Genomic DNA, 106884 nt, shown 5'->3' with positions numbered 1-106884 from the left:
TCCCGGATCTTAGCCTTCAAGTCCTGAATTTTACGGGTATCACTCATAAGCTCTACAACTTGTTTTACACCTCTTTTGCGATCACGGGAGTATTTGTCCAGCCATTTATAAACTGCCGTTGTAGACACTTCATACTCTTTGCTAACCTCTGAAACTGTGGTGAGGTTCCTTTCAATTTCCCGAACTTTTTTACGCTTAAAGCTATCACTAAAATAACGATTTACCCGCTGAGAAACTTCTTTAGAAAAATCTTGTGGTTTTGCCATAATACTGAGTTGTTTTAAACTCCGTAAAACGGTCAACCTATTTCAGTACCCGACATAAATCCGGATTTAGGATTCAATATTCAAAATTTGGGTTACTTCTGAAAAGAATAAAGAGAGAAAAAGGAGCTACTTCGTAAGGAGTGGCCCTTTTTGTTTTTAGAAAGAACTGAAAGTATGGTGAGAAAACCGGAAGAACAACTATAATTTAAGAAAAGAGAACAGAGAACAGAAAACCGAAAACTCAGAACCGAAAACCGACAACAGACAACCGAAGAACTACTCCGTAATATACCGGTTCACCAGGTCTATGTAATTCTTTTTGGCTTCCTTGATGCTCATTCCTTTGATCTGCAGGAGGGCATTTAATTTAAAGGCGTTTCTTACGTCATCTTCGCCTGAAGGAGTGTAGATCCCCTCCTGTTCGGTGGCCTGCTTGTAGTAGGCATAAAACTGCAGCATGATATCGGGAGGAAATTTCTGATCGGTTCTACTTGCCCTTTTATAGGCTTCCTGGAATTCTTTGTCAATTTCTTCCGAAGTCATAATAAAATTAAGAATTGGCATTGATTAAGAAATTTTAGCGATGAGGCTTAAACCACCTTTTACTTTTTGGTTAAGTTTTACTTCCAGAGGAGTGCCTAAAGGCAGAAAAACATCTACTCGCGACCCGAATTTTATGAATCCGCTGTCACTGCCCTGTACCACTTCATCGCCTACTTTTGCGTAGTTCACAATGCGCTTGGCCAGTGCCCCGGCTATCTGCCTGTAAAGCACTTCTCCTGCCACCTCGTTCTCAACAACAACCGTAGTGCGCTCGTTCTCTTCGCTGGCTTTGGGGTGCCAGGCTACGAGATATTTCCCGGGATGGTACTTGCTGTACTTCACCTTTCCACTTATAGGATGCCTGGTGACATGTACATTGATCGGTGACATGAAAACCGAAACCATCAGACGCTGGTCCTTGAAATATTCTTTTTCGTATACTTCTTCTATGACCACGACCTTTCCGTCTACGGGCGCTACAATATGAGCGTCGTTGAGCTGAGTGTTCCTTTTTGGGTTCCTAAAGAACTGTATGATCAAAAAGAACAGGATGAGGGTTCCAATCAGGATTAGCTGTTTGATCCAGTCGGTGAAAATGAATGTATGGGCGACCAGGTTCACAACGATCAGCAAGATCACTGCGATGGCCATAATTTTATATCCTTCTTTATGAAACATAGTTTAGAAATTGTAAAAATGCGTAGACAAAAGGGCTTGCAAAAATAATACTATCTAACCTGTCAAACAAGCCTCCATGGCCGGGCATTAACCTTCCGCTGTCTTTAACGCCTGCCTGTCTTTTGAACTTTGACTGTATAAGGTCTCCAAGGGTGCCAAAAATACTTAGAATAATGGCCATTCCCACCCAGGTGTGCAGGTTAAGCAGTCCGGTCAAAAAATAGACCAGATAAGCGGCTACCGCCGAAAAAATAAGACCTCCCAAAAAACCTTCCACGGTCTTTTTAGGTGAAATACGTTCAAACAATTTTTTCTTTCCAAAGTTCTTCCCTACAAGATAGGCAAAAGTATCGTTAATCCAAATGAGGGAGAAGATGCCTATAACGAGCTCGGGTGTGAAGTCTCCGGTATAGCTGGGGATAAGGGTTAGGAAGATAAGAGAAGCGATGAGGTAGAAAACGATGATCACATACTTCTTCTTTTCAAAGAGCGGGATCTTGTTTACCAGCATCAGGTCCTTGACCAGGAACATATTTACGAAAAGGGTGATGATGAGCAGCACCATGGTCGCGTAGGGGCTCCATCGGGCATAACTGAACAGGTAGAACAGGAAAAAGAGCAGGAAATAACCCAGGTAACTTTTTAAATGCAGGAGTCTTTGAAGTTCCCTTAAACAAATGATCCCGAACAACAGGAAAAGAGTGGTAAAGGCAAATTCAGATGAAAATATGGAGACTACAAGTATAGAGACATACATCACACCTGATAAACCACGAATAATATTTTCCTTCATGTTATAGATCTTCCAGAAGCAGCAAATATAGGTTTTTTGTGCTACTTCCATAACTCATGAAGTCTCCTTCCTTATTATTCTCGAAGTTTTTAATGGTGGTGATATTAGACGGAATGCGGTCTTTGTTCTTGAATTTGATCCCTCTAAGGCCTTCTCCAATAGCGTCTACCAGTTTGCTCGTAGAGGCTACCATGACAAAATTGTAGGGCAGCTCCCTTAGTTTTTTTTCCTTGATCTGGTTAGAGGAGATCAGCACAGATCCGTCGTTGGCAATGAGATATTCACAGGAGCTCAGAAAGAACGCCGCGTCACCCGAGTTGGTGAATTCCAGGTTATAATCTGAAAATTTGTTCCTTAAATTCGAATCAAAACAACAAGCTTTCTTTTCATACCAATCATTTTCCAACATAATGTTGTCAAATATTTCCATTAACTCCTCATTGCTCTCGCAGTAAAGGAATTTACCTCCGTTGTTTTTGAAGTTAAGCATGAAACGTTCATCGGTAGGTAACTTAACATCTGGCATATACTTGCTACGGTCAGAATTTTCTGGCGTGTCCTGACCTTTGTCTGATTTAGATTTAGGATTCAAAAAATTTCTAAATAGACTCATATAGGTTTTGCTTATTACACTAAAGTAGCATTTCTACCAAAGGTAAAAAATCTTAACTTATAGATTAATTAAAGTTAAGATTTTTTACTCTTGATGTCTTATTTTTCTTCTGAAGGCTTATCTGAAGCGGGATCTTCACTTCCCGATCCCGAAGGAAATGTTCTCTCGGTCACCGTCTCTTCCCTCGCCGGAACATTTTTTCCGTGTGACTGTCCGTTCACTTGTTCATCCCGGCTCTTGTAGGGTCTCTTTCCGAAGATCTCTTCCAGGTTATCCTTGAAAATGACCTCTTTGTCGAGTAAGATCTCAGCTAACTGGGTAAGTTTGTCCTTGTTCTCTTCCAGCAATTTGATGGCCCTTTGATACTGTTCCTCGATAAGGTTGGAGATCTCTTTATCTATTAATTCTGAAGTTTTTTCAGAATATGGTTTTGTGAAATTATATTCGCTTTGTCCTGAAGAATCGTGGTAGGTAAGGTTACCCACCTTATCGTTCAGTCCATAGATGGTCACCATGGCACGTGCCTGTTTAGTTACTTTTTCCAGGTCACTCAGAGCTCCTGTTGAGATCTTGTTGAAAATGACCTTTTCGGCAGCACGTCCTCCCAGGGCGGCACACATCTCGTCCAGCATCTGTTCAGGACGCACGATCAATCTTTCTTCCGGAAGGTACCACGCAGCTCCCAGCGATTGCCCGCGAGGCACAATGGTAACTTTTACAAGAGGCGCAGCGTGCTCCAGCATCCAGCTCACAGTAGCGTGACCGGCTTCATGGAAGGCGATGGCTTGCTTCTCTTCAGGGGTGATGATCTTGTTCTTTTTCTCAAGACCACCCACTATACGGTCTACTGCATCCAGGAAATCCTGTTTGCCTACCGCCTGTTTTCCTTTTCTTGCGGCGATAAGCGCCGCTTCGTTACATACGTTGGCGATATCTGCTCCCGAGAATCCCGGAGTCTGTTTCGCCATGAAATCTGTATCCAGCTCGTCGGCCACTTTCTTGAGCGGACGAAGGTGTACGTCAAAGATCTCTTTTCTCTCCCTTACATCTGGCAGATCCACATAGATCTGGCGATCGAATCGTCCGGCACGCATTAAGGCCTTATCCAGTACATCGGCACGGTTCGTAGCTGCTATCACGATCACGTTAGTGTTGGTTCCAAAACCATCCATCTCGGTCAATAACTGGTTAAGGGTATTCTCCCTTTCGTCGTTTGAACCTGAGAAATTGCTTTTTCCACGGGCACGACCAATAGCGTCGATCTCGTCAATAAATATAATTGAAGGTGATTTTTCCTTGGCCTGCTTGAACAGGTCACGAACCCTGGAAGCACCAACTCCCACGAACATTTCAACGAAATCTGAACCTGACAGGGAGAAGAAAGGTACTTTAGCCTCTCCTGCTACCGCTTTTGCTAGTAAGGTCTTACCGGTTCCCGGAGGTCCTACCAAAAGCGCTCCTTTCGGGATCTTTCCTCCCAAAGAAGTGTATTTTTCAGGGTTCTTAAGGAAATCCACGATCTCCTGTACTTCTTCCTTCGCGCCTTCAAGACCGGCAACATCTTTAAAAGAGGTTTTAACGTCGGTATTCTGATCAAACAATTTGGCTTTGGATTTCCCAATGTTGAAGATCTGTCCGCCTGCACCGCCACCGGCACCGCCGCTCATTCTTCGCATGATGAAGATCCAGATCCCAATGATAAGGATGAAGGGTAGGAGAGTGAGGAAAATATCTCCCCACATGTTGTGCTGAGACTCGAAAACCACAGGGGTGTTCAGGTTGTTTTCTGCTTTGGTTTCCCTTATATCGTCTTCCAGGTTCTGCAGGTCCCCGAACTCAAAGGTGTAGGCAGGCGTATCTCCCGACGGGAACAGCTCATCCTGAACTGCCTGCTTGTGAATGTCTTTTTGTTTGGCTTCTTCGGTTAGGAATACCCTAGCCTGATTGCGGTTCACGATCACCACCTTTTCCACATCCCCCTGCTCGAGGTAATTCAGGAATTCGGCCGGATTCGTTTTGGCAGGTTCGTTGAACCCGCTACCGCTAAAGAAGTTTATTGCCAGGAAAACCAAAATGATGGCCGCATAGATCCAGTATGCGCTGAATTTTGGTTTCTTAGGCGAATTATTTTTATTCGGTTGCTCTTTAGCCATGCTCTTGTTCTTAGATCTTAATAATTTGTTTCGATTGAAGTCACTTTGGCATCTCCCCAAAGGCTTTCAATATCGTAATATTCCCTGATATGTTTCTGGAAAACATGAACAACTACATTCACGTAATCCATCAGCACCCATTCGGCATTCTCTGAACCTTCTATGTGCCAGGGCTTGTCCTTAATTGATTTGCTAACGGTTTTTTGGATGGAATTCACTATGGCGTTTACCTGCGTATTTGAAGTTCCGTTGCAGATAACGAAATAATCACAAACGGTATTTTCTATTTCTCGTAAATCCAGGATATCAATATCATTTCCCTTTACTTCCTCAATCCCTTTGATTATATGTGCAATAAGTATGTCGCTGCTCGTTTCTTTTTTTGTCATTAAATTTATTTCTTTGCGCAAAGTTATTACTTTTTACTCTTTTTGAACCTTGGTTTTCATAACATTTAACGCCTGCATTATTCTCTTATCTATATGCACCTTATCAAAGTTAATGCCATCAACTCCACCAATTCTTTTGGGCGTGAGATGTTTCGGGAAAATCCACAGCTGCCGGCCACCTGTATCGTAGCAAAAAATCAGCTCTCAGGAAGGGGACAACGGGGCACTGTCTGGAATTCTGAACCCGGCGAAAACCTTACTTTCAGTATAGTTTATCCCAAACCCGGCATTTCACCTGACCACCAATTCCTGTTAAGCGCGGCAGTAGCCACAACCATCGTGGAAGCCCTTGATCAATTCGAGCTGCCACGGCTGAAGGTGAAATGGCCTAACGACATAATGTCAGCCAATTACAAGATAGGAGGCGTGCTTATTGAAAACGTCCTTAACGACGGCAAGGTGGCTGCGAGCATCATTGGAGTAGGACTCAATGTGAATCAAAAAGCATTTTCCGGTCTCCCGCAGGCAGGCTCCATGTTCTCGGTCACCCAGAAGAGATTTGACCTTGATGAAGTGCTGGCCGTACTGCTATATGCCCTCGAAAAGGAACTCGATCAACTCTCCAATAAACGTGCAGCGGAAATCTTAACCGACTATAAAAGCCAGCTTTTCCGGATCCATGTACCATCCACCTTCGAGCTTCCCGATAAAACCCTCTTTACCGGGATGATCGCCGATGTTTCTTTAAGCGGAAAACTCCTGGTGCGTACCGAAGAGGAACTCCTCAAGGAATTCGACCTCAAGGAGGTGCGGCTATGTTTCTAAAGTTTTGAGGTGTTCTCTGCCAGGGTGGCAATGAATTTCTTCAACGGACCTTTGACCATCATGGCCATCATGGTGTTGAATTTTCCGTGGAAGAACATCTGGGCTTCGCTTTGGTCAGGGCCGGCTTCTTCAATGACCACGTCAAGCGAGAAATTGAACTTGTCTGAAGTAGATCCCAACACGATGAATTCCGGTGCTCTTTTTTCTTTGATCTGCAGTTCGATCTCGGGCATGCCTTTTAGGGCAAAAGCAAAGGTGTCCTGAGACTTCACCTCGAACTTCTCCTTGCTCTCGGGCATGATCTTTTCGTAGTTCTCTACATTGGTCAAAAAGTTGAAAAGCTCTTCCTGACTCTTATTTACTTTTACTTTATCGCTTTCTAATTCCATAGCATTTTATTTTTTCCAGTTCCCCGGATCTTTGCGCCAGCCTTCCAACAGCTCGGCTTCGGCTTGATTGATATAATTTGTTTTTTGAGCAACTTCCAGCAAAAAGTCATAGTTGCTCAGGGTATGCAGTTCCACGTTGGCCTCTTTGAAGTTTTCGGAAGCATTCTGAAATCCGTAGGAAAAGATGGCCAGCATTCCCTTAACGTTAGCTCCGGCTTCCTTCAGGGCGTTCACCGCGTTAAGGCTGCTTTTCCCAGTACTGATGAGGTCTTCAACGACCACCACTTTCTGGCCTTCGTCGAGCTTGCCTTCTATCTGGTTCTTTCTTCCGTGGTTCTTAGGTTCAGGACGCACATATACGAACGGCAGTCCCAGGTATTCGGCAACCAGCATTCCTACGCCAATGGCGCCGGTGGCCACGCCAGCGATCACATCGGCACGGCCATACAGTTGCTCAATTTGTTTGGCCATATTCTCCCTCACAAAATTGCGGATGGGAGGATAGGAAAGGATTACACGGTTGTCACAGTAAATTGGAGAGGTCCAGCCGCTCGCCCATTGAAAACCTTGTTGTGCATCTAATTTTATTGCCTTAATTTGCAATAACAGTTCAGCCGTTTTGCGTGCTGTTTCTTTATCTAAAACCATACTGCAAATGTATAAAGTTTTTGTTAATGATATTCCCATTATTCTTTCCGCAGAGCAGGATATGGGGGAAAAATACACATCTCTCCCCATAAAGGAAGTGAAATTAAAAAAGATCATTAAAAAGATCAATAAAGGAAAACTTTTATACGTGCACCTCCACCATTCAAAAGAGGAGAAACTGCTGAAACATCTTTTTAAGAAACTTCCGGTGGTGACGGCTGCAGGCGGAATGGTTTTGAACAAGCAGAATGAGGTGCTTTTCATCTATCGTAACGGCAGGTGGGACCTTCCGAAGGGAAGAGTAGAAAAAACCGAAAGCCTCGAGGAAGGGGCGATAAGGGAAGTAGAGGAGGAGACGGGAGTGCAGAACCTTGAGATCACCCGTTTTCTGCAGAAGACTTACCATGTCTTTCAGCGCAAAGGAAAGTACAAGCTCAAGGTGACCTACTGGTACGAAATGAGAACCGACTACACCGGGGAACTGGTTCCCGAAGTGAAAGAGGGCATCATGAAAGTAAAATGGAAGGATCGCGAAAAGGCTCAAAAGGCCCTTCAGAAATCTTATGCCAACATTAAACTTCTCTTCCCTGAAGAAATGCTACCTGTTTATTCTAAAAATCGGGTATCGTAAATGTGACTTTTCGTAATGCTCAGATTTCCTGTGGATCCACTCCAGCTGGGCATACCAGTTTTGGGCGAATTCCGGATCGTTCTGCTTCTTCTGAAGGAATTCTTCTTCTATTTTAGGGTAATCATCAAGGAATTCGCGGGCAATATCTTCAAAAACATAGGGTGAAAATCCTTCTTTTTGCTGCAGTACGCTGTCAAAGAAGTTCCAGTTGAAAAAGGAATCGGGGGCTTCGGGTTCCAGCGTCGCCATCAGATATTTTGCTGCTTTTTGCTTCAGAGGAACAAAAACATCACCTCTTCTAATGCGCACTTTCTGAATTCCCTGCGTCACTTTGGTCTCCGAATGCATATAATGTCCTTCATAAGCACGGCTGCGGGTCTTGAAATTTTTGATGCGGTACACCTGCGCCGTTATCATAGTGTCCTTATCGAATTCCTCCATCACCACTTCATTAAGTTCCAGCAATTGCAGGATAGGCCACCAACCCCGGGGAATGATATATCCTTTGGGCATGGTGACCTGCCGCTGGGCTTTAAAAGTATCATAATAATCCACTTTTTTAGTGAACGGCCTGGTGGTGTCGTATTTAAGTCTCATGGCGCCGGTAACCTCACTTTCTATCCTTTCCGCCTCATAACCTTTGAACTGCAGGCTTGATACCTGGCTGCTGTCCGGCTTGAAATCGAAAGCATAGGACTTTTGCTCGGGAAAGGTCTGGAAGGCCTGGGTTCTCAGGTTTCTAATGAGTTTGGAGTCCTTATCGGCTATCTCGATCATTGAGAGCAGGGTTTCATAAGTGCCCCAAACTCTTTTGTCGTAGGGTTTCAGCATATGGGTCTCGATCATCATCCCAACCGTGTTCCACAAGCTGGTGTAACCGGTAGAGTACCGCGGCGTATCGAGGAACTGGGTAAACCCTTTTTCGGGAACATCATTGAAAACGTTCACATAGGGTGTCATTTCGTTATCCTTTGCCTTCAGTGCTTTTTCCAGCCCCGGCCGCAACTGGTTCTTGATATAACTTCCCAATTCCCCGCCCATTTGGTCGTGCTGGGTGAACAGGTGGGTAAGCGTGTACTGGTAATCGGCCCCGTTGCTTACGTGGGTGTCGATAAAAACATCGGGATCTACCTCGTGAAAGATTTCGTAAAAGGTCCTGGTGTTCTTAGTATCGGCTTTAATGAAGTCCCGGTTAAGGTCATAGTTGCGGGCATTTCCGCGGAAGCCGTAAGCTTTTGGTCCGTTCTGGTTAGTGCGGGTAAAGGAGTTGCGGTTAAGGGCGCCGCCAACATTGTAAACAGGAATGGCTGCAATAATGGTGTTTTCGGGTACTTTGACAGAATCCTGCGCCAGATCTCTAAAAAGCATCATGGTAGCATCTATGCCATCGCTTTCGCCGGGATGTATCCCGTTGTTGATCAGGATCACGGTTTTGTCGGCTCTTGCTGATTCCAGGTCAAAATCCTTGTCGGGATTGAAGATCGCGAGGTGCAGTGGTTTTCCGCTGTCCGTTTCACCAATAGATTGCAGTTCTATGGAAGGGTATACGGCAGCCAGGTCCTGGTAAAAGTCAATGATCTGCTGGTAGGTGGCGGTTTCCGTCCCGCCCGATTCCTCAAAAACAGTGGTAAAAGTCAAATCTTGTTTCAGGATATAATCAGAAAAATCGCAGGCACTCAAAAATAACAGCAGGAGCACCGGAAACAGGATCTTTTTCATTCAAAAAATATTTAGGGCATAAACTTAGCCAAAAACTCCATAAACACCTAAACACGATGCCATCATAAAGCAGGCTATAATTATAAAATTAAACTTATTTTAGCTACACCGCACGATCTTGTGAGGAAAACCGACCTAAAAATTCCCTTTTTGAAGCACTTCGCTCTATATCTCAGCCTGTTACTTTTTTGCGGAAATCTTGCAGCTCAAAACATTTCCGGAAATGTGATCAACGCCAGCACCGGCGAGGCGGTAGATGGTGCATTAATCAATGTGGCAGGTTCTTCGGAAAAAACCACGACTGACGATCGCGGGAAATTTGAACTTGAACTGAAGGAATTTCCGGTAGTAATGACCATATCAGCTTCCGGCTTTGAAACTCTTTTGGTGACGATCTCAAATTCCGAAGAAGACCTAATTTTTCAGCTTTTCCCTTTGGCTGAAAGCCTTTCCGAAGTAGTATTGCGCAGCACCCTCATTCCGCGGGAACTGATGCGAACCCCCGCGTCGGTAAGCATTTTAGGGCAGGAAGAGATCCAGAGAACCGATAAGACCAATATTTTAAGCGCAGTGGATCGGGCACCAGGAGTCAATGTGCTGCAGGGGGCATTGAACACCAACAAGATCAGCATTCGCGGAGTGGGAGCGAGGGCTCAATACAGCAGCAACCGAATCAAGGCTTATTTTATGGGCATTCCCCTCTCAACGGCCGAAGGCGAAACCACTCTTGACGATATTGATCCTGCCGTCATTGAGCGGGTGGAGATCATAAAAGGCCCGGTTTCCAGCATTTATGGCGCTGGCCTGGGTGGAGTGATCACCATGTATCCCGATCTATCGGCAAAAGAGGGAAGCACGGCGGCCGTAAGTTCCACTTTTGGCAGTTTTGGGCTTATGAAGCATACCGTAAACGCCTCACATTCTTCGGAATCGACGAAGTTTTCTGCCACTTACAACCATTTGTCTGCCGACGGATACCGGGAGAACGGGGAATACGACCGGGATTCTTTCACGCTTTTTGGGCAGGTTGCAGGAAATAAAAAAAACGCCCTCTCACTGCTTGGGCACCTGGTGCGGCTAAAAGCCTATATTCCCAGTTCGCTGAACCGGGAAGATTTTGAGAACGATCCTTCTTCGGCGGCTTATACCTGGGCTGCTTCCCAGGGCTACGAATCGTATGATAAAGGTTTACTGGGATTGTCTTATGAACAGGAGTTTTCTGAAAAATTCTTCCACACCAGCAGTATTTTCATGAATTTCAGGAACGGGTATGAACCCAGACCTTTTGATATTCTGAAGGAGGAGCAGGTGGCTACCGGCTTCCGCACAAAATTCGGTCTCAAAAATGAGCTTTTCTCGTTGCCTTCAGAAATGAGCTTTGGCGGTGAAATTTACCGGGAGTGGTACGATACGGCCACTTTTGAAAACCTGTACGAGGAGGATCCGGGAAAAGGCAGTGTGGCAGGAAGCAACCTGAGCAACAATGAACAGGATCGCAGCTATTATAATCTTTTCGCTCAGTGGAATGTATCAGTTTCTGAAAAACTGGAACTTGAAGCCGGCCTCAACCTGAATTCTACCCGCTATGAGCTCACAGATCTTTACACTGAAGATGAGGTGGACCAGACAGGCAATTACAGGTTCAAAAGCATTTTTTCACCCAGGCTTGGAGCGGTTTATACTTTTTTACCCGGAAAGAATCTTTACGCTTCAGTGAGCCATGGGTTTTCCACGCCAACTGTGGCAGAAACCTTGACTCCCGAAGGAATTATCAACACGGCTCTTAAGCCGGAGACGGGTGTGAATTACGAAATAGGATTTAAAGGTAATTTCCTGGACAACCGGCTATATGCTGAGGTTTCCGCGTTCTCCATACAGGTGGACAACCTGCTGGTGGCCGAACGGGTGGCCGAAGATCGATACATTGGCCGAAATCTTGGAAAAACAGACCATAACGGACTCGAATTCCTCGCTAAGTACAACTTCAACATTAGCTCATGGCTCAGTGCAAAAACTTTTCTGAACGCCTCTTTTAATGATTTTTATTTTGGTGATTTCGTGGACGCGGGTACAGATCTCTCCGGAAATGACCTGCCGGCCGTGCCCGACAAGAGCCTTAACGCCGGCTTTGATCTCCATACTTCTAACAGATTTTCTCTTTTCACCTCTTTTCAGCATGAGGGGCAAATGCCGCTGAATGATCAGAATACCGGCTATACCGAAGCTTACGAGTTGCTGAACCTGAAATTATCTTACGCTCCTGACATTTTTAAGAACTGGGAAACCGCGGTCTTCTTTGGAATCAACAATGTTTTTGATGAACACTATGCCGCTTCTATAGTTCCTAATGCTGTAGGCTTTGGCGGGGCGGAGCCGAGATATTTTTATCCGGGAGATCCCAGGAATTATTTTGGCGGGATATCGGTCAGTTATTTCTTTTAACTACAACTCTGTCAGGGTTTCAAACCCCTGACAGGGTTAGAATAAAAAGTTCGATAATCTACTCTTTCTTCCACACTGCCTTAGGCACCATGAAATTGTAATCGCCGTTATTGCGGATCACGTCACGAACAACGGTTGAAGAAATATGACTTTTTCCGGAAGAAGTAATGAAGAAAAGGGTTTCTATTCCTGAAATCTTGAAATTCGTCTGACCGATCACCTTTTCGAAGTCAAAATCCGTGGAACTTCGCAGGCCGCGCAGAATGAAATCGGCGTTCTGTTCTTTGCAGAAATCCACCGTCATGCCGGTGTAGGTCATCACCTTGATCTTGGGCTCGTCTTTGAAGGTCTCTTCCAGGAAACGCACACGATCTTCCAGTGAGAACATGTAATTTTTATCGGCATTGACTCCTATGGCTAAAATGATCTCGTCAAAAAGAGGCAATCCGCGTTCAATGATGTCCACATGTCCTAAAGTCACCGGATCAAAAGAGCCCGGAAAAACAGCTTTTTTCATACCTTTTATTTTGTTCCTGCAGTTCTAAAGTAATGATTTTCCTGTGAATTCAGCTGCGGGTAGCTGCTTCTATGGCGTTCCCGAAAAGTTCTTCAAGAGAGATACCAGCTGCTGCTGCCTGTTGTGGCAGGATGCTCGCCTCGCTCAACCCCGGGTTGGTGTTCATCTCGATGAAATGAGGTTCTCCATTATGGAAAATGAATTCTGATCTTGAAAAACCTTTCATCTTCAGCTTTTTATAGATCAGTTTCGCAATTTCCTGTACCCTTTGGGTCTGCTCTTCGGAAATCCTCGCAGGAGTGATCTCCTGGGATTTTCCGAGGTATTTAGCTTCGTAGTCAAAAAACTCATTTTCAGAAACTATTTCGGTTACAGGCAAGGCGGTGATCTCGCCTTTATACATGATCACACCCACTGAAACTTCGGTGCCGTCAAGGAAAGATTCAATGATCACCTCGTCATCTTCCTTAAAAGCGAATTTTGTCGCCCGAATAATGTCTTCCTTTTTCTTCACTTTGGTGATCCCAAAACTGCTTCCGGCCTTGTTGGCCTTTACAAAACAGGGTAAGCCTACCTTTTCCACGATCTCATCGGGTTCCACTTCGTCTCCTTTGTTGAGGAAATAGTTCACTGCCGTTTTTATTCCGTAGGGCTTAAGGACACTGATGAGGTCCCTCTTATTGAAGGTCAATGCCGACTGGTAAAAATCACAGGATGTCTGCGGAATGTCGAGCAATTCCAGGTAAGCCTGAAGTAGTCCGTTCTCGCCGGGAGTACCGTGAATGGTATTGAAAACGCAGTCAAAGGTGATCAGTTTTCCGTCTATGGTGACCGTGAAATTGCTACGGTTGATAGGGTAGGGCGTGTCATTTTCACCTATCACGAACCATTCTTTCTGCAGGATATGAACCCGGTACGGGTTGTATTTTTCGCGGTCAAGATTCTTGTACACCACGTTACCACTGTTAATGGAAATGCGGTACTCACTGGAATAGCCACCCATGGCTATGGCGACATTTTTCTTCATACTCGAATATTGGCAGTTTATTTGCGTTAACAAAAGTAGGACTATTAAATGAATGTCTGCAAAATCACCTGTTTTTATATCTTTGTTTTTTATTTGAAACTATGACTTTCCTCAAATTTATCTTTAGCAAAACCTTTTTGATACAACTGGTTTTGGCAGCCCTTGCCCTGGTATTGATCACTTTTGTGATCCTTGAATGGCTGGAGCATTCCACCAATCAGGACCAGAGAATTACGGTTCCCAATCTGGCACGACTTTCGCTTGATAAGGTTGACCAGCAACTGGCTGAGCTGGACCTGAGACGGGAGATCCTTGACTCTGCCAATTACAATCCTGACTATCCTCCGTATTCGGTGATCGATCAGGTGCCGCTTCCGGGGAAATTCGTTAAAGAGAACAGAAAGATCTATTTGACGCTGAACCCTTCGGGATACCGAAAAGTGGAAATTCCGGAGAATCTTATCCGAAGGACAAGAAGACAGGTAGAACCCACATTGAAGTCACTTGGATTTGAAATTGGTTCGATCACGTATAAGCCCGATGTGGCCAAAGATGCCGTGCTGGAACTTAGGTATAAAGGCGAAAAGCTGGAACCGGGAGATAAATTGATGAAAACTTCAAAAATTGACCTGGTTTTGGGTGACGGCTCCGGAAGATACGGGATGGAAGATGAAGAGGAAAAAACAGCCGAAGAAGAAATATTAGACGACCTGGAGAATGAAGAATTTGACTTCTGAGAATACTAATCCTGAACTGGATGAGAATGATGATGAGCTGTATGAGCATCACCGGTTTGTAGCCGATAAAGGCCAGCAACCGCTGAGGGTGGACAAGTTCCTCATGAACTACATTGAAAAAGCGACCCGTAACAAGATACAAACGGCCGCTAAAGAAGGGAACATCCATGTCAACGAGGTTCCCGTAAAACAGAATTACAAGGTAAAACCGGGAGATGTGGTGCAGGTGCTTTTTGAGCATCCGCCATACGAATTCCTGTTGACTCCCGAAGATATTCCGCTTGACATCGTGCATGAGGATGACGCCCTGCTAGTGGTGAACAAACCTGCAGGTATGGTAGTGCATCCGGGACACGGGAACTACAGCGGAACCCTGATCAACGCCCTGGTGTACCATTTTGACAACCTTCCGCAGAACAGCAGTGAACGGCCGGGACTGGTGCACCGTATAGATAAGGATACCAGCGGACTCCTCGTGATCGCCAAGACCGAACGGGCCATGACGCACCTCTCAAAACAATTTTTTAAAAAGAGCAGTGAACGCGAGTATGTGGCTATAGTTTGGGGAAATGTCGAGGAAGACGAAGGAACTATTGAAGGCAATATTGGCAGGCACCCAAAGAACAGGCTGCAGAACACCGTTTACCTGGGAGATGATGAAGATAAAGGGAAACCGGCTGTGACCCATTTTAAGGTGATCGAAAGGCTGGGATATGTTACCCTTGTTTCCTGTAAGCTGGAAACCGGAAGAACGCACCAGATAAGGGTGCACATGAAACATATTGGCCATACCCTGTTCAATGACGAACGTTATGGTGGCGATAAGATCCTGAAGGGAACCACTTTTACAAAATATAAGCAGTTCGTGGAGAACTGTTTCAAGGTGCTGCCAAGGCAGGCACTGCACGCCAAAACCCTTGGGTTTAAACATCCTGTTAGCGGGGAGTGGATGAGCTTTGATACTCCAATTCCCGAGGATATGGAGCAGTGTATCGAGAAATGGCGCAGTTATGCTAAAAATCAGAAGGAGTTCATCGATTAAATAAGCTTTTTCAATAGCATTATCAAAAGGAAAAAAGAATCCCGGCAGGAAAACCTTCCGGGATTTTATATTTTAGAGCAGCATTTTAGACCAATAAATTTCTTCGGAAAGATCAGAATATGAAAATAGTTATTTCCCCCGCCAAAACTTTAGATTACGAAACCAAGCTACCCACCTCAAGAGGCACCCAGCCTGAGTTCCTGGAGACCGCAGCTACCGTTAACCGGAAACTGGCCAGGATGTCCAAAAAGGAAATTTCAGAATTAATGGGCATCAGTGATAAGCTGGCCGATCTCAATTACACCCGATACCACGAATTTGAAGCAGAACACAACAAGCAGAATTCCCGCCCCGCGGTGTACGCATTCAACGGCGATGTTTATACGGGATTGGAGGCTTATACCATTCCGGTTGAAAAACTGGATTTTCTGCAGGATTCCCTGCGGATCCTTTCGGGCTACTACGGAATCCTGAGACCGCTGGATCTTATTCAGCCATATCGTTTGGAAATGGGCACCTCACTTTCGGTAAGCCGCAAAAAAGATCTGTATGACCTGTGGCAGGAAAAAGTGACCGGCTATCTCAACAAAGAATTAGCTGATGAGGAACTGTTCGTTAACCTGGCCAGTAACGAGTATTTTAAAGCCATAAATACCAAAAAGCTTAAGGTCCCTGTGATCACTCCGGTATTCAAGGATTATAAGAACGGAAAGCTCAAGATCATCAGCTTCTTCGCAAAGAAAGCACGAGGTTCTATGGTGAGATATATAGTAGATACCGAAGCCAATTCCGTTGAGGACCTCAAGGGTTTTGATTACGACGGTTACCGTTACAGCGAGGAAGAAAGCGTTAAAAATAACGAGCTGGTTTTCACGCGCTAAGCAGCAGCGGGTTTATTGTTAAAGTATTTCAAAAAGCGGTGTCTCACCGCTTTTTTCTTTTTAATTTCTGAACAATTGCTTCTTCGGGAGAGGGAGAAAATTTAACCAATCATAAAAAGCATTTTTCAGAAATGGACATAAAGAAGGTACTAGTAGCGAACAGAGGAGAGATTGCCATAAGGATTTTTAGAGCCTGCACAGAGATAGGCTTACGCACCGTGGGGATCTACACTTTTGAAGACCGCTATTCCCTGCACCGCTATAAAGCCGACGAATCTTACCAGATAGGTGCCGACAATGAGCCTTTGAAGCCTTACCTGGACATAGACGCTATCATCAAGATCGCTAAAAAGAATAATGTGGATGCCATTCACCCGGGATATGGTTTCCTTTCAGAAAACGCTGAATTCGCTCAAAAATGTGAGGAGAACGATATCATCTTTATCGGCCCTAAGGTTTCGGTGTTGAGATCGCTTGGTGACAAGGTGAAGGCGAAAGAAGTGGCGGTAGAGAAAAAAGTGCCAGTCATTCAAAGCAATGAAAAAGAGCTCACTTCCGTAGAAATAGCGCTTGAAGAAGCTAAAAACATAGGTTACCCCGTGATGCTGAAAGCTGCGTCTGGGGGAGGTGGCCGTGGAATGCGGGTGATAAGAAGTGAGGAGGAGCTAAAAAGCGGCTTTAACGAATCCCGAAGGGAAGCCAAAAATGCCTTTGGGGACGATACGGTTTTCCTGGAGAAATTCGTGGAAGATCCCAAGCATATAGAGATACAGATAGTGGCCGATAATCACGGGAACATGGTGCATCTTTTTGAGCGCGATTGTTCAGTTCAACGCCGTTACCAAAAAGTTATCGAATTCGCACCTTCTCAAGGCCTGGACGAAAAGATCAAACAGAACCTCTACAAGTATGCGCTTGACATTTGTGAGGCCGTAAATTATAACAACATTGGAACCGTAGAGTTCCTGGTAGATAAGAACGGCGAGATCTTTTTCATTGAAGTGAATCCCAGGATCCAGGTAGAGCACACGGTGACAGAGATCATAACGAATATTGACCTGGTCAAAACTCAGATCTTTATTGCCGGAGGTTATAAACTGTCAGATAAACAGATCAAGATCGATAGCCAGGAAAGCCTGGAAACGAATGGCTATGCTCTGCAGTGTCGCATCACTACCGAAGACCCCACTAACGATTTTAAACCAGACTACGGTACCATCACCACCTATAGAAGTGCCTCCGGATTCGGGATCAGGCTCGATGCGGGCAGTATCTATCAGGGGGTGACCGTTTCGCCTTTCTTTGATTCCATGCTGGTGAAGGTTTCTGCCAGCAGCCGTACCCTTGACGGGGCCTGCAGAAAGATGCGGCGGGCTCTGGCTGAGTTCAGGATTCGGGGAGTGATGACGAACATCGGATTTTTGGATAACATTCTTTCCAACCAGACCTTCAGAAATGGAGAGGTCACGGTGAATTTTATCAAAGACCATCCTGAACTGTTCGAGTTCAAAAAGACCCGCAACCGGGCGACCAAAATGGTGAAATTTCTGGGTGACGTCATCGTGAACGGTAATGATGACGTCAAAAATGCAGAAAAAAAGACCGATTTTATAAAGCCGGTCATTCCCACTTTTCCTGAAGACAACGGATATCCAAAAGGAACCAAGGACCTGTTGACGGAATACGGACCCGATAAGTTCTCGCGCTGGCTGAGACATGAAGGCAAGGTGCATTACACCGATACCACCATGCGCGATGCGCACCAGAGTCTGCTGGCCACAAGGATGCGTACTACAGATATGCTCAAGGTAGCTGAAGGTTTTGCTCGCAATCACCCGGAAGTCTTCAGTATGGAAGTTTGGGGCGGGGCGACCTTTGACGTTTGTATGCGTTTCCTGAAGGAAAATCCGTGGGAAAGACTAAGAAGACTGCGCGAGGCCATGCCCAATATCCTTATGCAGATGCTGCTGAGAGGTTCTAACGGAGTGGGTTACACGGCTTATCCCGATAATCTTATAGAAAAGTTCGTGGAGAAATCCTGGGAGAACGGGATCGATGTGTTCCGGATTTTCGACAGCCTTAACTGGATGGAATCTATCGCGCCCTGTATCGAATATGTTCGAAAAAAGACCGATGGCCTCGCGGAAGGTACTATTTGCTACACCGGTGATATCATGGATCCGCAGGAGAACAAATACAACCTGGAATATTACATTCAGCTGGGCAAAGACATTGAAAACGCGGGAGCTCATATTCTCGGAATAAAGGATATGGCAGGAATCCTTAAGCCCGATGCCGCTTTTGAGCTGGTGTCTGCGCTGAAGTCCCGCATCAATATTCCTATTCATCTGCACACCCACGACACTTCCTCTATTCAGGCTGCTACCTACCTAAAGGCGGTGGAGGCCGGAGTAGACGTGATAGACCTGGCGCTGGGAGGGCTTTCCGGCCTTACCTCGCAGCCTAATTTCAATTCGGTAGTGGAAATGCTGAGGTTTCACAACCGCGGAAGGCTTCTCAATACCGATAAACTGAATGAATACTCCCAGTATTGGGAAGCGGTGAGAAAATATTATTATCCCTTCGAATCGGGCCTCAAGGCCGGAACCGGAGAGGTTTATAAACATGAAATTCCCGGCGGGCAGTATTCCAATTTGAAACCTCAGGCAGAATCTCTTGGACTTTCTGACCGGTTTCATGAGATCACCGAAATGTATTCCAAGGTAAACGAGCTTTTTGGAGATATCATCAAAGTAACCCCGAGTTCAAAAGTGGTGGGGGATATGGCGCAGTACCTGGTAAGCAACAATCTCTCCATTGAAGATGTTCTGGAAAAAGGGGAGGAGCTGTCCTTTCCGCAGTCGGTAAAAAGCTTCTTTAGGGGAGATCTTGGTCAGCCGCCCGGAGGATTCCCTGAAAAGATCCAGAAGATCGTTCTAAAGGATGAGGAGCCGTATACCGACAGGCCCAATGCACATCTTGATCCTATAGACTTTGAAGCTGAATATGCCGAGTTCGAAAAGGTCTTCAGCGAAGGTATGGGCAGGGAGCTCGATATCACCGATTTTCTCTCGTATAAATTGTACCCGAAAGTCTTTACCGATGCCTATAACCACCAGGTTACTTATGGCAGTGTGATCAATATTCCCACCAAAAATTTCTTCTACGGAATGGAACCGGGAGAAGAGATCATCGTGGAGCTGGACAAGGGAAAAACCTTGTTGATCCAATTCCTCTCTGTGGGAGCCGCCAATGAAGACGGCATGGCCAAGGTTTTCTTTAAAGTTAACGGACAGACCCGTGCTGTGGAGGTGAAAGATGAATCGGTGAAGGTAGAGAAGGTGGTACATCAAAAAGTGGACAAGGAAGATAAGAAACAGGTAGGGGCTCCTTTACAGGGTGCTTTGTCAAATATACAGGTCAAACCGGGAGACAAGGTTGAAAAGAACCAGCCCTTGTTCGTTATAGAAGCCATGAAAATGGAAACTACCATTACAGCCAACCTTTCCGGCGAGGTAGATAAGATCGTGCTCAAGGAAGGCGATATGGTCTATGCAGATGACCTGGTAGTGGTAATGAAGTAGATGTGAGACTTGAGATGTGAGATGGGAGATGTGAGATGTGAGAAAATCGAAGTGCAATCACAAAAATCAAACATCAAGCTCCGAGAACCATTTAGCTTGAACCTTGAACCTTGAACCTTGAATCTTGTATTTGGAATTTTGAATTTTGAATTTCCGCGCAGTGGCTCAAATTTTGTAATAACATAAAAAATTGTCTGTTAATCTATGTTTCACCATACCCATCCCTACAGCCCGTTCATTCCTGAAAATGCTACAAAACTTATCGTGGGCACTTTGCCTCCGCCACGGTTCACATCCCGTGAATTAAGAGAAGGGGATGTGGATTTTTGCTACGGAAGCCGTGACGGATTACTGTGGCAGGTAATTGACCGGGTTTTTGATCTTGATCTTTCCTTTGAAACCACTGAAGAAGCGGTTAAGGAAAGAAAGCAGTTCCTTAGAAACAAAGGCATAGGGATATGTGATACGGTAGAGAGTTGCCGAAGGGAAAAGATCGACGCCTCAGATCTGGGAATGCAGGAGGTGGAACTCCGCGATCTCATCTCCATTTTAAAAAGGCATGAAAAGATCGACACCTTGCTTTTTACCGGCGGGAATAGTAAGAATGGTCCTGAATTCTTTTTCAGGAGACACTTAAAAGAGTACGGCCTTAGTCTTAAAGTGGTTTCCAACCAGGTGCCGCGTGTTCACCAGTTCGTTCTTGACGGGAGGGCCATCAATACGGTATCTTTGACCGCACCTTCGGGATCTGCTAACCGAGCGATTGGAAGTATGCAGCTTTACAAGGACCTAAAAAAACAAAACCCTGAATTCAATACGATTGACTTCAGGGTCTTGCAGTACCGTCAGTTCCTTGAGAACTAAACGGGTTCTTTTTCAAGAGGATTTTTTGTCTTTTTAGGACTCACCTTAAATTTTTTTCTTCTCGGGCGCAATTTTCCATAACTGTTGATGGAAATTTTTCCTCTTTTGGTCTTTTTATCACCTTTTCCCATTACTTTTTGTTTTTCTGGTCTTTGATCCTTGGTTCATCAATATCAAAATCATTGGTTTCAATATCTCTGTTCCCAATCTCACCGCTTAATGGGTCATTGTCGCTACGTCTTCTGCGTTGTCTGTCTTTCTTTTTTTTATTGTCTTCTATAATTCCCATAACATTCGTTTTTTAGATTCTCTTCAAGATACAAAAAACAGGTTGTTGGCTATATTAAATCCTTGTTATAAGAAGGTTAAAGTCAGCGGATTATGCGGGTGAAGCCGGCGATATTCCTGGTTCCGTGCTTCGTAAGATGCTTGATGAACGCACTGCCAATGATAGCCCCTTTCGTGTTCGCGGTTGCCTGCTCAAAAGTTTCTGCATCCTTTATTCCAAAACCAACAATAAGAGGCGCGTTTAATCCCATTTTTGACACCCGCTCAAAATAAGCTTTTTGTTCAGGGCCAAAACCACCTGTGCCGCCGGTAACGCTGGCGCTGCTTACCATATAGATGAAGCCTTCTGAAGCTGAATCGATGGCCCTTATCCTTTCTTCGGAAGTTTGCGGGGTGATCAAAAATACCGGCAGCAGATCATATTTTCTGAAGATCTCTTTATACTGAAGCAAATATTCCTCTACCGGAAGATCGGGGATGATCAGCCCATCTATACCAGTTTCTTTACACTTCTGGCAGAACTTTTCTACTCCAAACTGAAGGATAGGATTAAAATAGCCCATTATAAGCAAAGGAATGGAAACCGCTTTACGGATGTCCTTTAGTTGTTCAAAAAGCCTTTGAGTGGTCATTCCGTTCTTTAAAGCTACCTGAGAACTTTCCTGTATTGTAGGCCCATCGGCTAAAGGATCGCTAAAGGGGAGGCCGATCTCTATCATGTCGACCCCGCTTTTCTCCAGGTCCTCGATAATGGGTACGGTATTTTCAGGCTGCGGATAACCTGCAGTAAAGTAGATGGAAAGCAATTTTTTCTGTGGGTCTTCCTGCAGCTTTTGTTTTATTCTATTCATAGTTTCAAAATTCAGGCCTAACAGGTTTCTAAAACCTGTTAGGTCTAGAGGTTTTAAAGGTTGAAATGTTCAATGTAAGTGTTCAGATCTTTATCCCCGCGACCGGAAAGGTTTACCACGACCACATCATCTTCTTTGAATCTTCGGGTTTCAAATATGGCCAGGGCATGCGCGGTTTCAATTGCGGGGATGATCCCCTCCAGTTTGGAAAGTTCAAGCCCGGCTGCCATGGCTTCGGCATCGGTGACCGAAATAAATTCTCCCCGGCCTGTTTTAAAGAGGTTGGCATGCATGGGACCTACTCCGGGATAATCGAGTCCTGCCGAAATGGAATAAGGTTCGGTGATCTGCCCGTCCTGGGTCTGCATCAGCAAGGTCTTGCTGCCGTGAATGATGCCTTCCTTTCCAAGAGCAGAGGTAGCCGCGCTTTTTCCGCTCAGGACACCTTCCCCCGCGGCTTCCACCGCGATGATGCCCACCTTTTCATTGTTGAGGTAATGGTAGTATAAACCTGCCGCGTTGCTTCCGCCGCCAACACAGGCAACCACAAAATCGGGATCTTCCCGGCCTTCCTTTTCCAGAAGTTGTTTTTTAACCTCTTCTGAAATTACGCTTTGGAACCTTGCCACCATATCTGGGTAAGGGTGCGGCCCCACCACCGAGCCTATGATGTAATGCGTGTCCATCGGATTATTGATCCAGTCGCGAATGGCTTCATTGGTGGCATCTTTTAGGGTTTTGCTGCCCGATCTTGCGGGGATCACCGTCGCTCCGAGCATTTTCATTCGAGCCACGTTGGGTGCCTGTCTTGCGATATCGATCTCTCCCATGTAGACGATGCATTCCAGACCCATAAGGGCACAGACGGTCGCGGTGGCCACCCCGTGCTGCCCGGCACCGGTCTCGGCAATGATGCGGCTCTTGCCCAGCCTTTTTGCCATAAGGATCTGCCCAATGGTATTGTTCACCTTATGTGCCCCGGTATGGCAAAGATCCTCCCGCTTCAAATAGATCTTTGTATTGTAATTTTTGCTGAAACGTTCTGCATAATATAATGGTGTTGGCCGGCCCACATAATCCTTCAGCAGTTGGTTAAATTCCTTCTGAAAAGACTCTTCCTGCATGATGTTGAGGTAATTCTTTCTCAATTCCTCCACGTTGGGGTAGAGCATTTCGGGAATGAACGCTCCGCCAAAATCGCCGTAATATCCTTTTTCGTTTACCTGGTAGTTCATTGTTCTATTTTTGTTCTACTGAAAAAAGTTCCTTCTTAAAATTCCTTAGTTTATCTGCATTTTTAAGCCCCGGTGCATTTTCGAATCTGCTATTCACATCTACCCCGTAGAAGACGTTTTGCTTCCCCTCATTTTGAAAGTATTTATAGAGATTTTTGATCGCCGGCACCTCATCAGGGCCAATTCCGCCGCTCAGGAAAAATGGGGTAGTGGATGAATAATCTTTTAATACTTTCCAATTGAAGGCAATTCCGTTGCCGCCATGCTGCCTGCCTTTGGTGTCAAAAAGGAAAAGGTCTACATGTTCTTCAAAATCTTTTAAAAGCTGAAAATCGAAGGCTTCTTTTATGCTGAAGACCTTAATGATCTGCGGAAATATTCCTGCGTCTTTTTTGAGCCGGCTGCAGAAGTCAGCGCTTTCTCCACCATGTAACTGTACGGCTGAAAGTCCGAATTTTTTTACCTTTTCCAGGATATACTCTTCCGAAGCATTTACAAAAACCCCCACCTTTTTAATTTCCTGTCCTGGATTTCCAATGTCTTCACTTACGAACCTGGGAGAACCTTCATAGAAGATCAAGCCAAAGTAATCTGGCCGTAACAAGGAAACCTGCTGAATATTTTCAGGTTCTCTCATGCCGCAAATCTTTAATTTCAGGTCCATTGTTATCCTTTAAGTTCTTTAATGAATTCTGCAGCGCTTTTTCCGGGATCATTTGTAGCCATGAAGTTGCCCCCGATCAAAAAGCCCTGAAAACCAGATTTTTGAAGTTCCTTGATAGCGACTGTTTCGCTAATGCCGCTTTCGGAGATCTTAACATACTCAGCGGGGATCTTTTCTGCGAGGTTCTTGCTGTTTTCAAGGTCAATTTCAAAGGTTTTTAGATTTCGGTTATTCACTCCTATCATGTCCAGGTTCGGCATCAAAGATCTTTCCAGTTCCTCTTCATTATGCACTTCCAGCAACACCTCCAGCCCGAGTTTCTTAGCCGTTTTTGCGAATCTAGCTATCTGATTTCGATTTAGAATAGCGGCGATCAACAGGATCACATCGGCCCCGGCGGCCTTGGCTTCATAGATCTGGTATTCGTCGATGATAAAATCCTTCCGCAGCAAGGGGAGGTTTACAGCTTCCCGCGCCTGCATGAGATCGTCCAGGCTGCCCCCGAAGAACTCTTCATCGGTAAGCACAGAAATTCCTGCAGCACCGGCTTTTGCATAGCCTAAGGCGATCTTTTCAACTTCAGCCTCCAGATTTATTTCGGGATGAGAAGGAGAACGTCTTTTAAATTCAGCTATGATGCCGGTAGAGAATTGCTGTAACCTTTCCTTTAAGGAAATACATTTCCGCTTAAAATGGGGTAAAAGTTCAAGCGCTTCCAATGGCACTTCTTCTTTGCTCTCTGCTACTTCGACGCGTTTATGGGCTGCTATTTTCTCTAAAATATTCATTTCTTTCGTTTTTATACCTGACTCAACTGTTGAAGCTTTTTAAAACTCTTTAAAGCTTTTCCTGAAAGCAGCGATTCTTTGGCCTTTTCAAAACCTGCTGCCGGAGAAATTCCTGAAGCCGTGTGGACTGCTATGCCCGCGTTGGCGCAAACCACATTGTTCTGGGCTTCGGTTCCCTTACCTTCCAAAACATTCATGAAAACAGTCGCGGCTGATTTAACCGTACTTCCGCCGGAAATATCTTCTGCACTGATCTGCTTCACCCCAAGATCTTCAGGTTTTAGGACTCCTTCCGAAGAATTGGAAATGAATTTGGTGTTTCCGGTCAGCGAGATCTCATCATAGCCGTCAAGGGAATGTAAAATAGTGAATTCTTTATCTGTCTTTTGATAAAGGTAACCGTACATTCTGGCCAGCTCCAGGTTGAACACCCCTACCACCTGCTTTTTAGGAAACGCCGGATTCACCATTGGGCCCAGCATGTTGAAAAAGGTTTTTACTGCCAAAGATTTCCTGATGGGAGCCACTTTTTTCATCGCCGGGTGAAACAAGGCTGCATGCAGAAAACAAATGCCCGCTTCATCCATGCTCTTTTCTAGAAAGTCCTTGTCACTACTGAATTTAATTCCAAGGTATTCCATCACATTGGAGCTGCCGCAGCCAGAGGAAACGCCATAATTACCGTGCTTGGCAACCGGAATTCCTGCGCCGGCCGTTACGAAGGAGGCCAGGGTGGAAATATTGAAAGTGTCCTTGCCGTCTCCCCCTGTACCGCAGAGATCAATGGGATCATACTGTTGCAGGTCTACTGGCAGGCAAAGCTCCAGCAAGGCGTCCCTGAAGCCTTCCAGTTCATGCAGGGTGATGCTGCGCATCATGTAGACGGTTAAAAATGCAGCGATCTGGCTGTCGTTGTATTCACCTTTCGAAATGCTGATCAATACCCGCTTCGCTTCCTCTTTGCTGATGGTCTCGTGGGAAATGAGCCTGTTTAGTAATTCCTTCATACCTCTTCCTTTTGATCCAGAATTTCTTCAGTTTTATTTAATTCGGCCTTCACCCAATTCCTGATGATCTGTTTACCCTGCGGGGTCAGCACAGATTCAGGATGAAATTGCACTCCCCGCACATCATAATACCGATGGCGGAGGGACATTACCTGGCCGTTCTCATCATAAGATGTGGCTTCAAGACAATCGGGAAGCTTCATGTCTACCACCCAGGAGTGGTAACGGCCTACTTCAAGTTCCTCATCGAGATCGTTGAACAGCACTTCGTCTGCCACGCAGAGTTTTATTTTGGAAGAAACCCCGTGATAAACCTGGGTGAGATTGATGATCTTGCCGCCAAATACTTCCCCTATTGCCTGCTGCCCCAAACATACTCCTAAAATGCTCTTTTTGGGAGCGTAAGTCGAGATGATCTTTTTCAGCAGACCGGCTTCATCGGGAATGCCGGGGCCGGGGGAGAGGAGGACCTTATCATAATCTTCCACCTCTTCCAGGTCAAGTTCATTATTGCGGCGCACTGTGACTTCACAATCCAGCTCTTCCAGGTAATGCACCAGGTTGTAAACAAACGAATCGTAGTTGTCTATAACCAGTATTTTTACTTTTTTATGAGTCTTTTTTTCCATATTCTGTTCAAAAAGAGAAATTAAATTTCTTCTGCTATTTCAAGAGCCTTTGTCAGGGCTCCGAGTTTATTATACACTTCCTGTAATTCGTTCTTTTCATTTGAAACGGCAACGATCCCGGCTCCCGCCTGGTAATGCAACCTATGGTTCTTGCTTAAAAAAGAGCGGATCATGATGGCATGGTTAAAATTGCCGTTAAAATCCATGAATCCTATAGCGCCCCCGTAGAAATCACGATTCACGTTCTCAAATTTTTCGATCAGCTCCATCGCCTTATGTTTGGGTGCTCCGCTCAAGGTACCTGCCGGAAAGGTGTCGGCCACCATTTGCATGGTAGAGGTTCCTTCTTTTTTCTTTGCTGTGACCTTGCTTACCAGGTGGATCACATGTGAAAAGAACTGAATTTCCTTATATTTTTCAACCTGTATGTTACTTCCATGCCTGCTGAGGTCATTGCGGGCAAGATCTACCAGCATCACGTGCTCTGAATTTTCTTTCTCGTCTGCCGCGAGGTCTTTCGCGCTCTGGGCGTCAAGTTCATCATTCCCGGTACGCTTAAAAGTGCCGGCAATGGGATGTATCTCTGCCTTGTCATTCTTTACCACCAGTTGCGCTTCGGGCGAACTGCCAAATATCCTGAAGTCGCCATAATCAAAATAAAAAAGATGCGGCGAAGGATTCACACTGCGCAGGGCCCGGTATACATTGAATTCATCTCCTTTAAAAGCCTGTGAAAATCGTCGGGATAAAACCATTTGAAAAACATCACCCCGCTGAAGATGCTCTTTTGCCTGCCGAACCTTTTCCATATATCCTTCATCTGTCTCGTTGGAAATCGGTGAACCTTCCGAAGAAAAAGGATAGGACGAGAAATTCTTCACTTTGATCAACTGCTCCAGGCGGTCCAGGTTGCTTTCTGAATCACAGCTGTGGTCAAAGATGTATGCCTCGTTCTTGAAATGGTTGATGGCAATGATGTTTTGATAAACGGCATAATACATTTCGGGGATCTCCAGGTCGCCGGGCTTTTTGCTGATGCTGATGTTCTCAAAATACCGTACGCCGTCATAGGCAATGTAGCCGAAAAGCCCCTGATTGATAAAATCAAAATGTGGCCCGTTAGAACTGAATTTCTGAGAAAATTCCCTGATCACTTCCGGAACGTTAACGGTAGGATCAATAGGGATATCGGATCCTGTACCGTCAGGAAAATTCTGAACGATGCGTTCATTTTGAACTTTTATAGAGGCAATAGGATTACAGCATATATAGGAGAAGCTGTTCTCATTGCCATGATAATCACTGCTCTCCAGCAGGAGGCTATTGGGAAACCTATCCCTTATCCTTAGGTAGACGCTCACCGGGGTAAAAGTATCGGCCAGCAACTTTTTATAAGTGGTATGAAGTTGAAACATATTGTTCTAAAATCTTTAAATAAAAAAAGGCTTGTCGTGATGACAAGCCTTAGTATATGATTACAGGAGGTGTTGCTCACGACGATCGACGTAAGTGCTTCCACCACCAGTTATTTGCAAAATTGAATTTCATTTGAGGACAAATATATGCGGGAAAATCTTTAAAACAAATTTTTTTGGCAGAGTTTATGACTTGTTTTTTTGCCACGCCTTGTTTGGAGTTCATGTTTGCTATATTTGCGGGGCAAACTTTAAAATCATTAATTCTAAATAGAACCAAGTCATGAAAGAATTATCTCAGGAAGAATGGAGAGAGCAGGTCGAAAAAGACGGCAATGCAGTGATCCTTGACGTAAGAACCAAAGAAGAAGTAGACGAAGGATACATACCTGAAGCAAAGAACCTGGACATTTACAAAGGCCGCGAGTTTGTGGAAGAAATAGAAAAGCTGGATAAAAGCAAGAATTATTATGTGTACTGCCGTTCGGGAGCCCGTAGTGCCCAGGCTTGTACCCTAATGGACCAAATGGGTTTCAATAAGACTTTCAACCTTATTGGCGGATTTTCACAGTGGCAGGGACCAAAATCCGAATAATTTTATAATTTTATTAACAGCTTAAAAAGGGCAGTTGATCCATTTGGATCTTCTGCCCTTTTTTATTCCCGAATTAGCAGCAGGCACAGGAGATGAGTGCAGATTTACCCGGTTTTTCAACAGCGCGTTGATACCTTTAAAATGGCAAAATTTTCTTGTTAAAAATTGTAAAAAGTTGATTCTCTTTCTGTTAAAAAATTTGGTTTTATGGTTATATGGTATAGATTCGGAAAATCTTTTAACATTAACCATTAAAATTTTCTTTATGAAATTAAAATTAACTTCTACATTTTGGGTAATGGCTTTTGCCTTACTAGTGTTCGCTTCCTGTTCAAAAGATGAAGCAACAACAGAAACCAGTCCTGCAAATCCTGAAGCAGCTCAGGCTTTTTCTGAACCTATTCCCGGTCAGTACATTGTAGTATACAAAGAATCTGGCAAACTTCAGGGAGATCATCAATTGAACAAATCTGCAGTACGAACCAAAACTCAGAACTTATTATCTGAAAACCTGATCAGCGATGCGGAGATCCTACAGGTCTACAGTGCAGCTTTATCTGGTGTAACTGTGAGAATGACCAAAGACCAGGTGGCAAAGTTGCGTAACAGCAGCGATATTGCCTACATCGAGCAAGACCGCGTTTTAACTCTTGCGCCACCTTGTGGAACACCTAACGGAGGACCTTGTGATGATCCAGGTGATGGTGATGGCGGAAGCGGTAGCCAGGAGACTCCTTACGGAATTGCCCGTGTAAACGGTGGGGTTTCTTACACCGGAAGTGGTGTTGCCTGGGTGATAGACACCGGAATTGATCTTGATCATGCCGATCTGAATGTAGATGCTTCAAGAGGTTACAATGCCTTCACCTCTGGAAAAGACTCTAAGTCTTTAGATGATGGTAATGGTCATGGTACTCATGTTGCCGGTACTATTGCCGCTATCAATAATGATATTGGAGTTATTGGAGTTGCGGCAGGAGCGACTGTAATTCCTGTAAAAGTACTTGACAGCAGAGGAAGCGGATCCTACTCCGGAGTGATCAATGGAGTTGATCACGTGGCTGCCAATGGTAGCAGTGGAGATGTTGCCAACATGAGTCTGGGAGGACCTGTATCTGATGCCCTTGATACTGCTGTGAAAAATGCAGCGTCAAAAGGAATCAAATTCTCATTAGCCGCAGGGAATGATTCAGATGATGCTAACAATTATTCTCCAGCCCGGGCGAATGGAACAAATATCGTGACAATTTCTGCTATGGATAGCAGTGATTATTTTGCTTCTTTCTCTAACTTCGGAAACCCACCTGTAGATTACTGTGCTCCTGGAGTTTCTATTAAATCTACTTGGAAAGACGGAGGTTACAATACCATTAGTGGTACCTCTATGGCTGCACCACATGCTGCCGGTGTACTCTTGTTAGGAAATGCCTCTACTGATGGTACCGTGAACGGAGATCCTGACGGAAGTGCCGATGCTATCATAGTACATTAAGATTAGTAAAATATGATGAAAAGCACCCTTTTTGGGTGCTTTTTTTATGGCTGAAGCTGATATTCATCACAAAAGTCGGTCAAGATTCTCCATAACTTTAGAGAAAATATCAAGATATGCAAACCATTGGTCTTATTGGAGGTACTTCGTGGCATTCCACCATAGTTTATTACCGTCTCATCAATGAACTGGCGGGTAAAAAAATAGGGACACAAGCCAATCCTCCGCTCATCATTTACAGCCTTAACATAGAGTTGATGCGGGAACAGGACAAGCAAAAGATCAACCGCGCTTACCTGCACATTGCCCGAAAACTGGAAGTGGCAGGGGCCAAGGCTCTAGTCATTTGCGCGAATACCCCTCATATGGTATATGATTTTGTACAACCCAAAATTTCTATTCCAATTCTGCATATTGCCGATGCGGTTGGGAAAAAGGCCCGGGAAGAAGATCTTTCCCTGCTGGGGTTACTGGGTAACAGGCCAACCATGACAGGTGGTTTCATACAGAACAGGTTAGAGCAGAAATTTGGGATCAAGACCCTTATACCGGACGAGGAATATCTGGATAGCGCTCATAATTTTGTGTCTAATGAACTTACCCAGGGAAAATTTACCGAAACAGCCCGCTCTTTCTTTCTTGATCAAATGCAGTTGCTGAAGGAAAAAGGTGCACAGGGCATCATTTTAGGATGTACAGAATTACCCTTGCTTATTGAGCAGGATGATTTTGATCTGCCTTTAATTCCTACCACTCATTTACACGCTCAAATGGCAGTAGATTTTATTCTTGAAGAGATCAAGGTTTAGGTTTTTCATTAATAGGTAACGACCAAAAAAGAAAGAAGAGAGATCCCCCAATCTCTCTTCTTCCGTTTTAAAAAATTTAAACTACCTTTTAAAAATCAGACACGTGTTTTATTTTAATTGGTATATCTAAATGTACTCATAATAAGCATTTTAGAGTATGGGGGATAACCCCCAAAAAAGTGATTTTTAAGGTCATGCGGGAAACCTTCTGTACTTGGCCATTAAGAACATGTAGATGGCGTAGGCTACCAGTCCTGCCGCTACAAGTCCCATTAACCACGCCCCGTATGAGGACTCCTGGATGAAGGAGAATGCTTCTGTAGTGGTCTTAATTTTTGAAGGGTCTGCTGAAAAAGCTGCCTTCAGGGCAAAATACCCGATAATAAGAAAGATCACTCCGCGGGAACTGAGGCCGAATTTCGCGGTGTTCTTGATGCTTTTTCTTTTTTTCTCTTCGGAAAGGGAGGAGAGATCGAATTTCTTGGCGTAATCGTTTCTGTAGGCTTTGACAAACTGAAATATTCCGGCTATCGCGATTCCCGCACCGGCTATTCCAATAAAAATGAGACCGGTCTCACTGGCCAAAAATGAGGATTTCTGTGCCGCTCCCGAAGAGCCGCTGCTGCCACTTCCGGAACCTATAACCCGCATTACAGCCAGTACTGCAAGCCCAAGGTATATGATCCCGCTTATGAAAAATGCCGTTTTCTTTGCTTTTCCTTTGGTGTCATCGCCAATGTTCTCAGGATCCTTTACAGACTGGATGAATCGCCACGTGGCATAGGAGGCAAGGCCTATAGCCATGAGGATCAAAAGAATGTTTCCGAAGGTTTGTTTATCCAGGAATTCCAGCACCTGTATTCTTCCCGCTTTTTGGCCTCCCATATTAAAGGCAGCCATAAAGGTGAGTATCCCTGTAATGGCATATACCGTTCCTTTAGCCACAAATCCTGTTCTCGCTACTTTTTTGATCTTATCGTCCATAAAATTTTTGGTTGGTTAGCTTATTAAATTTAACAGAAGAACAGGAGATAACCAACCATTTATCAATACTTTAAGGAAAAGGAGGGCTTGAAACAGGCACAAAATTGACCTTTTTACCAAACTGAGGATGTTGTTATAACCCCGGAATCCTACCGCTGCTTTCATTCTTTTGTTGCGCGGATCCTTCAGGCGGATAAGTGGATTTGCCTTTGAGTTCCTCCACCTTTTCGGGGTCGAATTTTGGAATTTGCAATTCGCCCTTTTTCCTCCATTCTTTGACCTTTTCTTCGGCATGCTGAGTTTTTTCTGAAGAAAGTCCGCTGTCCCGACCAAAATAAATGGTTTGAGAAGGAAAGGCGAATCCGGTACCACTTTCCCCTACAATATCCATCATTTGCAGGAGCAGGTCTTCCCTCACTTCCAGGAATTCATCGTAAGTGGCCACGGTGATGAAAGCGAATATTTCCAACTGCAGTGAATCTGCACCAAGGCCAACGAACCTCACCCGGGCAGGATCTGGCGAGACAAGAGGGTGGGCATAAAGAGCCGACCGCAATTCTACCAATAAATATCTTATTTGTTCAGGGCTGGTCTCATAGCGCAGGCCGAGAATAGAGTAGAATCTGAATTTATCGCGGTGGGCGTAATTTTCAATGTTTTCTGAAGAGAACTGCCCGTTGGGAATGGTGACCAAGGTCCTGTCCAGAGTACGGATGCGCGTGGAACGCATCCCGATCTTTTCTACCGTCCCCATAGTGTTGCCCACTTTACAAAAATCTCCTACCCGCACAGGTTGGTCGGTGATGACCGTGACGCTGCCCACAAAGTTTTCTATGGTCTTTTGTGCTCCCAGGGCCAGTGCAATACCACCGATCCCAAGAGCGGCCAGTCCTGTGGTGACATCTACACCTACTGCTCCTAAAATAGCAATGATCCCTACGATCACTATCGCCACCTTTGCCGCTCTCTGCAGAAAGAGCACAACAGAAAGTCCTGAAATATTTCCACGCAGGTTCATGCGGTGCTGACTGAATCTTGAAATGAACTCGGACAGGCGCCAAAGCAGAATAAGAAAGGCAAGCCAGCCGATGACCAGGGTAATTCCGCTGAACTTTTGTCGTACAATGATCGAAATTCCGACTTCCTGAGAGAGATATACCAAAAGCCACACCGCAAGGTAAAGCCTTATAGGCAGGCCAAAGGCTTTTATAATTCCCGCGGCAGGTTCCTCGCCTGCCTTGGAATAAATCTTAGGCACCAGATAGAACAAGATCTTTAAAAAGCTCCACGCCAGCAGGTAAGAAAGGGCTGCCAGCAATACCATCATCAACCACTGACCTACAGAAACACCTCCCCACTCATAGTTTTCCAGCACCGGCGGCATGATCCTGTCTATAAGCATATTGGTGTCGCTAAGGTCACGAATGGCATGGAGCTTTTCTATGGTAGCCGAAGAAATAAGCCATACAGGAGCCCCGTTCTCATCTTTGGTCTCTTCCACATATAGATCAATGGTCTCCCCTTCAGCCGAAATACTTCCCACCCTATCAAGGCTGGGGGGCAGGTCATCATCTATACGTCCTCCCATGTCGGCACTTATCCACGAGTAGGGGAAGATCTGTCCCCTGCGATCAAGAAACTTTTCCAGTACCCGCGACAGTTCCTGTCCGTCAGCTTCTACGGAAGCCTGCTCCATATTCAGAAAATTTCCTGCCTTTTCGTAGTCTTTTTCAGCCACAGCATTGATAAATCCTGAAATAGTTCCTCGCGGTGTCCGCCTTCCGAAGCGGTCCTCACCCCAATCCGGGACCTGTTCGTCTTTTTGCCTTTCAGGAACCAATTGAGCCTGGGTGCCTAGAGGAAAAGAGATCAGGAGAGTGAAGAAAAGAAGTAAGGCAAAAAAGGAATTGTGGACGGCGGTTAGGGGTTTCTGCATGGGTGTTAAAAATTTGGTTCCAAATGTGGAATAAAGGTAAAGAATAGCATGTTCAGAGAAAAGGGAATGGATTTATCTTCATTTTTGACAAACTTTCAGGTTTTTACCGTTTTCCGGTTCAGGATCAACCCTCTTAGATCGGCCTGGATCAAATAGAGACAGGGTACGATAATTAAAATAATGGAAGTGGCGAAGATGATCCCAAAACCAAGTGAAATAGCCATAGGGATCAGGTAATAAGCCTGGCTGGAGGTCTCGAGGATTATAGGGGTGAGTCCCCCGAACGTGGTAAGGGTCGTGAGCATGATGGGCCGAAAACGCCTTAATCCTGCTTCGTGTATGGCATCGTAAACAGAGAGAGTTTTTCTTTTCTTATTCGCGTAATCTATCATGATGAGCGAGTCGTTAACCACCACGCCCGAAAGGGCTATGACTCCCATGAGGCTCACCAGGGAAAGGTCGTAGCCCAAAAGAATGTGGCCTATCACTGCCCCAACGATGCCAAAAGGGATCGCGATCATCACTATCAATGGCTGGCTATAACTGCTAAAGGCGATGGCCAGCAGGGCATACATGATGAGAAGCACCATGGAGAAACTGCTCCAGAGGGAGTCGGTTGATTCTCTCATGTCGGCCTGGCTGCCTTCAAAGGTCCAGGTGATGCCGGGGAAATCGGCTCTAAGCTGGGGCAGGACCTGGTTCTGAACAGAAGCCAGTACTCTGCTAACTGCATTGGCCGGCTCTACATCCATTCCTACATTGACGACTCTTCTGCCGTCGCGGCGGTTGATGTTAGTGAAAGCTTCGCGTTGTTCTACCCGTACCACGTCAAGCAGGGGTACCTCAACTCCTTCGCGATTCCTAATCAGGAACTCTTCGAGGTTTTGAAGTTCCCGCCGTTCTTCAAGCGGAAGTTTTACCCTTACTTCGATCTCATTCGTGCCACGCAACTGCCGCATGGCCAAAGCTCCGTAAAATGCATCCCTCACCTGTCGCCCGACTTCGGAAGAAGTGAGGTCCAAGTTGCGACCTTCGGGCAGTAGTTTGAAATCATACTGCAATTTTCCCTTGTTATAATTGTCACTGACATCGCGGGTGTTTTCAAAGGCTTCCATGCGCTCCAGGAAAGCCTTGCTTGCCCGCTCCAGTACTTCGATATCAGTGTGGCTAAGATCTACACTTATATCCTGCTGGTAACCGCCGGGGCCCCTTTCGGCTTCAAAAGTGATCTGATCTACCCCTTCAAGATCGCCAATATTGTCCCGCCACAGGTCTATGACTTCCCTGGCGGTCATATCCCGCTCATCAGGCGGACGCATCACGATCTCCACATCGATAAAATTCTGCCCGCGTACATTCGTCTTTATACCTTCAGCAACCTCATATAGATCGTGTTCTTCGAACATGCGTTGCGTGGAAAGGGTGATCTCCTCGGCCACTTTTGCCGCCTGTAACTGGGTGGTGCCCACTGGAAGCCGTACTCCGGCCTCGATCTCATCGGCTGCTACCTCGGGCATCATGATCATTCCCATGTGATCACTGTAAGCATAGCCGCCTACCATCAGGAGCAGGGCCACGGCAGCACTAAGTGTAATGTACCTGCACTTAAGACACAGGTCCAGGAACGGCCGGTAATAGGTGTCAATGATGTAATCGAATTTTTTTGAAAAAGCTTCCTGCCACCTCTCCATTTTTTTTAACCATCCTGCTGAACTTTTTTTAGAAGTGTGGGCAAGGTGTGCCGGAAGGATAAAGAGCGCTTCCAACAGAGAAACTGAAAGTATGACGATCACCACCGCCGGCAGGGGCCACCAGAACTTTCCGGTCTCGCCGGGCATAAACAGCAAGGGCACAAAAGCGATAATGGTGGTGATGATGCTGAAAATTACGGGTTTTGATACGTCTTTAGTTCCTTTTATGGCAGCGTCTACAAAGTTATAGCCCTGCTGCCGGTATTCGTGTATGTTCTCACCCACCACAATGGCGTCATCTACCACAATTCCCAGTACTACCAGGAACCCGAACATGGAGATCATATTGATGCTTACCCCTATAAAAGGCAGAAAGATGATCCCTCCAATAAAGGAAATGGTCATTCCCATCATGACCCAGAAAGCCAGTTTGTACTCCAGGAAAAGAGCCAGGATAAAAAAGACGATCACAATGGCAAGAAGTCCGTTCTCTGTGAGCAGTGACAAACGGTCCCGGTAATCTTCTGCACGGTTGCTGTCTATCCTGTAATTCACGCCTGGCGGAAGCGGGAAATCTTCCATGATCTCCTTGACCGTTTCCTCGATCTCCATCGGCGATTGGTCGCCAACCCTGTAAATGGAAATCCCAATGGAAGGCATTTTATTGAATTGGCCGTGAAATCCGGCTTCCTCAAATCCGTCAGAAATGACAGCAATATCACTCAGGGTGACTTTTGCGCCTGAAGGGGAAGAGACGATGGTGATGTTGCCGAATTCCTCTGCCCATTGTTTGCGTTCCTGCATGCGTAGCAGGATCTCTCCGGTTCTGGTTTCCACGGCACCGGCAGGAACGTCTTCGCTGGATTGTTCTATGATTTCGGCCACCTGGCCAAGAGTAAGATTGTATTTTCTCAGGTTATGGCGCGGAATTTCCACATGGGTCACGTAATCGGGAACATTTCCAAACTCAATTTGTGTCACTTTTGGATTGCTTAGAAGTCGGTTCCTTAACCGCTCGCCCAGTTCCCGCATTACCCAAATATCTATGTTCCCATAAAGGCTCACCTCCATCACATCACGTTGGCGGGACCGCAGGCTTACCCGCGGCTGTTCAATGTCATCTGGGAAGGTTCTAATACGGTTCACTGCCTGGTCAATGTCCTGAAAGACCTTCATGCGTTCGGTGCCGGCAACCAGTTCAATGGCTATTTGTCCTGAACCCTCATTGGCCGTGGAAACAACTTCTTTTATTCCCTGTATGCCGCGTACGGCCTCTTCTACCGGAAGCAGGATCCCCTGTTCCACTTCGGCCGGGGCCGCACCGGGATAGACCACGCTTACATCTACATAATCAAGCTGGAACTGCGGAAAAACCTCTTTTTGGATCCTGAACATGGTCCAGATGCCGCCACCTATCAGGATGATCATAAGCAGGTTGGCGGCAATGGAATTGCGCGCCATGTAACCAATGGCTCCTTCTTTTCTTGGTTTTTTGCGGCTCTGCTCTTCCATGACTAGTTATTGACAGGTTGCTGCTTGTTTTCTTCGGAAGCCGTTGTATCACGCTGAGTCCTTAACGGAATTCCTTCAGTGACGGTACTTAGGTTGGTTGTGACCACCTTTGCGCCATCTTCCAGTCCGGAAGAGATATATGCATACTCCGAATCTTTCAGCTGTACTTCCACTTTTTTGATGGAAAGTTTTCCATTTTCCATGGTCCATACTTCATCGTTGTTATGAAGATAATCCCGCTTCAGGCGTACCACATCAGTGATCTGTTCTCCCAGCAATCGAGCTTCCACGAAGGAACCTATAATGAGTTCAGGTTTATCCTGCTGCCGGGCAAGTGGTTGTGGCACCTTAACCAGGACCCTTGCAAGGCGGGTCTGTTCATCAAGCGCACCCACTTGTTTCGACAAATAACCGCTTCGGAAAACCCCTTTTGGCCAGGCCGAAGTATTCCTGATCTTAACTTCAGATCCTTGCTCTTCTTCCGTAGCCGGAAACTTAAGCCACTGCAGTTGAGCCAGCGGCACGGTGAGGCTAACCCAATAAAATTCACTTCCAACAAGGCGCCCCAGGTTGTCTCCCGGTGCCACCTGAGATCCTTCCGTGACGTTCTGGGTTAAAATGTGCGCATCAAAAGGGGCTCGTATAGTGGTGCGGGCAAGGTTTAATTTAGCCTGTTCCACAGCAGCTTCTGCAGCCGCGATATTGGCTTTTACCGCATTGAGCTGAGGTTTTCTCAAGACCAAAGATCTCTCTTGTGGAGAAAGTGAGTCTCCGCCTATAAGGGCCAGGTCCTTTTCGGCCACTTCCTGCCTTCCCATTTCCATATCAAGATCTGTACGCGCTTGCAGCAGATCACTTTTTTTCAGCTCCAGTTCATTTTGGTAATCTGAAGGATCGATCTGGAGAAGCACAGTGCCTTCTTCAACAAAACCTCCCGGCGTGAAGGCCGGTGCCCGTCTTATTACCTGTCCGCTCACCAGCGGACTCAGCGTCACATCCTCTACTGGAGAAACTGTACCGGTAGCTATAAAAACAGGTTCAAAGTTCCCTTTTTCCGCAGGAATGACCTCTACCAGCATGGCCATCTTTTTGGTCGCACCTTCGCTCTTGGCCGTAGGTTCGGTCATGAAGACCAAAGTGGTCACCACTGCCGCAAAAAGCAGGATGCTTATGGAGATGATAAGGGTTTTTTTGGTGCTCATGGTGTGTCTTCTATTTTATTAAGGGATTTCGGGCATTTCCAAACCTCCGGCTAAAGAGCGGTATAAGGCGATCCTGATCTCCAGCAGTTCCTGTTTCGCATCGAGCAGGTCTCTTTGCAGCTGTTGTTCTTCATCCAGCCCCAGCAACACGTCCAGGTAATCGCTCATGCCGTTCAAAAATTCTATCCGAAGCTGTCCATTGGTCTTTTGCGCCAGTTCCAGCCTTCTTTCTGTAACTTCGATACTTTGTTTCTGTGCGATCTCCCTTATAAGGGCATTTTCCACTTCCCTGAAAGAGGTGAGTACCGTCTGGCCATACTCATAAAGCCTTTGTTCCTTCACAGCTTCTGTACGTTCTGCTTCAGCCCGTAACCTGCCGCCATAAAATACCGGCGCGACCAGGTTTCCTGCCAGAGTGTAGGCCCAATTACGAAAAAGGTCATTATAGCTCTGGGAAACAAATTCCCCGGATACATCCAAAGAAAGACGCGGATATTTTGCCCTTATGGCCTGCGCGAGCTCCCGGTCGGCAGCCAAAACAAGGTTGTAAGCCTGTCTCACATCGGGCCGGCGGCGAATGAGTTCCAGCGGAAGGCCGGTATCTGGCAATAATGGTAGTTTGGGAAGGGATTTTTCCGGCAGGTCAAGTTCATTTTGCGGAGGTTTTCCCAGTAATACAGAAAGATCATTTTCAAGTATTTGTAACTGTCTTTCATAAAAGATCTTTTGGTCCCGGGTGCTTTCCAGAAGTTGTTCCTGTCTCAGAATATCCACCGCCCGCACCTGTCCGCTGGCGAAGCGGTTCCTTATGAGCTTCATGATATTTTGGTTGATCTCGATCTGTTCTTCGGCCAGTTCAAGCTGTTTCGCGGTAGTAACAAGCCGGTACCAGGTAATGGCCGTTTCTGCAGAAAGGGTCATGGCCGCCGCCTGGTGGTCCAGAAATGTGGCCTGAGCCCGAAATTTTTCTGCCTGCACGCCGGCACGGATGCGCCCCCAAAGATCAATTTCATATGAAGCGCCAACACCAATTTGAAGGTCCTCCCCCGAAGAAAAATCCTGTTCCGGTCTGTCTATTGAGGCGCCGGCATAAACTTCGGCTTGCGGCCAGAGAAAAGAGGATTCCCTGTCTACCACAGCAAGGGCCGCCTGAAACTGTTGCCAGTTGGCCTGTAGCCTTAAATTAGAATCCAGGGCGGTTTCTACCAGCTCATTAAGAACAGGATCATCAAAGGCTGTCCACCATCTGTCGGGCAGAACTGCAGTTCCCGAAGCTGAGAAAGCTGCAGGCTCCTCGATGGGCGCTTGTACTTCTCCCAGTTTTTTAGAGCAGCCTCCAAGCATTAATGGGATAATGAAATACAGAACTGCTCGGTCTTGAAAACGGAGTTTTCCGCCGAAAAATTTCAGGAGCTGAAGAATCTGTGGTGCGGTCTTAATACAGTATCAGATATTTAAAAATGGCATACTTTCTCCAGAGATCATGCATGCCATTAATGATTTGATTGTCAATTCCTCTAAAGTTAAGGATTTTTTTGTAGTAGGCAATTCGGCTGTAAGGATCTTCAAAAAAGGGCAGAACTCTGTTCAAAATTCCCTTCCGCAGAAGTCGGGAAAAATAGTATATTGCAGGTAATTGCAATTAAAAAGATCTAAGGCCATTACCCTACAGAACCTACGAAATATCAATCCTTTCAGGAAGAAATACCCTTACCAGGTAGGCATCACCCTTAGCGGGGGCAGTGCCCGCGGCTATGCCCATGTGGGAGTGCTACAGGCCTTGCATGAACATGGGATACAACCGGGGATCATTTCGGGTACCAGTATGGGTGCCATTGTAGGGGTGCTGTATGCGGCAGGACATTCTCCCGAAGAGATCAAAGGGATCCTCATTGAGGAGACCTTTTCAAAGATGACCGGTTTTTCCTGGAGAAGAACGGGGCTTTACAAGCTGGAAAAGATGAAGATCGCCCTGAAAAAATATATCGCTGAAGACGATTTTAGCGTGCTCAAAAAACCATTTTTCCTGGGGCTTTCCAATCTTAACGAAGCCTGTGGCGAAGTGCGCAGCAGCGGACCCTTATTTGATTATCTCATCGCCAGCTGTTCGGTACCCGGGTTCTTCGCGCCCATAGTACTTGACGAGGTCAATTTTGTGGACGGGGGGCTAATGTGTAATCTTCCGGCTTCTTCCATACGGGAAGAATGCAGGTTTCTAATAGGTTCCCATGTGAATTTCCCCGGAAAGAAATCCAAATTCACCGGACCAAAAGGTATCATGGAACGTTCGGTTAACCTGGGGATCACCCAAAATGTTAAACCTGAAATGCAGCGCTGTGATTTCTTTATTGACCCTCCGCAGATGCAGAATTATTCCCTGTTCGATTTCAGAAAGATCGAAGAGATCATTGAAGTAGGGTATGACCATACAATTGAAATGATCCGGGCGGGGAAGATCCCGGTAAGGAAACTGGCGGGGTGATACGAAAAGTCAGGCTGAGCTGTTTTCATGACTGGAAAGGAGAAAAAAACATGGTCGAAGCCTTTTTTAAAGAGCGCCTAGCTATTTCTATTCCTGAAGTTCTTGGAAAATTCCACTAGATCCTCCCATTTTCCTTCTATAAGTGCCTTTTCTTTTTGTGACTCCAGCCTTTGATCTGCTTTTCAACTGCAATGGCTGGATTTAGATCTGTGAATTGCTCGGTCCATTTTAGAATAACCGGCCTCCGTTTCAATGTATAGGCATTATCATGAGTTCCAACATTATGTTCCACAATGCGCTTGTCCAGATTGGAAGTGAATCCTGTGTAATAGGATTTATCTGAGCATTCCACGATATAAACGTAAAACAGTTTCATTCTTTAATTTACATAAAAAGGATAAGAAGGAAGATTTGAATTTCTAAGCATTTCGACCGTCGCTCCTTTCAGTCGCTGGCTCAATGTGACAGTACGTTTACTAGGTAATTTGTACTTTAAACTTCCACCTCAGCAGTATGGCAAACGCGGTTGCATTCATGGCAGCCATTCACCGTTGCATGATTGGTCTTTGCAAGTTCAAGGGCTGATTTGCAATTGAAGTGATAGCCAAGATCTTTCTGATAAATATAGGAGGGAAGCCTGGCGCAACTGCTCTCGTGCACTTCGTGATCTCCCTGCTCATTTTTGATGGTAGATAGAACGTAACGTTTCATAGGGGGCTGAATTTACTGTCTATAAATTTAACGGTTTTTTTCTTCGGAAGGTATTTTTTTGTTCACAAAGATTATACAACTTCCGAAGTAGTAGAGATTTATGACTAATAATCCTTAAAAATTCATGAGCAACGGTAAGACAGAGGTGATATCTCTCCGGTGTTTCCGAAGAGAAGAAGGAGGGAGAACGGCGGCCTTGAAGATCTTATTTCTACAAGCCTTGTACAAGGTATTTTAAAAATATCGCCAGGACAAAAAACAGGAAAACCAGGAACCTTGACTGCAGACTTTTATCGGTATGTGGCATGACGCTAAATTTTCGGCAAAATTAAAAGCTTAGAAAGCACTGTCTTATGACTGGGGTCATTTCTATCCCAATTCTCCCTCCTTTTTCAATTCGTTATAGAGTTACAGATCAAAGGTTTTTACATGTATCAAATCGGTTTCCTTTGAAAAATAAACTGCCCGTCCTGATCTCCTGGTGAAGGCAAGTGTCACATTTTTTACTTTTCGATCGTTTTGAAACTTTTCAATGTGTTTTTCCTTATCGATTTCAGGACGCAGAGTTAATACATCCTTTCCGGCCAGTACGTTAAGATCTTTGTCTATTACCAATTTTACTGACTGCGAATTTTCCGCAGGAAAAATTTCGGGCATGTAGGAATCTGGGTTAGGCCCAAAAGTATTCATCTGCATATGTTGTTGCATCATTTGATTTTGCCACATCATTTGTTGATGCAGGAACTGGTGGTGCCACCACCAGTTATAGTGGTAAAAATAATTTCTGGCCGAAACGAAATCCATTGTGACCACCATAGAATTCTCTGGACCTTCATTTACAGTACCTGTTAATCTATTTGCTTTTCGGGAAGATTTTTTGATAAGCTTTTCCAGGATCTCGCTGTCAAAGTAATGGGAAAATTCCTGCTGTAAAAACAAGTCCTTGATCATTTCGCCGGTTTCCAGGTCATAGCTTCTTAAATTAATGTCTTCTTTATTGTTGATAAAAAGGAAAGCTTTTGACTTAAAGATGAAAGAATTGATATCTCTAACCTTGTTTACCCCTTTTAGTTCAAATTCAGAAAAGGCCTTATGGCTGTTATCCTCAGGGTTTATGCTTAATGTGGTGTATTTCTCTTCAGAGATATGATCAAATATTAAGCGGTCATTATAAAAATATACATTTGAAGGGTTAATGGACCCGTTCTTTACATATTCATTGGTGTTGATGCTTTCGGGAGTATTTTCAAATATTCTATTAAAAAGACTTTTGTTCTCCCCCTTAAATGAAAAATTTTCAATGATTTTTCTTTGGGAGTCAAAGATAGTATTGATCTCCAGGTTATCTTTTTCCTTGAAAATGAGAAATGACCTGTTTTTTTCCCGAATTACGAGATGGGCATCCTCGTAATCTTCAATTTGGCTTTTGGAAATAGTGTTGGAATTAATGTTGAGATCTATGATTTCAAGCTGCTTATCGGTTCTGCGTCCCTGTTTAAGAAGCAAAGTCAAATTAGACGTGGAGGGGTTGAAGTGAAAAGAAACCACAGAAGGTTCATCTTCCATCTGAATGTGCTCCAAAGAAATAAGCTCGTCCTGTGCATTGATGAAAAAAGGGATTATTCCGTAGTTACCGGCATCCTTGTCTTTAAAAATCACCAGGTGTACGGAGTTCTCCTGATCAATATCTCCGGAGAAAGTTCCTGTAAATTTTTGATGGGACTCCAGTTTGAAAATGGTTCCTTCAGCGAGAATTGTGGAAGGCTGAAGTATAAAAATAAAAAGAAGAAAAAAGTAGGTGAATATTCTGTTCATAATTGAGGATTTGGAAATACAAACGTTAAATATTGTTAAAAATAAGAAAATTAATTCATTTGGACAGTTCCTAAAATTCTGTAAAACAAAAAACCCGTGGCCATTTGATGCCACGGGTTCAAAAAATCTTTTAGTCTTTTTATCTGCTTTGCAGGTCTAAAGCAGGCTGGGGCATTTCTGCATTTTCATTCTTTAAATAGGTATTGAACCAGCGCATCATGCGAAGGCTAAAATCATACCTAGCGGTGGATTTTCTGTTGCCGTGTCCTTCGCCGGGATATAATACCAGCCTCACAGGAGTATCTGTTCTGGTTTTGATGTGGCGGTACAATTCATAGGACTGCCCGGGATCTACACGGGTATCTTCTTTACCATGCATGATCAAAAGCGGAGTTTTTGCCTGGTCGGCATAATAAATAGGGCTTCTCTCCAGGAAGAACTGGTAATCATCCCATATCCTTTTACGGCTGTGTACCAGGAACATTTCTTCGGGAATGTCGCTGGTACCCCACTTGGAAATGTTATTACTGATCCCAACAGACATCACCCCGGCAGCAAATCTGTCGGTGTGACGGGTAGACATCCAGGCAGTGGCATAACCTCCATAGGAGCCCCCGGTAACCCCCACCTTGTCTTTGTCTATCCCGTAATCGGCGATGAGATGATCTATTCCGTGGATAATATCATCAAACTCTTTACCTCCCGGGTCACCCTGGCTGGATTTCGCGAATTCTACTCCGCGGCCTGTACTTCCCCTATAATTTGGGTAGAAAACGGCATATCCTTCCCCGGCTCCCATTTGACCGGGCATGCTGTAACTGGTAAGCCAGCCATTGCTGTAATGCGCTTCGGGCCCACCGTGTACCACAGTGATAAGAGGGGTTTTTCCGCTTTTGGTAACAGGATGTATTAAAATTCCCTGAATCTCCAGTCCATCTTCAGCCTTGTAGGTGATCACCTCCTGTTTTCCTAAAGTTTCTTCTTCAAGCCATGGATTAGAAGTGGTAAGTCTTTCTGCCGATTTAGCACCCGATTTCAGGAAGAAAAGCTCCCCGGGATGTTGTGCGGTATTGCCGGTAAAGGCGATGCTGTTATCATTGGCCACAGAAAAACCGGTAATATGCATATTTTGGTTTTTAAACAGTTCCTTGGTTTTTCCGTCCATTCCCATGCTTCCAAGGCTGCTGTAGACTCCTTCACTGGCCAGGTATAAAAGGGTTTTTTCATCCTTCCAGGTGAGGCCTTCAAATTTCCCTTTGAAATCTCCCTGCAGGATCTTAGGGCTTCCTCCGGTGGCTTCGGCTATAAAGATACGACCATCTATAGGATCATTTTCGTCTTCCCCCGCAATGAAGGCAATTTTGTTACCATCGGGACTCCACTTGAATTGCCCCATTTTTGCCTTGTGATCCACTTCCGCAGCAACATTTAAAGAGTTGGCGTCTACCAAAAACAGTTTTTGTCCTGTGTAGAAATCATCGACGAGGGAAGAAGGCGCGGCACTAACAGCGATCATTTCTCCCTTAGGACTCCACTGCACGGCAGTGACATGACCATCAACTTCCAGGTTTTTAAGCGTGGGATCATTCATTTCTGCTACAAAAGCATTCGCATTCTTAAGATCGGTTTCATAGATCTCCGGTTGATAAGGAAGTTGAGATGTTGTATCTTCTTTGACGGGATAGGCCACAAAGGCAATTTTATCTCCCGAAGAATGCCAGTCAAAAGAAGTAATGGCCGACCCAAATTCAAAGATCTTGGTCGGAGCTCCGCCGGAAACCGGGATTTCATAAATGGCTGTAGCCGAATCCTGCTCCTGTTTGGCTGCAAAGGTGAGGGTGTTTTTCCCCGGCCTGAACTTTATGTTGGATACACTATAATCTGTAACCAACGCGTTGCTGCTTTTAGCATCCCGGTCGTAAATATACAGGTGCATGCTGGCGGGAGCATTTTCTTCAGTAGGAGCTGCCGGAACTAGTTTTTGATAGGCGATATGTTTGCCATTAGGTGAGATCACAGCTTCTGTAACGATCTCTAGTTTTGCCACATCCTGGGGTGTGAGCACGTTTTGCTGTGCAAACAAAGTATGGGCAAGGAAAAATAAAAGAAGGGGAATGCATCTTTTCATCACTTTTTGGTTTTTAGGTTGATTTCGCACAATAAGATAGGGTAAAAAAGAGATTTGGGCAAGAGTAAGTGCGCAGGATCTTTTTAATGAAAAGATCAGGAGCTGTTGGGTCCCTGATCTATTTCTAAAGAATTATAAAAGATGCTGCTTCTCAATTTCTCACCTTATGAATAGCCTGTGTAAGCCTGAAGAATATACCGAAGGAATGTGATCCCAGTTTTAGGAGGTACGCCGTACTTCTAAATCATCTTTAGATCCTTTTATCACACTACTCTCAACCTGGCGGTGCATTGCTACTGCCGAAGCCGGACAGATGCTTCTGAATTCACGGGACTGCCTGATGTCATAAGGTATCGATTTTCTGTCCACCTGCAGAAATCCCTTTTTTAAAAAGTACTTTTCCGCCGTGGTAGTGAGCAAATAAATATCAGAGATTCCCTGGGATTCGCAGACGGCAAATAATCCTTTGATCATTTTATCAGCCACCTCCAGGTTTCGGTAATTTTCCTTTACAGCCAGGGAGCGCAGAAGGCCGCTGCTGCCATTTTTTTCCAGCCCTATGGTAGCTATTAGTTCCTCTTCGTCATAGGCCAGAAAAAGCTGTATGTTATCTTCAGTAAGATCAGAAGCGGGAAGTTTATTGGAAGTTAAAAATTCAGTTACGACTGTAAGATCTTTAGGTTTGAAGGTTTGGATGTTTAATTCCATGAGTTTAAGTATTAGATGTTGATGTGAATATTTAATATGCCTTAAGCTATAAGATTGTAAAGGATGCCGAAGAAAACGGCACCTGTTAAAGTAAAGCCGAGGTAAAGGAGAAAGATCTTTCTTTTCACGATGCCGTAAACGGCTACCATTGCGGGTAGGGTGGTAGTGGGGCCTGCGATAAGAAAAGCGAGGGCTGCCCCGGCGTTCATTCCCAAACCCAAAAGTCCGCTGACAAGTGGCAGGGCTGTTAGATTACTGGTGTAGGCAGGAATACCTGTTAGGGCAGCTGTTACCACGGCACCGGGGCCATCTCCACCCAGAAAACTGCTTATAAGTTCCTGCGGCACATAAAAGGTGATTAAGGCGTTCACCAGGAAAGCCAGGAACATGAATTTTACCACCATCCAGGTGGCTTTTCGGGTCTCAGTTAACAACCGGGCAGCATTGGAAGGTTTGCCGGGAACCGGAAGGTTGCAGCTGCTTTTTGATGGGGATTGCTGAGTTTCACAACTGCTTTCCTTTACCGGAGCACAGCAATTAAGTTTTGGCTCTCCGGAAGTTGAACCTGAGGCCGCGAACTGGAGCTGAGGTGCACGGAAAGAATTTAAAATTTCGCGGGTTTTGCTTCTAATTTCGGAAAATCCAAAATTAAGAGCTCCCCCTGCTTCCAGGGCATCCGATCGTAGGATCTCTTTTCCCAGTAAACCTTTTTTAAGGGCGAAATGGGTGAAATATCCCGAGAACAAACTAATACCAAAAGTGGCTGCCAGCCGCCATACTGAGAGATCCCAGCCAATAGTAGCGGTGCTCAGGAAAAAGATCTCAGGGTCCATCGAAGGGGAAGCGATCCAGAAGGCCATTACCGGGGCCAAGGGCACTCCACCGATGAGCAGAGAGGCAATAACAGGTATCACGCCGCATGAACAGAAAGGGCTGAAAGCTCCCACCACCGTAGCCAGTAGTATAGCGACCAGCGGTTTTTTACTGAAGGCTTGATTGATGTATTTTGCTGCACCCGATATCTGCACCCCTACTGCAATGGGAATAGTGATTAAAAGGTAAGGCCAGATGTGTATGAAGGAATTCAGGATGAACTCGCTAATTTTGATGATTTCTTCCATGGCTTAAAGTTTTTGGATTTACATTCTTTATCACCATGACGCGGAAGAGAAGAAAAAGACGCAGAAAAAGAAAAAATATTTAAGTCTTATTCCTTATTGAAAAATGTGGGGAGATGGAGGGATTATATTTGAGCGGGGGAAGCGGCTTTTCAAGCTATGATCTTGTGCTTTGAAACTTGGATCAAACAGAAACAGCTGCCTTTTAAGGCAGCTGTTCTCTTCGAGAGGTACCATCTATTCGATGGGAAGGAGTACCCCGTCAATTATATGAATGATCCCGTTGGAGGCAGAGATGTTGGCGGTAGTGATATTTGCGTTGTTTCCAATGGCCATGATCACCGAATTAGGATCTACTTTGAAAATTTTACCAAGCAAAGTTTCAATGGTTTTATAGTTTCTGGGAGGAACCACACTGTTGGCAGCCCTGCGCCCATCTGTGACGTGGTAGAGCAAAACTTCCAGCACTAGTTCTGCAGGTAGATCGGTTATTCCATCAATTCCCAGGGCGCTGTAGAGATCTTGAAAAGCTGCATTTGTTGGTGCAAAGACGGTATACTGATCAGTTCCGATGAGGAAAAGGTCCACGAGTCCCGCGTCCAGTTCTGAATCCACATACATCAGCGCTGCAACCAGTTCATCAAATCCCGCTTCAATGGCAATGGCAGCGATCGGGTCTTCTCCAGGTGCGGGGGCTCCTTTCTTATGGGCTCCATTGTAATCTACCTTTCCCTGGATCACCGCCGAGGCGGCTAACTCGTTCTCTAGAGGGGTATCCATCTCTTCTTTCTCGCAGGAAACGAGAAAAATTGATAAAACTGTCAGAATTAAGAGGTGAAGGAGCATTTTGCCATTCACACTCACTGTGGTGAAATTTTTCATAACTAAATCATTTTTGGTTTATAATGATCTAAATATAAATAAGTTAAGTGTTATTGTTTAAATAATTAACTTTTTATTTAAACAAAAAGTTATTCCAGAGGACGTCATATATTTTTTGAATCTTTTTCTCGTGCTATATAATTACAGAGAAACATATTGTTTTGATGTAAATTTCTTCTGTTATAAATATTCTTCTTCCGGTATATCGATTTTTCCAATGACCAGCACGAACATAACTAGTTGATTTTTGTATTTTTAGAAGGTTAACCCACTAAAACTTTATAAAAATGGCCGAAAACGAACATCGCAACTCGCCGGGTACGCACAAAGCCTGGGAAGTAAATGAATCTGCAAGATGTCCCTTTATGGGAGGGGCCCTTGATAAGACTGCCGGCAGCGGTACCTCTAACCGGGACTGGTGGCCAAATATGCTGAACCTTTCTATTTTGCGTCAGCACTCCAATTTATCCGATCCTATGGGAGAGGATTTTGATTATGCCGAAGAGTTCAAAAGCCTAGACCTCGAGGCGGTCAAGAAAGACCTTCGTGAACTTATGACCGACTCCCAGGACTGGTGGCCGGCAGATTATGGACACTATGGCGGACTCTTCATACGCATGGCTTGGCACAGTGCCGGGACCTATCGAATTTCGGATGGGCGCGGAGGAGGAGGCACCGGGGCGCAGCGATTTGCTCCGTTGAACAGCTGGCCCGATAATGCGAATCTCGATAAGGCCCGCCTGCTATTGTGGCCTATCAAACAAAAATATGGAAGAAAGATCTCCTGGGCAGACCTGATGATCCTTACCGGTAACGTGGCTCTGGAATCAATGGGCTTCAAGACCTTTGGTTTTGGCGGCGGCCGGGAAGACGTTTGGGAACCGCTTGAGGATATCTACTGGGGTTCTGAAGGGGAATGGGTAGGCAATAAGGAGCGGTACGCCCACGAGAACAAACTGGAGCAACCTCTCGCGGCCTCTCATATGGGACTTATCTATGTGAATCCTGAAGGGCCTAATGGAAATCCTGATCCTCTGGGGTCTGCAAAAGACATTAGGGAAACCTTCGGAAGAATGGCCATGAACGATTATGAAACCGTGGCCCTCATCGCAGGAGGTCATACCTTCGGAAAGACCCACGGAGCCGGAGACCCTGTAGAAAATGTAGGCGCAGAGCCGGCAGGAGCTGATATCGTTGAAATGGGACTTGGCTGGAAAAATAAGCTCGGAAAAGGAAATGCGGGTGATACCATCACCAGCGGGATAGAGGGAACCTGGACCAGCACTCCCACAGAATGGAGAAATAACAGCTTTTTTGACAACCTTTTCGGATATGAATGGGAATGTCATAAAGGTCCGGGTGGAGCCTGGCAGTGGAGGCCCAAGGACGGAGCAGGAGAGGGGACCATTCCCGATGCCCATGACCCTAACAAAAAACATGCGCCTTTCATGCTGACTTCAGACATCGCTCTGCGTGAAGATCCTGAATACCTGAAGATCTCAAAACATTTCCACGAAAACTCTGATGAATTTGCGGATGCTTTCGCAAAAGCCTGGTACAAACTCACTCACCGTGATATGGGGCCTATCGCAAGATATCTTGGTCCCGAAGTGCCTTCAGAAGAACTGATCTGGCAGGATCCCATTCCAAAAGTAGACCATGAGCTTATCGAAAAGGACGATATTTCCAAACTGGAGAAAATGATCTTTGATACAGATCTCAGTGTTTCTCAGTTGGTGACTACAGCCTGGGCTTCGGCATCTACCTTCCGAAACAGCGATAAACGGGGAGGGGCAAACGGGGCACGTATTCGCCTGGAGCCGCAAAGGAACTGGGAGGTGAACAATCCGCCGCAACTACAGGAGGTGATCACCAAACTGGAAGAGATCAGGAAGGAATTTAATGAGTCGCAAAGCGGGAACAAAAAAGTTTCTCTGGCCGATCTTATCGTCCTTGCAGGAACCTTAGCCGTGAAAAAAGCGGCAAAAGATGCCGGCTTTGAGGTGGAAGTACCTTTTTCACCGGGTCGAATGGATGCCGGTGAAGAGCATACAGATATCGAGGCTTTTGAACCGCTGGAACCTCGAGGAGATGGTTTTAGGAATTACGTGAAAAAAGAGGAGTACATCTCGGCTTCTGCTGAAGAGATGCTGGTAGATAAAGCGCAATTGTTGTCTCTTACTCCGCCTGAAATGACCGTACTCATAGGAGGGATGCGGGCTTTGAACACGAATTTTGATGGTTCTGCTCACGGCGTCTTTACTAACAGAGCCGGGCAACTCACGAATGATTTCTTTGTGAATCTGCTGGACATGAACACCACCTGGAAAGCAAAAACCGATGCTCAAAATGTTTTTGAAGGCAGAGATCGCAATACGGGAGAAGTTAAATGGACCGCTACCCGGGTAGACCTGATCTTTGGGTCTAATTCTGAACTTAGGGCTTTAGCCGAAGTTTACGCGCAAAAAGATTCCCGGGAAAAGTTCGTAAAAGACTTTGTAAAAGCCTGGGAGAAGGTGATGAACCTGGACCGTTTTGACCTGAGGAAATAAAAGGACGATCTTTTATTATCAGAAACAAAAGATCCGCTTCAACTTGAAGCGGATCTTTCTTTTTGATCGATATATGATTGTTTACTGAAGAAAAATGTCTCCGGTAACAGTTTTTAAATTCAGGCGATTTTTGCTGCCTTTTAAATGGAGGGCTATTTCCTCTCCCAAAAACTGGTCTTTCTTCTCCACTTTCAGGTCATCGGCAGCGCGGATCTTGCCCATAACAGTGGTAGCTTTAAAGCTGGAATCTTTTGCGGGAAGGCTTATCTTTCCGGTCACCGTCCTCAGGTCAAGATCTCCCTCAAATTTTATGATATTGATATTTCCGGTCACCAGGTTTATTTCAATGTCTCCTTTGAGGTATTCCGAAGTCACGTTGCCAATGATACTTGAAACTTCAAGCTGAATATCTTCTGGCACATAAATGACATAATTGAGGTCCACTTCATTGGTTCTGTTAATGACAAGCTCGCCACATTCTTTGTCTTTGAAGATCTTTTCAGAATTGGAAACGATCCTGATACCCCCTGACTCTTCCCTAACTTCAAGTTCGTACCTTTCAGCGTCTTGAGGGTCTTCGGTTTCTACGGAAGCGTCAACCTGGATCAATGACTTATTCCAGGTTTTGAATTCTATCGAATTGGCCAGGGCAAGGTCGACCTCTACCGGCTGTTCCTGGAATTTGATCTCTTTCTGAATTTTTTTCTGAGCCTGTACAGCCAAACCTGAAAATAAAATGATTGCTAGAATGAATTTTTTCATAATGTTATGTTTTTGATGATTGATGTTGATCCGAAGCAGTTTGACTTCGGGATTTTTTTTAAAGACGGCAGTTGAATGAAGATGTTGCAAAAGAAGTTTTAATCAGCTAATTAATAAGGTGGTTTCCTCTTAAAAAGGAGAAATAAGATTGTTTTTTTAGACTCCGGGAGAGCAAAGATTTTCTTCTCTTTTTAATAAGTTGTGGATAAATATTTTTAAGGTTTTTTTGGTGGAGGTACAGCCAATCTTTCGGTAGTTAAATATTAAAAGATTCTTAAAGAAGCAGCTTCGGAATTTCCTGCTGCTGAAAAATTCTTAATGATATTTATAAATATTGAGAATCAACAAATGCAATGAATTTCTCTAATTGTTGTGAATTTGCTAAGCTCCTGAAATTAAGAGGCAATCATAAGAAGAATTAGTTTGATTACATTATCAAATTATTATATTTGGCTCCTATGAAAAAGGTCCCCCTACATACTTTTTCCATACTCATGGCCTTTTTGGTCTTGTTTTCCACCATGTCTTTTACGGTGGAAAAGCATTTCTGCGGCAAGAGCCTGGTTGGTCATGGAGTCTTTTCTTCTGCCGACAAATGTAAGGCTGAAACCCATTCTTGCGGAGTGGAGGGAATGGATCACATGAAGATGAAAGATTCCTGCTGTTCCAACAAGACTGAATGTATTGAAGGACAGGATGAGCTAAGCCATTCTCAGATGAGCTTCAACCTGGTGCCGCAAACATTCATTGTCCCTCTTTCTTTTGTTTTAATAGATCTGCTTCCGGAGCTATCTCCCGGAGTGATGTCCTATCCACCTTATGAACCTCCGCAACTGGTATATGATCTACAGGTCTTGTGCCAGGTGTTCATCATTTGATCCATTTATAGAACCATTCTTTTTGATCTTTCGGAATACAGGCGCCCTTCGCAGGGTGCATGTATCTCTCAGGGATCCTATTTTTCAAATTTATCCAATTTAAAACCTACTTTATGAGAAGTAAATTATTACTTATGCTAACCCTGTACCTGGGGTTGGTAGGGCAGCTAACTGCCCAGGAAAAAACAATTACCGGAACGGTGACCGATGAGAACGGAATGCCGATCCCGGGAGTGAATGTGGTGGTGAAGAATACCACCAACGGAACCCAAACCGATTTTGACGGCGAATATTCCATCACAGCCAACCAGGGAGAAATCCTAACTTTTAGTTACATCGGGAAAAAGATCGTTAACAGGACCGTAGGCTCTTCTAACGTGATCGATGTGCAAATGGCGAAAAGCGCCGAAGCCCTTGATGAGGTGATGGTCGTGGCCTATGGTTCGGCCAATAAACGAAGCTTTACCGGTGCTGCCGAGACCGTAACCAATGAAGCTGTTACACGCGGGGCTACCGCGAGCTTTGAGACCGCCCTGCAGGGAAAGGTTTCAGGGGTTAATATTTCCACTTCGGGACAGCCGGGAGGGAAATCGAACGTGCAGATCCGTGGGGTTGGATCCATCAGTGGATCGACCCAACCACTTTATGTACTTGACGGAGTGGTGATAAACACCGACTCCAATCTAAGGGCCGGGGATTACATGACCGGTAGTACCGGGTACAATCCGTTGTCTACGATCAATTCCGAAGATATCAAAAGCATCACCGTACTCAAAGATGCCGCGGCTTCTTCCCTTTATGGGTCCAGAGCAGCGAACGGGGTGGTGATCATCACTACCAAAAAAGGGAAAAGCGGGGATACTGAAATTTCCCTGAACGTGGAGAACGGCTGGAGCGAGAATCTTACCGAAGAGAAGCTCATCAACAATGAGCAATTCAAAGACCTTTGGATCGAGGGACAGGTTAACCAGTACATCCAGAACAATGAAAACGCCGAATTCAAAAGGGTTTATGCAGATAACGCATTGTACAGCACCTATCAAACCCAGGCGGTTGCAGATTACGAAAGTATCTACGGTACCACCAATGCCAATGCAGATTGGATGGATGCCATCTACCAGACAGGTTCTTTAAAGAAGTACAACCTTTCTGCACGAGGAGGGAATGAGAACACTTCTTTTTATATCTCAGGTAATTACCTGGACCAGGCCGGGACTATAATCGAGACTGGGATGAAACGTTACTCCGGAAGACTGAATCTTGAAAACCAGGCTAAGGACTGGATCAAACTGGGAGTGAATCTTTCTGTGGCCAAGACCGAAAGGGACGCGGCCAATATTGACGGAGCTTATGCCGGCGGACTGAACCCGCTGTACATGGCGCGCGTGCTTCCGCCGGCCGCACCAATTTATGATCCTGAAGGATACGGCGGGTATGCAAACCTTCCGAACGACATTGAAAAGAACGCCAACCCTATCGGGGTTTTAAAAGTGGGAGAATACGAGAATACCGAATTCCGCGTGAGGGGAGATGCATTTGCAGAATTCCAGATCTTCGAGCCGCTAAGTTTCAAGACCACTTTTGGTGTAGACCAGCAGGCAATTGACGAGACTCTTTATGACAACAAAGAATTTGGAGCCGGAGGCGGAATCTGGAACGGGGTTCTTAACCGCGTGAAAAGTGAGGTGCTTCAGTATACCCTTTCCAATGTTCTTAACTATAATGACAACTTCGGAAAACACGGTTTCGACGTGTTGTTAGGTCATGAAGTTCAGGAATCGAATATGAATTCCATCAACGTTTATGGATATGACGTTCTGGACAGTGAACTGCTTTCTGCCAGTAGTATCGGATCTTTATGGTCACATACCGGGTATGCGGAAAATTACTCCCTGTTATCTTATTTTTCACAGGTAGCCTACAATTTTGATCAGAAGTATTATCTGTCTTCAAGCTTCAGAAAAGACGGTTCTTCCCGCTTCGGAAAAGATGCCCGTTGGGGAACTTTCTGGTCGCTTTCCGGGGCGTGGGTTGCTACGGAAGAGAACTTCATCGACATTGACGGAGTGGATTACCTGAAGTTCAGAGGTAGTTACGGAACCAACGGAAACCTTCCGCCGCAATACTATGCTGCTTTGGCATTTTTCGAAACAGATGGTAAAGGTTATGGAGGCGAATCAGGTTTGTCTTACGGGCAATTGCAGAATCCTGATCTTTCATGGGAGCAGAGCAAGAACTTCAACGTTGGGGTAGATCTTAATCTGTTCCAGGAAGTTGACCTTGCCGTGAACTACTTCAACAAAAAGACCGAAGATCTGTTGTTGAACGTTCCGGTTTCACCAACCACCGGTTTCCTTACCCAGTTACAGAACTACGGGGAAATGGTGAACACAGGATGGGAATTCGAAGTAGGATATACTCCTTATTCCAATAACGATTTCTCCTGGAATTCCAGTGTAAACCTTACTCTTCTGGATAATGAAGTAACCAAACTGAAGAATACGATCGTTTCAACTTACAGCGCGAGGTACGGGCAGGATCCTTTGATCATTAAAGAAGGAGAAAGCATTTATTCTTTCTACCTAAGAGATTACGCAGGGGTTGATCAAGAGACCGGAATGGCGCAGTACTATGTGCTTGAGAACGGGCAAAGAACCGGTGAAGTTACCACAGATGCGCAGGCTGCCGGATTCGGGATCTTTGGAGACGCTTTGCAGGATCTGCAGGGAGGATTCTTTAATGAATTCAATTACAAAGACTTTTCCCTGGATTTCCTTTTCACCTTCGGAATGGGTGGAAAAGTTTACGATCGTACCGCCTTCAAACGTGATGATGACGGTTATTCACCACAGTTCACCAACACTGTCGCGCAGTTGAATCCGTGGAACCCGAACAACACAGATGCTACTGTGCCTATCAGGATAAACGGAAACCCAACTTTTTCGAACGATGTTTCCACCAGGCATCTGTATGATTCAGATTACCTGAAATTGAAGAATGTAAAGCTGAGCTATAAACTTCCGGCTATGTGGAATACCATTAAGGGAGGATCGGTCTATGCACAGGGTGATAACCTGTTGTTGATGACAGAACTTGACGGCTATGATCCCGAAGCTGTGGCAAATGGAGTGAATTTCTTCCAGGTGCCTACGGCAAGGACGTTAATGCTGGGACTTCAATTACAATTTTAGACTAAAAAAGCAAGAAAATGAGAATATTAAAAAACACATTAGTGATCTTAGGTTTGCTATCCCTACAGGGGTGCAGCGAAGATGTGCTTACACAGACTCCGGACCATGTGATCTCCGAAAAATTGGTGCTCAATTCCGTAGAAAAACTTGATAAATTGCTCACCGGAACCTATAATGAAGTTTCCCGCGGGGCTTACCTCGGTAGGGTGCTTTATAAAAGAGCAGCAGTAAAGGGAACAGATTTCAGGTTCGTTAAAACAACTTTTAACCCCAGGGAGTACGAACTTATCGAGTACAAGTACGAGGAAAGCGCTAACAATAGCGGAAGCGGGGAAGCCTTGTGGAGACAATCTTTCAAGGCCATCAATAACCTGAACCTTATCATCAATAACATAGATGCTGCAGAAGGAAGCGATGCTGCAAAGCAAGAAATTCGCGGGGAGGCATTAGGGCTTCGCGGGATGGTCTATTTTGACCTGGCCAGGACCTTTGCCTATCCATGGATAAAAGGAGGTGCCTCTGCTCAGGGCCTGCCGCTTAAACTTTCTTCGGAAGAAGTGGTGGTAGAAAGAAGCACTTTAGGAGAGACATATGACCAGATCTTGCTTGACCTGCAGACGGCGCATGATGTTTTGCCGGCAAATACCTGGGAACAGGGGAGTACCCAATACCTCACCAAGACAGGGGTTAAAGCTTTGATGGCACGGGTGTACCTTTACAAGCAGGACTGGGCAAACGCCTTAAAATATGCAGAAGAAGTGATCGCGGCCAGGGGTGAATCCAACCTGATGGGTGTCAATTCTTATGTTTTTTCCGATTATAATTCCGAATCACTTTTTGAGCTGAGCATCACCAGCCAGAACTCTTTGGGAAGTAACGGTCTTGGAGCCCAGTTCGATATGAAGAACGGGGGGCAGGGAGATGTGATTGCGACCGAGACCTTTGTAAACCTTTTAGGAGCCTATGAAAACGACCCTAGGGCAGCGCTTCTAGAAGAAGACAAGGAAGGTACGCAGCAGGCTTTTGTGAAGTACAACAACAGGAGTGATGGCGGCGGATTGAGTGCGCACAACATTCCGGTGCTGAGGTTGTCTGAAATGTACCTGATCGCGGCCGAAGCTGCGGCTCATGGTGCCGGGGGAGGCGATACCGCAGCCCAGGATTATCTCAATACCCTTATCGAAAACAGGACCACAGACTTTACCGCACACCAGGTAACCGAAACTGGAGATGCTCTAAAAGCAAGGATCGCTGAGGAGCGCAGAAGGGAACTGGCTTTGGAAGGTCACGGAGTTTACGATTACATCCGCAGGGGCGTGGACATCATTCGTCCGGTAGACGAGCATGTCAATACCGGTGTTGATGCGGCTAACCTGGATATTGCGGCGACCGATAATCGTACCATCTATCCAATTCCTGCCAGTGAAGTTGAAGCTTCAGGAATGGAGCAAACAGACGGATATTAATAGAAACTAAAATTTCCGGAGGCCGGGTTTAAAAAGAAAACCGCCCGGCCTCCTTTAACAATACAATAATGGTAAAAAGACAAACAGCCTTAAAGATTAGGCAGGCCCACAGGTATCTGGGGATATTTTTGGGAATTCAGTTCATCATGTGGACCGTGAGCGGACTATACTTCAGCTGGACAGATATTGATGAGATACATGGAGATCAATATCGTAAAACTGAAATGGCTCATTCGAGCTTCGAGGGACTGAAAAGTCCGTCAGAATCTTCAGGAATGGAAGTGCATTCCGTAGAACTAAAGGAGATCGCGGGAGAACCTTATTACTGGATCAACCACAGTATGCTTCACCATGCCCGTACCGGTGAGATGAAACATGGGCTTACTGAAGCGGAAGCCCTTTCAATAGCCGAAAAGAATATGATAGACGGTTTGAAAGTGGAAGGCGTGGAAAGAATAACCGAAACCGGCAACCACCACGAGTATCGCGGCGGACCACTGCCGGCTTACGTGGTTTCGTATGACACGCCGGAAAATATAAGAGCCTATATCTCGATCGAAGACGGAACTTTCAGGACACTTCGCCACAGGGACTGGCGCTGGTTCGATTTCCTATGGATGACCCATACCATGGATTACGAAGGAAGGGATGATTTCAACAACATCATCTTGAGAGTTTTCTCTCTTCTTGGATTGATCACGGTGTTGAGCGGATTTGTACTGTGGTACATTTCTTCGCCTACCATCAGGAAATTTCTTGACCCCAAAAAGAAGAAGAAAAAGAAGACAAAGAAAACGACCGTTTAAGAAGTTGGCTTTAGATACTATTTTCAGGTGATCAGCAGTATTTTCTGAAAAGCTAAAAAAGCTGTCGGTAAGGCAGCTTTTTTAATAGCTGAAAATTCTGAAGCCATAAATGAGATTACAGAAATGAATTTTAAACAACAGATTTTAGAGGGCATTCCCGATAGGCTGCCTGCAGCAAAAGCATACGATCCCAATGTGAACCACGCGCCAAAGCGCAAGGAAATATTAAATTCCGAAGAAAAGAAACTGGCCCTGAGAAATGCGCTTCGTTACTTTGAGCCGAAGCACCATGCCGAGCTGCTTCCCGAGTTTCGTGAGGAACTGGACACCTACGGAAGGATCTACATGTACCGCTTTAAGCCGGATTATGACATGTATGCCCGTTCTATTGAAGAGTATCCGGGTAAATGCGAACAGGCCAAGGCCATCATGCTCATGATCCAGAACAACCTGGATCCGAAGGTAGCCCAGCATCCGCACGAGCTCATCACCTACGGAGGGAACGGCGCCGTTTTCCAGAACTGGGCGCAGTACCGCCTGGTGATGAAATACCTCGCCGAGATGACAAATGAACAGACTTTGGTGATGTACTCGGGACATCCTATGGGGCTGTTCCCATCTCACAAGGACGCGCCAAGGGTGGTGGTCACCAACGGAATGATGATCCCCAATTACTCCAAACCCGATGACTGGGAAAAGTTCAATGCGTTGGGTGTCACCCAGTACGGACAAATGACCGCGGGAAGTTACATGTATATTGGTCCGCAGGGGATCGTTCATGGTACCACCATTACCGTACTAAATGCTCTTCGGAAAATAGCTCAAAAGCTCCCCTCCCTTTCAGGGAGGGGGCCAGGGGGTGGTTCAATATTTGTCACCTCTGGCCTGGGAGGCATGAGTGGGGCGCAGCCTAAGGCCGGGAACATTGCAGGCTGCATCACGGTTTGTGCCGAGGTGAATCCTAAAGCCGTGGAAACCCGTCATTCACAAGGCTGGGTAGATGAGGTGGTCACCGATATTTCAAGCCTTGTTGAAAAAGTAAAAAGGGCTAAAGAAGAAAAGAAAACGATCTCTTTCGCTTACCTGGGCAACGTGGTTGACGTATGGGAAGAATTTGACAAGCAGGAACTTCATATCGACCTGGGAAGTGATCAGACCTCCCTTCACAATCCGTGGGCAGGAGGCTATTATCCGGTGGGACTTTCCTTTGAGGAGTCGAACGAGCTTATGGCTAATGACCCAGAAGCGTTCAAAGAAAAAGTTCAGGAGAGTCTTAGAAGGCAGACCGAGGCGATCAACCGCCACACCCAAAAAGGCACTTATTTCTTTGATTACGGAAATGCCTTTTTACTGGAAGCTTCCAGAGCGGGCGCAAAAATATTTAAAGACGAACAGGGCAATTTCGTGACTTCGGAAAAAGCCAAAGACAAGGAAAATTTCGCATACCCGAGTTACGTGCAGGATATCATGGGGCCCATGTGTTTTGATTACGGTTTCGGACCCTTCCGTTGGGTATGCGCTTCCGGAAAGCAGGAAGACCTTGACAGGACCGATGCGATCGCTTCCGAAGTATTAGAGAGACTAAAGAAAGATTCTCCGGAAGAGATCCAGCAGCAAATGCAGGATAACATCAAGTGGATACAGGGCGCGAGAGAGAACAAACTGGTGGTAGGTTCACAGGCCCGCATCCTGTATGCCGATGCCCTGGGAAGAATGGAGATCGCCAAGGCCTTCAACGATGCCATCGCCAAAGGTGAGATAGGAACGGTAGTTCTGGGAAGGGATCACCACGACGTTTCGGGAACCGATTCTCCATACCGCGAAACTTCCAATATCTACGACGGCTCCCGTTTTACGGCCGACATGGCCATACACAACGTAATTGGCGATAGTTTTAGAGGAGCCACCTGGGTGAGCATCCACAACGGCGGCGGAGTTGGCTGGGGAGAAGTGATCAACGGCGGATTCGGGATGGTTCTGGAAGGTAACAAGGAATCTGCAAGACGCCTCCAGTCCATGCTGCACTGGGATGTGAATAATGGTATTTCCAGAAGAGCCTGGGCCCGAAACGAGGGTGCCGTATTCGCGATCAAGCGCGCTATGGAATCCGAGCCGCAGTTAAAGGTCACCATTCCTAATATGGTGGATGACGAGCTTTTTGATCAGAAAGAATAATCTTCTAACTTTTAAAGAAAGGAACTTAAAGATCCCGCTCAAACTCATGTTTGGCGGGATCTTTTTTTTCGGGAGAGCTTATTTCAACCTGAATTTCATTTCTGATTTACTTTTCCGGAATGAAGTAAAATCTTCTCTCTTGCTGTATTTAAGACTGAGGGTCAGCTTTCTAATATAATTTCTTCAGCAGATATTTTCTGAAAATTTTTATATTTTAAGAGTCTGTTAGTGACAATTTTAATAGATCAACTAAACATTATCAACTTATGAAGAAAATTATGAAATTGTTTTTGCTCCTGATGATCACCTCCTCAGGTTTTGCGCAAAACCAACAGCAAAGCAGTGGACCAAACGAGTACAATGTTCCGGTGGAATATTATACCCTGGATAACGGTCTCAAGGTAATCCTCTCTCCTGATGAAACTGCACCTACCGCGATCGTCGCGGTATATTATAACATTGGGTTCAGGATCGAACCCAAAGACCGCACGGGCTTCGCTCACCTTTTTGAACACATGATGTTCCAGGGATCACAGAACCTGGGAAAAATGGAATTCATTAAACTGGTTCAGGAAAACGGTGGTGTTTTGAACGGTTCCACCCGTTTTGACTTTACCAACTATTTTGAGATCGTTCCGGCGAACAAACTGGAAACCATGTTATGGGCCGAAGCCGACAGGATGCGGGGGCTTGACATTACTCAAGAAAACCTCACCAATCAGCAGGGAGTGGTAAAAAATGAGGTAAAAGTGAACGTTTTGAATCAGCCTTACGGAGGATTCCCGTGGCTGGATATGCCGCAGTATGCGAATACCAATTGGTATAATGCCCACAACTTTTATGGGGATCTGGAAGACCTTGATGCTGCGACTTTAGAAGATGTGGAAAGCTTCTTCAATACCTATTATTCACCCAACAACGCTGCACTTGCCGTAGTGGGAGATTTTGATATGGAAAAAGCCAAACAATGGATCAAAGAATACTTCGGAGATATCCCGGCTGCAGACCTTCCGAAGAAACCGGACATTTCTGAGCCCAGACAGGAAAAGGAAAAGCAATTTGTCAAAAATGATTCCCTGGCGAATAAACCTGCAATGGCCATCGCTTACCATATGCCGGAACGAAATACCCCGGAATATTATGCCATGGGCTTGCTGAACCAGATCCTGGTGCAGGGGGACAATGCCTTGCTTCAGAAAAAGCTGGTCGATGAGCTCGGTTATACTTCCAATGTGAGCGGCGGGATCAATTATCTAGGAAATATGTTCAACTATAACGGACCTATGCAGTTCATGTTCAATTTCACCTACGATAATGAGACCTCAAAAGAACAGGTGGTTACGGCAGTAGATGAGGTGATGAACAATTTGAAGATAACCCCGGAAATGCTGGACAATGCCATCGTGAAAATGCGCTCCCAGCTTTATGATGACCTGGGCGGTACATTTGGACTGGGCAGGGCAGATCTGCTTGCGACTTTCGCTCTTTTTGATGACGATCCGGCCCGTATCAACGAACTTGAGGGGGAATTCAAGAAAGTAACTCCCGAATTAATGAACAAAACGGTTTCTGAATATCTGCGTCGATCGAACAGAACCATTCTCACCGTAAATCCGCTTTTGGCTAATAATGAAAACCCGAACTAATGAAAACATCTATTTATACCTTCATATTAGCTTTATTCCTGGTGCTGCCGGGTAAAGCTCAGGACAAAGAGACTCCGCCACAAGGTGGGGAACCAAAGGATTTTACCCTTCCCGAAAAGGAGGTGATCAATTATGATAATGGCCTTAAGCTCGTGCTGGTGCCTTATGGCAGTATTCCAAAGGCTACCATCAGCATCAATTTGAAAACCGGAAATATAAATGAAGCTGAAGATGAGGTATGGCTGGCAGATCTCCTGGCAGACCTGATGGAAGAAGGAACGACGGCAGATTATTCTGTAAAGGATAAACTCGCCGGAATGGGAGGGAACCTGAACGTGGGAGTCGGCACCCATACCACCTCTTTAAGCACCAGTGTGCTTTCAGAATTTACGCCCGAAGCAATGCGTATTTTGAGCGATGTACTTGTAGACCCAAAGCTGCCGCAAAGCGAACTGGAGCGGCTTAAAAAAGATATGAATCGGAACTTAAGTGTTGCATTGTCCAGACCCGGAACCCAGGCAAGAAAAGAGTTCTTTGCAGAGATATATCCAGATCATCCTTACGGCAGGCAGTATCCTACAGCCGAGCAGGTAAATTCTTATGATCTTGAGGATGTAAAAGGCTTCTATGAGGAGAATTTCGGGGCGCAACGGGCAACGGTTTATGTTGTGGGGAATTTTAATGCAGAGGAGGTGAAAACAGCGGTAAAAGAAAAATTGAGCAGCTGGAGAAAGGGCCCGGCAGTTGATTACCCGATTGCAGAACCGGAAACAGCTGCCGCCGTAAAGATCATCGACAGGCCCGGAGCTCCACAGTCCACTATCTACTATGGGTTGCCTGTAGTAGATCCGTCGCATGAAGACTATATCGCGCTTGATGTGATGAATTCCTTACTGGGAGGCTCTTTTGGTTCACGTATCACCAGTAATATTCGGGAAGATAAGGGGTACACTTATTCTCCCAACAGTGCATTGGTCGCCAATTACAAGACCGGCCTTTGGTTCGAGAATGCCGATGTGACCACAGAGTTCACCGGAGCTTCAATTGAAGAGATCAATAAAGAGATCCGCCGACTGCAAAACGAGGCGCCTTCAAAGGAGGAATTGCAGGGGATCCAGAACTATGAATCAGGGATCTACGTACTGCAGAATTCTTCCCCCTGGGGTATTATTAGCCAGTTGAGCTTTTTAGACGTTCACAACCTGCCCGAATCCTTTTTGGTAGACCAGGTGAAGAACATCAATGCCATAACTCCACAGCAGATCCAGACCATGGCTGAAAAATACATCCAGCCGGAGAAAATGACTTTAATTGTTGTGGGTGATAAGGAAAAGATCAAGGACCAGGTGAATGAAACCATGAAAACTCCGGCAGAAATAAAGAAGTAAGAAAATATTCTGAGATCAAAAGCCCGGCCAGTGCCGGGCTTTTTTTAAGCAATCTTTTCTGGTGGAAGGCTGCTCCTGATCCTGTCTTGAGGTATCGTTCAAAATCGCAGGCCTTTTTCTTGTCGGGGAACGGTGAAAGATGAATCAATTCTACAGGCAATTTATCCTTTGTAAAATGTACTTCTCCTTTTTGGTGCTTCTTTAGCCTTTTCTGAATATCTTCTGTAAAGCCGATATAATATTGTCCGGTCGAGCATTTCAGGATGTAAACGGCATAAGGTAATTCCATAATCGATCAAATTGATGTAAATGAAAATAGGAAAGATTTAGAATTTGTGAGTAAAGAAGAAGTGGATGTGTCCATTGAAGCCCTCGCACGATTCGTTATGTTGGAAATAAATTCAAATAAAAAGCCCTCCTTCGCTTTTGAAAACCAAAAGCTTCGGGAAGTTAGTTTATAGTAATCGTTTATTTAAAAAAGCTCTTCCTGATCCCGTTTTGAGGTATTTTTCAAAATTGTATGCTTTGTATTTATCATTAAAGGTGATTTTGGTAGTCACAGAAACAGGAATTCTGTACTGTGTAGATTTTACTTTTCCACTATTATGTTCTTTTATTCTCTGTTCAAGATTTGAAGTGCATCCAACGTAAACAGAATTATTTGAGCATTTCAATAAATAGACTGTCCATGTTTCCATTTGAAGAAAAAATTGAAGTGGACTTTGTCTACCGAAGCTCGCCACTTAAAGGAGAATAAATAAATATAGGAAAAGAATTGCAATAAAATAGCTAGTCTTTGCTCATGTCCGAGCTTCGGTGAGCGAAGATGTTTATTTATTTCATTGATGAATGAAGTGGGTTGTGTCCACTGTAGCTCGCCAATTAGAGCGGTGGATAAGTTGATGGAAAATGAATTAAATAAAAAAGCTCGTATTCGAGATGTCTGAGCTTTGGCGAGCGAAAGATGTTGGGCTTATTTCATAGATGAATGGAGTGGACTGTGTCCACCGTAGCTCGCCACTTAAAGGAGAATAAATAAAAAATAAGAAAAGGATGGCAAAAAAAAGCTCGCCCTCGCTCATGTCTGAGCTTCGGCGAGCGAAGGTGGAGTCGGGCGGGTTCGAACCGCCGTCCAAACAAGCAATTCAGCTGCTTTCTACACGCTTAGTTTTCGTTTGGTTGTCGATGCAAGACCGGCCGAAAACCACCAATCTTGCACGTATTCCCGCTTAAGTTTCAAAACCGCATCAGGACCCTGCGGTTTCTATATTTACTTTACCGGTGCCTCTGGTGCGGGCGCCGTAAATCAAGGCTCCCGCGAGACATCTTGGCTCCCTGCCTTGCAGGGACTAAGAGTAACCTACTATGATTCGGTTACGCAGCCAAGGCGTAGTTATTCTCGCCGTTTAAAAAAGTCTGAAATATGAGATTTACGAGCTATATCCCAGCGCTCGACGTGCTTACAACTCAATTTGACTCGCTGTCAAAACCAAGTCGACCCCATTATGTAAAGAACTTACTTCTATTATCGCATTAATTATGCCAATCTCGTCCTCCGAAGCCTTGGCGTAGGAGGATTATTCGGGCGGCTACACCTTCGCTCCCGCTTCAGTGCACCGGGCTTTCCGCTCATAGTTTTTGTTCGTTTCCTCACAAAAAGCTACCCGCTTCAATCCCTGCCGCAGTGCAAAGATAGTATTAAATTCCTATCTTTGAGACTCACTCAGTATTATTCAAAATCCATACCCAAATATGATAAAATTTGCCCTCATCAAAGAGCGAAAAACCCCACCCGACAGAAGAGTGGTATTTTCTCCCCAAAAATTGAAAGAAGCCGTAGAAAAGTTTCCCGAGGCAAGTTTTAAAGTAGAAAGTTCAGACATCCGTATATTTTCAGACCAGGAGTACCGCGATGCGGGCTTCGAGGTTTCCGAAGATGTTTCCGATTGCGACGTGATGCTGGGGGTGAAGGAAGTTCCTATCCCGGCCCTTATTCCGAATAAGAAATATTTTTTCTTTTCGCATACCATAAAGAAACAGCCCTATAACCGGGACCTGCTGCGGGAGATCCTTAAGAACAACATTGAGCTGTATGACCACGAGGTGATCGTGAACGAGACCGGCGGCCGACTCATTGGCTTTGGAAGGTATGCCGGATTGGTAGGAGCCTATAACGGAATTAGAGGTATAGGCCTTAAAAATGACATTTTTGCCCTGCCAAAAGCGGAGTCCCTACCAGATCTCAATGCCATGCTGGCAGAGCTCGATAAGATCAGCCTGCCGCCGCTCAAGATCGTTCTTACCGGAAGCGGAAAAGTGGCGCATGGAGCCAAAGAGATCCTGGATCATCTAAAGATAAAACAGGTTGGAGTAGAGGAGTACCTGGAAGGCAGTTTCCAGGAGCCGGTCTACTGCCATATCGATGTGCTTGATTATAACAAGCGTAAGGACGGAAAAGAAGGTTCAGCCCAGGATTTTTACACCCATCCTGAAAATTATGAATCCGACTTTTTAAGGTTTGCAAAAGCCAGCGATTTTTTCATCGCAGGGCATTTTTACGGAGAAGGCGCTCCGGTTTTCTACACGGCCGAAGATATGAAGTCCCCGGCCTTTAAAATTAAATATGTGGCAGATATCTCCTGCGATATCGCCGGACCGATTGCCAGCACCATAAGGCCGTCTACCATCGCTGAACCTTTTTATGGTTACAGTGCTGAGAGTGACGGGGAAGTGGATTTTAGCGAGAAAAGCGCTATCGCCGTTATGGCTGTGGATAACCTGCCTTGCGAATTGCCTAAGGACGCAAGTGAAGGTTTTGGTGACATGTTCCTGAAAAATGTGCTTCCGGCATTCTTTGACGGGGACAAGGACGGGATCCTGGAACGAGCAAGAATGACCAAAGACGGAAAGTTAACTGAAAGATTTAAATATCTGCAGGATTACGTTGATGCCGGTCAATAAGCTGCAGAAAACCTGTCCAGCGACCTGATCTCTTTTTTATATTCAGAAGGCAGCAGCAGTTCTTTCAACAGCCAGTCGAGATCAAGATCCCGGCTAAGATCATACATGCCCAGCAGTGGCTTTAAGAGGGAGCCGCGCCTGAAGCCCAGTAGTTCTTTGACTTTTTCAGGAAGGAGAAGGCGCTGGGCTTCCAGTAAAAGCTGAAATCTCACAGGGCCAAGGTGTTTCCGGTATTGTGTGAACAGGTCTTTGGAATAGGCACCGTATTGCAAATGCTCCTGCAGGTGGTGGGCCCGCATCTTCTCGTAGCTCTCAAAATTTGCAGGAAGGTCCTTGATCTCCATTCTTTTCCCAACCCTGAAAAATACTTTGAAAACTTCCCTTTTTTCTTCCAGGGTCAGCTTGCGTTCCAGGACCTCGAAGGAACGGATGGAATAGTCGATGAGCATGAACAATACATCTCGATAAGCCCAATCCGGAATATTTTTTCCGCGTTTATTCTCTACTGAAGAGTGGATAATATTCATCCTGTCTATTGCTTCTATGGCCTGTTCTTTTTCGGCAAAAACGATCTGCCGCGCATAGGAGACGGTGGAAAAGAGGCGTCCCAAAGGATCTTTTGGAAGCCTGCCGGTGAAATAAAGCCAGTCCACTGCCTTGTTCAGCGCGAATTCAGCAGAAGCCCCCGCAAAAATGAAAAGGATGGTATCGCTTTTTCCCCAGATCTCCCTGACGATAGAATTTTCAGCAACAAAATTTTTCTCTTCCGTGTTCATAGTGAATGATTTTAGGATACCTTCAGCAATGGCTCCTGTCAATTTATGGAGGTTCAAATTGGATACCATGATCTTGAATTTATTTAAAACCAAAAATGAACGGAAAGAGGTATACCACTATAATGATCCAAACAAAATATACCGGCAGGTATCTCACGATAGACCTTCCCACTTCCACACTGTGGTTCTTATCTCTAAGGCTTTTAAATATGCTGGAGCTCACCATGAACAGGTGGACCAGGATCAGTATATTTCCTCCCAGGACGGCCAGGCGATTGGGGGTGAAACCCCATTCAGCTATCCTGTAGATTATAGCCGACAGTGCAATGCCGTTGACCAGGATGGTCACCAGGGAAAGCGGGAACAGGATATATTTGGTGGGGCCCAGCCTGTCTTCTTTAGCTACCGAGAAAAAGATGAGCGCCATAACGCCGATAAGCAGAAGGTTGAAAAGTATCAGAAAATCCCTGTCAGTATAAGGCTCTTTTCCGGAGTAGACGATTGCGCCAAGGTAAATGAGCAGCATGACCAGAACTACCGGACTAAAAATTTTGGCGATCACCGGCGAGACCTTGTTCACCAGGCCGGGGTTCGTCTGCACCAGGAGCGTGGCAAGAATGGGAACGGCAGGCAAGGAAAAGATCACTACATTCTGAAAATAGAATTCGGCGATCTGCAGCCCGATGAGTCCAAAAAGACCAAGGGTGACACCGGTAAGCATTATTCCGGCCAGCACAAGCATGGCGCACATCACTAAGAGATCTCCGTTAAAGCTCAGGAAGTCAAGCCTTTTTCTGTAATCCCGAAGATCGTTACCTGTAAAAGAAATTCCCAGTGCTCCCCATAACAACAAGGGCAAATGTATGCAGGCGAGGACAAGCGTGTCGCTCTGCAGGTCGCCGGGAAGCAGGTTGATGTAGAGCAAACTTGCGGCGGTAATGCCGGTAAGTATGGCGATTTTAACTTTCGACAAGTTATTTCTTAGGGCAAAAAATAAAATGAGGAATGGAAATGTCAAAAACCCGATGTTCCTGGGGTAGAAGAACTCTTCCGCTATACCTGTAATAGCAGGAAGTTTAGCCAGAAGTCCGGCAATTACTGCGGCTAAAATCACAAACTTCAAGTCCTTTTTTGAGCCCCAGGTGATTTCCGGCGCTGCATAATGCAACCTTTCCTGCCAGAAATGCATTATGGGCCGGTCCCGGTATTCCCCGTATACCGCTTCAAAATGCTGCCTGAATTCAGCTTTGTTCTTACGGTATAGCCTTTCCAGTTCTGCCGGACTGTCTAGGCCTGCAATGATCTGATCTCTCATGATACTGGTTTTTAATTTAGCTTCCGGCAAACGGACTTCCGAAGATCCCCACGGCTAGTTCTGCCCAGATCAGGAAAAAAGCTATCAGGATAACTCCCCACACGATGACCCGGTTCTTTGGGTTGGAAACTTTTCTAAAAGCAAGTTCGATGAGCAGACCGGTGGCCAGGAGCAAAATTCCCATGATAACAAAATCAGATACTGTCCACATCACTTCTTCACTGAACTGCATAGCAATTAAAGGGATAAGTAAAAGGCCTGCGACGACCGTTAAGATGATCAGGATTCTTGAGTTTTTCATAATGAATGATTTAAGTTAATAATCAGGTTTTTTAAGGACTTTGAAATTCAAAGTGAATTGATAAAAAAATATAGTTATGGTTTTAACTGCTGTTGACCCAATAAACTTTCAATAGCATCAATATGTTTCTGAAAATCTTCCCTTCCTTTTTTAGTGGCGATGTATCGGGTGTTAGGCTTCCGATCAATAAATGACTTTTCTACCTTTACATAATCCTTCTTTTCCAAAGCCTTTATGTGGCTTGCAATATTTCCGTCGGTTACTCCCAGCAGTTCTCTTAGGGTGGTAAAATCGGCATGCTCGTTCACCATCAACACGCTCATGATCCCAAGTCGCACGCGGTGGTCAAAGGCCTTATTGATATTGCTGATAATATTCTTCATCAGGCATTTTTTCTATCGTACTTCCTGTACATCCAGATGCCGTAAACAATATGAAACAACCCGAAGCCGGTCGCCCAAAAGTAAATTCCGTAGCCTAAGAACTGGGTAGCTAAAAGCCCCAGTACCAGGTTGGCGTACCCCAGGCTCCTGAGGTCTCCAAAAGTATATTTGCTCGCGTGTATCAATGACAAGCCATAAAAGATAAGCATGGCAGGGGCGATAAGGCCGATGAGTTCATACTGCACCAGTACCAGGCAGAAGATCCCGCCGGCAATGAGAGGGGCAAAGAAGTTTATCAGCAATCTCTTTGTAGTAGTTTCCCATATCTTCTGTCCGTTCTTTCCGGCTTTTCGGGTGGTTAGGAAAACGGCAGTGCCAATGGCCAGCACAAGGACAGCCGAAGCTACCAGGAACAGCTGCTGCAGCACCTCCTGGTTCATTTCCGGAGCTACGGTATTCAGCGCCTGGTCTCCAAGTAATTGCTCGGCTACCACGGCACCTGCAAGGGCGTAGATCCCGGCGAAAACTCCCGCGAGTCCGCTCAGGGAAATAAACCGGGAGGAGCGGTTCATCATTTGTTTGATCTCGCTAATGTCCCGAAGATACTTTTCATTCTTCATTTTAAAGTACTTTGAAAAACAAAGTAAAATAAAAAAATCGTATTTCCCACCAAAAAAGAGCTAAAAATGTTTTTCTTCTGAAATAATTCCGATTTTTGAAGCAAACAGGAAAATATGAAAAAGAGCACATTTTTGATCCTTTTGTTTTTTGTGCAGGTAACCCTTTACAGCCAGACAATGGAGATAATGACTTATAATATCAAATACCTTAATGAGACCGATGGGGAGAACAGCTGGTCCCAGCGCAAGGATCACCTTACCAGCCAGATCAAATTCTACGAACCGGGAATTTTTGGAGTCCAGGAAGCGGTTCTCGAACAGCTGCAGCATATAAAGCAGAATCTCGACGGCTATGAATATCTTGGAGAAGGCCGGGATGGTGGCCAAAAAGGGGAATTCAGCGCCATATTTTTTGAGACCGAAAAATTTGAGAAACTGGAAGAAGGAACCTTCTGGCTTTCTGAGACTCCCACAGTACCTTCAATGGGCTGGGATGCTGCATATCCGCGGGTTTGCACTTATGCGAAGTTCAGAAATGTTCAGAATGAAGATGAATTTTGGGTGTTCAACACTCATTTTGACCACATGGGGACCTCGGCCAGGAAGAAAAGCTCCCGAATGATCCTTGAGAAGATGGAAGAGATCAATCAGCAGGATCTTCCCGCCGTTTTAATGGGTGACCTTAACCTGGAACCTGACACCGAAGAGGTGAAGTTTCTTTCAGCACATATGGAGGATTCAAAGACGATTGCCAACCTTGTTTTTGGTCCGGAAGGCACTTTTAACGCCTATGAATTCCAGGAACCGGTAACCAGGCGAATAGATTATATCTTTCTGTCAAAAGGCGATTTTAAGGTGAAAAAATATGCGGTGCTTTCCGATTCCAAAGATCTCAAATATCCTTCTGACCATCTGCCGGTACTGGTGGAGCTTAAGCTAAAGAAGTAATTTTCAAGATATAAAAAAACCGGCCGAAGCCGGTTTTTTTATTTTCACCTCCTACATGGGTGGAGTAGGATTATCTGGTTCATCTTTATCTCTTGGAGTTCCCGGTGGGGGCGGAGTCCTTCTGTCGCCCGGTAGATCGGTTTTCTTTTTGGTTGGATCTTCCATGTCTGAGGCTTCAGACCTGAACTTCTTGATGATGTCCCTGAAGTGTTCTCCCGCGGCATCACGTCCGCCAAGTCCGTAACTTAAGGCTACAGCTACGGCGATGGCTCCAAGAATGAGTCCGAAGGCCAGTTCCACGATCTCGTTGGCAATACCCATTGTTCTTAATGCAATAGCAATGAACAAAGCTAAAGTTGACCATCTGACCACCCCTGCAATAAAGTGGTTCTTGTTGGACCGCGTCATGGTATTGTAGATCAACAGCGATATGTAATTTCCGATCGCCAGGATCACGATTCCAAAGAGGATCTGTCCGGTGATCTCAAGAATATCATGCAAGATTTCGGTCAATCTGGAAAGGCCGAGTATTTCTACTGCAGTGATGATTCCGAAGAAGACCAGGAAGAAATAAATAAGATTGGCCACCAATTTTGATAAAGATTGGCCGGCTCCAATCATATTATGGATCTGGATCTTTTCCGCAGAGCGGTCAAGTCCCAGGCTTCTGAACAGGTCTTCCAGGAAATTCGCCAGGTACTTTCCTCCCCAGATGAATACGAGCAGGATAAGCGCGGCAATGACGATCTCTCCAATGAGTTCGGTGAAGCCGTAAAGGATGTCATTGGCAGGTTCAGAAATGGCTTCCAGTTGCAAGGTGTTGAAAGCCTGTATAAGGAAAGGAATGAAGATCACAAGGAAGACGATCTTTCTTATGATGTCCACCAGTTTGTCTGTATCCTTGAACCCTGTTTTATCTACCCATCGGTCAATGATTCCACCGCCTATATGAATAAGGTTAGCGACAAATTTTGCCAAAACATAACCTATGAAGGCGATCAAAACCGCTCCAATCAGGTTGGGTATGAACAACAGGAATTCGTTGATCATGTTTTCGAGAGGGGTGAGCACTTCACTTATCCCCAGGATCTCAAGCACGATCAGCAAAACGATGATCATTATAAGGTAATAGAAGATGTTGCCCACAAAAACGTTGGTGTCTTCTATATTATCACTTCCAAAAACCCTTTCGTCCCATGAGGTTTTCCGAAGCATTTTAACAATAAGGGCTTTGATTCCCCGGGCGATCAACCATCCTATTAAAAGGACCAGTAACGCGCCTAAAAGATCGGGTAAAAAATTGGCGATCCTCTCGCCGATATCCTCCAGCTGAGTTTCCATAATTTTTGGTTTTTTTAGAAAGTTAGTACTTGAAGTTAATTTAAAAAGCCCTTAATACACAGCTGCTTAACAAGAGTTTAAAGAAAATTTTAAGCTGTTGTTAATTTTATTTTAAAGTGAAAAAATGGAAGAGATTTTGCTTCAAATCAGTATTGACAAGGGCTGAAGGAGAATGAAAAAAATCAACCTTAACTTTCGGAAAATTTTTCAACAGCTGTTGGTTAATAACAATGTGGAGGGGCTTATCCAAAAAATCAATAATTAAAATAACTTTATCCCTCCACTAATTGAAACAAAAACGAAACTGCCATGGTTGAAGAATTATTTAGTACCCAGACCTATACATACAATGAGGTGCTGGAAGCATGCTTGAAATATTTCAAGAATGATGAGCTCGCTGCTACTACATGGATAAACAAGTATGCGGTAAAGGACAAGAATGGGAAATTCCTGGAATTGACCCCAGATGACATGCACCACCGCATGGCCAGGGAATTTGCACGCATTGAAGCAAAATATGCAGACAGAGCAGGGGATAAAGAAAATCTGTCTGAATACGGAAAGACCCGTGAAGCCTTAACAGAGGAACGAATTTTTCAGCTTTTCAAAGATTTCAAATACAGCATTCCGCAGGGAAGTGTCATGGCAGCCCTGGGAAATGATCAAATGATCGCCTCTTTGTCTAACTGTGTTGTGGTGCCGCCGGTCTATGATTCTTACGGCGGAATCCTGTACACAGATCAGCAACTGGTGCAGCTTTTCAAAAGACGTTGCGGGGTAGGAGTAGACCTTTCCGGCCTTCGTCCAAAAGATGCACTGGTTTCAAATGCCGCCGGAACAACTACCGGAGCGGTTTCTTTCATGGAGCGTTTTTCCAACACCACCCGGGAGGTGGCTCAAAACGGGCGTCGTGGGGCATTGATGCTCACTATTGACGTGGCACACCCAGATGTGGAAGATTTCATTACCATTAAGCAGGACCTTAAAAAGGTGACCGGCGCTAATATTTCTGTACGTCTTTCAGATGAATTCATGCAGGCCGTAACAGATGATGCCGATTTCACCCTGCGCTGGCCAATTGACAGCCCAGATCCTGAATACAAGAAAACTGTAAGAGCGAAAGAACTTTGGGATACCATTATCAAATGTGCCCATAATACTGCAGAACCCGGATTGATCTTCTGGGACAAGCAACATACTTATTCCACTTCTTCTTACTATCCCGGCTTCAAAAACAGTTCTACAAACCCATGTTCAGAGATCGCGATGCAGGGAGGAGATTCCTGCCGATTGATCGCGGTGAACCTGTACAACTTCGTGGATGAACCTTTCACCGAAAATGCTTCTTTCAACCACAAGAAATTCTATAAAGTGATCTATGAAACTCAGCGTTTGATGGATGACCTTGTAGACCTTGAGCTGGAAGCGGTTGATAAGATTCTCGGAAAGATTGGTCAGGACAAGGAGCCTGATTTCATTAAAAGAACAGAGGTGGAAACCTGGAAACTTTTGGCCGAAAATGGTAAGAACGGAAGGCGTACCGGGTTAGGGTTTACCGCCCTTGCCGATGCTGTTGCCGCTCTTGGAGTGAAGTTTGACACTGCCGAAGCTCTTGAAGTGGTTGACCAGATCATGCAGACCAAGATGCGCGGGGAATTTGACAGTAGTATTGACATGGCGATCTCAAGAGAGCCGTTTAAGGTGTTTGACCCTGCCATTGAAGAGCAGTCAGAATTCGTGCAAATGATGAAAAGGGAATTCCCTGATCTCTACGGAAGAATGATGAAATTCGGAAGAAGGAACATCTCCATCAGTACAGTGGCCCCAACCGGAAGTTTGAGTATGCTTGCGCAGACTTCTTCTGGAATCGAGCCGGTTTTCATGCTCTCCTATAAGAGAAGAAGAAAAGTGAACCCTTCAGAAAAGAACGCCAAAGTTGCTTTTGTTGATGATACCGGAGACGCTTTTGAAGAATTTACAGTTTACCATCCAAAGGTGAAGACCTGGATGGAAGCTTCAGGAAAAGATGATATTAGCCTTAGCGCCTATGCCGGTGCCACAGCTCCTGAGATCGACTGGCAAAAACGTGTGGAGATGCAGGCTTTGGTGCAAAAATACACCACTCACTCCATCAGCTCCACCATCAACCTTCCTACAGATGTGAGCCTGGAAAAGGTGAGTGACATCTACGTGGAATCCTGGAGAAAAGGTCTAAAAGGGATCACAGTTTACCGTGACGGTTCCCGAAGCGGGATCCTTGTCTCTTCTGAAGATAAAAAAGACAATAAGGAGAAAGAATCTGTTTTTTCTGAAACTTTCGCGCCAAAAAGACCAAAGAAACTGGAGGCCAAGATCGTGCGTTTCAACAATGAGAACGAGAAATGGCTGGCAGTGGTTGGTTTGCTGCACGACCGTCCCTACGAGATCTTTACCGGTAAAATGGAAGACGTTTTCAACCTGCCAAATTGGGTTGAAAAAGGATACGTGATCAAGAACCGTGACGAGGATGAGAATTCGAGATATGACTTCCAGTTCTGCGACAAACACGGTTATAAAGTAACCATTGAAGGACTTTCAAGATCCTTCAACGAGGAATACTGGAACTACGCGAAACTGATTTCAGGGGTACTGCGCCACGGAATGCCAATTCCTTACGTGGTAGACCTTATCAATAACCTTAACCTGATGGATGAGAACATCAACACCTGGAAAGCAGGGGTGGTTAGGGCGCTGAAGCAGTTCGTGCCAGACGGAACTCCTGCAGCCGATAAGGAATGCGGCGAATGTGGAGATCCTGAAGGGATCATTTTCTCTGAAGGTTGCCTGGTATGTAAAAGCTGTGGCTACTCCAAATGCGGATAATATTATTTTTGTCCCCCGATAAAAATGAGAAAACCCCGGTTCCTTTTTTGGAAACCGGGGTTTTTGTTTAAGAATGACCTGCAAGGTCTTTTTGACCTTGTAGGCATTTTTAGTCACGAATTCACGAATATTTTTATATCAACTCAACCCTTTCAGGATTCCATACCCTAAAAGGGGTAAAAAAAAGACCTCACAGGTTTTCAAAACCTGTGGGTCTCTATATTTCAGCTGGCGCGGATTTGTAATCTGTGCCGAATTAATAACCCTTTCAGGGTTCCAAACCCTGAAAGGGTTAATTTATTTTTTTATTCAAAAGAATTGATCGTCTTCCTGATCGCGGTAAGGTTCGTAAGTAACTTTTCAAGATATTGTATATCCAGCATGTTCGCTCCGTCGCTTTTTGCCGTTGACGGATCAAAATGAGTTTCGATGAAGATCCCGTCTGCACCGGTAGCGATCCCTGCGCGGGCAATGGTTTCGATCATATCGGGCCTTCCTCCTGTTACCCCGCTGCTCTGGTTTGGCTGTTGCAGGGAATGAGTCACATCAAGAACGGTAGGCGCGAATTGTCTCATGGTTGGAATGCCTCTAAAATCTACGATCATGTCCTGATACCCGAACATGGTTCCGCGGTCGGTGACCATTACCTGTTCGTTATTGCAGTCGGTTACTTTGGTAACGGCATGTTTCATGCTTTCAGGGCTCATAAACTGACCTTTTTTAAGGTTGACCACCTTTCCGGTTTCGGCTGCGGCAACTACCAGGTCGGTTTGTCTAACAAGGAAAGCCGGGATCTGCAGTACATCTACATATTCGGCGGCCTTGGCGGCGTCAGCTCTTTCATGAATATCGGTTACTGTAGGTACCTTGAAAGTTTCAGAAACCTTCCGAAGGATCTTTAGCGCCTTTTCATCTCCAATTCCGGTAAAACTGTCAATGCGGCTTCGATTGGCCTTTTTGAAGGAACCTTTGAAGATGAAGGGGATCTCCAGTTTATCTGTTATCTTAAGAATGGTCTCGGCAATGTTCAGGGCCATTTCTTCACCTTCAATGGCACAGGGGCCGGCGAGCAGGAAGAAATTCCCGGAATCTGAATGTTTTATCTGTGGGATGTTATTAAGCTTCATAGTTTTACAATTTATGTGCAAAGATACCTTTTTTGACTTTCTTTACACCTGCAAACCTGAAGCCCCGATTAGTTCCTTTTCTCGTTAGGCTTGAAATCTTCCAGGCCTTCGTCATCCTCTTCTTTGAGCGGCGGATCTATGGCGTAGCCCATCGCCCTTATAATACGGTTATTGTCATAGTAGAAATAGATCCTGGAGATCTTGTCGCCTTCCATTCGGGTGGCGATGTGGTAAGGGAAACTAATGGATTCCCCGTTGGGATAACTTAAAGTATTTGACCCCCAGTGAAGCACCCATTGCCCTTGTCTTGGACCTTCTTTGACAGAAACAGGAAGCCAGATCTGGTTTTCGGCCAGGGTAGGAGTGGCTGTTTCCCGTCCTTTTTTCCAGTATTCTATGGTCTGGTCAAGGTTAAGGCTGTCAAAGCTGCCCAGATTGTAAAATCGCACATCTTCGGTCACAGAATTTCGCAGGAGTTCCCAGTTCCCCGTCTCATAGGCTTCCATGGCCTTTTTGACCGTATTCATGTTCTTGTCTGCCTCAGGATATTCCAGCATCGCCTTTTCGGGTACCTGGGCATATATGTTTGTTTGAACCGCAAGGAACAGGAGTGCAGTAAACAGGGTGATCATTACTTTATGGGAGATAGGATTTTTCATAATATGAGGGTTTTATTGGGTTTCTTTAAAATGTAAAAAGTTTATTTTCAATGACTTAAAGTTAATGAATATTGAGCATAAATGGAATTTTCAAATCATAAATTATGAGAAACCTCAGTTTTATTGCTTTTTCCTCAGCGCTAAATTCTCTTTCTTCGGAAGGATTTCAAAGCAATTAACCTTAACTAAATGTATATCAATATTTTATGTGTAGGAAATCACATAAAAAGATTTAAAGATTTGCCTGTTTTTTTCGGAAAAAATAACCGTACATTTGCAGCCTTAAAAATCAGGCGTTTATATGACATCTATTAAAAACATCGCGATTATCGCGCACGTTGACCACGGAAAGACCACTCTGGTAGACAAGATCATGTATCATTGTCAGCTTTTCAGGGAAAATGAAAACACCGGAGACCTTATCCTTGACAACAATGACCTTGAAAGGGAAAGAGGGATCACCATTACCTCCAAGAATGTTTCCGTAGTATATAAAGACACCAAAATTAATATTATCGACACCCCAGGTCACGCCGACTTTGGTGGGGAAGTAGAAAGGGTTTTGAACATGGCCGACGGCGTATTGCTGCTGGTTGATGCTTTTGAAGGGCCTATGCCGCAAACCCGTTTTGTACTGCAAAAAGCCATTGACCTTGGATTGAAGCCTTGCGTGGTGGTGAATAAAGTGGACAAGGAGAACTGTACTCCAGAAGAGGTGCACGAAAAGGTATTTGACCTGATGTTCGAACTTGGAGCCGAAGAATGGCAGCTGGATTTCCCGACTGTTTACGGTTCGGCCAAGAACAACTGGATGAGCGATGACTGGAAAAAGCAGACAGAGAATATCGAGCCGCTTCTTGATATGGTGATCGAACACATTCCGTCACCAAAGATCGAAGAAGGAACGCCACAGATGCTTATCACTTCTTTGGATTTTTCTTCCTTCACCGGAAGGATCGCCATCGGTCGTCTGCAAAGAGGGGTTTTGAAAGAAGGAATGCAGGTTTCTCTTGTGAAGCGCGATGGCAGCGTGAAGAAAACAAAGATCAAGGAATTGCATACTTTTGAAGGTTTAGGCCGCAGAAAAGTGGAAGAGGTGCAGCCGGGAGATATTTGTGCTTTGGTAGGCCTGGAAGGTTTTGAAATTGGTGATACCGTTGCCGATATTGAAAACCCTGAAGGATTGAAGACCATCGCCATTGATGAGCCTACCATGAGCATGTTGTTCACGATCAATGATTCTCCTTTCTTCGGAAAAGACGGAAAGTTCGTGACCTCAAGACACATCAAGGAGCGTCTTATCAAGGAGCTTGAAAAGAACCTTGCCCTGAGGGTAGAGGAGACCGACAGTGCCGATAAATTCATGGTTTACGGGCGTGGAGTTCTGCATTTATCTGTACTTATCGAGACTATGCGTCGCGAAGGTTATGAGCTGCAGATAGGTCAGCCGCAGGTGATCATTAAGGAAATTGACGGAGTGAAATGCGAGCCGGTAGAAGAGCTGACCATTGACCTTCCTGAGGATGTTTCAGGAAAGGCTGTAGAAATGGTAACCATGAGAAAAGGGGAGATGCTGAGCATGGAATCCAGAGGTGACCGTATGAACATTCAGTTCATCATTCCGTCTCGCGGGATCATCGGCTTAAGAAATCAGCTGTTGACAGCTACTGCCGGGGAAGCGATTATGGCTCACCGCTTTAAGGAATACCAGCCATTAAAAGGAGGAATTCCTGAGCGCCAGAACGGTTCTTTGGTTTCTATGGAAAAAGGTACCGCCATTCCTTATTCTATTGATAAACTTCAGGAAAGAGGAAAGTTCTTTATCGATCCGGGAGAGGATATCTACGAAGGGCAGGTAATTGGGGAAAATTCACGCCAGGATGACCTTGTGGTGAACGTGACCAAGACCAAAAAGCTGTCTAACGTACGTTCTTCGGGTGCAGATGAAAAGGCGAAGATCGTTCCGGCTATTAAATTCTCTTTAGAGGAGGCGCTGGAATACATTCAGAAAGATGAATACGTGGAGGTAACTCCAAATCATCTTCGTCTTAGAAAGATCTTCCTTACCGAGAATGAGCGTAAAAGAAATAAAGCGATTTAATTATTTTAAAATATCAGTAAGAGCTGCAGGTTTTTTAATTTTGCAGCTCTTAATTTTTAACTATGGAAATTCTTGGAATATCATACATCGAATGGATAGGGTATTTAGCATCTTTGGTACTGCTGTTATCCTTCCTTATGCGCAATATCACCACCCTGAGGTATATCAACAGCATGGGATGTTTTCTGTTCGTCATCTACGGAGTTCTTCTTGGATCATGGCCGATTGCCATTACCAATGGTGCCATTATCCTGATCAACATTTACTACCTGTTCATAAACAGGAAAACGGCTGAAGCTTAATAGAAACGAATAAACTTATTTAGAGGCCTCTCAAAAATCTGATTTTTGGGAGGTTATTTTTTTGGAAGTCATCCCATACTCACGCCTCTCCCAATGGAAGAGGGGCTGATCTTTTCACCTCCCCTCTCCTCTGGAGAGGGTCGGGAAGAGGATGCGCGTCATGCTGAATTTATTTCAGCATCTTATAAAAAAGACCCTGAAACAAGTTCAGGGTGACGGTATTTTAGAAGGATGTATTCAATGTGATTTTTGGGAGGTCTTTTATTAGACGTTTGTCATTCCGACGGCAGGAGGAATCTCTTCAGGATAAATTCTTCACTTCGCTGCGCTTCGTTCTGAATGACAGATAGAGAATTAAACCGTCTTCTGCACCACCTCAAAAACTTTCTGTCCGTCGCACTTTAGGGTTTTGGAAGGATATTTCAGTAAAAGGGCGTAATCGTGCGTGGCCATGAGGATGGTCTTTCCGTTCTTGCTGATCTGCTGCAGGACTTCCATCACTTCTACCGAAGTTTGCGGGTCGAGGTTCCCGGTAGGCTCATCTGCAAGAATCAGTTCGGGGTCGTTCAGCAAAGCACGGGCAATGGCGATTCGCTGTTGTTCTCCTCCCGAAAGCTGGAACGGATTTTTAAAGCCCTTGGTCTCCATGCCAACCTTTTTGAGCACTTCAGCGATCTTCTGGTCCATAGCCGCCCGATCTTTCCAGCCGGTAGCCTTCAGCACGAAGATCAGATTCTCGTTCACATTGCGATCATTCAGCAGTTTGAAATCCTGGAAGACCACCCCCAGCTTACGGCGCAGAAAGGGAATGTCCTTTTCCTTTAATTTCCGCAGGTCGTAATCCACGATGTTCCCTTCACCTTCTATCAGAGGCAGGTCCCCGTAAAGGGTTTTCATGAAACTACTTTTTCCGGTTCCGGTCTTTCCAATAAGGTAAACGAATTCCCCTTTTTGGATCTCGATATTGACTTCAGAAAGAATTAGCGTTTCGCGCTGGTAAATGGAAGCGTCTTTGAGGTGCAGCACCGTGTTGGACATGAAGATTGTGTTTTAGAGAGGTAAAAGTAAGAAAGAGAACGTAAATATTCAGGAAACTTATATTTTTCCTGAAGGATTTTTCCGAAGCGCATATTTAGCCGATGCATATAATTTATCTTACAAGATTGACGTTAATACCAGAGAGATTCTTATATCTTTGATACATCAACAAAACCAGACCCTCGAATGATACAGAACAAAACCTTTCTTTTTGTTGTTTTTCTCTTCTTCTCCATTTCGGTTTTCCCCCAGCAATCTGCCATCCATACCAATGAGCTGGTAGATTACAACAGGGCGCTCGAACTCTATAATAACGGCCAATACCTTGCTGCACAAACCCTTTTTGACGAGGTGCAGGATGAGGTGGAAGATGAAAGGATCAAAGCCAATTGCGCCTATTATATTGCCAATGCCGCGATAAGGCTCAACCAGCCGGGAGCCGATGAGCTCATGGAAGATTTTGTGGAACGCTATCCTACCAGCACTAAGACCAATGCTGCTTTTCTTGATGTAGCTGATTATTATTTCGAGACGGGAAAATACAGCCTTGCCAGGAAATGGTATGATACGGTAGACCAGCGTAACCTTAGCAGGTCTGAAAAAGAGCGGTTCTACTTCAATAACGGGTACGCCTATTTTAAAGGCAATAAATTCGAAGAGGCTAAAGAATATCTCGGAAAAGTAAAGAATTCCAAAAAATATGGTTCCAAGGCCAAATATTACCTCGGGTTCATGGCCTATGAAGGTGATGATTACCGGCAGGCACAGGAACTTTTTGAAGACGTGGAGCTCGAAGAGGAATACCGGGAAGACCTTTCTTACTTCCAGGCCGATATGAACTTCAAGCAGGGGAACTTTGAAAAGGCCATTGAACTGGGGCTGGAACAGCTGCCAAGAGCCGACAGGAAAGACCAGTCAGAACTGAACAAGATCATTGGGGAAAGCTATTTCAACCTGGGAGAATATGAAAAAGCCATTCCGTATTTGACCGAATATAAAGGTCAGCGTGGTAAATGGAACAACACCGATTATTACCAGCTGGGATATGTTTATTTTCAGCAGGGGGATTTTGAAAAAGCGATTTCAGAATTTAACAAGATCATTGACGGGAACAATGCCGTGGCCCAGAACGCTTATTACCACCTGGCGCAATCTTACCTGAAGACCGATAAAAAACAACAGGCTCTCAACGCCTTCAAGAATGCCAGCGAGATGGATTTCAACAAGGAGATCCAGGCAGATGCGGCTTTGAACTATGCGAAATTGAGCTATGAGATAGGGAATAACTATGCAAGTGTACCTCAGGTGCTGATGAATTACCTGGAGCAGTATCCAAATTCTCCCGCAAAAGATGAGATCTATGAATTATTGATCAACTCTTTTATTACTACAAAGAATTACGAGGAAGCCATGAGGCTGCTTCAGGGAAGCCGGGACTTCCGCAACAATGTGGTCTATCAGCAGGTGGCTCTCTACCGCGGACTGGAACTTTTCAATGAAGGGAATTATTCCGAAGCTAAAGAGTTCTTCGATATGGCGTTGAATGAACGTCGTGATCCGCGTTTTACTGCTCTTGCCACTTTCTGGAAAGCGGAAAGTGAATTTAACCTTCGGAATTATCAGGAGGCGTTGATCGGGTACCGTGAATTCAGCGGAATGAGCGGCGCCAAAGAGGCTTCAGAAAGGGAAAACCTCGATTACAATATCGGTTACGCCTATTTCAAGCAACGAGAGTACGATCGTGCGATAGACTATTTCAAGCGATATGCTGCCAACGCCGATCATGATAGGGCACATCGCAATGATGCCTATGTGAGGCTTGGGGACAGCTATTTTGTGAACAGCAACTACTGGCCAGCGATGGAAGCCTATAACTCTGCGATCTCGCTTAACGGTTCAGAAAATGACTATGCGGCATTTCAAAAAGCTATCAGCTACGGATTCGTGAACCGCAACCAGACAAAACTGGAGGCGCTGAATGAATTTTTAAGCAGGTACCCGCGTTCTCCGTACAGGGACGATGCATCCTATGAACTTGGCAACACTTATGTGTCCATGAATAACAATGCTCGCGCCCTGGAAGCTTATGACAGGCTTATCAGAGATGTGCCGGGAAGTTCGCTGGTGCCAAAAGCCCTTTTGAAGCAGGGATTGATACATTATAATAATGACCGCGGAAATCAGGCACTGGATAAACTCAAAAAAGTGGTCACAGACCATCCTAATTCCCCCGAAGCGGCACAGGCCGTGCAAACCGCCAGACTGGTCTATATCGATCTGGGTAGGATTGACGAATACGCTGCCTGGGTACGAAACCTGGATTTTGTGGAAGTGACCGATGCCGATCTGGATAACACCTCTTTTGAGGCGGCAGAAAAGCAATACAGGGAGAACAAGACTCAGCAGGCTATCACTTCTCTTGAAAAATACCTGAACTCTTTCCCTAATGGAATTCACTCAATTGACGCTAATTTTTACCTGGCGCAGCTGTATTTCCGTGAAGGCAATAAGAAGAAAAGCATTCCGCATTACCAGTTTGTCATTAACAGGGGGAGCAGTGAGCATGTGGAGCAGGCTCTGGCAAGACTTTCTGAAGTCTACCTGGAGAATAGAAATTATTCCGATGCCATTCCCGTGCTAAAGCGTCTGGAGGCCGAAGCATCTTACCCTCAAAATGTGATTTTCGCGCAGTCCAACCTCATGAAATCATACCTGCAGGAGAATAAATATAATGAGGCTGTAGCCTATGCAGAAAAAGTTCTTGCAAATCCTGAAGCGGAAAAAGAGGCCAAAAATGACGCGCAGGTGATCATTGCCCGCGCTGCCATTAAAACCGGAAATGAAGCCAAGGCCAAACAGGCATATGCCGAAGTTCAGAAAACGGCCACAGGAGAACTTGCCGCCGAAGCCCTTTATTATGATGCTTACTTTAAGCACAAGGCCGGAAATTACAAAGGTTCCAATGATGTGGTGCAGAGGCTGGCCAAAGAGTATTCGGGCTACAAGCTGTACGGTGCCAAAGGCTTGGTGCTCATGGGGAAAAACTTCTATGAATTGGATGATGCTTACCAGGCGACATACATTCTGGACAATGTGGTGAAGAATTTCTCCCAGTTCCCCGAGGTAGTGCAAGAGGCCAAACAGGAACTGGCGCGCATCAAAGCCGAAGAAGCCAAAACGAACGCTTCAGTAAACCCCAACAATTAATTTTCATAAAAAAACATAGCCTTCCCATGAAAATAAGATCATTCGCTTATATATTGTTTTTCTTTTTCACCGGGCTGCTCAGCGCTCAGGAGATCAAGAGCGATTCCATAGTCGTGGTAAAGCCCTACACGCCCAGCGTGAGCGATGCCTATAAGATCAAGGAAAAGCCGGCGATCACAGATTCCATAGACCTCGAGAAGAAAAAAGTGGAATACAGCATTTTTTCGGTTCCCGTAGCCTCTACCTTTTCCCCGGCAAAAGGACGGGCCGCCGGTCTGGAGCGGGAGAGACCTCCAAAGGTGTACGAGAACTATTTTACACTTGGGTTCGGAACCTACACCAGCGTACTCGCCGAGTTTTACAGCAACCTGGAGGTGAACCGAACCAATAACTTCGGAATTTTCCTTACTCACAATTCTGCCCAGGGAGACATTGAAGACGTGGTGCTGGACGATCATTACTACGATACCGAACTCAACCTGAACTATTCCTCGCGCCAGAGAAATTTGACCTGGAACACAGATTTTGGAGTGGAACATCAGTTGTTCAACTGGTATGGGGTGGAACCTTCAGTAGCTACAGCTTCTCCAGGGATCGATCCGCTGCACAATTATTACAGCGTGTACGCAGGCGGGGAGATCAACTTGGAGGATTCCTTTTTTGACAGGGCTGAAGCAAAATACCGGTACTTCGGAGATGATTACAGTTCGGTTGAACACCGATTTACTGTTAAGCCAACTTTAGAATTGCCCATAGGCGGGGAGTTGTTTCACACCAACTTTCACCTTGATTATGTGAACGGCAGTTTTGACCGCGCCTTTTTTACTGAAGAAGGCCTCAATTACAGCTTTTTCAACCTGGGACTGGATTCCAGCCTGTTGATCTTAAGAGATGACCTGACCTTAAACCTTGGTGCCGCTGTTTTCTACAGTATGGATACAGAGAACAGCGACGGGAGCGTCTTTGTCTATCCAAAAGTTACCGCCAGCTATAGAATGGCAGGAGAGTATTTTATTGCCTACGGCGGACTGGAAGGTGGCCTGAAACAAAATAGTTACTACAATTTTACCCAAAAGAACCCTTTTGTAGCGCCAACTCTGGTAGTGCAGCCTACAGATCAGCAGACCAATGCTTATGTGGGAGCCAAAGGAAAGCTATCTAACTCGGTAGGTTTCAATATTAAAGGTTCTTATATCTCTGAAGATATGAAGCCTTTGTTCAAAGCTTATCCGCAGTACACAGTAAATAATGATGAGGATTATGCCCACGGTAATTCCTTTGGAGTGGTGTATGATAAGGTGAAGACGGTTTCGGCTTTTGGAGAGCTGAATTTTGATGTGAACCGAAGCTTTAACCTGCGCCTTAACGGAGAATATTTCGTTTATGACACCGATGTGGAGGCCGAAGCCTGGAACCTGCCCGATTTCAAAGCGAATTTACTGGCAGACTACCAGATCACCGAAAACTGGTTCGCGGGAGCGAATGCTTTCTTTGTCGGGGAGCGGAAGGATGAGGTGTCCTTTGACAATGGTGGCCCTTCAGTGTTGCCTGTTAATCCTGAAGTCGTGACTCTCGACAGTTATTTTGACCTGAATCTTAATTTAGGCTACAGATTCAATGACCAGTTGTCAATATTTGCCAAAGGAAATAACCTTTTTGGCGACAACTATCAGAAATGGATGGGCTATCCGGTGATGGGACTGCAGGTGATGGCAGGGGCTACATATAAGTTCGACTTCGGAAGGAGGTAATCGATAAATTATCAGATATGAAAAAAGCAGCCCGTGGGCTGCTTTTTTTGATTTATAGAGAGGAAATCTTAGTCTCTCAAAATACTTCTTGAGATCACGATCTTTTGGATCTCTGAAGTTCCTTCGTAGATCTGAGTGATCTTGGCATCTCTCATTAATCGCTCTACGTGATATTCTTTAACGTATCCGTTTCCTCCGTGAACCTGTACTGCTTCCACAGCCACGTCCATTGCTGTTTTTGAAGCGAACAACTTCGCCATGGCTCCTGAAAGATCGTAGTTCTCACCTTTGTCCTTATCGCAGGCAGCTTTCATTACCAAATGTCTTGCAGCTTCAATAGAAGTGTGCATATCGGCTAGTTTGAAGGCGATGGCCTGGTGGTTCATGATCTCGGTTCCAAAAGCTTTTCTCACTTTTGAGTATTCTTTGGCCAGTTCGTAAGCACCTGAAGCGATTCCTAAAGCCTGCGCCGCGATCCCAATTCGTCCTCCGGATAGAGTTTTCATCGCGAACTTAAATCCGAATCCGTCTTCTCCAATGCGGTTCTCTTTAGGAACTTTCACATCGTTAAAGATCAAAGAATGCGTATCACTTCCGCGGATACCCAATTTTTGCTCTTTAGGTCCTATCTCAAAACCTTCCCATCCTTTTTCCACGATGAAGGCATTGATCCCTCTGTGTTTTTTCTCCACATCGGTTTGGGCGATCACTATATAATAATCAGCAGTGCTCCCGTTAGTGATCCAGTTCTTTGTGCCGTTAAGCACGTAATGGTCACCTTTGTCTATCGCAGTGGTCTTCTGTGAAGTGGCGTCACTTCCGGCTTCTGGTTCAGAAAGGCAGAAAGCCCCTATTGATTCTCCTGTTGCCAGTTTGGTAAGGTATTTTTCCTTCTGGGCCTCGTTTCCGTAGTGGTCAAGCCCCCAGCATACCAGTGAGTTGTTCACCGACATTACCACAGACGCCGAAGCGTCGATCTTGGAGATCTCTTCCATGGCCAGCACGTAAGAAACCGTATCCATTCCGCCCCCGCCATATTCCGGCGAAACCATCATTCCAAGGAAGCCAAGCTCCCCCATCTTCTTTACCTGTTCTTTCGGAAATTCCTGTTTTTCGTCTCTTTCTATTACGCCGGGAAGTAATTCTGTTTTTGCGAAGTCACGTGCCGCGTCACGTATCATTAGATGCTCTTCAGTAAGCTTGAAATCCATTCGGTTAAATGTTTAAAAAAGTTGAATTTTCGAGCCCAAAGATACCGTTTTACCTACACTTTTTCAATTAAGAAGCTTATTTTTACCCTCATGAATGAAAATAACTACAACGTTTTAGGAATAATGTCCGGAACTTCTCTGGATGGCATCGATATCGCCCTGCTGAATTTTCAAAAAAACGAAACCTGGGACTATAAAATTCTCACTGCTGAAACCATTCCTTATCCCGAAGAATGGCAGAAGAAACTTTCTGAAGCGCTTTTTTACAATGACCTTCGCCTGCATAATTTCAACGAGGAATACACCTCTTATCTTGCTGAAGTTATCCATGGTTTTATACAGAAACACGAGATTAAAGATATAGATTCCGTTTGCAGCCACGGGCATACCATAAAACACGAACCTGAAAACGGCTTTACCCTGCAGATAGGAAATCTTCCAAAACTGGCAAAGATGCTGGGGCATAAGGTGGTTTGTGATTTCAGGGTGCAGGATGTGGACCTGGGAGGCCAGGGCGCCCCTTTGGTGCCTATAGGCGATGAGCTCCTCTTTTCTGAATATGATTACTGCCTCAATCTGGGCGGTTTTGCGAATATTTCCACTAACAGGAACGGAACAAGGATCGCCTACGACATTTGCGCGGTCAATACCGTTCTCAATTTTCTTGCAAATAAGCTCAACCTGGCTTATGACCGTGACGGCGAGATCGCGGCTTCAGGAAAGATAGAGCAGGGGCTGCTGGAAAAACTGAATTCCCTGCCGTATTATCAACAGAATCCACCGAAATCCCTGGGGATAGAATGGGTGAACAGCAACATTCTTCCGTTTTTTGAAGACACGGCTTCCGTAGCTTCGGCCCTGCGTACCTACACGGTACATGCCGGGACCCAGATCGCTAAGGAACTCAAAGGTGATGAAACAACAAAGGTCCTTGTCACCGGCGGGGGCGCCTTCAATGGCTATTTGATTCGGGAGATCGCGGAACGAACTAAGGTTGAGGTGGTCATCCCTTCCGCAGACCTGGTAAATTTCAAAGAAGCGCTCATCTTCGGATTTTTGGGGGTTCTCAAACTACGGGGAGAGGTCAATGTGCTGAGTTCTGTAACCGGAGCCTCAAAAGACCACTCTTCAGGAGTCATTTTTGAGCCCTGATATAAAATCATTCCATTTAAGCCTTCCACACCTTTAGTTTTTTATATTTGTGCAACTATTATCCATATACTCATGAAAGATTTACTCAATTTATATCAGAATAAAGCTCCTGAAATCGTATTTAATTGGAAAGACCCTGAAACCGAAGCCGAAGGCTGGACGGTTATCAATTCCCTTCGCGGCGGTGCTGCCGGTGGGGGAACACGAATGAGAAAAGGTCTTGACATGAACGAGGTGCTTTCTTTGGCCAAGACCATGGAAGTGAAATTCACCGTTTCCGGTCCGGCAATTGGTGGTGCAAAATCAGGAATTAACTTCGATCCAAATGATCCCCGCAAAAAGGGCGTTTTGGAGCGTTGGTATAAAGCTGTTTCTCCGCTATTGAAAAGTTACTACGGAACAGGAGGAGATCTTAACGTGGATGAGATCCATGAAGTAATTCCAATTACTGAAGATTCCGGAGTTTGGCATCCGCAGGAAGGAGTGTTCAACGGACACTTCAAGCCTACCGAAGCCGATAAGATCAATAGAATTGGTCAGCTGAGACAGGGAGTGATAAAAGTGCTTGAAAACAGCAATTATTCCCCGGATGTTACAAGAAAATATACGGTTGCCGACATGATCACCGGTTACGGCGTGGCCGAGGCAGTGAGACATTATTACGATATTTACGGTGGAGATGTGAAAGGAAAGAGAGCTGTTGTGCAGGGCTTCGGAAACGTAGGTTCTGCAGCTGCTTATTACCTGGCCCAGATGGGCGCCAAAGTTGTGGGGATCATTGACCGTGACGGCGGACTCATCAAGGAAGAAGGTTTTACTTTTGAAGAGATCAAAGACCTTTTCCTTAAGAAGGAAGGGAATGCTTTAAAAGCTGATAACATGATGCCGTTCGACGAGATCAATGAAAAGATCTGGAGCCTGCAGGCTGAAATATTCGCACCTTGCGCCGCTTCAAGATTGATCACCAGGGAACAGGTAGATCAGATGGTGGATTCTGGACTGGAGGTGATCTCCAGCGGAGCCAATGTGCCGTTTGCAGATAAAGAGATCTTCTTTGGTCCTATCATGGAGTATACAGACGGAAAGGTGAGCGTGATCCCTGATTTTATCGCGAACTGCGGAATGGCGCGTGTTTTTGCCTACTTCATGGAAAGAAGGGTGCAGATGACCGATGAGGCTATTTTCAATGACACTTCAGATATCATTAAAAAAGCCATTCAGGACGTGCACGATCACAATACGGCCAAAACACACATTAGCGAAACTGCTTTTGAGATCGCGTTAAAACAGCTGGTTTAGGCACTTCAGAAGATTAAAAGCAATACCTTTTACAATTAAAAGATATTTATCACGTTAAAAACTAAAATCAGGAACCACTTATGCTTAACTTTTTTCAGGAGGATGGCCTTGCAGAAACCGCCCAGTCTGCAGAACCTGTAGTTGAAGAAAAAACCCTCTCTTTATTCGATCTTTTTATGAGCGGCGGGGTAGGCGGTCAGATCATTATCGCCATCCTTTTCATTCTGCTTTTTGCCGCGGTCTATATCTATTTTGAAAGACTGTTCGCTATTAAAGCGGCTTCGGAAACTGACAGCAATTTCATGAACCAGATCAAGGACAGTGTGGTGCACGGAAACATTGAATCGGCACGTATTCGTTGTGCCCAGGCAAATTCCCCGGTAGCCCGATTAACGGCCAAAGGACTTGATAGGATTGGAAGTCCGCTGGAGGATATCAACACCGCTATTGAAAATGCGGGAAGACTTGAAGTCTATAAACTGGAAAAGAACGTGAGTATCCTGGCGACCATCGCCGGTGCCGCTCCTATGATAGGGTTCCTTGGAACTGTAATAGGAATGGTGATCGCCTTTCATGAACTGGCGACCAGCAGCGGGCAGGCAGAAATGGGCGCCCTGGCCGAAGGGATCTACACCGCGATGACCACGACCGTAGCCGGATTGATCGTGGGTATTATCGCTTACATCGGGTACAACCACCTGGTGGTAAAGACCGATAAGGTGGTGCACCAGATGGAAGCTACCGCGGTTGATTTCCTTGACCTGTTAAACGAACCTGCATAATATGAACTTAAGAGGCAGAAATAAGATCAGTCCGGAATTCAGCATGAGTTCCATGACCGATATTGTATTCCTTTTATTGATCTTTTTTATGCTTACTTCTCCGGCGATCACTCCGGAAGCTTTAGATCTTATTTTACCTAAAGCCAAGGGCAAGACCACCACAAAGCAGAACATTTCTGTAAGCATTACTAAAGATCTGCAGGTGTACATCAACAAGGAGCGGGTGAGTAACAGCGCCCTGGAGTCAAGGCTTAAAGCTGAGCTGCAGGGAGTGGAAGATCCTACCATCATTCTTAGAGCCGAAGAAGGAGTGCCAATCGAGAGAGCGGTAAATGTTATGGATATTGCCAATCGCAACAAGTATAAGATCGTTCTGGCGGTAAAACCGGAATAATATCCGCTTTTTCCATTTTCTACTAAAAGTGGAACTAAGTTTGCTGCTAATCCTAAGAAAAATTATCTGGTGAAATATTTAGAAACCAAGCACGAAAAGAAATCTTTTGCGATCACGACCGTCTTGCACGTGTTGTTGATCCTGCTTTTGCTGTTCTTTGGTTTTACATATCTTGATCCCCCGCCAGAAAGCGGTATTGCCATTAATTTTGGAACATCCGATGTTGGTTCGGGTACAGAACAGCCTGTAGAGGAAATAAAAGCCGCCCCGCAGAATACTACTCCTGAAGTGACGCCCGTAGAGACCTCGATCAAGGAAGAAGTAGTAACCCAGGAGGTGGAAGAGGCGCCGGTGATCGAGAAGAAAAAAGAAGATCCGGTAGTTCAAAAAGTGGAAAAAAAGCCGGTCAAGAAAGAACCGGAACCCGCTAAGAAACCCGATCCCAAACCCGATAAATCGACTACTGATGCTTTAAGCAGTATCCTCAATGGTCCCGAAAGCGATGGGAAAGCCACAGGGGGAGAAGGCGATGACAGGCAGGCTGGCGATAAAGGCAGCCCCGATGGTGATCCTGACGCCAAAGCTTATTACGGCACCGGAATGGGACTTGACGGTGACGGAAACTATCGTCTGGGAGGGCGCAGAGCCCTCAACAAGGAAAAATTCGTGCAGGATTGCAATGAATCGGGAGTAGTGGTGGTACAGATCGAGGTAGACAGAACCGGCCGGGTGGTGCGGGCTGTTCCAGGCGTGAAGGGCACCACCAATAACGCAGCCTGCTTACTGGATCCTGCTAAAAGAGCCGCTTTAGCGACCACGTTCAACAGTGATAAGAACGCGCCGGCTACCCAGGTGGGAACAATTATCTATAACTTCAAACTTTCAGAATAACTTGATGACTTATCAGGAAACTGTTGACTGGATGTTTCAGCAGTTGCCCATGTACCAGCAGGTGGGGAACAAGGCTTACAAGGTAGACCTTTCCAACATTAAAAAGCTGGCTGCGCATTTGCAGGAACCCCAGGAAAATTTTAAGAGCATTCATGTTGCGGGTACCAACGGCAAAGGGTCTGTGTCTCATATGCTGGCTTCGGTGCTGCAGGAGAGCGGCTATAAAGTGGGGCTGTACACTTCCCCGCACCTCAAAGACTTTAGGGAACGCATCAAGATCAACGGAAAAGAGATCAGCCAAGAGGCGGTGACCGATTTTATTGCTGCCAATAAATGCTTTTTCGAGAGGGAGCAGTTGTCTTTCTTTGAAATGACTGTGGGAATGGCCTTTCAGTATTTCTCTCAGGAGAAGGTAGATGTCGCAGTGATCGAAGTAGGGCTGGGAGGAAGGCTGGATTCGACTAACATCATTTCTCCCGAAGTTTCGGTGATCACCAACATTGGGCTGGATCATACCAGCATTCTCGGAAACACCCTGGAGCTAATCGCTGCCGAAAAAGGCGGGATCATCAAAAGGAATACTCCGGTGGTGATCGGCGAATTTCAGCCTGAAACCTTTCCGGTGTTCGAGAGAATGGCAGCAGAAGTTAACGCTCCATTGCATTCCGCGGCAACTTTCGAAAAACCCAATTACGGATCAGATCTAAAAGGGGCATACCAGGAGAAGAACATCCGCAGTGTTCTAAAAACTGTGGAAGTGCTGAGAGAAAAAGGCTGGAAGATCCCGGAAAAAGCTGTTGAAAACGGACTTTTGCAGGTCATTCAAAATACAGGCTTAAGAGGAAGATGGGATGTACTACAGGAAAACCCTAAGGTGATCTGCGATACCGCTCACAATAAAGAAGGATTGCAGTATGCCATGAAGCAGCTGCAGGAAGAGGATTTTGAAAGATTGCTGCTGGTAATAGGGATGGTCAACGACAAAGACCTTGAGGCGGTTTTGCCATTGTTTCCCAAAGAAGCCGAATATTTCTTTTGCCGTCCCAACATTCCCAGAGGGCTTGATGCTGAAATACTGAAACAAAAAGCAGCCGAAAATGGCCTTCTTGGAGAGGCATATAATTCGGTTTCAGAAGCTTATCAGGCTTCTTTGAAAAAGGCTTCAAAAGCCGATGTGGTCTACGTTGGCGGCAGTACTTTCACGGTGGCCGAAATAATTTGATTTTTTTGAAATTATTCTTTGCATAAAAGAAAATGTGGTCTATATTTGCATCCGCATTCAGAAAGAGAAACCCTCCCGAAGAATGCGAGAAGTTCAAAGAAATATTGTCGGGCAATTAGCTCAGTTGGTTCAGAGCACCTCGTTTACACCGAGGGGGTCGGGGGTTCGAATCCCTCATTGCCCACGTAAAGAAGGCTTCCTATCCGGAGGCCTTTTTTGATTGATTTTGAATACCGGCAATATCAAAGGGTGATTAGCTCAGCTGGTTCAGAGCACTACCTCGACAAGGTAGGGGTCACTGGTTCGAACCCAGTATCACCCACGCAAGACATATTGGGGCAATTAGCTCAGTTGGTTCAGAGCACCTCGTTTACACCGAGGGGGTCGGGGGTTCGAATCCCTCATTGCCCACCACACAATAGCTTCCTTAACGGGAAGCTTTTTTTGTTTTATGCCGTCTGAGTACGATTTCCGGATGTTAATTCTTTCTTAACAATTACATAACATTAGGATCCAACAGAAATTGGATCTAAGTCAGTATTTTCGCGGTCAATTTATATTTTATCTTAACACCTACTCAAAAGCCGGGCTTGAACCGGTGAAAATCAGAAAACTAAAATGGCGAAAAAAGCGAAATTTACTAGGGTGAAGAGGGACAGACCTTACTTGAACATCCTGGACTTCATGGTGCAGGAAAAGACCTTCCTCTTCATTGTGATCATTGGTCTCGCACTGGCAGGAATCATGGCGGGGCAGGGACAGGCAGGAATGTGGCTTGGCTTCTTCTTTGCTGCATATGCTACCGTGGCCAACGACAGTATACAGTCTTTGGGAACCTTTATAGAAAGTAACAAAACCAGGAAATGGTGGCTGCTTTGGTTATTCATAGGTGGTATTTTCCTCCTTACGGTGACCTTTAGTTGGGTGTATTTTGACGGGGACGTGACCTACCAGCGACTTTTAAAACCAGACGGCACAACGAAATATCCGCATCCGGAAACATTTAGTTTCTTCCAGATCATTGCTCCGCTGGTACTGCTTATTCTCACCAGGATGAGAATGCCGGTATCTACTACCTTTCTTATTTTGAGTGTATTTAGTGCAGATACTTCTGGGATCACCTCTGTAGTTTGGAAGAGTTGGACAGGTTATATCATGGCCTTCATTCTTTCCTTCCTTGTATGGTACTTCTCCTATAACATGATCAAAAAGTACTTTAAAAGCAGAAAGTTCAATAAAAGCTGGAATATTGTTCAATGGATCGTGAGTGGTACTCTGTGGGGTGTATGGGTAATGCAGGATGGCGCAAATATCGCCGTATTCCTTCCGCGACAGCTTGATGCGGTGCAGTTCTCCATCTTTGCAATAACGATCTTTGCCGGTCTGGGACTGTTATTCTATCTACGAGGAGATAAGATCCAGGAAGTGGTAAGTGAAAAAGCAAGGATTTCTGACGTTAGGGCAGCCACTCTCGTAGATGCCACTTATGTGATCCTGCTTATTTACAAGCTTTTCATCAGTACCGTGCCAATGAGTACCACCTGGGTTTTCCTTGGGGTGATAGGTGGTAGAGAGATCGCGATAAGTCTGGCGAGAACCAAGAAAGGTAAGAAACACCGCAAGAAAGCCGGTAAGATGATCTTCAGGGATTTCTCTGCGGCGATGATAGGCCTTTTCGTTTCAGTTGCACTGGCTGCGGGAGCCAATAGTGAAATACGCGCTGCTGTTATTGATGCCCTTACCAGCTGGTAAGGATCCTCGATCAAGATATATAGAAATGCGCCTTCCTATTGGGGCGCATTTTTTATTTTTACCCAAACTTTTTTAAAATGAAGAAAATCCTTTTAGTTTTTCTTTTCTGCGGAATGATGACTTCCTGCGAAGAGAAAGAAACCGCCGATCTTTTGGTGACCAATGCGAAAGTATATACCGTGAATGACGCTTTTTCTACAGCCGAAGCTTTTGCGGTCAAAAACGGAAAATTCCTTGCAGTAGGTACTGCTGCTGAAATTCAGGAAAAATATGACGCCAAAGAAGTGATAGATGCAGGCGGGAAAGCGGTTTTTCCGGGACTCATAGATGCTCACGCCCATTTTTACCGATTCGGGCTTCAACTTCAAACTGTCGATCTTAGAGGGACCAAAAGTTTTGAGGAGGTAGTAAGCAGGATCGTTTCATTCCAGGAAGAAAAGGGTGTGGATTTCATCACCGGAAGGGGTTGGGATCAGAATGATTGGGAGGTGAAGGAATTTCCGGTAAAGGATACTCTTGATCAGTTATTTCCCAATACTCCGGTAGCCATTACCAGAATAGACGGGCATGCCTTGCTGGTGAATCAGGCTGCTCTTGACGCTGCCGGAATTACAGTTGACACTCCTGCCCAAGGAGGGGAAATTGAAAAGAAAGACGGGAAACTCACCGGGATTCTCATTGATAACCCTATGGATCTGGTAAATACCGTGATCCCCAGACCCGATGTGGAAGATGAGATAAGAGCTCTGCTGGATGCTCAAGAAATAGCTTTTGGCTACGGTCTCACCACTGTGGTAGATGCCGGAATTGATCGGGAAACCATTGAATTACTCGATAGCCTACAAAAGAACGGTACTCTTGATATCCGTTTATATGCAATGATCAGCAACACTAAGGAGAACCTGGACTATTACCTGGAAAGGGAACCGTACAAGACTGAAAAACTCAATGTTCGATCTGTGAAGTTTTATGGCGATGGCGCCCTGGGATCGCGCGGTGCTGCCCTCAAACAACCCTATTCAGATAAGCACGGGCATTATGGCGCATTGCTGTCTCCGGTTTCAGAATTTCATGCCACAGCGGCCCGAATAGCGGATACAGATTACCAGATGAATTCTCATGCCATTGGTGATTCAGCAAATGCTGTAATCCTGAAGATCTATGATTCTCTTCTAACAGATGCCGGAGACAGGCGGTGGAGAGTGGAGCATGCGCAGGTTATTGACCAAGAAGATTTCAGGTATTTTAACCAGAACATCATTCCTTCTGTGCAGCCTACTCATGCTACAAGCGATATGTACTGGGCCGGAGACAGGTTGGGAGAGGACAGGGAAAAAGGTGCCTATGCTTTTAAACAATTGCTGGATCAGGCGGGAGTTATAGCTCTGGGTACAGATTTCCCCATAGAAGAGGTTAATCCGTTCCTTACCTTTTATGCTGCCGTTGCACGTAAAGACCTGCAGGAGTATCCCGAAGGAGGCTACATGCCCGAGCAGGCCTTGTCCAGAGAAGAAACACTTAAAGGCATGACCATTTGGGCCGCTTTCAGTAACTTTGAAGAAGATGAGAAGGGCAGCATTGAACCAGGAAAGTTCGCCGATTTTGTCATTTTAGACAGGGATATCATGGAAGTTCCTGAAAATGAAATTCCTCAGACCAAAGTAAGAGCTACCTATTTAGACGGAAAAAAGGTTTATTAGAAGAAGCCTTTAAATAACACTTTTTGAGCCTGTTCTGCCGAGCAGGCTTTTTTATTTTCCGCCGTTGGCGATAAGGTCAATATGGCACAGCTCATCAAGGGTGAGGCTTTCGGCCCTTTCATAATTCAGTAGTCGGGACATAAGGCAATCGGTTACCTCGCAATGTCCTTTTTCTTTAGGGTCTTCAGGATCACGATACACATGATCTGATTGTGCGGGGGTGCCATAATCCACCAGGCCGAAAAGATGTCCAAATTCATGTTTTATGGTAATCTGTTGCACCTGGTCGCTGGATACTTGTGAGCTTTCTGCCAGTTCCCTGATCTCTTTTTGAAAGATTATCATTGAAGTATTCTTGTAAGCTTTTCCCAGCACCCATTCCTCACTTGTGGAGGAATCGCTCTTACCGTCAGCAATAAAAATAAATGTTGTAAGAGTTTGTCCTGAAGAGAATTCAGTGCGGTGCATATTTTCAATCTCAATGATATCAGAAGGAGAAATAATATCCATATCAGGAGATGGAACTGCCCGAGATTTGATCACAATACCTTCGGGTTTATTGAGGTAGGTTTGCAAAAAGTTTTTTACGGCGCTCAATGAAATGCCCGAAGGTTCAAAGCCGTTCACGTATACAATTTCTACCACAAGAGAGGTGAAATTCTCATCGCTTAAAAATGATCTTGCCGAAACCCCTAAAGGCTGATCATCGGGCGCGGGGTCATCTGTAGAACAGCTCAGCAGGAATAGGAACAGGGCTGTGAGTAGTAAGGATCTATTTCTCATTTATGGTCAGTTTTGCCAGATAATCGTAATGCTCACCTTCTTTTATCAATTCACAGGAGAAGCCGTTCTTAGCCGCGGCTAACGACAGGGAATCATAATCGAGATACAGCCAGTCAAATACTTCAGAAGTTTCCCCCTTATAGCTAAGACTGTAACTGAGTTCGCCATAATATCCCTGGGCAGAATCCACCCATACACCTCCGTCTTCATCGGCTTCAAAAAGATAGATAAGATCTGAAGAATCAATAATTACCTGCCCACCTGGATTTAAAAGCTGCTTCAATTTATAAAAAAAATCATCCAGCCTGTTCATTTTTCCAACAATGCCCGTCCCGTTCATCAACAGGAGAATGGTATCAAATTTCTCTTCGGAAAGCTCTTCGAAAGCAACATTACGGGCATCGGTAATTCCTCGTTTTTTACAGACTTCTATAGCTCCTTCGGAAGTGTCAATGGCAGTGACCTTTAAATTTTCCTCCTTCTGAAGATAGAGCGAATGGCTTCCGGCGCCGCAGCCCACATCAAGCACCTTTTCGCGGCAAAGCTGCAGGGCTTTTTTCTCCAATGGGGGCATCTGTTCGTAATTCCTGAAGAGATAAGCCACCGGGATCACATCATCGTCAAAGTCGGGGGAATGTACGGCAATATCCTCTTCCTCGCCGTGTTCAAAATAGGCTTTGATGGCATTTCCCAAGATATCGGGATTCTTTTTTTCGTTGTTCAAGCTCAGGTTCTTTTTATCTTTGCAGCATGCAGGAAGAGATTAATGGGCTCCCGCAAAGGGCCAAAGATAAGCATAAGGAGAATAAAAAGTTTTTTTCGAAGCTTAAAAAGAAGCCACCCAGGCATTTGGACCGGGAAATGCAGGAAATTCACGAAGAGGAATTCAACCGAACCGACTGCCTAAAATGCGCCAATTGCTGCAAGACCACCGGGCCTCTCTTCACCAATAAAGATATCGAGCGAATCTCAAAGCACCTGAAATTAAAGCCGCAGCAGTTCATCGATCAGTACCTAAGAATTGATGAGGATAATGACTACGTGCTACAGCAGGTACCATGTGCCTTTCTTGACGCCGATAATTATTGTCTGATCTACGATGTTCGACCAAAAGCCTGCAGTGAATTTCCGCACACCAACCGCAAGGATTTTCACAAGATCAGCAACCTCACCATGAAAAATGTTGCCATTTGTCCCGCGGCATTTAATATTGTGGAGGAGATGAAAAGGAGGATGGGTTGAAAATTGTTGCGTGTTAACTGAATAGTTAAAAAGTTTAAAATGAGGGAATTGTTGCTGATTTTTGAGTTCACCTAACATAGAAAACATGGCAAACTCATATAAGCAGCTGGAAATCTACACCCTCTCATTGGAACTCTTTTACAAGCTTCATCCCGTAAGTTTAAAGCTTCCGAAGTATGAACTTTATGAACTTGGTAGCCAAATTCGCAGGTCTGCAGATTCTGTAAACTCCAATATTGTTGAGGGTTACGGGCGCAGAAGGTATAAAGCAGATTTTTTGAAGTTTCTAGTATTTGCACATTCCAGTAATGATGAAACTTTGAACCACATAGAGAAATTAATTTTTCTCTATCCAGAAGTTATGAAGGATCATCTCTACCTTCGGGAACAGTATAATATTTTAGGAGGTAAAATTAACCTGTTTATAAAATACGTAGAGACTTCCTGGAAAAGTTGATATAAAGATTGAGACTAAAGCATTATTAACCGGTAACCAGAAACCCTTAGCACTCGACCCGCATCATGAAACCCGTAACTCGAAACATTTATTCGTACAACAAATACTTCTCCCTCACAATCGCAAATTCCTCCAGGCCGCTTTGCCAGCTTTGCCTGATCTCTTCGGCGCTCATTCCGGCTTCGATCTGCTTCTGAAGTTTGTTGCTGCCGGCTAGTTTAGTGAAAAAGCTATTGAAGAACTCTTTTTGATCATCGGTATTCTTGTAGGCATTGATCAGCCATTCCAGGTTGAGCCTGTCCAGCCTCGGGTGATTTGAGAGGTCTTTTCCGAAGCACTTTTTCCCGAGGTGCTTTGGTGACCTGGCTCCTTCATTAGATTCCGGAATATAGCTGAAGGAATATTTGTCTTCGGGCAGGAAGGGGGAGCCGAAGACCTGGAACTGTTTGCTGGTTCCTCTGCCTGCATTTACGTTAGTCCCTTCGAAGAAACAGAGGCTCGGGTACAGATTGATGGCCTGTGCATTCGGCAGGTTTGGGGAAGGTTTTACCGGCAGGTCATACTGAGTGTCATGATCGTAATTTTCCATTTTGATCACCCTTAGGTCTGCCTGAATGCCATTTTCCAGCCATTTTTCCCCGTTTATCATTTGTGCGTATTCTCCCATGGTGAGGCCGTGAACAACCGGAACAGTGTGCATGCCCACAAAACTTTTATGATCGGGTTCCAGAATTGGGCCATCTATATAATGCCCGTTCGGGTTTGGCCGGTCCAGAACGAGGATCGGGATATCATTTTCGGCGGCGGCTTCCATTACGTAATGAAGGGTGGAAATGTAAGTGTAAAAACGAGCCCCCACATCCTGAATGTCAAAGATGAGGATATCAAGTTCTTTCAATTGTTCTGCGGAAGGTTTTTTGTTATTTCCGTAGAGCGAAAGAACAGGGAGCCCGGTCTTTGGATCTTTTCCGTCTTTCACAACTTCACCGGCATCAGCGGTACCGCGAAAACCATGTTCGGGGGCAAAAGCCTTCTTCACTTGTACATCAAGTGCCAGAAGAGTATCTATAAGATGTACCCGGCCTTTTTCCGTAGAAATTACACTGGTTTGATTTCCTATCACTCCTACATTCTTTCCTTTCAGAAGTGGGAGGTAAGCTGAGAGTCTTTCGGCGCCCGTCACAATTGCAGGGGCTTCAGAAGGAGTTTTTTCGGCAGGATCTTTATCAGGTGTTTTTTCAGTAGTAGTGTTTCCGCAGGCGGTGACCGTTATAAGTAGGAATAAAAATGTACTTTTGAAAAATCTTAAAAACATACGTTACTTCTTGAATCTTGAATTTTTTATAGCCAAACGCCTTATTAGTGCGAAGCAACACAAAAGTAGCATTTCGGCCCCTATAATAAAAATAGCCATTGTGGCAATTGCGATAGGGGTGGTCATGATGCTAGTCTCTTTTGCTACGGGCCTCGGATTACAGCAAAAGATCAGGGAGAAAATGTCGGCTTTTACGGGCCATATCACCATTTCCAACTACGACAATAACAATTCGCAGATCTCGCTGAAGCCTATTTCCCTGGAACAGGATTTTTATCCTGAGTTCACCTCGGTGGAAGGGGTGGAGCACGTGCAGGCGACGGCTTACAAGGCGGGAGTGATAAGAACCGAAACCGATTTTGAAGGCATCATCGTCAAAGGGGTAGGAGCCGATTATAACTGGGGCTATTTTGAAGATTTTCTTGTCAAAGGTGCATTACCCGATTATTCTGACGGGTTGAACGAGCAGGTTCTTATCTCTCAATATACTGCCAACCGCCTCGGATTCGATGTTGGGGATAAGGTGGTAACTTATTTTCTAAGAGAAGAGAGCCACAAAACTCCGTTGTTGAGGGCTTTCGAAATTAAGGGAATCTATAATTCAGGATTCCAGGAATTTGATGAGCTTTATCTGTTGGCTGATATTCGGCATATACAGCGGCTGAATAAATGGGAAAAGAATGAGGTAGGAAATTTTGAGGTTTTCCTGGAAGATTTTAGCGAATTAGACAAAAAAGGCCGGGAGATCTATGAAAATACCGGGTCTTTTCTCGACACCCGAACCATAAAGCAGAAGTATTATTCCATTTTTGAATGGCTGTCGCTGTTCGATTTCAATATTGCGCTCATCCTTGGTATCATGATCCTGGTTGCCGGCATCAACATGATCACTGCCCTGCTTGTACTCATTCTTGAGCGCACGCAGATGATAGGGATCCTCAAGGCGCTGGGAAGTCAGAACTGGAGCATAAGAAAGATCTTTCTTTATAATGCGGGATACCTTATCCTCCTGGGACTTTTCTGGGGGAATCTTCTTGGCCTGGGGCTGCTGTTTGCTCAAAAGTACTTAAAACTGATCCCTCTTGACCCGGAAACTTACTACGTGACCGAGGCACCTGTATACATTGGCTGGGAATACATCGTTGGAGTGAACATTGGAACATTGATACTCTGTATGCTTATGCTGCTGGTGCCATCTTATATCATCACCCGGATCTCTCCTGTCAAGGCCATGAAGTTCGATTAAGGTAATGAAAATGCCCTTTTAGCGACCTATTTCAAAAGCTGCTTTTTTTGCTAACTTTGCAGCCGTAAAATTTGGATATGGAATACGCTGAAAATATATTAGGAACCATAGGAAACACTCCTTTGGTCAAGATCAATAAACTTACTGAAGACATTGAGGCCATGATACTGGCAAAGTACGAGACCTTTAATCCGGGGAATTCTGTGAAAGACAGAATGGCCGTAAAAATGATAGAAGATGCCGAAGCTGCCGGATTGCTGAAGCCGGGAGGAACCATTATTGAAGGAACTTCAGGAAACACCGGAATGGGACTTGCTCTGGCAGCTATTGTAAAAGGTTACCGCATGATCTGTGTGATGGCCGACAAGCAGTCAAAGGAAAAGATCGACATTCTGCGCGCGGTGGGTAGCGAAGTGGTGGTTTGCCCAACCGATGTGGCTCCGGAAGATCCGAGATCGTATTATTCCACTTCAAAAAGGCTTGCTGAAGAAACTCCGAATTCCTGGTACGTGAACCAGTACGACAACCTTTCCAACACCAAAGCCCATTACGAAAGCACTGGGCCTGAGATCTGGAGACAGACAGACGGAAAGATCACGCACTTCGTGGTAGGAGTAGGAACAGGAGGAACCATTTCCGGAGTTGGAAAATACCTGAAAGAACAAAACCCTGACATAAAAGTGTGGGGAGTTGATACCTACGGTTCGGTTTTTAAGAAATATCACGAAACAGGGGAATTTGATGAGAACGAGATCTATCCTTATGTGACCGAGGGTATCGGCGAAGACATCCTTCCAAAGAATGTGGATTTCAGCATTATTGACGGCTTTACCAAAGTGACCGATAAGGACGCGGCTATTTACACCCAGCGCTTAGCTCGTGAAGAAGGTATGTTCCTTGGGAACAGCGCCGGGGCGGCCATGAAGGGGTTACTTCAGTTAAAGGAGCATTTCAAAAAAGACGATGTGGTAGTGGTGCTTTTCCACGATCACGGCAGCCGATACGTTGGGAAGATGTACAACGATGAATGGATGCGCAAAATGGGGTATATCGAATAGATTTTCCTTAGAATTAGTAAAAGAAGGCTGCCTGTTTTGGCGGCCTTTTTACTTTTTGTGCACAGCAGGAGCTTTGGCTACGGGTTTCTGCATGAAATAAAACAAAAGCGCTCCGGTGAAATAAAGAAGTACATCAAAAACATCTGCGGTATATCTTTCTGTGAACGGGGGTAAAAAGATCTCGAAGTACAAAGAATAAAATACAGCCAGGGAGAGAGTTGTGAATAATGAGATCCTGATGGTCCTGTCGTTTTTCATAAAACGTACTAGGTGAAGGCAGATTCCCAGAACTATGGGCATACATAAAAGATCATTCAGGTAATTTCTTATCCACCATGGTGGAGTAAAATTCAGAAAGGAAAAAATTTCTCCTGTAATGAAGAGGGCTGAAAATGTCACAAATAAATAATTGACTTTATTCATAGCAAGAGGAGAGAGGTGAGGAATGCCAGAATACCTCCTATGACCATGACCGCTATCCACACCGAAAATCCTACTTTTTTTAACCCTTCCAGGAAAGACTTCTTATTCTTATCTCCGGAAGAGGCAGCATTTTCCTCGGTAGGGAATGGCGGATCGGATTTCTCCGGATTAGAGGGATCTTCAAGCTTCATAAGGTTTGCAAATTTCTGAAAGAATATAACTATTTCCGAAGTTATTCCTATCCTGCAGAAACAGGTTTAACCCTGTCTTAAGAAATTAGGTACAGGCAGCTTCAGCCGGAACCAACCATTCAGCGATTGTAATAGTTCAACCGAAAAAGACTATTTTGCATTTTAATTTCCTGCAAAATGAAAAAGATCTTTATTGTTTTCGCACTTGCTTTCGTCTTTATGAGTTGTCTTGATTCCGAGGCAGAGAAGAAAAATCCCATTAAAGAGACCAATGAGCTCACCTACCTCGCGCTGGGAGATTCTTACACCATTGGTGAAAGCGTTCATTCTTCCCTGCGCTGGCCGGTACAGTTGAGCGACAGCCTTAGGAAGAGGGGGATCCCTTTGAACCATCCACGCATTATTGCCCGTACCGGATGGACCACGGGAGATCTTCTGGCGGCAATGGATAAACGGTTAAAAGAGGAGCAATTTGATCTTGTCTCAGTGCTCATCGGCGTGAACAACCAGTACCAGGGAAGATCGATCGAGGAATACGAAAAAGAGCTGCGGGAGATCTTTCAAAGAGCCATTGCGCGTTCAAAATCGGGAGCTGAAAGAGTCTTCGCTGTAAGCATACCTGATTATGGAGTTACTCCTTTTGGTGCCGAAAATTCAGAAACTATCGCCCAGGAAGTAGCCAAATTCAATTCCGTTTTTAAACGGGTGGCCGGAGAGTTCGGGGTCGAATTCTACAATATCACGCCTGTTTCTAAAAAGGCGAAAGAAGATAAGGATCTTACCGCGTCAGATGAACTGCATCCTTCAGGAAAAATGTATAGCCTGTGGGTGCAAGAAATTGCGGACAGGCTGGCTGAAAAATTGCCTTCTGAAAAATAGTTTTATAAATAGTTAAAAATCAGCATCATAATGAATAAAAGGTATACTTTTATTCGATGCAGGAAGACTATTTACATTACCTCTGGGAGTTCCAGAAATGGCAAATTTCCGGCCTTTCAACCACCGAAGGTTTACCGGTGACCGTACTTGCTCCCGGAATGCACAACCAGCTTTCTGGTCCAGATTTTTTCAATTCCCGTGTAGTAATAGGAGAGCAGGAGTGGGCCGGAAATGTGGAGATCCACATTCATTCTTCTGACTGGTACCGGCATGGGCACGAGAAAGATCCTGCCTATAACAATGTCATTCTTCATGTGGTGTGGCAGCATGATTCAGAGATTTTCAGAAAAGACAGGTCGGTGGTTCCTGTGCTGGAGCTGCAAAATCTGATTGCTGAGGAGACGGTTGAGCAGTATCGGGATCTTATTTCAGCTTCTTCGGAAAAGTGGATCAATTGCCAAAAAGATCTTCCTCAAATTGATTCTTTTATATTCGACAAGTGGCTTGAGCGCCTTTACATTGATAGGCTTGAGGCAAAATCGGTCTTTGTTTTTGATCTGCTCAAAAGATCTGCCGGGGATTGGGAGGAGGTGCTTTTCAAGCTGCTGGCGAAAAACTTTGGCTTAAACGTGAACGGAGATGCCTTTTTAAGTATGGCGGAATCCATTCCCTTTTCGGTTATCAGGAAATGCAGGAATGACCGGGATAAGCTGGAGGCTCTTTTTCTCGGGCAGGCGGGGCTGCTGGAAAGAGAGGTGGAGGAACCTAATTTTTGGCAGCTCAGAGAAAATTATCTTTTCCTGAAAAATAAATTCTCACTGACTGTTGAAGGGATCACACCCGTAAAATACTTCAGATTAAGGCCCGATAATTTTCCCGAGGTTCGTTTATCCCAGTTGGCTGCCGTATATCACCGGCGCGAACATCTTTTTTCCGAAGTGATCAAAGAACAAAATCCTGAGCACTTAAAGGAGCTTTTTAAAGCTGAAGCTGCAGAATTCTGGAGAACCCACTACACCTTCAGTAAAACCCATCCGGTGCGGAAAAAACAGCTAAGCAATAACTTCCTGGACCTTTTGGTGATCAATAGCCTGGTGCCGTTAAAATTCTGCTATCAGAAAGCCATGGGGAAGGAGGGGGGCGAAAGCTTACTGGAATTGATGCGCCAGTTACCTGCGGAAGCCAACCGGATAATAAAGAAATTCACCGAAATCAGACCAGGTTCGGCAGAAAATGCTTTCAGTTCTCAGGCCTTGCTGCACATGAAGAAGGATTATTGCGAAAGATCACGCTGCCTGCAATGCAGTTTAGGCTTAAATATCCTGCACAGGAAGCCTGTAAATTAATATCTTTGTGCTATGAGCAAAATAATCAATCAAATAAGGCATTTCTTTGAGCGGCACGGTTTCTACGTTTCCTCGAGGTTTGCAGATAAGCTGGGGATGCGGGCTAAGAACGTGCGCCTGTTCTTCATCTATCTCTCTTTTGCCACTTTTGGGGCCTGGTTTGCTGTGTACCTAACCCTTGCGTTCTTGCTGAAGTTTAAGGATATGCTTTATGCCAAGCGCACTTCGGTTTTTGATCTTTAGCGGTAATTACGGGCAGAAAAACCTCTGAAATAGGTTGTTGATTAACGTTTTGTTGGCAATTTAACTCAGTAAAATTTGAAAACGTTAATTTTTTTAGCATCTTGCTTCGCCGAAAAACACAATCCTTAATTAAATTTTTAATTAGATCTTTATGAGAAAGTACTTGCTTTCATTTTTATTTTCGGTTTCAGTATTTACCCTCTACGCCCAGGAGCTAAAGCTAAATGCCGAGATCGAGAATCCATCCAAAATTATTAATAATGGGTTCATTGAGTTGAACGTTGAAGGAGGAACCCCGCCTTATACCTACAAGTGGTCCAATCAATCCACTCCGCTGGATTCACCGATCTCTGAAGGCCTTGTTGAAGGAGTGCCTTACTCTGTCACAGTGACCGATGCTGCGGGAAATGAAGTTTCTGAAGAATTCACCGTACCCGCAAAAGCAATTACAGAACATTTCAACGGAACCTTTTCACCCATCGTAGCCGGTATGGGTAACGTGCTTTTCTGGGATCCGTTTTCAGCCATAGGGGTTTATGATCCTGTGGTATACGCTGATGTAAAAAGAGTTCCTGCACCAGAGTGGTCTGCAACCGTTGAAGGTCAATTCATTCTTAAGGAGTGGTTGAAATCTGAAGGAGAACATGTGGAAGAAGGAGATGCCATCGCTATAGTTTCAAAGAACGGAGAAGATATTACCGCTTACGCCAATGCCGCCGGGAACTTGAAATATTTGGTAGAAGAAGGTGGAATGATCTACAACTCTGAGAACAAACAGCACGTGATCGAGCAGGGAGCCCAATATCTGGCTTCCATTCAATATGATGAGCCGGTTGCCCTTTTGCATCCTAATGGAGACCCTCAAACCAAAAATATTCCCTTCATCGTGATCTGGCTGGTGTTTGGAGCCCTTTTCTTCACGCTACGGATGGGCTTTATCAACATCCGCGGATTCAAACATGCCTTACAGCTGGCCAAAGGAAAATATGACGATCCTAATGCGCCGGGACAGGTTACCCACTTCCAGGCACTTGCTACTGCGGTTTCAGGAACTGTAGGTCTTGGTAACATCGCCGGGGTTGCAGTTGCCGTATCCCTTGGAGGGGCAGGAGCTACAATGTGGATGATCGTTGCCGGACTCCTGGGAATGTCTTCAAAATTCGTGGAATGTACCCTTGGTGTAAAATATCGTTTCATCAACTCTGAAGGTCGCGTATTTGGTGGACCTATGAACTATCTTAGATATGGACTGGAAAGAAGAGGCTAGAAAGGTCTTGGGAAATTGCTTGCCGTTTTCTTTGCTATCCTTGCTATTGGAGCATCTTTTGGAGGTGGTAACATGTTCCAGGCCAACCAGTCATTCGTAATCCTGGCCGGAGAGTTCCCACTGCTTGAAGGAAACGGATTCATCTTTGGAGTAATTGTAGCTATTCTTGTAGGAGTGGTGATCATTGGAGGTATCAGTAGTATCGCCAAGGTAACCGGTAAGATCGTGCCTATCATGGCAGCTGTGTATATTCTTGGAGCCCTTGTGGTAATTGGAGTGAACATTGAAAACTTAGGTCCTGCCTTGACCGCTATCTGGGACGGGGCATTCAGTCCAAGCGCTTTAAAAGGTGGAATTATAGGGGTTCTTATTGTAGGGTTCCAGCGTGCGGCCTTCTCGAATGAAGCCGGGGTTGGTTCTGCGGCCATCGCTCACAGTGCGGCCAAGACCAATCATCCGCCTTCTGAAGGTTTTGTAGCCTTGCTTGAGCCGTTCATCGATACTGTAGTGGTTTGTACCTTGACTGCGTTAGTACTTATCTTTACCGGAATGCACGAAGTTGAAGGAGTTGGAGGGGTAGAACTTACTTCAAGCGCTTTTGGAAGTGTTATCTCCTGGTTCCCATATGTACTGGCTACAGCAGTTTTCCTTTTCGCGTTCTCAACCATGATCTCCTGGTCTTACTACGGAATGAGAGCATGGACTTACCTGTTTGGAAAAAGCACCAAGATCGAACTTGCTTACAAAGCCCTTTTCCTAGTGTTCGTAGTGGTGGGAGCTTCTGTGAGCCTTGGAGCTGTGCTTGATTTCTCAGATATGATGATCCTCGCCATGTCTTTCCCTAACATCATTGGACTCTATATGATGTCTGGCGAAGTGAGAAACGACCTGCGCGAATACAGCCGAAAATTGAAAGCAGGAGAGCTTTTTCATAAACCTGAAAAGGAAAAAGTGAAGAAAGCTTCTTAATTACTATATAATGAAAGATTTCAGATCCCATTTTGTTTTCAGCAGAAGTCAACAGAATGGGATCTTTCTTTTGGTGCTGATCATAGTGGTGCTGCAGTTGATCTACTTCTTCGGTCCTTTTTCTTCCAAAGCGGCCCTGCCTCCCGAAGAAGAGGAAGAGCTGCTGGAGCTGCAGCGGGAAATAGATTCCCTGAAGGCTGTAGCGGCGGCCAAAAAAGATTCAGTTGAAATGGCGCCTTTCAATCCAAATTACATCTCAGATTATAATGGTTACCTCATGGGAATGTCACCTGAAGAGATCGATCGTTTACATGCGCACCGGGGTAAGGAACTGTGGGTGAATTCTGCGGAAGACTTTCAGCAGGTAACGCAGGTCTCTGATTCCTTGCTCCGGAAAATTGCTCCATACTTTAAATTTCCGGAATGGCGACAAAAACCTTCCGAAGCAAAGTCTTTTAAGAATAACATTTCTGAAGCACCTCTCAGGAAACAGGACCTGAACGCGGCAACTTCCGAAGACCTTCAGCAGATCAATGGGATTGGGGAAAAGCTATCGGCCAGGATCGTGAAGTACAGGGAAAGCATTGGGGGCTACAGGGGAGAAGTTCAGCTTCAGGATGTCTATGGCCTTTCGTCGGAAGTGATACAGCGGCTGTTGCAAAGATTTGAGGTCCGGAATGTAAACCATCCAAAACAAGATCTGAACTCCATAGATATTATTGCATTATCAAAGCTGCCATATTTCAATTATGAACTTGCCAGGAAGGTGGTGAGCTATCGCCAAAGTCAGAACGGCATCAAATCTTTTGAGGAATTGGGGAAC

The 106884-nt window shown here is 45.2% G+C and carries 94 protein-coding genes, 3 tRNA genes, 1 other RNA gene and 1 pseudogene (1 of these 99 cut by a window edge); 47 read left to right on the top strand and 52 right to left on the bottom strand.

Features of this window, described 5'->3' with window-relative positions; genetic code table 11:
- The 7 genes from BLS64_RS11480 to rsfS all read right to left on the bottom strand — a co-directional run.
- Window positions 1-266: transposase (locus BLS64_RS11480; protein WP_143019308.1), on the bottom strand; the 266-nt coding region annotated here is incomplete at its 3' end.
- A gap of 276 nt (window positions 267-542) precedes the next feature.
- Entirely contained in the window at window positions 543-830 is a 288-nt protein-coding gene (locus tag BLS64_RS11475; RefSeq protein WP_245693441.1) for an acyl-CoA-binding protein, read from the bottom strand.
- A 3-nt stretch (window positions 831-833) separates the two neighbouring features.
- Window positions 834-1487, bottom strand: coding sequence for a phosphatidylserine decarboxylase family protein (locus BLS64_RS11470; RefSeq protein ID WP_093113537.1), 654 nt, complete (start codon window positions 1485-1487; stop codon window positions 834-836).
- Window positions 1477-2280, bottom strand: coding sequence for a phosphatidate cytidylyltransferase (locus BLS64_RS11465; protein ID WP_093113538.1), 804 nt, complete (start codon window positions 2278-2280; stop codon window positions 1477-1479). Before BLS64_RS11465 ends, BLS64_RS11470 begins: the two co-directional genes overlap by 11 nt.
- Before the next feature lies 1 nt (window position 2281).
- Window positions 2282-2893 (bottom strand): LUD domain-containing protein, encoded by a 612-nt coding sequence (locus BLS64_RS11460; protein ID WP_093113539.1) that lies wholly within the window; start codon window positions 2891-2893, stop codon window positions 2282-2284.
- A 98-nt stretch (window positions 2894-2991) separates the two neighbouring features.
- Window positions 2992-5046 carry an ATP-dependent zinc metalloprotease FtsH gene (gene ftsH / locus BLS64_RS11455; RefSeq protein WP_093113540.1) on the bottom strand — a complete coding sequence of 685 codons (2055 nt, stop codon included), beginning with the start codon at window positions 5044-5046 and terminating at the stop codon, window positions 2992-2994.
- A 17-nt stretch (window positions 5047-5063) separates the two neighbouring features.
- On the bottom strand, window positions 5064-5435 hold the full coding sequence (rsfS, locus tag BLS64_RS11450) for a ribosome silencing factor (RefSeq protein ID WP_093113541.1): 372 nt from the start codon (window positions 5433-5435) through the stop codon (window positions 5064-5066).
- Between the two features lie 93 nt (window positions 5436-5528).
- On the opposite strand from rsfS, the gene BLS64_RS11445 reads away from it, so the two are divergent.
- On the top strand, window positions 5529-6260 hold the full coding sequence (locus tag BLS64_RS11445) for a biotin--[acetyl-CoA-carboxylase] ligase (protein ID WP_093113542.1): 732 nt from the start codon (window positions 5529-5531) through the stop codon (window positions 6258-6260).
- On the opposite strand, the gene BLS64_RS11440 is transcribed toward BLS64_RS11445, so the two are convergent.
- Window positions 6257-6649 carry an orotate phosphoribosyltransferase gene (locus BLS64_RS11440; RefSeq protein WP_093113543.1) on the bottom strand — a complete coding sequence of 131 codons (393 nt, stop codon included), beginning with the start codon at window positions 6647-6649 and terminating at the stop codon, window positions 6257-6259. The two genes, BLS64_RS11445 and BLS64_RS11440, sit on opposite strands and share 4 nt — an antisense overlap.
- Before the next feature lie 6 nt (window positions 6650-6655).
- Entirely contained in the window at window positions 6656-7297 is a 642-nt protein-coding gene (gene pyrE, locus BLS64_RS11435) for an orotate phosphoribosyltransferase (protein ID WP_093113544.1), read from the bottom strand.
- 7 nt (window positions 7298-7304) lie between these two features.
- Here pyrE and BLS64_RS11430 point away from each other — a divergent pair, with 7 nt between their 5' ends.
- Window positions 7305-7928, top strand: a complete 624-nt coding sequence (locus tag BLS64_RS11430; RefSeq protein ID WP_093113545.1) for an NUDIX hydrolase — start codon at window positions 7305-7307, stop codon at window positions 7926-7928.
- Here the strand turns inward: BLS64_RS11430 and BLS64_RS11425 are convergent.
- Window positions 7896-9647: a M14 family metallopeptidase gene (locus tag BLS64_RS11425; protein WP_093113546.1), complete on the bottom strand. Its 1752-nt coding sequence runs from the start codon at window positions 9645-9647 to the stop codon at window positions 7896-7898. The two genes, BLS64_RS11430 and BLS64_RS11425, sit on opposite strands and share 33 nt — an antisense overlap.
- A 150-nt stretch (window positions 9648-9797) precedes the next feature.
- Between BLS64_RS11425 and BLS64_RS11420 the strand changes: the two genes are divergently transcribed.
- The gene (locus BLS64_RS11420) at window positions 9798-12089 is read left to right on the top strand and encodes a TonB-dependent receptor (protein WP_093113670.1); all 2292 of its coding nucleotides are present in this window, start codon (window positions 9798-9800) and stop codon (window positions 12087-12089) included.
- A gap of 58 nt (window positions 12090-12147) precedes the next feature.
- Here BLS64_RS11420 and coaD read toward each other — a convergent pair whose 3' ends face one another.
- Both coaD and BLS64_RS11410 read right to left on the bottom strand, forming a co-directional pair.
- Window positions 12148-12606 carry a pantetheine-phosphate adenylyltransferase gene (gene coaD / locus BLS64_RS11415; RefSeq protein WP_093113547.1) on the bottom strand — a complete coding sequence of 153 codons (459 nt, stop codon included), beginning with the start codon at window positions 12604-12606 and terminating at the stop codon, window positions 12148-12150.
- Between the two features lie 49 nt (window positions 12607-12655).
- Entirely contained in the window at window positions 12656-13633 is a 978-nt protein-coding gene (locus BLS64_RS11410) for a D-alanine--D-alanine ligase (RefSeq protein ID WP_093113548.1), read from the bottom strand.
- Between the two features lie 101 nt (window positions 13634-13734).
- Here BLS64_RS11410 and BLS64_RS11405 point away from each other — a divergent pair, with 101 nt between their 5' ends.
- From BLS64_RS11405 to BLS64_RS11385, 5 genes are all read left to right on the top strand, one after another.
- Entirely contained in the window at window positions 13735-14370 is a 636-nt protein-coding gene (locus tag BLS64_RS11405; protein WP_093113549.1) for a PASTA domain-containing protein, read from the top strand.
- A complete protein-coding gene (locus BLS64_RS11400) occupies window positions 14351-15412 on the top strand; it encodes an RluA family pseudouridine synthase (RefSeq protein ID WP_093113550.1) in 1062 nt (353 codons plus the stop codon). Before BLS64_RS11405 ends, BLS64_RS11400 begins: the two co-directional genes overlap by 20 nt.
- A 119-nt stretch (window positions 15413-15531) precedes the next feature.
- On the top strand, window positions 15532-16293 hold the full coding sequence (yaaA, locus tag BLS64_RS11395) for a peroxide stress protein YaaA (protein WP_093113551.1): 762 nt from the start codon (window positions 15532-15534) through the stop codon (window positions 16291-16293).
- Window positions 16294-16424: 131 nt separating this feature from the next.
- A complete protein-coding gene (locus tag BLS64_RS11390) occupies window positions 16425-19877 on the top strand; it encodes a pyruvate carboxylase (protein ID WP_093113552.1) in 3453 nt (1150 codons plus the stop codon).
- Between the two features lie 204 nt (window positions 19878-20081).
- Complete coding sequence (locus tag BLS64_RS11385; protein ID WP_093113553.1) at window positions 20082-20741, top strand: uracil-DNA glycosylase family protein; 660 nt, start codon at window positions 20082-20084, stop codon at window positions 20739-20741.
- Here BLS64_RS11385 and BLS64_RS11380 read toward each other — a convergent pair.
- The 9 genes from BLS64_RS11380 to BLS64_RS11345 all read right to left on the bottom strand — a co-directional run bounded on the left by BLS64_RS11380 (window position 20738) and on the right by BLS64_RS11345 (window position 27618).
- Entirely contained in the window at window positions 20738-20872 is a 135-nt protein-coding gene (locus BLS64_RS11380) for a 30S ribosomal protein THX (RefSeq protein ID WP_093113554.1), read from the bottom strand. The genes BLS64_RS11385 and BLS64_RS11380 overlap by 4 nt on opposite strands.
- Entirely contained in the window at window positions 20872-21030 is a 159-nt protein-coding gene (locus tag BLS64_RS15235) for a hypothetical protein (RefSeq protein ID WP_176763473.1), read from the bottom strand. Before BLS64_RS15235 ends, BLS64_RS11380 begins: the two co-directional genes overlap by 1 nt.
- Before the next feature lie 82 nt (window positions 21031-21112).
- The gene (gene trpA, locus BLS64_RS11375) at window positions 21113-21880 is read right to left on the bottom strand and encodes a tryptophan synthase subunit alpha (protein WP_093113555.1); all 768 of its coding nucleotides are present in this window, start codon (window positions 21878-21880) and stop codon (window positions 21113-21115) included.
- A gap of 53 nt (window positions 21881-21933) precedes the next feature.
- Window positions 21934-23115: a tryptophan synthase subunit beta gene (gene trpB / locus BLS64_RS11370; RefSeq protein ID WP_093113556.1), complete on the bottom strand. Its 1182-nt coding sequence runs from the start codon at window positions 23113-23115 to the stop codon at window positions 21934-21936.
- A 4-nt stretch (window positions 23116-23119) separates the two neighbouring features.
- Window positions 23120-23752: a phosphoribosylanthranilate isomerase gene (locus BLS64_RS11365; RefSeq protein WP_093113671.1), complete on the bottom strand. Its 633-nt coding sequence runs from the start codon at window positions 23750-23752 to the stop codon at window positions 23120-23122.
- 29 nt (window positions 23753-23781) lie between these two features.
- Window positions 23782-24567: an indole-3-glycerol phosphate synthase TrpC gene (gene trpC / locus BLS64_RS11360; protein WP_093113557.1), complete on the bottom strand. Its 786-nt coding sequence runs from the start codon at window positions 24565-24567 to the stop codon at window positions 23782-23784.
- An 11-nt stretch (window positions 24568-24578) separates the two neighbouring features.
- Complete coding sequence (gene trpD / locus BLS64_RS11355; protein WP_093113558.1) at window positions 24579-25574, bottom strand: anthranilate phosphoribosyltransferase; 996 nt, start codon at window positions 25572-25574, stop codon at window positions 24579-24581.
- Window positions 25571-26203 (bottom strand): anthranilate synthase component II, encoded by a 633-nt coding sequence (locus tag BLS64_RS11350; protein WP_093113559.1) that lies wholly within the window; start codon window positions 26201-26203, stop codon window positions 25571-25573. The genes trpD and BLS64_RS11350 overlap by 4 nt, the downstream gene beginning before the upstream one ends.
- Before the next feature lie 20 nt (window positions 26204-26223).
- Window positions 26224-27618 carry an anthranilate synthase component I family protein gene (locus BLS64_RS11345; protein ID WP_093113560.1) on the bottom strand — a complete coding sequence of 465 codons (1395 nt, stop codon included), beginning with the start codon at window positions 27616-27618 and terminating at the stop codon, window positions 26224-26226.
- A gap of 283 nt (window positions 27619-27901) precedes the next feature.
- Between BLS64_RS11345 and BLS64_RS11340 the strand changes: the two genes are divergently transcribed.
- The 3 genes from BLS64_RS11340 (at window position 27902) to BLS64_RS11330 (ending at window position 30514) form a co-directional block, all read left to right on the top strand.
- A complete protein-coding gene (locus tag BLS64_RS11340) occupies window positions 27902-28213 on the top strand; it encodes a rhodanese-like domain-containing protein (RefSeq protein ID WP_093113561.1) in 312 nt (103 codons plus the stop codon).
- A 265-nt stretch (window positions 28214-28478) separates the two neighbouring features.
- Window positions 28479-29705 carry a S8 family peptidase gene (locus BLS64_RS11335; protein WP_093113672.1) on the top strand — a complete coding sequence of 409 codons (1227 nt, stop codon included), beginning with the start codon at window positions 28479-28481 and terminating at the stop codon, window positions 29703-29705.
- A gap of 116 nt (window positions 29706-29821) precedes the next feature.
- Window positions 29822-30514: an aspartate/glutamate racemase family protein gene (locus BLS64_RS11330; protein ID WP_093113562.1), complete on the top strand. Its 693-nt coding sequence runs from the start codon at window positions 29822-29824 to the stop codon at window positions 30512-30514.
- Window positions 30515-30706: 192 nt separating this feature from the next.
- On the opposite strand, the gene BLS64_RS11325 is transcribed toward BLS64_RS11330, so the two are convergent.
- The 5 genes from BLS64_RS11325 to BLS64_RS11305 all read right to left on the bottom strand — a co-directional run bounded on the left by BLS64_RS11325 (window position 30707) and on the right by BLS64_RS11305 (window position 39183).
- Window positions 30707-31498, bottom strand: coding sequence for a DUF1206 domain-containing protein (locus BLS64_RS11325; protein WP_093113563.1), 792 nt, complete (start codon window positions 31496-31498; stop codon window positions 30707-30709).
- Between the two features lie 133 nt (window positions 31499-31631).
- Complete coding sequence (locus tag BLS64_RS11320; RefSeq protein ID WP_093113564.1) at window positions 31632-33434, bottom strand: mechanosensitive ion channel family protein; 1803 nt, start codon at window positions 33432-33434, stop codon at window positions 31632-31634.
- Between the two features lie 95 nt (window positions 33435-33529).
- Complete coding sequence (locus BLS64_RS11315; RefSeq protein WP_093113565.1) at window positions 33530-36637, bottom strand: efflux RND transporter permease subunit; 3108 nt, start codon at window positions 36635-36637, stop codon at window positions 33530-33532.
- A gap of 2 nt (window positions 36638-36639) precedes the next feature.
- Window positions 36640-37839 (bottom strand): efflux RND transporter periplasmic adaptor subunit, encoded by a 1200-nt coding sequence (locus tag BLS64_RS11310; protein ID WP_093113566.1) that lies wholly within the window; start codon window positions 37837-37839, stop codon window positions 36640-36642.
- An 18-nt stretch (window positions 37840-37857) separates the two neighbouring features.
- Window positions 37858-39183 (bottom strand): TolC family protein, encoded by a 1326-nt coding sequence (locus BLS64_RS11305; RefSeq protein WP_093113567.1) that lies wholly within the window; start codon window positions 39181-39183, stop codon window positions 37858-37860.
- 292 nt (window positions 39184-39475) lie between these two features.
- Between BLS64_RS11305 and BLS64_RS11300 the strand changes: the two genes are divergently transcribed.
- Window positions 39476-40321 carry a patatin-like phospholipase family protein gene (locus tag BLS64_RS11300; protein ID WP_093113568.1) on the top strand — a complete coding sequence of 282 codons (846 nt, stop codon included), beginning with the start codon at window positions 39476-39478 and terminating at the stop codon, window positions 40319-40321.
- A 136-nt stretch (window positions 40322-40457) separates the two neighbouring features.
- Here the strand turns inward: BLS64_RS11300 and BLS64_RS11295 are convergent, their stop codons facing one another.
- The 7 genes from BLS64_RS11295 to BLS64_RS11265 form a co-directional block, all read right to left on the bottom strand.
- Complete coding sequence (locus BLS64_RS11295; protein WP_317039640.1) at window positions 40458-40697, bottom strand: GIY-YIG nuclease family protein; 240 nt, start codon at window positions 40695-40697, stop codon at window positions 40458-40460.
- Window positions 40698-40813: 116 nt separating this feature from the next.
- Window positions 40814-41032: a hypothetical protein gene (locus tag BLS64_RS11290; protein ID WP_093113569.1), complete on the bottom strand. Its 219-nt coding sequence runs from the start codon at window positions 41030-41032 to the stop codon at window positions 40814-40816.
- A gap of 408 nt (window positions 41033-41440) precedes the next feature.
- The gene (locus tag BLS64_RS11285; protein WP_093113570.1) at window positions 41441-42847 is read right to left on the bottom strand and encodes a hypothetical protein; all 1407 of its coding nucleotides are present in this window, start codon (window positions 42845-42847) and stop codon (window positions 41441-41443) included.
- Between the two features lie 139 nt (window positions 42848-42986).
- Entirely contained in the window at window positions 42987-44975 is a 1989-nt protein-coding gene (locus BLS64_RS11280) for a S9 family peptidase (protein WP_093113571.1), read from the bottom strand.
- A 219-nt stretch (window positions 44976-45194) separates the two neighbouring features.
- Window positions 45195-45683, bottom strand: a complete 489-nt coding sequence (gene arsN2, locus BLS64_RS11275) for an arsenic resistance N-acetyltransferase ArsN2 (RefSeq protein ID WP_093113572.1) — start codon at window positions 45681-45683, stop codon at window positions 45195-45197.
- A 41-nt stretch (window positions 45684-45724) separates the two neighbouring features.
- The gene (locus BLS64_RS11270) at window positions 45725-46804 is read right to left on the bottom strand and encodes a permease (RefSeq protein ID WP_093113573.1); all 1080 of its coding nucleotides are present in this window, start codon (window positions 46802-46804) and stop codon (window positions 45725-45727) included.
- Window positions 46805-47038: 234 nt separating this feature from the next.
- Entirely contained in the window at window positions 47039-47683 is a 645-nt protein-coding gene (locus tag BLS64_RS11265) for a fasciclin domain-containing protein (protein ID WP_093113574.1), read from the bottom strand.
- A 287-nt stretch (window positions 47684-47970) separates the two neighbouring features.
- Between BLS64_RS11265 and katG the strand changes: the two genes are divergently transcribed.
- On the top strand, window positions 47971-50235 hold the full coding sequence (gene katG / locus BLS64_RS11260) for a catalase/peroxidase HPI (protein ID WP_093113575.1): 2265 nt from the start codon (window positions 47971-47973) through the stop codon (window positions 50233-50235).
- A gap of 81 nt (window positions 50236-50316) precedes the next feature.
- Here katG and BLS64_RS11255 read toward each other — a convergent pair whose 3' ends face one another.
- Entirely contained in the window at window positions 50317-50997 is a 681-nt protein-coding gene (locus tag BLS64_RS11255; protein WP_143019307.1) for a DUF4097 family beta strand repeat-containing protein, read from the bottom strand.
- A gap of 458 nt (window positions 50998-51455) precedes the next feature.
- Here BLS64_RS11255 and BLS64_RS11250 point away from each other — a divergent pair, with 458 nt between their 5' ends.
- The 7 genes from BLS64_RS11250 to BLS64_RS11220 all read left to right on the top strand — a co-directional run bounded on the left by BLS64_RS11250 (window position 51456) and on the right by BLS64_RS11220 (window position 62547).
- Window positions 51456-51875 (top strand): HYC_CC_PP family protein, encoded by a 420-nt coding sequence (locus BLS64_RS11250; protein WP_143019306.1) that lies wholly within the window; start codon window positions 51456-51458, stop codon window positions 51873-51875.
- A 113-nt stretch (window positions 51876-51988) separates the two neighbouring features.
- Window positions 51989-55066 carry a SusC/RagA family TonB-linked outer membrane protein gene (locus tag BLS64_RS11245; protein ID WP_176763472.1) on the top strand — a complete coding sequence of 1026 codons (3078 nt, stop codon included), beginning with the start codon at window positions 51989-51991 and terminating at the stop codon, window positions 55064-55066.
- 17 nt (window positions 55067-55083) lie between these two features.
- Entirely contained in the window at window positions 55084-56532 is a 1449-nt protein-coding gene (locus BLS64_RS11240) for a RagB/SusD family nutrient uptake outer membrane protein (RefSeq protein ID WP_093113579.1), read from the top strand.
- Between the two features lie 68 nt (window positions 56533-56600).
- Window positions 56601-57338, top strand: a complete 738-nt coding sequence (locus tag BLS64_RS11235; RefSeq protein ID WP_093113580.1) for a PepSY domain-containing protein — start codon at window positions 56601-56603, stop codon at window positions 57336-57338.
- Between the two features lie 123 nt (window positions 57339-57461).
- On the top strand, window positions 57462-59513 hold the full coding sequence (locus tag BLS64_RS11230; protein WP_093113581.1) for a urocanate hydratase: 2052 nt from the start codon (window positions 57462-57464) through the stop codon (window positions 59511-59513).
- A gap of 266 nt (window positions 59514-59779) precedes the next feature.
- Window positions 59780-61159, top strand: coding sequence for a M16 family metallopeptidase (locus BLS64_RS11225; protein ID WP_245693439.1), 1380 nt, complete (start codon window positions 59780-59782; stop codon window positions 61157-61159).
- Complete coding sequence (locus BLS64_RS11220) at window positions 61159-62547, top strand: M16 family metallopeptidase (protein WP_093113582.1); 1389 nt, start codon at window positions 61159-61161, stop codon at window positions 62545-62547. Before BLS64_RS11225 ends, BLS64_RS11220 begins: the two co-directional genes overlap by 1 nt.
- Here BLS64_RS11220 and BLS64_RS11215 read toward each other — a convergent pair.
- From BLS64_RS11215 to ssrA, 3 genes are all read right to left on the bottom strand, one after another.
- On the bottom strand, window positions 62495-62836 hold the full coding sequence (locus tag BLS64_RS11215) for a GIY-YIG nuclease family protein (protein ID WP_093113583.1): 342 nt from the start codon (window positions 62834-62836) through the stop codon (window positions 62495-62497). The genes BLS64_RS11220 and BLS64_RS11215 overlap by 53 nt on opposite strands.
- A gap of 166 nt (window positions 62837-63002) precedes the next feature.
- Window positions 63003-63245, bottom strand: a complete 243-nt coding sequence (locus BLS64_RS11210) for a GIY-YIG nuclease family protein (RefSeq protein WP_093113584.1) — start codon at window positions 63243-63245, stop codon at window positions 63003-63005.
- A 404-nt stretch (window positions 63246-63649) separates the two neighbouring features.
- Window positions 63650-64049: a transfer-messenger RNA gene (gene ssrA, locus BLS64_RS11205) on the bottom strand.
- 250 nt (window positions 64050-64299) lie between these two features.
- On the opposite strand from ssrA, the gene BLS64_RS11200 reads away from it, so the two are divergent.
- Window positions 64300-65508, top strand: a complete 1209-nt coding sequence (locus BLS64_RS11200) for an NAD(P)-dependent oxidoreductase (RefSeq protein WP_093113585.1) — start codon at window positions 64300-64302, stop codon at window positions 65506-65508.
- Here the strand turns inward: BLS64_RS11200 and BLS64_RS11195 are convergent.
- The 5 genes from BLS64_RS11195 to BLS64_RS11175 form a co-directional block, all read right to left on the bottom strand.
- Complete coding sequence (locus BLS64_RS11195) at window positions 65502-66284, bottom strand: oxygenase MpaB family protein (RefSeq protein WP_093113674.1); 783 nt, start codon at window positions 66282-66284, stop codon at window positions 65502-65504. The genes BLS64_RS11200 and BLS64_RS11195 overlap by 7 nt on opposite strands.
- Before the next feature lie 79 nt (window positions 66285-66363).
- Window positions 66364-67599, bottom strand: coding sequence for a DUF4153 domain-containing protein (locus BLS64_RS11190; protein ID WP_093113675.1), 1236 nt, complete (start codon window positions 67597-67599; stop codon window positions 66364-66366).
- A gap of 16 nt (window positions 67600-67615) precedes the next feature.
- Entirely contained in the window at window positions 67616-67900 is a 285-nt protein-coding gene (locus BLS64_RS11185) for a hypothetical protein (protein ID WP_093113586.1), read from the bottom strand.
- Between the two features lie 74 nt (window positions 67901-67974).
- Window positions 67975-68283, bottom strand: coding sequence for a winged helix-turn-helix domain-containing protein (locus tag BLS64_RS11180; RefSeq protein WP_093113587.1), 309 nt, complete (start codon window positions 68281-68283; stop codon window positions 67975-67977).
- The gene (locus BLS64_RS11175; RefSeq protein ID WP_093113588.1) at window positions 68283-68903 is read right to left on the bottom strand and encodes a hypothetical protein; all 621 of its coding nucleotides are present in this window, start codon (window positions 68901-68903) and stop codon (window positions 68283-68285) included. Before BLS64_RS11175 ends, BLS64_RS11180 begins: the two co-directional genes overlap by 1 nt.
- A gap of 114 nt (window positions 68904-69017) precedes the next feature.
- On the opposite strand from BLS64_RS11175, the gene BLS64_RS11170 reads away from it, so the two are divergent.
- Window positions 69018-69851, top strand: coding sequence for an endonuclease/exonuclease/phosphatase family protein (locus BLS64_RS11170; RefSeq protein WP_093113589.1), 834 nt, complete (start codon window positions 69018-69020; stop codon window positions 69849-69851).
- 51 nt (window positions 69852-69902) lie between these two features.
- On the opposite strand, the gene BLS64_RS11165 is transcribed toward BLS64_RS11170, so the two are convergent.
- Window positions 69903-71192 (bottom strand): mechanosensitive ion channel, encoded by a 1290-nt coding sequence (locus tag BLS64_RS11165; RefSeq protein WP_093113590.1) that lies wholly within the window; start codon window positions 71190-71192, stop codon window positions 69903-69905.
- Window positions 71193-71501: 309 nt separating this feature from the next.
- On the opposite strand from BLS64_RS11165, the gene BLS64_RS11160 reads away from it, so the two are divergent.
- On the top strand, window positions 71502-74054 hold the full coding sequence (locus BLS64_RS11160; protein WP_093113591.1) for an adenosylcobalamin-dependent ribonucleoside-diphosphate reductase: 2553 nt from the start codon (window positions 71502-71504) through the stop codon (window positions 74052-74054).
- Between the two features lie 305 nt (window positions 74055-74359).
- On the opposite strand, the gene kdsA is transcribed toward BLS64_RS11160, so the two are convergent.
- Together kdsA and BLS64_RS11150 are read right to left on the bottom strand one after the other, a co-directional pair.
- A complete protein-coding gene (gene kdsA, locus BLS64_RS11155) occupies window positions 74360-75181 on the bottom strand; it encodes a 3-deoxy-8-phosphooctulonate synthase (RefSeq protein ID WP_093113592.1) in 822 nt (273 codons plus the stop codon).
- Between the two features lie 68 nt (window positions 75182-75249).
- Window positions 75250-75840, bottom strand: coding sequence for a nuclear transport factor 2 family protein (locus tag BLS64_RS11150; protein WP_093113593.1), 591 nt, complete (start codon window positions 75838-75840; stop codon window positions 75250-75252).
- A gap of 301 nt (window positions 75841-76141) precedes the next feature.
- On the opposite strand from BLS64_RS11150, the gene typA reads away from it, so the two are divergent.
- Together typA and BLS64_RS11140 are read left to right on the top strand one after the other, a co-directional pair.
- Complete coding sequence (typA, locus tag BLS64_RS11145; RefSeq protein ID WP_093113594.1) at window positions 76142-77941, top strand: translational GTPase TypA; 1800 nt, start codon at window positions 76142-76144, stop codon at window positions 77939-77941.
- 62 nt (window positions 77942-78003) lie between these two features.
- The gene (locus BLS64_RS11140) at window positions 78004-78243 is read left to right on the top strand and encodes a YgjV family protein (RefSeq protein WP_093113595.1); all 240 of its coding nucleotides are present in this window, start codon (window positions 78004-78006) and stop codon (window positions 78241-78243) included.
- Between the two features lie 354 nt (window positions 78244-78597).
- Here BLS64_RS11140 and BLS64_RS11135 read toward each other — a convergent pair whose 3' ends face one another.
- A complete protein-coding gene (locus tag BLS64_RS11135) occupies window positions 78598-79281 on the bottom strand; it encodes a cell division ATP-binding protein FtsE (protein WP_093113596.1) in 684 nt (227 codons plus the stop codon).
- 186 nt (window positions 79282-79467) lie between these two features.
- On the opposite strand from BLS64_RS11135, the gene BLS64_RS11130 reads away from it, so the two are divergent.
- The gene (locus BLS64_RS11130; protein ID WP_093113597.1) at window positions 79468-82488 is read left to right on the top strand and encodes a tetratricopeptide repeat protein; all 3021 of its coding nucleotides are present in this window, start codon (window positions 79468-79470) and stop codon (window positions 82486-82488) included.
- A gap of 26 nt (window positions 82489-82514) precedes the next feature.
- Window positions 82515-84239 carry a TonB-dependent receptor gene (locus tag BLS64_RS11125; protein ID WP_093113598.1) on the top strand — a complete coding sequence of 575 codons (1725 nt, stop codon included), beginning with the start codon at window positions 82515-82517 and terminating at the stop codon, window positions 84237-84239.
- A 68-nt stretch (window positions 84240-84307) separates the two neighbouring features.
- Here the strand turns inward: BLS64_RS11125 and BLS64_RS11120 are convergent, their stop codons facing one another.
- Complete coding sequence (locus tag BLS64_RS11120; protein ID WP_093113599.1) at window positions 84308-85450, bottom strand: acyl-CoA dehydrogenase; 1143 nt, start codon at window positions 85448-85450, stop codon at window positions 84308-84310.
- 90 nt (window positions 85451-85540) lie between these two features.
- Between BLS64_RS11120 and BLS64_RS11115 the strand changes: the two genes are divergently transcribed.
- The 11 genes from BLS64_RS11115 to BLS64_RS11065 all read left to right on the top strand — a co-directional run bounded on the left by BLS64_RS11115 (window position 85541) and on the right by BLS64_RS11065 (window position 94642).
- Window positions 85541-86602: an anhydro-N-acetylmuramic acid kinase gene (locus BLS64_RS11115; RefSeq protein ID WP_093113600.1), complete on the top strand. Its 1062-nt coding sequence runs from the start codon at window positions 85541-85543 to the stop codon at window positions 86600-86602.
- Window positions 86603-86674: 72 nt separating this feature from the next.
- Complete coding sequence (locus BLS64_RS11110; RefSeq protein ID WP_093113601.1) at window positions 86675-87901, top strand: Glu/Leu/Phe/Val dehydrogenase dimerization domain-containing protein; 1227 nt, start codon at window positions 86675-86677, stop codon at window positions 87899-87901.
- A gap of 80 nt (window positions 87902-87981) precedes the next feature.
- A complete protein-coding gene (locus BLS64_RS11105; protein WP_093113602.1) occupies window positions 87982-88683 on the top strand; it encodes a MotA/TolQ/ExbB proton channel family protein in 702 nt (233 codons plus the stop codon).
- 1 nt (window position 88684) lies between these two features.
- Window positions 88685-89077, top strand: coding sequence for an ExbD/TolR family protein (locus BLS64_RS11100; protein ID WP_093113603.1), 393 nt, complete (start codon window positions 88685-88687; stop codon window positions 89075-89077).
- Between the two features lie 69 nt (window positions 89078-89146).
- Window positions 89147-89968, top strand: coding sequence for an energy transducer TonB (locus BLS64_RS11095; protein ID WP_093113604.1), 822 nt, complete (start codon window positions 89147-89149; stop codon window positions 89966-89968).
- Between the two features lie 4 nt (window positions 89969-89972).
- Entirely contained in the window at window positions 89973-91190 is a 1218-nt protein-coding gene (locus BLS64_RS11090; protein ID WP_093113605.1) for a bifunctional folylpolyglutamate synthase/dihydrofolate synthase, read from the top strand.
- Window positions 91191-91299: 109 nt separating this feature from the next.
- A tRNA-Val gene (locus BLS64_RS11085) sits at window positions 91300-91374 on the top strand.
- 63 nt (window positions 91375-91437) lie between these two features.
- Window positions 91438-91512: transfer RNA gene (locus tag BLS64_RS11080), tRNA-Val, on the top strand.
- A gap of 14 nt (window positions 91513-91526) precedes the next feature.
- A tRNA-Val gene (locus BLS64_RS11075) sits at window positions 91527-91604 on the top strand.
- 231 nt (window positions 91605-91835) lie between these two features.
- Window positions 91836-92942 (top strand): hypothetical protein, encoded by a 1107-nt coding sequence (locus BLS64_RS11070; RefSeq protein WP_245693438.1) that lies wholly within the window; start codon window positions 91836-91838, stop codon window positions 92940-92942.
- Between the two features lie 77 nt (window positions 92943-93019).
- Window positions 93020-94642 carry an amidohydrolase gene (locus BLS64_RS11065; protein ID WP_093113607.1) on the top strand — a complete coding sequence of 541 codons (1623 nt, stop codon included), beginning with the start codon at window positions 93020-93022 and terminating at the stop codon, window positions 94640-94642.
- Between the two features lie 51 nt (window positions 94643-94693).
- On the opposite strand, the gene BLS64_RS11060 is transcribed toward BLS64_RS11065, so the two are convergent.
- Both BLS64_RS11060 and BLS64_RS11055 read right to left on the bottom strand, forming a co-directional pair.
- Window positions 94694-95425, bottom strand: coding sequence for a hypothetical protein (locus BLS64_RS11060; RefSeq protein WP_093113608.1), 732 nt, complete (start codon window positions 95423-95425; stop codon window positions 94694-94696).
- Window positions 95415-96149, bottom strand: coding sequence for a class I SAM-dependent methyltransferase (locus BLS64_RS11055; protein ID WP_245693436.1), 735 nt, complete (start codon window positions 96147-96149; stop codon window positions 95415-95417). Before BLS64_RS11055 ends, BLS64_RS11060 begins: the two co-directional genes overlap by 11 nt.
- A 26-nt stretch (window positions 96150-96175) precedes the next feature.
- On the opposite strand from BLS64_RS11055, the gene BLS64_RS11050 reads away from it, so the two are divergent.
- Window positions 96176-96667 carry a YkgJ family cysteine cluster protein gene (locus tag BLS64_RS11050; protein ID WP_093113609.1) on the top strand — a complete coding sequence of 164 codons (492 nt, stop codon included), beginning with the start codon at window positions 96176-96178 and terminating at the stop codon, window positions 96665-96667.
- Between the two features lie 85 nt (window positions 96668-96752).
- Window positions 96753-97124, top strand: coding sequence for a four helix bundle protein (locus BLS64_RS11045; protein WP_093113610.1), 372 nt, complete (start codon window positions 96753-96755; stop codon window positions 97122-97124).
- Between the two features lie 88 nt (window positions 97125-97212).
- On the opposite strand, the gene BLS64_RS11040 is transcribed toward BLS64_RS11045, so the two are convergent.
- A complete protein-coding gene (locus BLS64_RS11040; RefSeq protein WP_093113611.1) occupies window positions 97213-98439 on the bottom strand; it encodes an exo-beta-N-acetylmuramidase NamZ family protein in 1227 nt (408 codons plus the stop codon).
- Window positions 98440-98449: 10 nt separating this feature from the next.
- Between BLS64_RS11040 and BLS64_RS11035 the strand changes: the two genes are divergently transcribed.
- Together BLS64_RS11035 and BLS64_RS11030 are read left to right on the top strand one after the other, a co-directional pair.
- The gene (locus tag BLS64_RS11035) at window positions 98450-99685 is read left to right on the top strand and encodes an ABC transporter permease (protein WP_093113612.1); all 1236 of its coding nucleotides are present in this window, start codon (window positions 98450-98452) and stop codon (window positions 99683-99685) included.
- Between the two features lie 77 nt (window positions 99686-99762).
- Window positions 99763-100743, top strand: coding sequence for a PLP-dependent cysteine synthase family protein (locus BLS64_RS11030; protein ID WP_093113613.1), 981 nt, complete (start codon window positions 99763-99765; stop codon window positions 100741-100743).
- Window positions 100744-100791: 48 nt separating this feature from the next.
- On the opposite strand, the gene BLS64_RS15080 is transcribed toward BLS64_RS11030, so the two are convergent.
- Window positions 100792-101001, bottom strand: a complete 210-nt coding sequence (locus BLS64_RS15080; protein WP_143019305.1) for a hypothetical protein — start codon at window positions 100999-101001, stop codon at window positions 100792-100794.
- Window positions 101002-101162: 161 nt separating this feature from the next.
- Complete coding sequence (locus BLS64_RS11020; RefSeq protein ID WP_093113615.1) at window positions 101163-101357, bottom strand: hypothetical protein; 195 nt, start codon at window positions 101355-101357, stop codon at window positions 101163-101165.
- Between the two features lie 177 nt (window positions 101358-101534).
- Between BLS64_RS11020 and BLS64_RS11015 the strand changes: the two genes are divergently transcribed.
- From BLS64_RS11015 to BLS64_RS10995, 5 genes and pseudogenes are all read left to right on the top strand, one after another.
- Window positions 101535-102236, top strand: a complete 702-nt coding sequence (locus tag BLS64_RS11015; RefSeq protein ID WP_093113616.1) for an SGNH/GDSL hydrolase family protein — start codon at window positions 101535-101537, stop codon at window positions 102234-102236.
- 56 nt (window positions 102237-102292) lie between these two features.
- On the top strand, window positions 102293-103582 hold the full coding sequence (locus BLS64_RS11010) for a DUF2851 family protein (RefSeq protein WP_093113617.1): 1290 nt from the start codon (window positions 102293-102295) through the stop codon (window positions 103580-103582).
- Window positions 103583-103594: 12 nt separating this feature from the next.
- Entirely contained in the window at window positions 103595-103825 is a 231-nt protein-coding gene (locus BLS64_RS11005; RefSeq protein ID WP_093113618.1) for a PspC family transcriptional regulator, read from the top strand.
- A gap of 151 nt (window positions 103826-103976) precedes the next feature.
- Window positions 103977-106061, top strand: a pseudogene (locus tag BLS64_RS11000) (amino acid carrier protein).
- A 10-nt stretch (window positions 106062-106071) separates the two neighbouring features.
- Window positions 106072-106884 carry the 5' portion of a ComEA family DNA-binding protein gene (locus BLS64_RS10995; protein WP_093113619.1) on the top strand. The gene runs 60 nt beyond the window's last position, so 813 of the gene's 873 nt are visible here — the first part of the coding sequence; its start codon is at window positions 106072-106074; its stop codon lies off the right edge, out of view.

The organism is Salinimicrobium catena (assembly GCF_900102915.1).
In the GTDB taxonomy this organism is placed as follows: Bacteria; Bacteroidota; Bacteroidia; order Flavobacteriales; family Flavobacteriaceae; genus Salinimicrobium; species Salinimicrobium catena.
The sequence above is the reverse complement of the archived record's forward strand: the minus strand, read 5'-3'. Positions and strand labels throughout refer to the sequence as shown.

What these genes read in the sequence shown, in the direction of transcription:
- pyrE (WP_093113544.1), bottom strand. Translation starts at nt 7,297, where the DNA reads ATGGTTTTAGATAAAGAAACAGCACGCAAAACGGCTGAACTGTTATTG.
- BLS64_RS11250 (WP_143019306.1), top strand. Translation starts at nt 51,456, where the DNA reads ATGAAAAAGGTCCCCCTACATACTTTTTCCATACTCATGGCCTTTTTG.
- BLS64_RS11165 (WP_093113590.1), bottom strand. Translation starts at nt 71,192, where the DNA reads ATGGAAACTCAGCTGGAGGATATCGGCGAGAGGATCGCCAATTTTTTA.
- BLS64_RS11285 (WP_093113570.1), bottom strand. Translation starts at nt 42,847, where the DNA reads ATGAACAGAATATTCACCTACTTTTTTCTTCTTTTTATTTTTATACTT.
- arsN2 (WP_093113572.1), bottom strand. Translation starts at nt 45,683, where the DNA reads ATGGAATTAAACATCCAAACCTTCAAACCTAAAGATCTTACAGTCGTA.
- rsfS (WP_093113541.1), bottom strand. Translation starts at nt 5,435, where the DNA reads ATGACAAAAAAAGAAACGAGCAGCGACATACTTATTGCACATATAATC.
- BLS64_RS11140 (WP_093113595.1), top strand. Translation starts at nt 78,004, where the DNA reads ATGGAAATTCTTGGAATATCATACATCGAATGGATAGGGTATTTAGCA.
- BLS64_RS11410 (WP_093113548.1), bottom strand. Translation starts at nt 13,633, where the DNA reads ATGAAGAAAAATGTCGCCATAGCCATGGGTGGCTATTCCAGTGAGTAC.
- BLS64_RS11325 (WP_093113563.1), bottom strand. Translation starts at nt 31,498, where the DNA reads ATGGACGATAAGATCAAAAAAGTAGCGAGAACAGGATTTGTGGCTAAA.
- BLS64_RS11365 (WP_093113671.1), bottom strand. Translation starts at nt 23,752, where the DNA reads ATGAGAGAACCTGAAAATATTCAGCAGGTTTCCTTGTTACGGCCAGAT.
- BLS64_RS11015 (WP_093113616.1), top strand. Translation starts at nt 101,535, where the DNA reads ATGAAAAAGATCTTTATTGTTTTCGCACTTGCTTTCGTCTTTATGAGT.
- BLS64_RS11150 (WP_093113593.1), bottom strand. Translation starts at nt 75,840, where the DNA reads ATGAAAAATCCTATCTCCCATAAAGTAATGATCACCCTGTTTACTGCA.
- BLS64_RS11220 (WP_093113582.1), top strand. Translation starts at nt 61,159, where the DNA reads ATGAAAACATCTATTTATACCTTCATATTAGCTTTATTCCTGGTGCTG.
- BLS64_RS11465 (WP_093113538.1), bottom strand. Translation starts at nt 2,280, where the DNA reads ATGAAGGAAAATATTATTCGTGGTTTATCAGGTGTGATGTATGTCTCT.
- BLS64_RS11305 (WP_093113567.1), bottom strand. Translation starts at nt 39,183, where the DNA reads ATGCTTGGAGGCTGCTCTAAAAAACTGGGAGAAGTACAAGCGCCCATC.
- BLS64_RS11245 (WP_176763472.1), top strand. Translation starts at nt 51,989, where the DNA reads ATGAGAAGTAAATTATTACTTATGCTAACCCTGTACCTGGGGTTGGTA.
- BLS64_RS11100 (WP_093113603.1), top strand. Translation starts at nt 88,685, where the DNA reads ATGAACTTAAGAGGCAGAAATAAGATCAGTCCGGAATTCAGCATGAGT.
- BLS64_RS11295 (WP_317039640.1), bottom strand. Translation starts at nt 40,697, where the DNA reads ATGAAACTGTTTTACGTTTATATCGTGGAATGCTCAGATAAATCCTAT.
- BLS64_RS11190 (WP_093113675.1), bottom strand. Translation starts at nt 67,599, where the DNA reads ATGAGAGATCAGATCATTGCAGGCCTAGACAGTCCGGCAGAACTGGAA.
- kdsA (WP_093113592.1), bottom strand. Translation starts at nt 75,181, where the DNA reads ATGAAGCTTAATAACATCCCACAGATAAAACATTCAGATTCCGGGAAT.
- BLS64_RS11195 (WP_093113674.1), bottom strand. Translation starts at nt 66,284, where the DNA reads ATGAACACGGAAGAGAAAAATTTTGTTGCTGAAAATTCTATCGTCAGG.
- BLS64_RS11030 (WP_093113613.1), top strand. Translation starts at nt 99,763, where the DNA reads ATGGAATACGCTGAAAATATATTAGGAACCATAGGAAACACTCCTTTG.
- BLS64_RS11235 (WP_093113580.1), top strand. Translation starts at nt 56,601, where the DNA reads ATGGTAAAAAGACAAACAGCCTTAAAGATTAGGCAGGCCCACAGGTAT.
- BLS64_RS11225 (WP_245693439.1), top strand. Translation starts at nt 59,780, where the DNA reads ATGAAGAAAATTATGAAATTGTTTTTGCTCCTGATGATCACCTCCTCA.
- BLS64_RS11040 (WP_093113611.1), bottom strand. Translation starts at nt 98,439, where the DNA reads ATGTTTTTAAGATTTTTCAAAAGTACATTTTTATTCCTACTTATAACG.
- BLS64_RS15080 (WP_143019305.1), bottom strand. Translation starts at nt 101,001, where the DNA reads ATGAAAAACGACAGGACCATCAGGATCTCATTATTCACAACTCTCTCC.
- BLS64_RS11185 (WP_093113586.1), bottom strand. Translation starts at nt 67,900, where the DNA reads ATGAAAAACTCAAGAATCCTGATCATCTTAACGGTCGTCGCAGGCCTT.
- BLS64_RS11170 (WP_093113589.1), top strand. Translation starts at nt 69,018, where the DNA reads ATGAAAAAGAGCACATTTTTGATCCTTTTGTTTTTTGTGCAGGTAACC.
- BLS64_RS11090 (WP_093113605.1), top strand. Translation starts at nt 89,973, where the DNA reads ATGACTTATCAGGAAACTGTTGACTGGATGTTTCAGCAGTTGCCCATG.
- BLS64_RS11045 (WP_093113610.1), top strand. Translation starts at nt 96,753, where the DNA reads ATGGCAAACTCATATAAGCAGCTGGAAATCTACACCCTCTCATTGGAA.
- BLS64_RS11180 (WP_093113587.1), bottom strand. Translation starts at nt 68,283, where the DNA reads ATGAAGAATATTATCAGCAATATCAATAAGGCCTTTGACCACCGCGTG.
- BLS64_RS11060 (WP_093113608.1), bottom strand. Translation starts at nt 95,425, where the DNA reads ATGAGAAATAGATCCTTACTACTCACAGCCCTGTTCCTATTCCTGCTG.
- BLS64_RS11130 (WP_093113597.1), top strand. Translation starts at nt 79,468, where the DNA reads ATGATACAGAACAAAACCTTTCTTTTTGTTGTTTTTCTCTTCTTCTCC.
- BLS64_RS11335 (WP_093113672.1), top strand. Translation starts at nt 28,479, where the DNA reads ATGAAATTAAAATTAACTTCTACATTTTGGGTAATGGCTTTTGCCTTA.
- BLS64_RS11315 (WP_093113565.1), bottom strand. Translation starts at nt 36,637, where the DNA reads ATGGAAGAGCAGAGCCGCAAAAAACCAAGAAAAGAAGGAGCCATTGGT.
- BLS64_RS11265 (WP_093113574.1), bottom strand. Translation starts at nt 47,683, where the DNA reads ATGAAAAATTTCACCACAGTGAGTGTGAATGGCAAAATGCTCCTTCAC.
- BLS64_RS11005 (WP_093113618.1), top strand. Translation starts at nt 103,595, where the DNA reads ATGAGCAAAATAATCAATCAAATAAGGCATTTCTTTGAGCGGCACGGT.
- ftsH (WP_093113540.1), bottom strand. Translation starts at nt 5,046, where the DNA reads ATGGCTAAAGAGCAACCGAATAAAAATAATTCGCCTAAGAAACCAAAA.
- BLS64_RS11230 (WP_093113581.1), top strand. Translation starts at nt 57,462, where the DNA reads ATGAATTTTAAACAACAGATTTTAGAGGGCATTCCCGATAGGCTGCCT.
- BLS64_RS11255 (WP_143019307.1), bottom strand. Translation starts at nt 50,997, where the DNA reads ATGAAAAAATTCATTCTAGCAATCATTTTATTTTCAGGTTTGGCTGTA.
- BLS64_RS11280 (WP_093113571.1), bottom strand. Translation starts at nt 44,975, where the DNA reads ATGAAAAGATGCATTCCCCTTCTTTTATTTTTCCTTGCCCATACTTTG.
- BLS64_RS11210 (WP_093113584.1), bottom strand. Translation starts at nt 63,245, where the DNA reads ATGGAAACATGGACAGTCTATTTATTGAAATGCTCAAATAATTCTGTT.
- BLS64_RS11110 (WP_093113601.1), top strand. Translation starts at nt 86,675, where the DNA reads ATGAAAGATTTACTCAATTTATATCAGAATAAAGCTCCTGAAATCGTA.
- BLS64_RS11345 (WP_093113560.1), bottom strand. Translation starts at nt 27,618, where the DNA reads ATGTTTCAACTTCATACCACTTATAAAAAGTTGCTGGCCGATACTTTT.
- trpD (WP_093113558.1), bottom strand. Translation starts at nt 25,574, where the DNA reads ATGAAGGAATTACTAAACAGGCTCATTTCCCACGAGACCATCAGCAAA.
- BLS64_RS11380 (WP_093113554.1), bottom strand. Translation starts at nt 20,872, where the DNA reads ATGGGAAAAGGTGATAAAAAGACCAAAAGAGGAAAAATTTCCATCAAC.
- BLS64_RS11125 (WP_093113598.1), top strand. Translation starts at nt 82,515, where the DNA reads ATGAAAATAAGATCATTCGCTTATATATTGTTTTTCTTTTTCACCGGG.
- BLS64_RS11475 (WP_245693441.1), bottom strand. Translation starts at nt 830, where the DNA reads ATGCCAATTCTTAATTTTATTATGACTTCGGAAGAAATTGACAAAGAA.
- BLS64_RS11115 (WP_093113600.1), top strand. Translation starts at nt 85,541, where the DNA reads ATGAATGAAAATAACTACAACGTTTTAGGAATAATGTCCGGAACTTCT.
- BLS64_RS11340 (WP_093113561.1), top strand. Translation starts at nt 27,902, where the DNA reads ATGAAAGAATTATCTCAGGAAGAATGGAGAGAGCAGGTCGAAAAAGAC.
- BLS64_RS11460 (WP_093113539.1), bottom strand. Translation starts at nt 2,893, where the DNA reads ATGAGTCTATTTAGAAATTTTTTGAATCCTAAATCTAAATCAGACAAA.
- BLS64_RS11160 (WP_093113591.1), top strand. Translation starts at nt 71,502, where the DNA reads ATGGTTGAAGAATTATTTAGTACCCAGACCTATACATACAATGAGGTG.
- BLS64_RS11050 (WP_093113609.1), top strand. Translation starts at nt 96,176, where the DNA reads ATGCAGGAAGAGATTAATGGGCTCCCGCAAAGGGCCAAAGATAAGCAT.
- BLS64_RS11400 (WP_093113550.1), top strand. Translation starts at nt 14,351, where the DNA reads ATGAAGAATTTGACTTCTGAGAATACTAATCCTGAACTGGATGAGAAT.
- BLS64_RS11470 (WP_093113537.1), bottom strand. Translation starts at nt 1,487, where the DNA reads ATGTTTCATAAAGAAGGATATAAAATTATGGCCATCGCAGTGATCTTG.
- BLS64_RS11425 (WP_093113546.1), bottom strand. Translation starts at nt 9,647, where the DNA reads ATGAAAAAGATCCTGTTTCCGGTGCTCCTGCTGTTATTTTTGAGTGCC.
- typA (WP_093113594.1), top strand. Translation starts at nt 76,142, where the DNA reads ATGACATCTATTAAAAACATCGCGATTATCGCGCACGTTGACCACGGA.
- BLS64_RS11330 (WP_093113562.1), top strand. Translation starts at nt 29,822, where the DNA reads ATGCAAACCATTGGTCTTATTGGAGGTACTTCGTGGCATTCCACCATA.
- yaaA (WP_093113551.1), top strand. Translation starts at nt 15,532, where the DNA reads ATGAAAATAGTTATTTCCCCCGCCAAAACTTTAGATTACGAAACCAAG.
- BLS64_RS11390 (WP_093113552.1), top strand. Translation starts at nt 16,425, where the DNA reads ATGGACATAAAGAAGGTACTAGTAGCGAACAGAGGAGAGATTGCCATA.
- BLS64_RS11320 (WP_093113564.1), bottom strand. Translation starts at nt 33,434, where the DNA reads ATGCAGAAACCCCTAACCGCCGTCCACAATTCCTTTTTTGCCTTACTT.
- BLS64_RS11350 (WP_093113559.1), bottom strand. Translation starts at nt 26,203, where the DNA reads ATGGAAAAAAAGACTCATAAAAAAGTAAAAATACTGGTTATAGACAAC.
- BLS64_RS11310 (WP_093113566.1), bottom strand. Translation starts at nt 37,839, where the DNA reads ATGAGCACCAAAAAAACCCTTATCATCTCCATAAGCATCCTGCTTTTT.
- BLS64_RS11200 (WP_093113585.1), top strand. Translation starts at nt 64,300, where the DNA reads ATGATAAAATTTGCCCTCATCAAAGAGCGAAAAACCCCACCCGACAGA.
- BLS64_RS11020 (WP_093113615.1), bottom strand. Translation starts at nt 101,357, where the DNA reads ATGAAGCTTGAAGATCCCTCTAATCCGGAGAAATCCGATCCGCCATTC.
- BLS64_RS11010 (WP_093113617.1), top strand. Translation starts at nt 102,293, where the DNA reads ATGCAGGAAGACTATTTACATTACCTCTGGGAGTTCCAGAAATGGCAA.
- BLS64_RS11385 (WP_093113553.1), top strand. Translation starts at nt 20,082, where the DNA reads ATGTTTCACCATACCCATCCCTACAGCCCGTTCATTCCTGAAAATGCT.
- coaD (WP_093113547.1), bottom strand. Translation starts at nt 12,606, where the DNA reads ATGAAAAAAGCTGTTTTTCCGGGCTCTTTTGATCCGGTGACTTTAGGA.
- katG (WP_093113575.1), top strand. Translation starts at nt 47,971, where the DNA reads ATGGCCGAAAACGAACATCGCAACTCGCCGGGTACGCACAAAGCCTGG.
- BLS64_RS11215 (WP_093113583.1), bottom strand. Translation starts at nt 62,836, where the DNA reads ATGGAATTACCTTATGCCGTTTACATCCTGAAATGCTCGACCGGACAA.
- BLS64_RS11240 (WP_093113579.1), top strand. Translation starts at nt 55,084, where the DNA reads ATGAGAATATTAAAAAACACATTAGTGATCTTAGGTTTGCTATCCCTA.
- BLS64_RS11405 (WP_093113549.1), top strand. Translation starts at nt 13,735, where the DNA reads ATGACTTTCCTCAAATTTATCTTTAGCAAAACCTTTTTGATACAACTG.
- BLS64_RS11105 (WP_093113602.1), top strand. Translation starts at nt 87,982, where the DNA reads ATGCTTAACTTTTTTCAGGAGGATGGCCTTGCAGAAACCGCCCAGTCT.
- BLS64_RS11175 (WP_093113588.1), bottom strand. Translation starts at nt 68,903, where the DNA reads ATGAAGAATGAAAAGTATCTTCGGGACATTAGCGAGATCAAACAAATG.
- BLS64_RS11440 (WP_093113543.1), bottom strand. Translation starts at nt 6,649, where the DNA reads ATGGAATTAGAAAGCGATAAAGTAAAAGTAAATAAGAGTCAGGAAGAG.
- trpC (WP_093113557.1), bottom strand. Translation starts at nt 24,567, where the DNA reads ATGAATATTTTAGAGAAAATAGCAGCCCATAAACGCGTCGAAGTAGCA.
- BLS64_RS11445 (WP_093113542.1), top strand. Translation starts at nt 5,529, where the DNA reads ATGCACCTTATCAAAGTTAATGCCATCAACTCCACCAATTCTTTTGGG.
- BLS64_RS11065 (WP_093113607.1), top strand. Translation starts at nt 93,020, where the DNA reads ATGAAGAAAATCCTTTTAGTTTTTCTTTTCTGCGGAATGATGACTTCC.
- BLS64_RS11290 (WP_093113569.1), bottom strand. Translation starts at nt 41,032, where the DNA reads ATGAAACGTTACGTTCTATCTACCATCAAAAATGAGCAGGGAGATCAC.
- BLS64_RS11270 (WP_093113573.1), bottom strand. Translation starts at nt 46,804, where the DNA reads ATGGAAGAAATCATCAAAATTAGCGAGTTCATCCTGAATTCCTTCATA.
- BLS64_RS15235 (WP_176763473.1), bottom strand. Translation starts at nt 21,030, where the DNA reads ATGGGAATTATAGAAGACAATAAAAAAAAGAAAGACAGACAACGCAGA.
- trpB (WP_093113556.1), bottom strand. Translation starts at nt 23,115, where the DNA reads ATGAACTACCAGGTAAACGAAAAAGGATATTACGGCGATTTTGGCGGA.
- trpA (WP_093113555.1), bottom strand. Translation starts at nt 21,880, where the DNA reads ATGAATAGAATAAAACAAAAGCTGCAGGAAGACCCACAGAAAAAATTG.
- BLS64_RS11135 (WP_093113596.1), bottom strand. Translation starts at nt 79,281, where the DNA reads ATGTCCAACACGGTGCTGCACCTCAAAGACGCTTCCATTTACCAGCGC.
- BLS64_RS11120 (WP_093113599.1), bottom strand. Translation starts at nt 85,450, where the DNA reads ATGGATTTCAAGCTTACTGAAGAGCATCTAATGATACGTGACGCGGCA.
- BLS64_RS11430 (WP_093113545.1), top strand. Translation starts at nt 7,305, where the DNA reads ATGTATAAAGTTTTTGTTAATGATATTCCCATTATTCTTTCCGCAGAG.